Here is a 115343-nt window from a genome sequence, read left to right as displayed (position 1 = left end):
TGGCTCAGCCAGGCATTGGCTTGGGCTGTCGCTTCAAACTTCGCCTCAAGCTGATCGAGGATGTAGAGCTCGGCCGTCGTGTTGGCGATGAGCGCCGCTTTGTTCCGGTCCTCAGACTCAAACGTGATGGCGATGACATAGGTGAAACTGACCGCTTCGACGGTCAGGCGGCTGAGATAGCGGTTGATCACCGTCCTTCGTAAACGCTCGTCTCGTTCTTCCGGCGTTTCTGCTGTCGCCTCCGGTTCGGGCGCCATGCCCAGGCGCTCCAGTAGAGAATCGGGCAGCCAATTCTGCGGCTTCAGCCTTTCCAATAGAGATGGTTCATAAGGCACCAGAGCCGGGTTGAACTCCGGATCGTTCATCAAGGCCAGTTCATCGATGACCCGCGACGCCAGAGAGCGCGACTGCAGAATCTCGACCTGGGAGCCGATGGCAGGCTGCTCTAGCGAGGGTCCTTCAACGACGGAGTCGAACTCGACGACGCGGCTTCCCTGGCCTTCGATCAGCACCTCGGCAACCGCCGAGTACTTTGGCGTCATACCCTCGACGATAAAGTAGGCGCCGATCGTGCCGACGAGGACAATCAAGGCGATCGTGAATTTGTGGCGGCGCAGCGCGCCCCACCAGGCGCGCAGATCCGTCGAGCTTTCGGCTTCCAACTCACTGTCGGAAACCGGCCATTCGCCGTCACGCAGGCGCCTTACATCCATCCCAACCGTCATCGATCAAGCACATCGTAGGAGGCAAACCCGATACCAGGCGAACAAGGCACCATGAGGGCAAGCGGCATGCGCACCGCAGGACCTGACTGGCAGTTGCCAAGCGAGTTACGATGTCCGTTCGCCAATAATGCGATCACTCGGCTCAACAGTCTGCCCAATCTCTCTTTTTCGACCATTCGACTTAGCGGCCGATGACACTCGCTTATAGTTCACCAGACCGACATGAGTCCAAGACCCAAACGGTTAGAAGAAACGCTCTTCCACCGTTAGAACGTCGCCTGGCAACACGGGCGTGTCGATAGCAACCGACACTTCCGCCGTGGCGCCTTCTCGCTTCAACAAAACGCTGCCCTCGCTGGCTCGATATGTGAATCCGCCAGCCAGAGCCACCGCATTTAATACCGTCATACCATTAACGAACGGATAACTGCCGGGTGAGTTGACCTCGCCCAGAATGTAAAATGGACGATAGTTCAGCACCTCGATGCTGACGCTGGGCGACTTCAGGTAACCCTGTAAGAACAACTCCTCCGCGGCGTCCTCGACCTCCGGGATCGTGCGACCCTGGGCTGCCACCTCGCCGATAAGCGGCAGGTTTACGGTTCCCGCCGGTCCGACATCAAACTCGCCCGAAAGATCGATCTCGTTGTAAACGGTCACGCGCAGCCGATCGCCCACGCCCAGCTTGTAGATCCGATCGTCGAAAACCTGGACGTCGTCCTGGGCGAAGGCAATCTGCCCGGGAACAACCAAAAGTGGAATCAATAGCAGCGCGACCAAAACGCTCAGGGCGCGGCCGATCGTCTCATCTTTCCAACAACGGACAGTTTCTGTCATCGCCGGGGGTTAACCTCACATCTGCGCCCCAACGAAAACGCCAACCTCGATATCCTCAAAACTCTCGGTCGGTGCGTTGGAGTCACGGTTTGTATATTGCGCTCTTCCGCCCGCATAAAAGTTCCGATTGATTAAATAGACACCGTCGACACCAAAGCCCCAGACATCATCCTCACGGGTAATGCCTTCGTAGTCGAAGTTGGTAAGCCCTACGTTGGCCCCCAAAATGACGTTGCGCAGCAGCTCGTGCTCGACCTCGATCACGCCGGACGTCTCCAGGATCGATGAGGCGCCCGCCTGTGTCGTTTCCACGAAACTGCGCTCCAGCACCAAGCGGGCCGTCGTAAGGGGCGTAATGCTCCAATAGATGTCGCCGCCCAGATCGAAGCTGTCGGTATCGGCGAATGTCGGGTCGTCGTAATAGCGTTGGATGTAGCCGCCATAGACGTCGCCAGAGAACGTTTCGGTGATCTCAAAGGCCACGCCGGCATCCGCGCGCCAACCGTTGTTGTCGCGCACGCGACCGGCATCATCGGGGGTGTTGTCGTAGGAAACGTCGATGTAGCTGCCCAGAACAAAGATCGCGTAACCCGGGCTGACGTTGTAGTCGACACGCGCGGTACCCTCGACCGCGCTCTGGTCGCGGTCGGCGTTGTTGACCATCATCGTGCCACCGCCGGCGGTCACGTTCTCGAACGTGAGGTGGGAGTACTCGCCGCCAAGAAAGATCGTGAAGCGGCCCTGCGTGGTCGTCGCGTTGACGCCGGTCCGAAACTCGTCGAATTCGGTCGGTTCGTCGCCGTTTACGTCCTCAGGCGAGCCGCGATCCTCATGCAGGTGGTCCCAGGAGACGAAGGCGCCGACCCGTGTCGAGCGACGGACATCCAATCGCCCGGCAGCGAAGAAACCGTAGTCGAAGTAGTTCTCGTCGGAGTTGTCGGCGAAGACACCGCCATTCGCCGTGGCGCCAAAGGCGACGGCGTGGTTGTTCCAGTCGGACACCACGTTGATGCTGGGCGCGTAGGTCGTGATGAAATCGTCGGATTCGTTGGTTTCGGTGCGAAAAACGTTGGTGTCGTAGACTTCGCCAAGCTCAAACGACGGAAAGACCAGGAATGAACCGACCGGCAGACCCTCGGGGTCGTAGTCGGGCCGCGCCCGGTTGCGAATGCTATACGGGTTGCCTTGGGTCGGCCCGGTGAGGCCTTCCTGCGCCGCGGCCCTGTCCGGCACGGTAAGCAGGACCGCCCCCGCGACAAGGGCAGCAAACCCAATGAGCAGCAGCAATCTAGTCCCCATAGCGAAACCCTTTGCTCTCCAGCACCATACCCGTCCCTGGTTTCGTGCCACCAAGCCTCAACGCAGTTTATGGCGCGAAGTTGGCAACAGCGTCGTTCGACACCACTTTAAGCCCGAAAGCTTGCTCATCTTCTCCCTTGCGGCCAGTCCGGCAACGACTCGACACAAGGAGGTCTCAATCTCAACGGGCCGCAACCTGCGCCCGGACCTCATACTAAAGTCTAAAATTATCACATAGATAGTGTTACTTCATAAGGTCTTCTTGCAAGATAGGCCGCCAAATGCCACTTAGTCAATCGTCTGCGGCACCGTCACGAGAGATGTCTTTAACCCTGACGTCATTGTGTCATGTTGCAGCAATGACACGTAACGTGACTACGAAACACGATTTATGTGACAAATACGCATCAGATCATGAAGCCCATTGCTCTGAGCACGTGACGAACGCTAATATGTAGACCTGAGATCGAGGTTTCAGGTTCGTCGAGCGCGATGAGTGAAACCATGAGGACTCACGACCTTTGATTCGTGGATGGTAGGGTTGAGCTAATGCGGTGCTTGTTGTCCCAAGGGCACCGCAGGAAAAATCTGGCGCGGAGTTGTAACACCATGGCCTGGCTTGGACGGCGCCTGACAGATCATTGGGGGGAAACGAGTGACCTTCGTTTCATTAGAACAATCGGGATTTGGCCAGCCCAATAAGGTTTCGCAAAGCATTACGGTAAAGCAGGATGCGGACTATGACGTTCGCGTCCTTCGCCAGCCGCAATCTGGAAAGTTCAACTGGTTGTCGTTCCAGTTGTTCGTACGCTTTTCCGACATCGCCTTGGTGCTGCTGGGTGCCTGCCTGGCGAGCCTGATCAGGTTCGACACGCTGGCCATTTCTGACCCGCACATCGCGCTTGTCATGATTGCGGTCATGGCCTTGCTGCTGAGTTCCGAGGTTCTGAAGCTCTATGGCGAAAGGCAGATCGTCTCGTCCTTCCGCAGTTCCATGAAGTGGATCGCGGCGTGGTCGATCGCGATGACGGTGGTCCTGGGCTTTTTGTTCTTCACCAAGAGCGGTGCTGAATACTCACGCCTTTGGGTGTTCTACTGGTTCGTCGGTGCCCTGATCCTGGTGGTGCCCGCGCGGGTTGCCTTCGCACGCTGGTGCCGGCGCCTGGTCGTAGACGGCAGCATGGGCGAGTACATCGCCCTGGTCGGCACGCCGGAGAATGTCTGGATTGCCCGCCGCGCCCTGGACGACAAGGTCCAGCTTGGCATGGTGATCATGGACAAGCGGCATCACCCGGGCACGATCGAAGCGGAGATGGAATTGGCGCTAGCCGACGTTGACCGGGTGATTCTGGCGGTCGACCACTGCGACGACGCGCGCGTCAGGACATGGCTTGACCTGTGCCGGCGCCGCTGTCTGCATCTGGTGCTGGCGCCCAGCCTGACACCCGAACTGCTGGACTATGAGCCGCATCAGATCGGCGGCCTGCCCGTCTGGCGGCTCAGCACGAAGCCTTTGTCGGATTCGGCGCTGTTGATCAAACGTGTCGAAGATCTGGTCCTCGGCTCTTTGCTGACGCTCGCGGTGGCACCGCTGCTGCTGCTCATTGCGCTCGCCATCAAGGTTGAAAGCAGGGGCCCGGTTCTGTTTCGCCAGATGCGGCACGGTTTCAACAACTCGACCTTCACAGTCTACAAGTTCCGAAGCATGGAGCATGCGGAAGAAACGTCAGGCAACGTGGTTCAGGCAAGCCGGGCCGATCCCCGTGTGACCCGGGTTGGCTGGTTCCTGCGTCGATCCAGCCTTGATGAACTGCCGCAGCTCTTCAATGTGCTGAAAGGCGAGATGTCGCTTGTCGGACCGCGCCCGCACGCGGTGCCGCACAATCATCTCTACGGCAAGCAGATCGAAGACTATTTCCGGCGCCACCGCCTGAAGCCGGGCATTACCGGTTGGGCCCAGGTGAACGCGCTGCGTGGTGAAACGCGGTCGATCGATAAGATGCGTGCGCGTGTCGAGCACGATCTCTACTACATCGACAACTGGTCTTTGGCGCTTGATCTGAGAATTCTGCTACGCACCGTTACGGTGATGGTGCATCCGACCGCATACTGATGTGCTGACCATTGCAATGGTCTGTTCGGGACGTTGTGATCTGATCACCTGACCCGCACATCAAAGACTCTCGAGTGGCCGCCTCTTTGGCGGCCACTTGTTTTTCAAGGGGCCGGTTCGAGTTAGATAGACGGGCGTCGTTGAGGGTGGCCGATCCGCAGCCTGAACGCTGGCCGCGCCCAGCGGCAAAAGGATGGCGCTTGAACCTAGGCCGCGCGATCGCGGTGAACGGCAGCCGTCTCGGGGAAACTTACGACCTTGCTTTGCTGCGAAACAGCCTGGCCGGGCTCAGCATGGCCAAAGCGGGCCGCCATGCGGCACAAAGCAAACGCCAGAACAAGCGAAGGAGCGAAGATTAAGAAGGCAGCGACATAGATCATTTCAGTAACCCATCAATATTAGGGCGACGACACTTATATTTTTGCTGATACCTCAACTACATCAGCAGGCAGTTTGTATTATGGTGCCCTCTATAGACCTTTCGTATTTTGCTTTCCGAAAAGGCTATCGGATTTCCCGGATTGCGTCACTCACTTTAGGATAGGTCGTTGCGAGAAATCGAACTCCATAACACTTTCGATAAGATAGTTATCCACCGTTCGGAGGGTATTGATAGCTGTCACACTGGCGAGTGTTGCCCGTCCCTATTAGTGACGGCCAACATGATTTTGCGCGATTTCAACGAGATGTGGCCGCTTGAGAAACGATTTTCCGAGGAATCCGGCCCAATCGCTGCTGAAATGTCCTCGGCGACAATTCCCACAACAGGCCACCGCCTCCATCCATGAAGTTCCATCCCATGCAGATAGCCGGCGCCTTCCTGGTCGAGTCGACGCCTCACGGCGACGATCGCGGATACTTCTCCAGGACCTTTTGCCGGGAAACATTTCGCGAAGCCGGTTTGGAAACCGATTTCGTTCAGGCCAACGCGTCGTTCAGCGCACAGCGCGGCACGCTCCGCGGCATTCACTACCAACAAAACCCGTACGACGAGGCGAAGCTCGTGCGCTGCACCAGAGGCGCGATCTATGACGTGATCGTCGATTTGCGGCCGCAGTCCGAAACCTATCTCCAGTGGCAGGGTACCGAGCTTACCGACGACAACCTGCTGCAGGTCTACGCACCCCGCGGCCTGGCCCATGGCTTCATGACGCTGCGCGACGACGTCGCGGTCGCCTATATGGTCTCGGCCGCTTACGAGCCGGCGAGCGAGGGAGGTATTCGTTGGGACGACCCTCGCTTCGCCATCGATTGGCCCGGCGAAGTCACCACGATCTCCGACAAGGACGCGAACTGGCCGAACTTCCAAGAATAGCCGTCACGAACGTTTGACCCCTGCCACCGGTCGGCGGTGCAGGCGGCGCCGTCGGCCTATGAAACTGGCCGAGGACGCTGGTTTCCCATCACGGAGCCCAATTGGCGGCGCGCCGGACCATCGCATCGCCAGGCCACAAAACCCGCCAATTGTTGGACAAATCCTAATCCTTTTGTGGTATATCTTACCTCCAAAGGATTAGAGATCGTTGTTGGAACCCAACGAGGCTCTGAGGGGCGCCCCAACCACTGGTGAGCGGCACGATGGGACAGGAAGCACGAACGACCGGTAACACGGCCAAACCAGCCGATTTGCGCGTTCTCCGCGCCGGCGGCGAGCACAAATCGCCACTGCCTAAGGATTTTGTGGCCGAAGTCGAGCGACGCGCCAGGGCCGAAGGCCCGCACGATCCCGATCCGGAGGATATGGCGCTCTCCGACCACGCCGGCTTGAAAGAGCAGATCATGGTCGGCGGCGGCATTCTCGCCGCCCTGATCATCGCGTTCGTTCTCGTCTTTGTCGGCGGATCCGACCCCGATGACGCGACCGGCGGCATCGTCGTCGCGTCCGACACCGGTGGCGATGGCGACGCCACGGCCATGGCAGCCGGCGACGCGGCAGAAGCAACAGCTGACGGCGAGAGCGGCGCTGGTGCCGGCATTGCGGTGACGGCCGAAACCCCTGATGCGACGGCGCCGGCACCGACTGTTGCCGGTTTCGGCGGTTTCGGCGCGGATTTCAGCACACCGGCCATCACGCCCGGCGAACCCGCGGCGCTCGACATGACGTTCGGCGAACTGGCCTATCACCAGCCTGCCACCGAGGTCATTCTTGCCGCCTTCAATCCGGAAGGCAGCGTCGACATGCCGTGGCTGAACCAGGCAGACCACAACGTTTCACCCTATTGGTCGGAAGCAAAGCCCGCGACACTTGCCGTGCTTGAGATATCCGCCACCACCGCGGGCGGGTTTCTGCAGGATGGTACGCCGGCAGCAACAACCGATGCCCAGGCAGCGCCGGCGGCCCAATCGAGCGATCAGGTGTTGGCGAGCAGCGACGAGCTGATTGCGACAAAGTCGGCCACGGTTGCCGCGCCGCCAAAAGGCACGAGGATCCAACTTGCGGCATACGGCTCCGAACAACGGGCCAACGAGGCCTGGTCCGAACTTCAGGCAGCTCATAGCGACATGCTTGCCGACCTTCAGCCCATGGTCGAAAGCGCGTTGCTGGATAGCGGAACGTTCTATCGGCTTCAGGCCGGCCCATTCGGCTCCACCGACGATGCGACGGCGTTCTGCCAACAATTGCTCGAACGACAACTGGACTGCATCGTCATTCCCCGTTGACGGCGCGGCGTGACGCGAGACCCGGCGCATACGTCACGGGTTACACATGCCGTCCGCTAAAGCGCACCGCCAGAGCGCTCGTGGTTAGATGACGCCTTCTGGCGGTTCCACCCAGCCAGGATTAGGTTTAGTCGCCTGCGGTGATCTCTATTTCGATCAACATCTCCGGCAACGCCAGGCATTGGACACCGATCACCGTTTGCGGCGGGCGAATGCCGGCCTCATCGATCCAGTCCTTGTAGACATCGAAGTTCGCATTGAAACCCTCCATGTCGGCCACATAGAACCGAACGAGAAGGATGTTGCTTCGTTTCATGCCCGCGCCGGCGAGGACCTCGTCGAGGTTGGCGAGTGAGGTTCGGAACTGCTCGCGGTGGTTACCGGCGTGAAGCGCCATCTCCGTACCCGGATTGTCCGGATCCTCACCTATCGAGGCCTGACCGGAAACATGGAGAATGCGGCGCAAGCCGTCGACCACCTCTCCCTGATCCATGCTGTACTGAGTGCCCCAAGGGGTCGGATTGACGGATGTGCGTTTCATGATCGGGATCATGTCACGAGCGCGCGGTCCGCGACAAACTATTGTGCCGCGCGATGACGCCGCACGCGGAAGAGGTTTCGGCGCGATGGCAACCAATGTTGGCGGTCTCACCTTGACTTTCCTGGCGTCTGCGCGAAGTGTCAAACACATGCGATGCTCCAGAGTTGTTCAAGCTGGCGGCCGTTTCGCGACCCCACGCAGAGTAGATTGAAGACATGAACGACACGCCGAGACGTTTCAGCAGACGCCGCTTTCTGGCGGGATCCGCGTCGGTAGCAGCGCTGGCCACGGCCGGGTTGCCGCTTCAGGCGGTGGAAAGCGAACCGCTCGATCTCGTCACGCGCCAAACGAGCTACGCGTTTGACCGACCGGTCACCGAAGGACTGGTCAGCTTGATCGACAACGCGCCGCCGCCCGTCATTCGCATGCGGCAGGCTGCGCCCTTCGTCGTGAACCTGACGAACGGCCTGAGCGATTACACGACCATGCACTGGCATGGCATCCGCCTGGCGAACGCGATGGACGGCGTGCCCTATCTGACCCAGTTCCCGCTGGCTGAGGGCGACAGCTTCCGCTACGCCTTCACACCGCCCGACGCGGGCACCTATTGGTATCACCCGCACTGCATGACCATGAGCCAGATGGCCCATGGCCTGACCGGCATCCTCATCGTCGAAGAGCCCGACGATCCGGGCTTCGACACCGATCTGCCGATCAACTTGAAAGACTTCAGGCTTGATGACGACGGCCAACTCCTGCCGTTCTTCACGCCGCGCGGCGCCGCGCGCGCCGGTACCCTGGGCAATGTGCGCACGGCGAACTGGCAGATCGACCCGGTCCATGAGCTGCCCGCCGGCGGTTTGGTGCGGCTTAGGATCGTCGCCACGGACACGACGCGGGTCTACAAGCTGGTGCTGCCCGACGCCCCCGGCACGATCATCGCCTGGGACGGCCATCCCGTGGACGAGCCGATCGCATGGCCCAGCGAGGAGTCGCCCATGTGGCTTGGCCCCGGACAACGTGTCGACGTCGCGTTGCGTATGCCAGATGACGAAGGCTCGGAACTGACACTTCAGACCATGATCGCCAATCGGCCGAACAGTCTCGCGCGCCTGCGCTCGGTCGGGCCGTCCTTGAAACGGGATCTCGCCGAACTGAAACCGCTTGCCCGAAACCCCGTCGCCGAGCCGGACCTCGCCTCGGCCGAGACGCGCGAAATGGTGTTCGGTTGGACGCCGGAGGGCGATGGCGAGGACAACGGTTTCTGCGGCAACTACGGCTACAGCTTTTGGTCGATCGACCGGCAGCCGTGGCCGGGCGATGCGGTCGAAGGGGTCGGCCCGGTCGCGGATCTTACCCTGGGTAAAAGCTACGTCCTGCGCCTGCGCAATGAATCCCCCAACCTGCACCCGATCCATCTTCACGGTCTCGCTTTCGTGCCGATCCAGTCCAACCAGCGGCAGCTGCCGCGCAACTGGACCGACACGATCCTGCTCTTGAAGAACGAGACCATCGACATCGCGCTTAAGGCCGACAACCTCGGCGATTGGGCGTTTCACTGCCATGTCATTGAGCACCAAAAGACCGGCCTCGCCGGCTACATTCGGGTATCGTGACGCCGCCTTTGGCCGCATGGCCAAGCACCGATTTCCATGAGATAGCACCATGCGCCTGAAGGACTGCCACAACTTCCACGACTTCCGCGAACTCGCGCGCCGCCGGCTGCCCAGCCCCATCTTCAACTATATTGACGGGGCCGCGGACGACGAGGTGACGTACCGCAAGAACACGTCGAGCTTTGACAACGTCGACCTGGTTCCCGATATCCTGCGCGGCGTCGAGGAGATCGACATGTCGGTCGATGTCATGGGTCAGAAGCTCGCGCTGCCGATCTACTGCTCGCCGACCGCTTTGCAACGTCTGTTCCATCACGACGGCGAACGCGCCGTCGGCGCGGCCGCATCGAAGTTCGGCACCATGTTCGGATGCTCCTCGCTCGGCACGGTCGGCCTTGAAGAGCTGCGCAAGGCTTACGCCACACCGCAGGCCTATCAGTTCTATTTCCACAAAGACCGTGGCCTGAACAGCGCCATGCTGGAACGCGCGAAGGCATCGGGCATCGACGTCATGATGCTGACCGTCGACTCAATCACCGGCGGCAACCGCGAGCGCGATCTGCGCACGGGTTTCGCTATCCCGATGAAGCTGACGCCCGGCGCCATGCTGCAGTTCGTTCTGAAGCCGGCGTGGGGCTTGAATTATGCGACCCACGAACGCTTTCGGCTGCCGCAACTCGAAGAACACATCGACATGAGCGGAAGCGCGATTTCGATCGGACAGTACTTCACCGATATGCTCGACCCGTCGATGAACTGGGACGACATCGCCCAGATGGTGCAGCAATGGGATGGTCAGTTCTGCCTGAAGGGACTGATGTCGGTCGAGGATGCGCGCCGCGCCGTCGACATCGGCTGCACGGGTATCATTCTGTCGAACCATGGCGGCCGCCAACTCGACGGCTCGCGCACGCCGTTTGACCAGCTGGGCGAGATCGTCGATGCGGTCGGTGACACGATCGATGTCCTGATGGATAGCGGCGTCCAGCGCGGCACGCATGTTTTGAAAGCGCTCGCCATGGGCGCCAAGGCGGTCGGCATCGGCCGCGCCTACCTCTTCCCCCTCGCCGCCGCCGGTCAGGCAGGCGTCGAACGCGCACTCAGCCTGCTGCAGACCGAAATCGAACGAGACATGCGCCTGATGGGGGTGCGCAGCGTGACCGAGCTCAGCCGCGACAAGCTGCGGATAGGCTCATCGTTCTCGGCGTGATGGACGATTGCAGTCCACTGCGACCTCGTCTCTGCGTGGATTTCAGCGTTAACAGGCAAAACACAGGGAACTCTTTGCGACTTATGCCGATCTCTGAGTTTCTTGACTTGTTTTTCGCAGCCTTTCTAGCGCCTAAGGGCCAGATTCACCTCGCCACGGTGCCACTAGGGACCAAATGTCGCATGGGGCGACCACCATAGCGGCACCTTTATGGTATCGGTGGTGAGCGGACCAGTACCCCCTGCCACCTGTCTTGCCGTCTCGTACCCTCCCTGCGCATAACGCACGATGCCAATTCCAGCATCCGTTGTCAGGCAAGCATCAAGCCTGAGGTCCGCTTCCTCGGTGCCGTCGGCGATCATGGTGACGCCAGTATGCGCCGAGACACCCATCGTCCCGTTGGCCTGGATCGAGACGAGGTCGGCCATGCCGGCGACGTTCAAAAGTGCGTTGAGATAGGGCCAGTCAGAGATGTTGTCGGAGCCATCTTTCATGTCCTCTGTCTCCAGCGATGGGTTCGCGATCGAACCACAGTCCAGGTTGTCACGAGAGAAGGCAATCGGACCGGCGACTTCGCCTTTCTTGATCAGCTCATTCACGGCCAAGCCGAACGCCTTGCGCTGACCGAAACCGAGAAAGCATACCCGCGCTGGCAGTCCTTCTAAGGGCAAGGTCTGGCGTGCTTTGGGTATCCAACGCTGCACGACCGGACAGTCTGGAAAGAGCTCCAGCACCAAGTCATCGAGCCGGCTTTGGTCATCCGGCTCGCCTGATACGCAAGTCCAACGAAACGGGCCACGCCCCTGCTCAAACATCGTCGGTCTCCAATAGCGTGCCACGAAACCCGGGTATCGAGAGGCTTCGTCTCGTGACATGCCGGCATCGACGCATTCCTTGCGCACGAACGTGCCGTATTCAAAGACCACGGAACCCGCATCGGTGAAGCGGTTCATGGCACGAACCAGGCGTTTCATCGTCTCTCTAGAACGTTCGAGATAGTCGTCTGGATTCTGCCGACGCAGGCCCTCTGCGTTTGTGGGATCGACACCCGAGGGCACGAAGGCGAAGGGATCGTGGCACGGGCACATCTCGGTTACGACATCAGGATGCCAGCCGCGTTCCAACGCCTGTTCGCAGACGTCGGTCATGTTGCCGTGAAGAACGATGCCCAGCGGCGTGCCGTCCGACTTGGCGCGCTCGGCGATGGCGATCGCGTCACTTAGATCCTTTGCCTCGACGTCGGCATAACCGTCTTTCAAGCGACGGTCTATGATGTCCTTGCGGACCTCTACGGTCACGCTGATACCACCGTGCATGTTCATGGCCAGAGGCTGTGAACGTCCCATGCCGCCAAGGCCAGCGGTGAAGAAGACGCGGCCTTTGAGGTTGCCGGCGAAGTGCTGGTCGGCGATGCACGCCAGCGTCTCAAAGGTGCCTTCGACGACGCCTTGGCTGCCGATGTACTCCCATGGTCCGGCCGTATAGGCAGAAAAGGTCGTGAGGTTCTTCTCGATCAAATCGTAGAACATGGGCCAATCCGCGCGAATGACATTGGTCAAACCCATGACAACGCGCGGCGCCAGGCGATGGGTTTTGAAGACGGCGACCGGCATCCCGGCCTGAATCGCCAAAGTCTCGTCGGTTTCAAGATCGATCAAAGACTCAACGATCGCGTGGTAACTTTCCCAATTGCGCGCTGCCTTGCCGATCCCGCCATAGACGACGAGGCGTGACGCGTCTTCGGCGTTCTCCAAGTTATTCTCGAGCATGCGAAGCAGGGTTTCCTGCTTCCATCCTTTGCAGCGCAACGTGTCGCCGCGCATGGCCTTCACATCCGTTAGTACCCGCGCGCTCATGTTCGTTTGCCTACCCCATACGCCTGATCCCAGTCGATCTGGTTGCGAATACGAGACTGCATGCCACACCGCATCGTCGAACCCGATTGACCGCCAACGCAAATCTACAAAGATCCCAAACTTCAACGAAGAAAAATGGTGGGCGACGGCAGGATTGAGATTACCCAGAGCAAAGGCAAGCGCGTCGTCACGCTGCCAATCGGCGAGTTGCCGATACCGAAGCAGCGCCTTGACGAGGAGCTCGAGCGCAAGGCCGAACGCAAGGTGCGACGCGTCGGAGTCACCAACCTGTTTACCCGCGAGGACGCCGGCTAAGTCATTGAAAAGATTGGTGGGCCGTACAGGATTCGAACCTGTGACCCGCTGATTAAGAGTCAGCTGCTCTACCAACTGAGCTAACGGCCCGCGCCTATCTATCAAACGCGCCGGGGCTTGTCGAGGCACCCGAAAGCCGCGGATTAGGCGGGTTTCGGGCGCGCGCTTTAAACGGCGCCGGAACGGGCCTAAACTGGGTCAGCGGCCGGCCCCGGGGTCGGCCTGGAGGGACCTTGGTGACAGCAACGCATAAGGAGGCTCGCCATGCGTCGTTTTTGGGCACTCGCTAGTGTTGGCCTGGCGCTCTCGCTCTCGATCAGCGCCGCCAAAGCCGCCGAAACCGTCAAGATCGGCGCCTATTACTTCCCACCGTTCGCGACACAGACAGCCACCGGCATCGGCGGCATGGTGGCCGACCTGGTCGATTTGATGAACGAGGCGCAGGACGATTACGTCTTTGAACTGGTCGATACGTCCGCGCGCGACCGCTATGCGGACCTCGCCGCCGGGAAGTTCGACATGATCGCCTTCGAAAGTCCGGAATGGGGCTGGGGCGATGAGGACGTTGTCCTGTCGGACGTTTTCATGACCGGTCAGGAGATCTATGTGACCCGCGCCGATGTCAATCGCGATCAAAGCTTCTTTGACGACGTGACCGAGCACAAGATCGCCGCCGTCTATGGCTTCCACTATGGCTTCGCCGATTTCAACGCCGATCCCGCTTATCTGCAGACGACCTATACGGTCGAGCAGCCGCTGAACCCCTGCACCAGCCTCTATTACGTGCAGGACGGCCGGGCCGATATCGCGATCGTGTCAGAGGCGTACTTGAGGAAGTTCCTGGGCAACCATCCGGAGTTCACGGGCAAGTTCCTGGTCGCCGACAAGATCGACCAGGAGTACCGCCACAGCTTCGTGCTGCGCCCTGATTCGGCGCCGCCGGTTGAAGAGATCAATACACTGTTGGCCCAACTGAAGGACTCCGGCGAACTCGACGAGCTATTCGAGACCAGCGGATTCTAGATCGGCCACACACGTCACGAGGGCCCTTGCCGAAGATTGCAGGGGCCCTTTTCGTTTGCACGGTCAATAGGTCGGGCCGTCCGCTTACGAGCAGGCGCCCGTCTGGTCGTTAGGCTTTGTTCACTGCCTCAGTCCGCAGTTTCAAATCGCCCCGCAACCAACCCTTGGACGTCAGGCAAGCTGACCGCCGGTGGCGTCGAAATCCATGCCGTTGAACGCCGTGGCCGCGTCGGATGCAAGGAACATGACGCCTTGCGCCATCTCTTGCGGATCCATGATCCGGGGCGTTACAAAACTCGGTGCGGCCGCTTCGTAGGTGAGACCTTGGTGGGCGAAGCTCTGGCGCAGCATCGGTGTATCCACCGCAAGTGGAGAGATCGCCACCACGCGAATGTTGTCCTTGGCCAGATTCGCGCCCGCCTTGGTCAAGCCCGCCACCGCATGTTTTGACGCGTTGTAGTGCGCCGTATTGGGGAAACCTCGATGCGCGGCGACAGATGCCATGTTGACGATGACGCCGTTGCCTTGTGCCTTCATCACCGGAATGGCGTACTTCATCCCGTAGAACACGCCATTGGCATTGGTCAGCATCACGTCGCTGAAGTTCTCGACCGAGATGTCTTCGATCAACGCCGGCGTCATGAAGATGCCGGCATTGTTGAACAACACGTCGAGCCGCCCGTAGGTCGTGACGGTTGCGGCGATGAACGCCTCAACCTGCGCGGGGTCACGCACATCCGTCACCATCCACGTTGCCTCGCCTCCTTTGGACCGGATCGCGGCCTCGACTTCTTTGCCCAGGGCATCGCGTCTTGCCGTGATAACGACCTTCGCGCCCTCCATCGCAAAAGCGTGGGCCGTCGCCGCACCGATGCCGGAGTTGCCGCCGGTGATTGCCACCACTTTCCCGGAGAAGCGACCATCCGGGTCGACCTGATCGTTCGCGGACACCGGATTAAGCGAGTTGGCGTTCGCCGTGGTGGCGGCGGTCGTCGCGGCCGCGGCCGCCAGACCAAATGCACCACGAGCGAGGAGCGAGCGGCGGGTGGCTGTGGTTCCAGATTTCATGGTGTGGCTCCTTTCAAAAAGGCAGGGCGTGTCGTGCTGATGCCGCGCAACACGATCAACGTGATCGGGTTCGAGGTGTCGTCTTCGCGTTGTTGGTTTGCGGTCATCTGCCCGGTGTGTCGCGGACGTATTCGCTGCCGCGTTCAGCAGTCGCCGTGAACGTCATGCCGCTGATCTTCCATTCGCCGCCGACACGTACAAGGCTGTGCTCATAGGTACCCCAGACTTCCCACAACGGATTGCCGCCGTTTTCGGGCAACGCACCGCGTTCCATCCGGTTCCACGCATAGCCGTTGCTGAGCATCACGGCCGTGTCGGCATCAATGAACGTGACGCGGTGATTGCCGCGTAAGTGAAAGCTCTCCTTCTCAGCGGTCAGGTTCGCCGACCAGCCGGCAATCAATCCATCAGAAGGAATGCTCGCCGGTTCACCACCCACGAGCGACGTGAAATCAACATCGATTTCATCGGTGAACAGACTGCGAGCAAGCGCCCAGTCCTTGGCATCAACGGCGGCATCGAGCGTATCGACAACTCGGATCATCTCCATCTGATCGACAAGCGCTTCGACGGTGACCGGGCTGCCTTGAAGATCTGGTGATGCAGTCTGGGCGTAGCCGCTGAGAGGCATCGACAGGGCAACGGCAACCGCGAACATCAGAGTCTTCATCAACGACCTCCGTCGTGCTGTGTCCCGACACGGAGGAGATAGTGCTTGAGATCGATAACAACCAATACTGCGATGGTATTATTCTGATGCCTTCTGAATATCAGACGTTAAGCGCCGCATTGATGAACAACTGCGTCAGGCTGCCCGGGTTTGGTCGGTGGATGAACACGAACTCGAGGGGGACCGACAGGCCGCGAACGTTCCGGAACTGGACGCGGCGCGGTGGTCGCTGCACGTTGGCTGAGTTGACAAGCGCGCAACCCACACCTGCCGAAACAAGGCTCAACATGGTCGTCTCGTTATCAGCCTGTTGAACGACCTGCGGTTCGAGACCAATGGCCGCCATTGCGTCGCTTAGACGATCAAAATAAGCGGGCGCGGCCTCGCGTCGGAAGCGGATCATGGGCAGCCCATCGATGTCTTCGAAATCGAGCGGACGATCGTGACCAAAGTTCATATCGGTTGACGCGGCGAGAACGACGTTGTCGGTGGCCAGCGGATGGACCTCCAGCTTGCCCTCGACAAGATTGGCTTGGCGATACACAAAACCCGCATCCAGCCCACCGTCCAGGACGGCGTCGATCTGTGCAACGGAGCCGAGTGGCACGACATCGAGTTGAACATCCGGGTAAGCGCGGGCGAAGCGATTTAAGGCTTCGGGCAGATGTCCCGACCAGGATGCGCTTTCTAGCAGGCCAACCTTCAGTGTTCCGCCTTTGCCGTCCGCAATGCGTCGCGCCTTTTCAACGGCCGCTGCGGCTTGTGCCAGGATAGATCGGGCCTCCTCAGCAAAGACTTTGCCGGCATCTGTGAGGACGACCCCTCGCCCTTCACGTCGGAGTAAAACGAAGCCAAGCTCCAATTCGAGATCTTTGATCTGCCGTGAAATCGCAGGTTGGGCGACGTTCAAGCGGTCCGCGGCATGCCGCACGCCGCCATGATCAGCGATAGCAACGAAGTAGCGTAGATGTCTCAGTTCCACGCTTAACGATACCCCTAAAGCATCACTAGAAAAAGAACACAGAATTCCAAGCTATCAAACATGGTCGAAACATAGGCCCATCAACATGTAGGCGATGGGACGCGGTCGATGGTCAGCCTAGTCTCTGAGCCAGATCGAACAAATGCATCGGACTGCAGAGGGAATCAGGACGACAACCGGCCGGTCGACTGCTGCTGGCCGAAGGCGGCCTCGCAAGCGACCACATAGACCCGCTGAACTCTCTACGCCGAGGCTGTGTGGGGGAACCAGCCAGATCCGCTGGCACCTGGCTTTCGCTTGCGTGGTGTCAGTAAAGCGAACCGCCGGGCCGGCGCGGCACGGGTGTGTCGCGGTGCACGTGGACGCTGGCCAACATGCCGAAGCCGACCATCAGCGTCATCATCGCCGTGCCGCCATAGGAGATCAGCGGCAGCGGTACGCCGACCACCGGCACCAGGCCGGTCACCATGGCGATATTGATGAAAACGTAGAGGAAGAAGGTGACGGTGACGCCTAGTGCGACCAAACGGCCAAACTGGCTGGTCGCGCGCAGGCTGACCCCGATGCCATAGGCAATGATCAGCACGTAGAGCAGCAGCAACAGCAGCGCGCCCGCCATGCCGAGTTCTTCGGCCAACATGGTGAAAATGAAGTCGGTCTGCATCTCTGGCAGAAACTCCAGATGGCTCTGGGTGCCCGCCATGAACCCCTTGCCGAACATGCCGCCGGACCCCAGCGCGATCTTCGACTGCAGGATGTGATAGCCGGCGCCCAACGGGTCGGTACTGGGATCGAGATAGGTCAAAATGCGCTGGCGCTGATAATCGTGCAGCATCTGCCAGGCGACCGGCAGCGCGGCGCCGCAGGCGACGGCGGCGCCGATGAAATAGCGCCACTGAATGCCGGCGGCGAAGCACAGGGCAACGCCGCCCGCCGCCAACAGCATGGCGGTGCCCAGATCCGGCTGTTTGAGGACAAGCGCTGTCGGCACGCCGATCAGAATGATGGGTCCTATCAACGCCTTCATCTTGGCGATGCCTTCCGGCCCCAAGCCGTGGAAGTAGCGGGCGAGTGCCAGAACCAGCGCCAGCTTCATCAGCTCCGAGGGCTGCAGCTGGAAGACACCGAGGTCGATCCAGCGTTGCGCGCCCATGCCGACACGCCCCATGACCTCGACGGCGACCAGCAGCAGTAACGCGAAAACGAAGAAGGCATAGGCGAAGCGGTGCAGTTGCCTGATGTCGATCATGGCGACGATGAACATCAGCACCATGCCGACACCGAAACGCACCATCTGACGTGACGCCCACGGCTCCAGACTGCCGTTGGCCGCGGAATAGAGCATGGCGAAGCCGACGAACGCGACCATCATTAGAAGCGCCACCAGCCCCCATGACATCTGGCCGAGTTTGTGGCGCAGGGTGAGCGCGGGCCGGCCGATAAAGTGGGCGGTGTTGGCCATGGCGGTCAGAGCTCCGGGCTGACGACCGGCGTCTCGACCGGGTCGGCGTCCGGGGTCTCTTGGAAGCGGGCCGATTGGCGACGCTGGGCCTCACGCAGAATGTCGCGGGCCACCGGCGCCGCGGCTCGGGAACCGCCGCCGCCGTGCTCAACAACGACGGCGATCGCGTAGCGCGGATTCTCAACCGGTGCGTAGGCAACAAAGAGCGCATGATCGCGCTCGATCCACGGGATCTCCTCGATCGATAGGTTGGCTGCGCGGTCGGCGGCCGTGATGCGGCGTACCTGGGCGGTGCCCGTCTTACCGGCCATGGTCATGCCTTCATCCTCGATCCGCGCACGATAGGCGGTGCCGCCCTGCGGGTCGTTGACCACGCGATTCATACCTTCGCGCACCAGATCCATGGCAAACGGGTCGACACCCAGCGGTTCGAACTCAGGAATGCTCGGCCCGCCGGCCGGCCGCGCCAGCCGCGGCACAACCTTATGTTGGCCATTGCCCAGGCGCGCCGCCATGACGGCAAGCTGCAGCGGGGTCGTCAGCACGTATCCCTGGCCAATGCCGGCGATCAACGTCTCGCCGCCTTGCCACGATTCACCCATCACCGCGAGTTTCCACGCAGGCGTCGGGATCAAGCCCTCCCGTTCGCCGGGCAGTTCGATGCCGCTCACCTCACCCAAGCCGAAGCGGTTTGACATCTCCGCCATTCGCTCGGCGCCGAGCTTGCGGGCGGTTTCGTAGAAATAGACGTCGCACGAGCGCTTGATCGCATCGACCATGTTCATGTGGCCGTGGCCGCCGCGCTTCCAACAATGGAATCGGTGGTTGCCGAGCGTGTAGTGGCCCGGGCACCAGACCGTTTGATTGGGATCGATCAGGCCTTCCTGCAAACCGGCGAGAGCGACCATCATCTTATAGGTCGACCCGGGCGGATACTGGCCGGCGACCGCCTTGTTGATCAGCGGCGTCTTCGGATCGTTCAACAAGGTCTGCCAGAGATCACCGCTGAGCCCATAGGTGAAGACGTTGGGATCGAAACTGGGCGAGGAGACAAGTGCCAGGACGTCGCCATTGGTGACATCCATGACGATGACGGCGCCCGCCTCGTCCTGCAGTCGGCGCGCGGCAAACGCCTGCAGGCCGATATCGATGGTGAGCGTCAGGTCGTTGCCGGGCAGCCCTTCCTGGCGCGCGATCTCGCGGATGATCCGGCCATAAGCGTTGACCTCGACATGCTGGGTGCCGGCACTGCCGCGCAGAACAGGCTCGAAGATGCGTTCGGCGCCGTTCTTGCCGGTGCGAAAGCCGGGCAACTCAAGCAGCGGATCGCCGGTCAACTCGGCTTCCGACACCGCGCCGACATAGCCGGTGACATGGGCGGCGAGATCACCATAGGGATAAAGCCGGCTTTCGCCGACTTCGATCATCACACCGGGCAGTTCCGGCGCGTTGACCTCAACGCGGGCGACTTCCGACCAGGTGAGGTCCTCGCGCACGGTCACCGGTACAAAGTCGCGCTTGCGCGACGTCTCGCGGTTGACCCGGCTGATATCGCGGTCGGTCAGTTCGACGATAGCGCTCAGCCGATCCAGGGTGTCGGCAACGCTTTCGGTCTGTTCGGACACCAGGACGAGGCGGTAGTTCTGCCGGTTGACCGCAACGCCGTTGCCAAAACGATCGAGGATCAGGCCGCGTGGCGGCGGCAGGAGACGCATGTTGATGCGGTTCTCTTCGGCCAAGACCTCATAGGCTTCGGCATCGATGACCTGAAGCTGGTAGAGGCGCGCGACCAGCCCGGACAGCAGCAGCGCCTGGCCACCGGCCAGAATGACGGCGCGCCGGGTGAACTGCTTGCGTCTGTCGAGGTCGCGGTTCATGTCAGCTGGCCGCCGTGTTGCCGGCCATGCGTGGCAGCAGGGCATGGCAGCGGCCCAACAGCCACGCGACAGCGGGGAAGATGGCGATGGTGACAATCGCCTGCAGAACAACGGGCGTGATGGCGAGGAACGTGCCCATGTAGATCGAGCCCAGTAGCCAGCGCAGCATCATGGCCAGCGGCGCGATGAGCGCGAAACCCCACCACAAGATGTGAAACGGCTTGTGCAGGAAGAACCGGCGCTGCGTGACGCTGATCGCTTGGGCCACGACCAAGACGAGCGCGCCCAGCCCCAGCGGACCGCCGGTGACGATATCGCTGATCAGACCCAGGAAGAAAGCGGCGGCATAGCCGAACAGGTCCGGTCGGTAGACCGCCCAGTAGAAGACGGCGGCCAACGTCAGGGACGGCGTCACCGCCCCCACATGGGGCAGTTGTAGGGGTACGGCCATCAGCATGGAGAGAACGACCGCCAGGAGGAACGGCGCCAAACCAGCGACCAGATAGCGCAGTCTGCGGACCTGGCTTTCCATTACCAGAGCTGATCGATGGCGCCGGCTTCTCGGGTCGTCGGCAGAAGACCCGGCAGGGCGTAGTCAAGCACCCGGACATACTCGGCACGGCCGACATCGACGAAGGGCTGCACCTGCCACACGCCATCCTGGTTGCCGGTAACCTGACCGACCGGCAGGCCCGGCGGCAGCATGCCGCCCTCACCCGACGTCACCAGCCGGTCGCCAACCGTCACGATGTCCTCGTCGGTGACATAGACCAGACGCAGCCGGTCGGAGTTGTCGCCGGACAAAACGACCGATTCGCCGGTACGCTCAATGACGACGGGAATGCGGCTGTTCAAGTCGGTCAGCAACAGGATCCGGGCGCTGCGATTGCCGACCTCGACAATGCGGCCAATCATGCCCTCGGCCGTCACCACGGCCTGGCCGACGCCGACCCCGTCGTTGGCACCGGCATTGACCAACGCGGTACGCACGAAACTGCCGCTCGACATGCCGATGACCCGCGCGGTCACAAAGGTGCTGCGCGGCTCGGCGACCGCCGACAGCAGAACCCGAAACTCCTCGTTCTCGGCGCCCAGGCGGCGCGCCACGGTCTGCCAGTGCAAGAGCCGCTCGTTCTGCTCGCGCAGCTTGGCGTTTTCCTCGAAGACCGAGAAGAAATGATCGACGTAGTCGATGCCGTCCTGGACCGCCCCGACCGGGCGCGACAGCACATCCATGACCGGCGCCAGACCATCGACGGCCTGGGCGCGCATGTTGACGACAATGGGGTTGTCGACCCGGTTCAACAGCATCAGGCCAATGGCGATGCCGACGAAGAGCGGCAACGCGAAGCGCTGAACGATTCCTCTTATGGAATAGGTCAGCTTCAGCATGCGGCGTTACCCCGGTGGCGCCCCCCAAAGCGCCACTCGATTGTTGTTAGTCGAACTGATTATAGAGTACGTGCTTCAACGTCTTCTTGTCTTCAAGAACCCGCCCGGTTCCCAAGGCGACGCAGCTCAGGGGTTCGTCGCCGATCGAGACAGGCAGGCCGGTGGCGTGACGCAAAACGTTGTCGAGATTGCCCAGAAGCGCACCGCCGCCGGTCAGCACGATGCCCTTGTCGACGATATCGGCGGCCAGCTCCGGCGGCGTCTGTTCCAGCGCCGTCTTCACGGCGTCAATGATCTGACCGACCGGTTCCGACAGGCTTTCGGCGACCTGGCGCTGGCTGATGATGAGCTCTTTCGGCACGCCGTTCATCAGATCGCGGCCCTTGATCTCCATGGTGTCGCCTTCGCCGTCGTCGGGCGGGCTGGCCGAGCCGATGGTCTTCTTAATGCGTTCCGCGCTTGATTCGCCGATTAACAGATTATGGGTGTTGCGGATGTAGCGGATAATCGCCTCGTCCATCTTGTCACCGCCGACGCGCACCGAGCGCGAATAGACGATGCCACCCAGAGACAGGACCGCGACCTCCGTGGTACCGCCGCCGATATCGACCACCATCGATCCGGTCGGCTCGGTCACCGGCAGGCCGGCGCCGATGGCGGCCGCCATCGGTTCCTCGATCAGGCCGACCTTGCGCGCGCCGGCACTCTCTGCCGATTCCTGAATCGCGCGCCGCTCGACCGCCGTCGAACCGGAGGGAACGCAAACAATCACCTCGGGGCTCGCGAAGCTGCGCCGGTTATGCACCTTGCGGATGAAGTGCTTGATCATCTCCTCGGCGATCTCGAAATCCGCGATAACGCCGTCGCGCAGCGGGCGGATGGCTTCGATGTTGCCGGGCGTGCGGCCAACCATCAGCTTGGCCTCCTCGCCGACCGCCAGCACCTGAGTCTTGCCGCGCGATGTCGCGATGGCGACCACCGACGGCTCGTTCAAGGCGATGCCGCGCCCCTTGACGTAGACGAGTGTGTTGGCTGTTCCCAGATCGATGGCCATGTCCGATGACATGAAACCGAGAAGACGGGCAAGCATGGTCGCTCTTTTCTCTCCCAAACGGGGCGCCCAGCGCCCCGTGATCCCCAATTAGCCCGTCCCTCTTGTCACCGCCGTTACACCCGGACCGACCGGGATGGCTGCCTCGCGATGACCCAAAATGGGACAGACCCTGCTAGCTCACCTAGGAGGCGAGATTTCACCAGCTATTTCAAGCAGCTAGCCGGCGACATTCATACCATGACCTACGATTATCAACGATAGTTAATAATTCGGCGTGTACCCGTGACACCTGTCACAATCCTGGCCGTCTGCCAAGGGCGATCGGAAGAGGCAGGCCGATTAGTTTTTCGACTTGTCCACCATCCGGGTCTCGGCGATCCACGGCATCATGCCGCGCAGGCGCGCGCCGACTTCCTCGATCCCGTGCTCGGCCTCGCGCCGGCGGGTCGCCTTGAAACTGGTCTGGCCAACCTCGTTTTCCAGCATCCAATCGCGGGCAAAGCGGCCGGACTGGATATCGTCCAGGATCCGCTTCATCTCGGCGCGGGTCTCGTCGGTAATGACGCGGGGCCCACGCGTGTAGTCACCGTACTCCGCCGTATTCGAAATCGAATAGCGCATGTTGGCGATGCCGCCCTCGTAGATCAGGTCGACGATCAACTTCACCTCGTGGACGCATTCGAAGTACGCCATCTCCGGCGCATAGCCGGCTTCGATCAGCGTCTCATAACCAGCCTTAATGAGTGACGTCAGACCGCCGCACAAAACCACCTGCTCGCCGAACAGGTCGGTTTCGCATTCTTCGCGGAAGCTGGTCTCGATAACACCGGCACGGCCACCGCCGATAGCGCAGGCATAAGAGAGGCCAAGCTCATGCGCGCCACCGGTCGCGTCCTGGGCGATCGCCAGCAGGCACGGCACGCCGGCGCCGCGCTGGTACTCCGCGCGCACCGTATGGCCCGGCCCCTTGGGCGCCACCATGATGACGTCCAGATCGCTGCGCGGCTCGATCAGGTTGAAGTGAATGTTGAGACCATGGGCAAACGCCAGGGTGGCGCCCTGCTTCATGTTACCGTGAAGGTGGTCGCGATAGAGCGCGCCCTGCCCTTCGTCCGGCGTCACCAGCATGATGAAGTCGGCCCAGGCCGCAGCATCGGCGGGCGTCATGACCTGAAGTCCCTCGCCCTCGGCCTTGGCCGCGCTGCCGGAGCCTTCGCGCAGCCCGATCGCGATGTTCTTGACGCCACTGTCGCGCATATTGAGCGCATGGGCGTGACCCTGGCTGCCGTAACCGATTACCGCGACGTTCTTCGACTTGATCAGATTGATGTCGGCATCGCGATCGTAATAGACACGCATGGTTCCTTATCCTTCTTGGTCAACTGGCCTATTGGCCATGCTCGGTTCAGATGGGCTCGGGGCCGCGAGAAATGGCGACAACGCCGGTGCGCGAGACATCGGCCAGGCCCAGGGGCTGCATCAGGTTCACAAAGGCATCGATCTTGTCCGACGCGCCGGTGATCTCGAAGACGAACGACTCGATCGTGCTGTCGACCACGCGGGCCCGGAAGACATCGGCGATACGCAGTGCTTCTACGCGCTTTTCACCGGTGCCCGCAACCTTCACCAGCGCCAACTCGCGCTCGACGTGCGGGCCCTCGGCGGTCAGGTCGCTGACCCGGTGCACCGGCACCAGCCGGCGCAGTTGCGCCTTGATCTGCTCGATGATCATTTCGGTGCCGGCGGTCACGACGGTGATGCGGGACCGACCGTGCTCGGGATCGACCTCACTGACGGTCAGGCTGTCGATGTTGTAGCCGCGGCCTGAGAACAGGCCGATGACGCGCGCCAAGACGCCTGGTTCGTTATCGACCAGAACAGCGATCGTTGCGCGCCGCGATTTTTCGGTATCTGTCACTTCATCCCCCAACGACGGAGACGGGCCGCTGTCGTCTGGCGCGCGTCTCCGATCAAGGTTTGTCTCTCAAGGGCCATGCTCAGACGAGCACCATGCCCTCATCCTTGGTCGCGTCGTCGAGTTCTACCTCGTCGTCGGGGCTCATCGTGACCTGGTTGTGGGCCGCGCCGGCGGGGATCATCGGATAGACGTTTTCGTCGGGATCGACCTCCACGTCGACGATGACCGGCCGATCGGTCTCGATCATCTCCTTGATGATGTCGTCGACGTCACCGGGCTTTGAGGCCCGCAAACCAAGCGCGCCGAACGACTCAGCCAGCTTCACGAAATCCGGCAGGGACTCCATGTAACTTTCCGAATACCGGCCGCCAAAGAAAAACTCCTGCCACTGGCGCACCATGCCCATCCAGCGGTTGTTCAGGATGAACACCTTCACCGGCAGGCGATACTGCGCCAGCGTCGACATCTCCTGAATGTTCATCAGCACCGAGGCTTCGCCCGCCACATCGATCACCAAGGCGTCAGGATGGGCGACCTGGACGCCCATCGCGGACGGCAGGCCATAACCCATGGTGCCGAGACCGCCAGAGGTCATCCAATGATTGGGCTTTTCGAAATCGATGAACTGGGCCGCCCACATCTGATGCTGCCCGACTTCCGTGGTGATGAAGACGTCATCACGCCCATGCAGATGAGCGTTCAACCGTTCGAGCGCATACTGCGGCTTGATCAGCTGCTTCGACGGCTTGTACTTGAACGACTTCTTCTTGCGCCAGCCGTCGATGCTCTTCCACCAGGCCTCCAACGCCTTGGCGTCGGGGCGCACCTGACGCGCCTTCCAGACCTTGATCAGGTCCTCGAGCACATAGCCGCAGTCGCCGATGATCGGCACGTCGACGGCAATGTTCTTGTTGATCGACGAGGCGTCAATGTCGATATGGATCTTCTTGGAGTCCGGCGAAAACGCATCGGTCCTGCCGGTCACCCGGTCATCGAAGCGTGCCCCGACGCACAGCATGACGTCGCAGTCGTGCATGGCCATGTTGGCTTCCAGCGAACCGTGCATGCCCAGCATACCCAGGAACTGCTTGTGGGAGGCCGGCAAGGCGCCTAAGCCCATCAGCGTCAGGGTCACCGGGAAGCCTGAAATGTCGGCCAGGTTGGTCAGCAGCTGCGACGCCGCAGGCCCGGCATTCACGACACCGCCACCGGCATAGATGATCGGCCGCTTGGCCTTTGCCAACAGATCGACCGCTTCCTCGATACGGGCCATGTCGCCTTTGACCTGCGGGTTGTAGCTCTTGTGCTTGACCCGCGCCGGCGGCAGGTAGGTGCCTTCGGCGTTGACGACGTCCTTCGGCAGATCGACGACGACCGGACCCGGCCGGCCGCTCCGGGCGACGTGGAACGCCTCGTGTAGGACGCGCGGCAGATCCTCGACGCTCTTCACCAGATAATTATGCTTGGTGCAGGGTCGCGTGATGCCGACCGTGTCGGCTTCCTGAAACGCATCGTTGCCGATCAGATGGGTCGGCACCTGACCGGTCAAACAAACGATCGGAATGCTGTCCATCAGCGCATCGGTCAGACCGGTCACGCAGTTGGTCGCGCCGGGACCCGACGTCACCAGAACGACACCGACCTTACCGGTCGAGCGCGCATAGCCTTCCGCCGCGTGAACGGCGCCACCTTCCTGGCGGACCAGGATGTGGCGGAGGTGATTTTGCTGGAAGATGGCATCGTAGATCGGAAGTACCGCACCGCCCGGATAGCCGAATACGACGTCAGAACCCTGGTCCAGCAGGGCTTTGACGATCATTTCGGAGCCGGTCATACGGTCCTTGGCCACGGTCTCATCCTCCGGTTGGGCGGGCACCGACCCGCCAAATCAGCCCCTGAACGGTGTTTTCCAGTGTCATCACCGGTCATCAGGGCACAAAACAGCAACGCGCGACCGGGTCGCACGCCGCAATGAGGGCGGGAAACTACGCTTTTGGCCCTTTGGCGGTCAACAGAAACCCGGAGATGTGTGCGCGGGCGCACGCCAGGCGCTCCGCGGCATCCTGATCGTCTAGAACGATCGCATCACCTGCCTGATGGCGAAACCAGGTCAACTGGCGTTTGGCATAGCGCCGTGTCGCCGTCTTGGCCGTCTGAACCGCCTCATCCACGGCCATCTCGCCCCTTATGTGCGCCAGCAGGGGCGGCACCCCAAGGGCACGCATGGCCGGCAGGTCGGGCGACAGATCGCGGTCAGTGAGCGCGGCGACCTCCTGCAAAGCGCCGGCGGCCATCATGGCATCGAACCGTTCGTTGCAGGCCTGGTAGAGGACCGCGCGGTCGGGACGAAGCACAAGAAAGAGCACCGGTCCCGGCCAGGCGTTCCGGCGAGGCTGCTGCTGCCAGGCCGAAAGCGGCTCACCGGTGGCTTCGTGAACTTCCAGCAGGCGGATCAGACGTTGCGCGTCGCCAACCGGAATGCGTTGGGCAAGGTCCGGATCGACAGCGCGGGCGAGATCATGAAGCTCCTGCGCCGTGAAACCGTCCACGCGCGCCATGACGTCAGACCGTACTGATGCCGGCACATCCGGGATAGGCGACAAGCCGCGCATGAAAGTCGCGAGATAGAGCCCGGTTCCGCCGACGATGATCGGCACGCTGCCGCGTGTCAGGCAGTCCGTGACAACACGTCGCGCCGCATCGGCCCACAACGCCACGGAACAGCGCTCCGTAACGGACATGAACCCATAGAGGTGATGCGGTACGCGTCGCTCGTCGTCGGGACCGGGACGCGCGGTCAGCAGGCGCAGCTCGTCATAGACCTGCATGCTGTCGCCGTTGATGATCTCGCCACCGACCATCTCCGCCAAATCCATCGCCAACGGCGACTTGCCCGAAGCCGTCGGACCGCCTATCACCACCAGCGGTTCGCCTGATCGTTCGTTGGGATTGCTATCCGCCATGTCACTTGTTGCCACCGTCATTGTCGGATCCGACGATCCGCGACTTGACGATACCATGTTTGACGGCCTCGCCCGCCAGTTGGACGCCCAGATCGACTGGCTCGATCCCGGCCGGGCCGTCGATCTGCTGGTGCAGGGCGACAATCGCGAGGCACTGTCATTGACGCTGAAAGACGCGCTGCGCGATCGACCCGTCGACGTGGTCATTCAAGACACTGACAACCGGCGCAAACGTCTGCTGGTCGCCGATATGGACTCGACCATCATCACGGTCGAGTGCATCGACGTCCTGGCGGCCCAGACCGGTATCGGCGACGAGATAGCCGCTGTAACGGCCCGCACCATGCGCGGCGAGCTGGAGTTTGCACAGTCGCTGCGTGAACGCATGGCACTGCTTGCCGGCACACCGATCGAGGCGCTCGAGGCCGCATGGCGCGACAGTGTCGCGCTGACACCGGGCGCCGGGACCTTGATCGCGACCATGCGCGGTCACGGCGCCTTCACCGCTTTGATATCCGGTGGGTTCACCTGGTTCACCGAACGGGTCGCCCAACGTGTCGGTTTCGATATGCATCAGGCCAATCAGCTGAACGTCGAAAACGGCCAGCTAACCGGTTCCCTGACGGAACCGATCCTGGATCGCGGCGCCAAGGAGACCTTGTTGCGTGGCCTGGCCGATGAACGCGGCATAGCCCTGGCCGATACCCTTGCCGTCGGCGACGGCGCCAACGATATCGCGATGATCAAGGCCGCCGGACTGGGCGTCGCCTATCACGGCGTCCAGGCCGTTCGGGAGGTCGCCGACGCCGATGTTCAACACGGCGACCTGACCGCCCTGCTCTACATGCAGGGCTATCGCCAATCGGAGTTCCGGACCGCTTAGCGGGCGGTCAGCCTTCGATATCGACCGCCAGGTAGTGGGCGTCGTCGTCGCTGCGCAGGACCCGCACGACGACGGATTTCAAATCGCGATCCCGAGCGCCGTCGATCTGCGCCACGACGTCGTCCACCGTGTCGACCTGCTCTTGACCGACCTCGGGAATGAGATCGCCCTGCAGAATGCCGGCACGCGCGGCCGGGCTGCCCGGCGCCACATTGGTAACGACAACGCCGTCAACGTCGTTCGGCAAATCGAATTCCTGCCGCAGTTGCGGGCTGACCGGCTCCAACACCATGCCCAGCACATCGGTCGGCGCCTTGCTTTTCTCAGGCTGTTGCTCGGGCTGGCCGCCGTTCATGGTCGCCGCCAACTGGTCCTCGAACACTTCGAGCTCGCCCAGTTCGACATCGAAGGTCATTTCCTCGCCGCGTCGCACGACAACGACCTCGACCGCCTTACCGACTTCCGTCTCGGCGACAACCCGCGGCAGTTCGCGCATTTGGTCGATCGCCTTGCCATCGAAGGTAATGATGACGTCGCCGTTCTCGAGCCCCGCATCGGCCGCCGGTCCGTCCGGCGTCACGCTGGCAACCAACGCGCCATCCGACGACTTGAGGCCCAAGCCTTCGGCGATTTCCGGCGTGATCGACTGGATACGGACACCCAGCCATCCGCGTCGGGTGCGGCCGAATTCCTGAAGCTGGGCCACGACGCGTGTCACCAAGTTGGAGGGGACCGCGAAGCCGATGCCGACGGAACCACCCGACGGCGAGAAGATGGCGGTGTTCACGCCGATCACGTTGCCGTTCATGTCGAACAGCGGTCCGCCGGAGTTGCCGCGGTTGATCGGCGCATCGGTCTGTAGGAATTCGTCATAGGGGCCGGCGCTGATATCGCGCTGACGCGCCGAGATAATGCCGGCGGTCACCGAACTGCCGAAACCGAACGGATTGCCGATCGCCAGCACCCACTCACCGACGCGCACTTCGTCGGAATCACCGAACGAGACATGAGGCAGGTCCTCGTCGGTGTCGACCTTCAAGAGCGCGAGATCGGTCTTGGGATCGACACCGATGACCTCGGCCTCCAACTCCCGGTCATCGTTCAGGCGCACCGTGATGGTGTCGGCCTCTTCAATGACGTGATTATTGGTCACCACATAGCCGCTGGGATCGATGATGAAGCCTGAGCCCAGGGACGTCGGGCGGCTTTCCTGTGGGGCGTCGCCGTCGCCGTTACCGTAGCGTTCGAAGAAGTCCTTGAAGAAGTCCTCGAACGGCGAGCCTTCGGGGAACTCAGGAATCTGATCACCACCAAAACTCGTGACGAACTCTTCGGTCGTGATCGAGACCACGGCCGGCGTCAGTTCTTCGGCCAGATCGGCGAAGCTCTCCGGTACCGTCTGGGACCACGCCCGGTCGCTGTCGGCGACCAGGGAACCGGCGGCGAAAAACGCCGCCACCAGGCAAAAACCAACATGTTTCATCATCGCAGCTTTCATTCCGAAATCACCGTGTTTCACGTCGTGGACCGGCCTATCCCTACGTACGCCGACATCCTGGATAGCCGATCACCCTTTGACCAGCCACATCAATGTGACCGCCGCCACTGCCACAGCCAATCCGGTCAGCCGGACGGTCGCAACCGGCTGGGCCAGGACGTGCAGCATCGCGCGTTTCATGGCATTGGGGAACAGGGCATAGGCCGCACCTTCCAAGAACAGGGCGATCGCAATCGCCACCAGGATCTCGGTCAACGACCTAAACCCGGCCTATGGCAACGATATGGCACGCTTGGCGCGCCCTAAGGTTGCGCCGCCGTCGTATCGCCAGATGTGCCGCTACCGCTCACCGTATCGCCTAACGAATCGAGCGAATAGTCGGCGCCACCCATGCCTTGCACGCTGTTCAGGAACTGCAGGAAGTCACCGTCCGGCGACATGATGATGGTCGTGTCGTCGGCGTTCAACGCCTCGCGATAGGCCTGCATCGTGCGATAGAAGGTAAAGAACTCGACATCCTGGCCGAACGCGTCGGCAAAGATACGAACGGCCTCGCCATCGCCCTCACCACGCAGGATTTCCGACTGGCGCCGTGCCTCCGAAATCAAGACGGTGCGGGTCCGGTCCGCCTCAGCGCGGATCCTGAGCGACTGCTCCTCACCCTGGGCGCGGATCTCACGGGCCTCACGCTCACGTTCGGTCTGCATGCGCTCATAGATCGCCTGGCTGTTTTCTTCCGGCAGATCGGCGCGCTTGATACGCACGTCGATCACGACGACGCCGAACTGGGCGGCCTCGCGGTTGATGCGGATACGGATGTCCTCCATCAGCCGCTCACGCTCGCCGGAGATGACGTCGACCAGCGGCACCGTACCGATCAACTGACGCATACTGGCGTTCAGCAGGTTGGAGAGTCTGGCGCGCGCCACCTCTTCGGTGCCCACCGCCTGGTAGAACTCCAGCGGATTGGTGATCCGGTAGAACGCAAAGGCGTCGATCACCAGGCGTTTCTGGTCGGACGCGATCACTTCCTGCTGCGGATTCTCGAATTCCAGCACGCGCTTGTCATAGATGACGACGTTCTGGATGAACGGGACCTTGAAGTGAAGGCCGGGTTCGGTCACCACCTGCTTGGGATCACCGAACTGAAGGACGATGCCTTGTTCGGTCTCCTGAATGGTGAAGAGCGCGCTGGATCCCACGATCAGGATGGCGGCGATAACGACCGCGCCGATGATAAGGCTCTTTTTCATCACTGGCCTCCCGCGCCGTCGCCGCGCCTGAGCTGATCAAGCGGCAGGTAGGGAACAACGCCCTGGGTGCCGACGGCGCCATCATCGATGATCATCTTGTTCATGCTGCGCAGGATCTCTTCCATGGTCTCCAGGTAGATCCGCCGTTGCGTGACGTCCTTGGAGTCTTTGTACTCGTTGTAGACCGACAGGAAGCGGGCCGCCGAACCCTCGGCGTTGTTGATGATCTCCTGTTTGTAGGCCTCGGCCTCCTGGATCATCTTTTGCGCCTCGCCTCGCGCGACCGGCACGATCGAGTTCTGATAGGCCTGGGCCTCGTTGATGAAACGCTCCTGGTCGGCGCGCGCCGCCTGGACGTCGCGGAAGGCGTCGATCACCGCGCCCGGCGGGTCGACCTTCTGCAGTTCGACCTGCCGCACCTCGACGCCGGCGCCGTACTCGTCAAGAATGTTCTGGATTAACGCCAGCGTCTCCTCCTCGACCCGTCCACGTCCCTCGGCGAGCGCGGACGCCAACGCCGTCTGGCCGATGACCTGACGCATGGCGCTTTCGGCCACGTCCTTCACGATGGTGCGCGGATCGCGCACGTTGAACAGGTATTGGCCGGCGTCGTTGATGCGCCAGAAGACGGTGAACTGAACATCGATGATGTTCTCGTCTCCGGTCAGCATCAGGCTTTCGTCCGGCTGATCGCGATTGGTATCGCCCCTGAAGCCGACTTCGGTGCGCTCGATACGCGTCACCTTCGGCGTGAAGACCTCACCGATCGGCGTTGGCCAGTTATAGTTCAGGCCCGGCTGGGTGGTCGCCTCCCACTTGCCGAACACCAGTTCGACACCCTGCTCGTCAGGCAACACCCGATAGAAGCCGGAGAGCAGCCAGACCACGACCAAAACGACGACAATCAACAAAATGCCGCGGCCGCCGCCAAGGCCGCCGGGCAAGAGTCCCTTGCCCTTGTCCTGGACCTTGCGAATCAGGTCTTCGAGATCAGGCGGCTGGCCACCGCCGCCACCACCACCGCCGCCACCGCGGCTGGGCCCCCGGCCCCATGGTCCCCCACCGTTGTCGCCGCCGGGGCCTTGCCAGCCCCCGCCACCACCTTGATTGTTCCACGGCATGCGTTCTGCCTCTCCCGGTCCCTGTCCACGCACGGACAATTAGTTAAGGGCTTAAGTATGGGTTGTTGCGCTGAGATCAAGCGTTATATGACAGATGCGCGGCCAGCCGCAAACGTAGCCGTGCTGCGATTGCCCGTGATTTTCGACTTTCTTCAGAGGACTTAAGCATGGCTCGGGTCACCGAAGATGAGGTGAGGAGCGCCCTTAGCGCGGTCATTGACCGGGATACGGGCCGGAATCTCATCGAATCCAATATGATAAGCGGCCTGGTCGTGAAAGACGGTAATGTCGGCTTTGCCATCGAGGTCGACCCGAAAGACGGCGCGGCCAAGGAGCCGCTGCGCCAGGCCGCTGAATCGGCCGTGAACGCAATTTCGGGCGTCCTCTCGGTCACTGCGGTCCTGACCGCCCATCAGGCGCCCGACAGCTCGGGCCAGGCGGAGCAGGCACCGCCAAAACCCGCCGAGCGAGAGCAAGCGTCAACGCCGGACATTCCCGGTGTCGGCATGATCATCGCGGTCGCCAGCGGCAAGGGTGGCGTCGGAAAATCGACCACGGCGGCCAACCTGGCACTGGCGCTGGCAGGCCTGGGGCAGCGAGTCGCCCTGCTGGACGCCGATATCTACGGTCCGTCGGTGCCCCGGCTGCTTGCGTTGAAGGGGAAACCGGAAACCGATGGCAATCAGCTTTGGCCCAAGGAGCAATACGGCATCAAATGCATGTCGATCGGCCTGCTGATCGAGGAAGACACGCCCATGGTCTGGCGCGGACCCATGGTCCAGTCAGCCTTGGAGCAGATGTTGCGCCAGGTCGCCTGGGGTGACATCGACATCATGGTCATCGACATGCCGCCGGGTACAGGCGATGCCCAGTTGACCCTGACCCAGCGCGCGCCGCTGGCAGGCGCGGTGATCGTCTCGACGCCACAGGACCTGTCGCTGATCGATGCCCGCAAGGGCCTCAACATGTTCAAGAAGGTCGATGTGCCGATTCTGGGTATCGTCGAGAACATGAGCTATTTCGTCTGCGGGAACTGCGGCCACCGCACAGATGTCTTCGCTCATGGCGGCGCCCGCAAGGAAGCCGAGAAGCTGGGCGTGCCGTTTCTTGGCGACATCCCGCTAGATATCGCGATCCGCGAAAGCTCCGATGAGGGCAAGCCGATCGTCGTCGCCGAACCCGAAGGTGCTCATGCGAAAGCCTATCAGGCTATCGCCCAATCGGTCCTCGACCAGCTCGCCGGCAGTACACGCGAGGCGCCGCGCATCGTCATGCAGTAACTGTTGGGCCCACGGGCCGTCAGTTCAGCCTGTGGGTCCAGTTGATTGAGGTCTTGGTGTTGATCTCGTGGAAGGCGGTGCTGCAGTTGTCGGCCTCGCCGACAATGCGGAAATTGCTGGGCACCGGATCGACACACAACATGGTCGAGCCGACCCACGCGGTGAAGTAACCCTCCGCATCCAGGTCGCTCTCGGCATAGACGTAGTACCACTGCCACTGAAGCGGCCCGTCGAAGACGACAATGCAGCTGTTGGCATCGACGGTGTACCAGCCCTGGGTCACATAAGCCGTGTTGTCCCAGAAGCCGACGGCCGCATGCGCGCGCGTGTCGGTGTCGTTGCAGACATTAAACTCGGCGGCCGCCGGGCGAGCGATCACGCACAGCAGCAGGGCCACAACCGCGGATGTTGCCCGTAACCAACCCATATCGCTCGATCTCCGTTTACCGCGCGTCGACACGCCATCAGTTCTGCCCGATGTGACCTGCGATCACGGGACCCGTCAATCCGCCAGACGGATTACTCCGCCTAGAACCTCCTAACATATTGAAAATTATAACGTAATCTACGTCGCCACCTGAACGAGCCAACGATCAAAGGAGTTATGATCAAGCCCAACATGCCCGAAACCCCTCCGGGTTTGTTGCGGTAGCGCCGGTTCCGACACCAGAAGATGACGCCTATTCGAGGCGAAATGTCATGGTTTCCGTCTCACCGGCCTCGATCTCGAAGAACTGGGTCTCGCAACTGGAGTTTCCGGTGATCTCGAACTGGTTCGGCCAATGAACACACAGGGGAACATCGCCGGACCACACGTCGTAGTTGCCATACTCGTCCGTCGCCGTTTCGGCATAGACGTAGTACGCAGGCCACTTCAGCGGTCCAGGATAGATAACCAAGCATCCATTCGCCGGCACCTGCCACCAACCCCGCGTCAGGTAATCCTCGTTGTTGAAGTACCCGACCGCCACATAGGCATCCTCGTGGCTATCGTTGCAGACCTGAAAGTCGGCCTTTGCCGAGCCCGGCGCGATGATCCACGCCAACGCGGCACATACAAACATGCTTCGACGGCCCCACGTCATCGTTGTCTCCGACCTACACCCGTTTTGATGCCGTCAGATGCCGTCGCCGAGACCTGACCGCAAAAGGAAGGATCCCATCATATCGCCTGGCCCGCCAGCCGGTCGAGCGCGTCACGATCGATACCTACGCCGGCAGCGGCTGCGACCAGATCTTCCCAGGCGGCCTCGGCAATCGGTATGCCGTTCGCCACCCGCTCGGCACGGTTTCGCCGTTCCGGCTCACCAGCGAGGAGAACGCCCTCGGTTTCAGGCGCCGGCGACGCCGAACGGGCCCAGTCATAAAGCGCGTCGATTTCGTCTGTCATCGTCTGCCAGCCACCGAGGACCTTTGGATCGATCAGGATCGAGAGCATACCGTTGACGGTCGTCTCCTGTGTGTGGTGCCCGGGATGACTGGTACCTCCTCCGGTCAGGGCGCCACCCAGAAGATCGCACAACAGGCCAAGCCCAAAGCCCTTATGGTCGCCAAGCGGTACCAGGGCGCCGCCGGTGGCGTCGGGGATCATGGTGGCGGGATCGGTGGTGGGCCTGCCTTGCCGGTCGATCATCATGCCTTCGGCGAGCACCTCGTTCTTGTCGAAGGCGACACCGACCTTGCCAAAGGCGATCCGGCTGGTCGCAAGATCCAGGACAAACGGCGGATGACGGTCAGTGGCCGGCATCGCCGCGCAGATCGGATTGGTGCCTAGACGAGCTTCTATCCCGCCATAGGGCGCGACCAACGGCGGATGGCCGTGGGCATTGACGAAGTGGATCGATATCAGACCCTTGTCCAGGCAGCGTTCGGCCCAGGTACCGATCCGACCGAGGTGATGGCTGTTGCGAACCGCGACCACCTGGGCGCCGCTTGACGCCACACGCGCCATGCCTTCATCCATGGCGAAAGCGCCAATCACGGCGCCAAAACCAATGCCGCCATCGACCACCAGCACCGACCCGCAATCGGACACGACACGCCCGCGCTGTTTGGGATCGAGGCCGCCGGTCTTTATGCAGTCGATGTAGTAGACGGCCATTTGGATACCGTGGCTGTCGTGCCCGGCCAGATTGGCGTCAACCAACAGATTGGCAACGGCTTGCGCAATGTCTTCCTCGACACCGGCGGCGGCAAACACAGCGGCTGTCGAGCGGCGCAATCCGTTATGCTCGAACGTCAGCACACTAGAGATCCAGCACAGCGGCGAGTTCGTTCCACACGCGTTTGCTGAGCCCGCTGGATTCCTGGTCGACCTTTTCTCCGCGCAGCATTCGTTTCACCACGTCTATCTGGCCCGCCGTGAACTGGGCGCCGTTCAGCCGGTTCTCGACAAACGCGTCATAGGCCAGCGGCACCCACCGCTTGACCGTCTCCAGCATGGCCTCGGCAAAGACGCGGATCTCGTACTGGGCATGAGGGTCGGCGCGGAGCGCCAGAAAGTGGAAGAGATTGTGCAGATCGACCTTCCAGTACCACTGCGTATAGATGTTCAGCGGCAGGTTCATGCGCGCCAGCTCGCGCGCCAGGCCCTGCTTGTCGGGATCGGCCCCTTCGCCCTCGTTCAGCATGGTTTCGTAGTGGTCGTAGGCCTGAGCGGCATCCTGTTTCAGCGTATCCAGCACCCAGGCCGCCTCGTCGCCCTCCAGAACGTCGCCGCGCCCCTGGCGGTTGCTCTCCGACTGGGCCGCCAGATGCTCGGGCGCCGGGATATAGAACTCACGGTCCAGGATCGAATAGCGCGCGGAGTACTCGTTCACGTTCGCTGTGCGATGGCGAATCCACTGGCGCGCGACAAACACCGGCAGCTTGACGTGATACTTGATCTCGCACATCTCGAACGGCGTCGAATGGCGATGGCGCATCAGATAGCCGATCAGGCCGGCGTCGTTGCGCACCGACTTGGTGCCACGGCCATAGGACACCCTGGCAGCCTGCACGATAGCCGCGTCGTCGCCCATGTAATCGACAACCCTGACGAAACCGTGATCCAGCACGCCGATGGGCTGGTAGAGGATGTCCTCAAGATCGGGCGCCACGGCGCGGCGGGTTGGCTGATTCTGGGCGCGCTGTGCATCAATCTCGGCTTCCTGGTCGGGCGTCAGGTCCATCGGGTGTCGTCACCATTCTCAAGCATCTAAGGGGTTGAACCGCGAACTTACGTCACCGTTCGGCGGCGGCCAAGCGGCTCGGTTGGCACCGGCTGGCCAAACCCCTATATTCTGTGGTGTTCGGTTCGCCGGACTATGGCGATAAACGCTGGCCGGAATAAGCGTAGCGGACGCGGGGGCAGTACCCGCCGCCTCCACCATCTATGGGGGCGAACCAGGTTCGACGCGCGTGGTAAAGGGCTTTGCTTTCGCCCGGCATGATACCACCGTTATCGGGTCATTATGACAAACGCCAACGATAATGAGGCGTTCGCTGTTGCTGCTTAAGCAATAAGCGCGGTTCGGAGGGCACCGGGCAACAGAAGCCCTCCACTTTGCCTTGGGCAGCCGGCTGGGACGCGACAACCAATGACCGACGAGCACCTTGATTACGAACGCATGGTCGATGACGCCCTTAGAAGCGTCATGGTCCGCTCACTGCATTATGTTGCGGCGCACGGCCTGTCGGGCGATCACCACTTTTATGTCACGTTCCGCACGGACCACCCACAGGCGGTGGTCGGCGACGAGCTGAAGTCGAAGTATCCCGAAGAGATCACCATCGTCCTGCAGCACCAGTTCTGGGACCTGGACATCGGCGAAGAGGGATTTTCGGTCACGCTCAGCTTCAACCAGTCACCGCAGACGCTGACCGTGCCGTTTGGCGCGGTCACCGCCTTCGTCGACCCCAGCGTCAAGTTCGGCCTGCAGTTCAAGCCGTCCATGGACGGCGCCGACCATCCGGCCGCCATGCCGGTGGCGGTGGCCAAGGACGAGCCGATCGAGTCCAATGCGCCGGAACAGGACGACGAATCAGGCAAGGTCGTCGCACTGGACGAGTTCCGAAAGAAGTAACAGCCGGTCATGGCATCAGAAATCGCCGAGCGGGCCGTCGCGGCACTGACACCGCTGGGGCCGGTTCGCGCGCGGGCCATGTTTGGCGGGCACGGTATCTACCTGGATGATGTCATGTTCGCCCTGACGGCGTATGATCGCTTGTGGCTGAAGGTGGACGACGAGAACCGCGACGGGTTCCTGGCGGCCGGCGGTGAATCGTTCACCTACCGCCGCGACGCCGCGGCGAAACCGATCACCATGTCCTATGTCTCTGTGCCTGATGATGTCTGGGCAAATCCCGACAGCCTGATCGGCTGGGCCGAACAGGCTCTGAGCGCCGCGAGGCGCAACCAGTCCAAGAAGCGGTCGCGCAAGCGCAAGAAAGCCTGAACGGAGCTTCGCCCTAAAGGCCGATTGCGCTTAGGTCCAACGACCCTCCCGCGACCGGCGGGCACCAGAAGTAACCGCCGGAGATCGGCCGGGTGAAACGGAACAGGCCGTCGACCACGTTGTCATCCTCACCGATCATGTGGCGCAACTGAACCTCGAACGCATCGAGCGTCCTGCCGAACGCCACGAACACCAGGCCTTCGCCCGAGGCATCGGCCCACGGCATGGAACGACGGAGGATGACCGAGCGCGGCTCGAACTGGCTGGCCGACGTTCGTTTGACGTGGGCCGTCGCGGCCGCGTCCTCCAACTCCTCGTTATCGCTCAGGCGGCGGCCGATGATGTTGCTGTCCTTGTCGTCCTGATCGATGTGGTCGAAATGGTCGAGGTCGTGGGCCCATTGCTGAACCGCGACAAAGCTGGATCCATCAAGGCCGGGCCCGTGTCCGGCCACCAGAGCCGCGTCGACGGCCTCGTCGCCGACCGGGTTCTCGGTGCCGTCCTCGTAACCCGTCAGGTCCTGGCCGCGGCCGTACTTGAACCCATCGACCATGTGATCCAGCCGGAAGCACGACGCCAGATGATCGATGACGGCGCGGCCCCGGTGAAAGATATCGCCACGGTCTTCGCCGCGCACCCAGACCCAAAGATCGGCCTGGGTCGACGGTACCTCAGAGCCGCGACCGCTCATCGACGGGAACGTCCGCAATCCATCGATCGATGCGTCGAGCCCCAACACCAGCCCTGCTCCCAGACCGATGACCAAGCCGTCGTCGCCGGCCATGTTCTTCAGTACCTCAAGACCCGGAACGACATCGGCCTCCGGCAGCGCGATGAACTCGAGATAGCGGGAAAGGCTGGGAACGGGTTCCATGATCCCGGGTTGGTGCGAGCTCATCGTCGTGCCTCCATGACTGCTGTGCTCGTTCTGCGGCCAAGGGCTCGGCGATGCAACCCCACACTTCCGCATCTCTCGCAGATCGTCAAAAGATGGCTACACCGATCCACCGGTATCCGTTCTTTCAGCATCGAGCCGCCGTTTGACGTCGCCGGGCGAGCCGGTGCGCCGTGCCAAAATGGAGTACGCAATCGGGACCACGAACAGCGTGAACAAGGTGGCGGCCGCCACACCCCAGAACAGGACGATGCCGACGACAAGCCGGGTTTCCGAGCCCGCGCCCGATGCCAGGATCAGCGGCAGCGATCCGGCGATGGTCGTGATGGCGGTGATGATGATTGGTCGCAGCCGAAGCTCGGCACCTTCGACAATGGCGTCGTCGAAGGACCGGCCGCTGTCGCGCAGTTGATTGACGAACTCGACAATCAAGATGCCGTTCTTGGCCGCCAGCCCGACCAGGACGATCAGGCCGATCTGGCTGTAAAGGTTGAGCGACTGGCCGGTCAGATAGAGCCCGACCAGTGCACCGGCCATGGCCAGCGGCACGGTCACCATGATGACGAAGGGATGGACGTAGCTCTCGAACTGCGCGGCCAGGACCAGGAAGGCGACGAGAATGCCGGCGAACAGCACGAAGATTATGGAGCCGCCCGACTTCTTGAAATCCGCCGACTGGCCCTTGTAGTCGATGATGGCGCCTGCAGGCAGGTGCTCGTCGACCAGACCTTCCAGATAGTCGAGCGCCTCGCCCAAGGAGAGATCGTCGCTGAGATTGGCATCGAGCGTGATGGCGCGGATCCGGTTGAACCGGTTGAGGGTTGTCGAGCCGGCCGATTCCTCCAAGCTCACCACATTCGACAGCGGGATCAGCTGACCCGTGCGGTCGGAGCGGACATAGATGTTCTGCAGGCTGTCGGGCGTGTTCTGGGCGGACCGTTCGCCTTCCAGGATGATGTCGTACTCTTCTCCATCATCGATGTAGGTGGTCACCGCGCGGCCGCCCAGCATGGTCTCCAAGGTGCGCCCAATCTCCGTCACGGTGACGCCCAGGTCTGCCGCCCGGTCGTAGTCGATGACGACGCGAAGCTGGGGCCTGGTTTCCTTGTAGTCATGATCCAGCCCGATCAGACCAGGGTTATCCTTGTCGATTTCGGCGAGCAGAATGTCGCGCCACTCGGCTAGCTGCTCATAGGTATCACCGCCGATCACGAAACGAACCGGTCGCTGCGATCCACCGCCAAAGCCCTGGCGCATTACGGGCACGGCCCTGACACCTGGAAGATCAGCAAGGCGCTCGCGCACATCATCCATGATCTCCCAGCTCGAGCGGCGCTCGCCCCAGTCATTCAGCACGACGGTCGCGCTGCCCGTGTTGAAGATCTCGGTGTTGCCAAAGGCTCGGGGCGAGCGGATCAGAAGACGGTTGATATCGCCGCTGTCGATCAACGGCGTCAACCGCTGCTCGATCTCATCCATGTAGGCGGCCATGTAGTCATAGGTCGCGCCTTCGGGACCGTCGACAATGATGAAGAACGTGCCGCGGTCTTCCCGGGGCGCGTATTCGCTGGGCAGCGCGCGGTAGAGCAAGGCGCCCAACGCGACCACCACGAGCATCAGGGCGACGACCAGCCAGCGGTGGCGGATGGCGCGTCGCAGCAGAGCGCCATAAATTCCGCGCAACCACAGCAGGCACCGATCAGAACCACGGCCGACGAGTGACTTTCTCGCGTTTCGCACCAGAAGCTTCGACGCCAGCATCGGCGACAACGTCAAGGCGACGAGTGTCGAGAAACCCACGGCCGCCGCCATGGTCAGGGCGAACTCGCGAAACAGCCGGCCGAGATTGCCCTCCAAGAACGAGATCGGCACGAAGACCGCGATGAGGACCAGGGTCGTCGCGATCACCGCAAAACCGACCTGGCGCGCGCCGTCATGGGCGGCGATCAGCCGGGTCTCGGCCTTCTCGTCCATACGCCGGTAGATGTTCTCCAGAATGACGATCGAATCGTCGACCACCAGCCCGATTGCCAGGACCAGGGCAAGAAGTGTCAGGAGATTGATGGTGAAACCGAAAGCCCACAGCATGATGAACGTCGCGATGATGGCGACGGGAATGGTGACCGTCGGGACCAGGGTCGCGCGCAGGCTGCCCAGGAACAGGAAGATCACAATGACGACCAGAACCAGGGCAATGGCGAGGGTCTTATAAACTTCCTTGACCGCGCCATCGACAAAGACGGTGGAATCGTAGCTGGTCGCGATGTTGAGGCCATCCGGAAGAGTCGCTTCGACCTGCGCCATTTCCGCCAGGACCGCATCGGCGACGGCCAGTACGTTGGCCGTCGACTGCTTTATGATGCCGATGCCGACCATCGGCTGACCGTTACTGCGGAAGAGCGAACGCTCTTCTTCGGTGCCGATCTCGACACGTGCGACGTCGCCAACACGAACAAGATAGTCGGAGCCGTCACCACCATCGGCCAGAACGATGCCGGCAACCTCGTCTGCCGTCGCGAATGGTCGGTCGAGCCTGACCGTGAACTGGCGATCCTGTGATTCGATACTGCCGGCGGGGAGTTCGATGTTCTCCGCCCTCAGGGCATTCTCGACATCGACGGCGGTCAGATTACGCGCTGCCAGCGCATCGCGATCCAGCCAGACACGCATCGCATAGGTCTTGCTGCCACCGAGGCGGACGCGAGAAACGCCATCCAACACCGAGAAGCGGTCGACCACGTAGCGGTTGGCGTAATCCGTCAGCTCCGGCAGCGACATCCAGTCGCTGGTCAGGTTCAACCACAGAATGACGTCGTCGTTGCTGTCGGCCTTTGTGATATCGGGACGCGACGCCTCGTCCGGCAGGACATCGATGATGCCGGCGACACGATCCCTTACATCGTTGGCGGCAGCATCGATGTCACGGCCAGTCGTGAACTCGACCGTGATCCGCGATTCACCATCGCGGCTGATCGACGAGATCGATTCGACACCCTCGACGCCGGCAATCCGGTCTTCGATGGGCTTGGTGATGCGGGTCTCGACCACGTTGGCGGCCGCGCCGGGATAGGATGTGTTGATCGACACAATCGGTAGATCGATGTCGGGGTATTCGCGCAGTGGCAGCCGGTCGAACGCAAACAGGCCGAAGACGATCAGCAAGAGAGAAAAGACCGATGCCATCACCGGCCGCGTCACCGCGAGGTCGGATAGCACCATGTCGGCTACTCGGAACCGCCGCTCGAGAGGCTTGCCAGCAGTTCGGCCAGCGTCATGCTGCCATCATCGATGGCGCGAACATCGACCACCTGACCGGGCCGGACGTTCGTGGTGCCGTGAGTCACCACCAATTCCCCCGGCGCCATACCGTCGACCACCTCGGCCATGCCGTTCATCCGTGACCCGATGGTGACCTGGCGCAGTTCGACCGCCTCACCGGCGGTGTCGTCGATCACATAGACGAACTGATCCTGGCCCTGCGGCACCAGTGCGGCTTCGGGCACAACGACGTTAAGACGAGGTTCACGCAGCAGCTCAAGCTGCATCAGCATGCCGGGTCTCAAGGCCAGGTCTGCGTTGTCGATGACGGCTCTCACGACGACCGAGCGGGTCACCGGATCGACGCGGCTGTCGACACTCTGGACTTCGCCATCGAAGACGCGCTCGCCATAGGCGCTCGTTACCGCGCTGATCGCCAAGCCCGGCCTGAGCGACGCCAGATAGATGGCCGGTACAGAAAAATCGATCTTGATGGTCTCGATGTCATCAAGCGTGGTGATGAGATCGCCAGGCGAGATGTAAGCGCCCAAGCTGACATCGCGCAATCCGACGACACCACTGAACGGCGCGACAATGCGATGCTGTGCCAGGCGCGCCTCGACCACCTCGACATCCGCCTGGGCCTGCAACAGCAAAGCGCGGGATTCATCGAGGGACGCCTCCGACGCAACGCGTCGCTCGACCAGCTCCTCGGCACGCTCGAACTCTCGCTGACGCTGCGCCAGATTGGCCTGCGCCGCCTTGAGGTTGGCGAACTCCTCATCACGGTTGAGGACGACCAAAAGATCGCCGCGGGCGACTTCCTGGCCGTCGGTGAAGTGAATCTCGGCCACGGTATCGGCGATGGTCGACGTCACGTCGATGCTCTCGTTCGCGAAGGTCGTGCCCAGCGCCTCGATCCGGTCGACCAGTTCGACCTCGCGAACCTCCGCCGCGATGACGGGGATGCCGTCCGCTTGTTGGGCCACCACACCGTGCGAAACACCGACGAGCAGGCTCAGCACGGCAAAGAAAGACAAGGGGCGAAGAAACATGGCGCGACTAACCATTGGCAAACACGCGAGACATGAAAAAAGCCGTCATTGTGGGATGATCCATCATTGGACCTTACCCGTCACCATCATCTCGGGCTGCTCTATAGGCACTGAACCAATTGTGAGGAAGTGCCAAGCGTGGCCGATCGCGCTCTATGTCCGGGTAGAAGCGGGCGAAATTGGGGCTACAGCATAACCTGACGTGACAGAATTGCTGCGCGATAACGCCGGGACAGGAGAATTGGCTCTATCCATGATCGGCGCACGGCGCGCCCTGCCCCGAAGGGACAGACGCGCGGATCGTGCTGTAGTATGACAGGTTGCCGGCCCGGCATTGGGGCCAGACGACGTATTCCTTTGATTTACGAAGAGACACCATGGCCGATACCACCGAGACGCGTACTGAGACCGATTCCTTAGGTGAAATGGCGGTTCCCGCCGACCGCTACTGGGGCGCCCAGACCCAGCGCTCGCTGCAGAACTTTCGGATCAGCGACGACCACATGCCGGCGCCGTTGATCCATGCCTATGGCATCGTCAAAAAGGCTGCGGCCCAGGTGAACCAGCAGAACGGCAAGCTCGACCCCGCGCTGTCGGCAGCCATCCAGAAGGCGGCCGACGAGGTGATCGACGGCACGCTGACCGATCATTTCCCGCTGGTGGTGTGGCAGACGGGATCGGGCACCCAGACCAATATGAATACCAACGAGGTGATTTCGAACCGGGCGATCGAGATCCTCGGCGGTGAGATTGGCTCTAAGTCGCCGGTGCATCCCAACGACCACGTCAACATGAGCCAGTCTTCCAACGACAGCTTCCCGACCGCGATGCATGTGGCAACGGCGGTCGAGATCAACCGTTCGCTGATCCCGGCACTGGAGCATCTGCACCAGGCGTTGTCCGACAAGGCTGCTGCCTTTGACGACATCATCAAGATCGGCCGCACCCACCTGCAGGACGCGACACCGTTGACGCTGGGTCAGGAGTTCTCTGGCTATGCCCGTCAGATCGAACTGGGCATCGCGCGCGTCAAGGCGAGCCTGCCGCACGTCTATGCACTCGCCATGGGCGGAACGGCGGTCGGCACAGGCCTCAACACACCGGCCGGGTTCGATGTGGAGTTTGCCGCCAAGGTCGCAGACCTGACCGGCCTGCCCTTCTCCACCGCGCCCAACAAGTTCGAAGCGCTTGCCGCCCACGACGCCATGGTCGAGGTGTCGGGCGCGCTGAACGTGCTCGCGGTCTCGTGCAACAAGATCGCCGGCGACATTCGCCTGCTGGGATCCGGACCGCGCTGCGGTATTGGCGAACTTGCGTTGCCGGCGAACGAGCCGGGTTCGTCGATCATGCCGGGCAAGGTCAATCCGACCCAATCGGAAGCCATGACCATGGTGTGCGCCCAGGTCATGGGCAATCACGTCGCCGTGACGTTCGGCGGCGCGCAAGGCCACTTCGAGCTCAACGTCTTTAAACCCGTCATCATCTTCAACGTGCTGCATTCGATCCGCCTGCTTGCCGACGCGTCGATGAGCTTCGCCGACAACTGCGTCATCGGGATCGAACCGAACCGGGAGCGCATCGCCAAACTGCGTGACGAATCCCTGATGCTGGTCACCGCGCTCAACCCCCACATCGGCTATGACAAGGCTGCCAAGGTGGCGAAGAAGGCCCATGCCGACGGATCGACCTTGAAAGACGCGGCCGTCGCCCTTGGCTACCTGACCGCAGAGGAGTTCGACCAGTGGGTACGTCCCGAAAACATGGTCCGACCGGCATCGTGATGCGATGTCTGCAGGCGCCGCTGCTCGCTGCTCTGGTCGCCGCGAGCCTGGCCGTCACGGCGCCGGCCAGTGCGTTCAGCACGGAAGACGGATGGTATGCTTACGACGCCGGCGACTTCCCGCGCGCATTCCGGGTGTGGTCAGCGCTGGCCGCAAAGGGGGATGCCGAGGCGCAATATCTCGTCGGCTATCTTTATGACGACGGTTTGGGCGTCGAGCACAACCTGGCAGAGGCGGCGCGCTGGTACCGCATGGCGGCCGAACAGCATCACGTCTACGCCCAGTTCAACCTTGCCATCATGTATAGCGACGGCATCGGCTTGCCCCGCGACCCCGTCGAAGCCTATCGCTGGTTCATGCTGGCGGCCGACACGCCGGACCTGATCGACCGGCGCGATGCGTTGAGCGCCGCCGAAGACGTCGCCCTGGGCATGACCAAGGTCGAGATCGAGCAGGCCGATCGGTTGATCCGCGCGTGGCGCGCGTCGAAAGGCCTGGCCGAAAGCGAAGACGAGCTCTACGCGCCAGGCGCTGGCGAACCCTGGGGCGACGGCACCGGATTTGCCGTGACGGGCGATGGTCACGTCTTGACCAACCACCACGTGATCGATGGCTGCCTGCGCCTGGAGGCGCTTGTCGGCAAGGAACGCGTTAAATCCGTCGATGTCCTGGCTGTCGATCCCTACGCCGATCTCGCGCTGGTCAAGCTGGACAGGACGTTCGACGCAACGGCGCCGTTTCGCGACGGCCCGACGCTGCAGCTCGGCGAACCGGTGATGGTCGCCGGGTACCCAATGCGACACGTGGTGTCGACCAGCTTTACCGTCACCACCGGCATCATCAGCGCCATGGTCGGGATCGACGACTATGCCGGTGAACTTCAGATCAGCGCGCCGGTCCAGCCCGGCAACAGCGGCGGCCCGCTGCTGGATCGCGCCGGCAATGTCATTGGCATCGTTTCGGCCCAGTTGGACGAGTGGTACGCCGTTGATGCGGTCAACGCACTGCCCCAGAACATCAACTTCGCGATCCACGGCCAGGTTGTTCAGAAGTTTCTTGGCAAACATCAGGTCAGCTTTGTCCGGCGAACGAGCGATGAAACACTGCCGTCCGCGGCAATCGCCGACGCGGCGAGAGACTTCACGCTGGTTATCGAGTGCTACGACACGCCGTGACCTCTGCCGTCAGCCGTCCATGCCACGGCAGAAGCGCCGCCTCGGCCGATGACTGACGTCTCGACGCCCGGCAGCAAGGAAACCGTGGACGCGGCGCGCATCAAATGGCGCTGGCCGAGCGGTCTGACCTTGTCGGTGATGCTGATCTCGGTCTTGGTCGCGCTTCCCATCGTCGCCGTGGTCGTCAACATTTTCGCGCCCAGCGAGGGTCTGTGGGTCAATCTGGTGCGCACGGTCCTGCCGACCTATCTGATCAACACCGTGATCTTGATGGTCGGCGTCGGCGTGTTCGTCACCATGATCGGGACGGGCGCGGCCTGGCTTGTCACGATGTGCCGTTTTCCCGGGCGCGGCGTGGTCGAATGGGCGCTGGTGCTGCCGTTCGCCGTGCCGGCCTATGTGTTGGCCTATGTCTACACGGACCTGATGGAGTACGCCGGACCGATCCAGACATGGCTGCGCGAGCTCTTTGAGTGGGGCAGGCGCGACTATTGGTTCCCGAATATCCGCTCGCTGCCCGGCGCCATCGCCATGCTGGCCATGGTGCTCTATCCCTATGTCTATCTTCTCGCGCGCACCGCTTTCCTGAACCAATCGGCGGCGGCGCTGGAGGTGAGCCGTGCGCTGGGCTACGGGCCCTGGCGCAGTTTCTGGAAGGTCGCGCTGCGAATGGGCAGGCCCGGCATCGTCGCAGGTCTGGCGCTGGCCCTGATGGAAACGCTGGCCGATTTCGGTACGGTCGATTTCTTCGGCGTGCAGACCTTCACCACCGGCATCTATCGCACCTGGTTTCTGAAGGGTTCGCCGGTCGTCGCCGCCCAGCTTGCAAGCTGCCTGCTGGTCTTTGTCATGGCGGTGATGCTGGCGGAACGGCTGTCGCGCGGTGACGCACGCTATCACGGCAGCGGCGGCCGCTTCACACCGCTGCCCAGCTATGCGCTCAAGGGGCCGCGCGCCTGGCTCGCCCTTGCCTTGTGCGTCCTGCCGGTACTCTGTGGATTCCTGGTGCCGGGCGCCATTCTGCTGGAGATGGCCATTCAGGACGGCGATCCGCTCTTCGACAGCCGCTTTCTGCGCTATGCGTTCTCCAGCATCTCGGTGGCGGCGATGGCGTCAATCCTCGCCGTCGCGGCTGCGGTGATCCTGGGCTACGGAACGCGCCTTAATCCGTCGCCCCTGGCGCGTCTCGCGACACGCGTGGCGTCAATGGGTTACGCCATTCCGGGCTCGGTCATCGCGGTCGGCATCCTGATCCCGTTCGGCCTGTTCGATAACTGGCTCGACGGGCTGACGCGCGAGTACCTCGGCGTTTCCGTCGGCCTGGTGCTGACCGGCGGTATCGTCGGCCTGCTGTTTGCGTACGTCGTGCGGTTCCTGGCCGTCGCCTTTAACGCGGTCGAAGCGGGGCTGACAAAGATAACGCCGTCCATGGATGGAGCGGCGCGCTCACTGGGTCACGGTCCCATCGCCACGCTGGTCAAAATCCATGTGCCGCTGCTGCGCGCGAGTCTCTTGACCGGTATCCTGCTTGTCTTCGTCGACGTCATGAAGGAACTGCCGGCGACGCTTATCGTCAGGCCCTTCAACTTTGAGACCCTGGCGACGCGTGTCTATCGGCTGGCGTCCGATGAACGGCTGTCCGAGGCGTCGACGGCGGCACTTGCCATTGTCGTCGCCGGTGTCCTGCCGGTCATTCTTTTGTCCTGGCAGATCAGCCGCTCGCGGCCGGGCATGCAGGCGGATGTTTCGCGGGCGTCAAAGTCACGATCCTAACCTTGGATTGGGCCCCTTACGTCGGGCGGCCGAAAAAGCAGACATAGCCGTCAGGATCGGCAATCTCGAATCCGAACAGACCTTCATCGGTGACACCAAGCATACGCTCCATACACACCCGACGATCGACAAACTCCGCATAGAGCGAGTCCGGATCGGCCACGTAGAGAAAAGCGTCCCAGGGTGCCCAACGATGGCGTTCGCGGTTGGGCAAGGCCTTTGTTTGGGCGTCGACCACCTTGAGAAGAACCTGAGCGCTGTCACGCCCGACGATGGCGAAGAACGGGCTTTCTTCGGGTGCGGCGTAGCGGCAATTGAAACCGAGGCGCCCGACATAGTGGCCAAGCGATGATTGAATGCTGGCAACGATGAACATCGGCGAGCAAGGACCCAACGGCCCGCCAAGCGTCACGTCACCGTTGCCCTTGCCCACCATCGTCACCGTCCGGCGTGGCGTCTGGCCGCCGGCGCAGCGCGGCCTCAGCCCGTTACTCCCAGCCGTGCGCTTCCATCATCTCGACAGCCTCAACCCGGTTCGCGCCATAAAGCGCGGGGTTAAGGTCGTCCTCGACGAAGTCGCCATAGAGATCATCCAGAATGACCGCGTGCGGCACGCCGTCCACGGAGGGCCACTCATTATTGCCTTCAGCGAACGCCCGCTGACCTTCGTCGCTAACCAGGTACTCCAGCAGTTTGACCGCGTTGTCGCGATTGGGCGCGTTCTTCAAGACGCCGGCACCACTGACATTGATGTGGGTGCCTCGGTCGCCCTGGTTGGGCATGATGACGGCAACCGCTTCGCCAATGGCGCGGTTTTCGGGGTCGTCGGAACTGCGCAGCCGCGCCAGGTAATAGGTGTTGGCAACGGCAATGTCGCACTCGCCGGCCACCACGGCTTTGATCTGGCCGGTGTCGTTGGACTGCGGATCGCGCGCGAAGTTCTCGATAAGCCCGTCGACCCACGCCTCCGCCGCCTCCGAGCCATTGACGGCGATAAGCGACGAAACAAGAGACTGGTTATAGACGTTGCTGGACGAGCGGATGCAGATCATGTCGTCAAAACGCGGATCGGCAAGATCCTCGTAGCGCTCAAGGCCGGTCACGTCGACATCGTCCTTGCGGTACATGATGATCCGCGCCCGCTTGGTCAGCGCGTACCAGTATCCATCGGGATGGCGCAGCGATTCCGGCACGCGCTCGTTCAGTGTCGCCGAATCCGCCGACTGGAAGAAACCGGCCTCTGACGCGGCGGCCAGATTGGCCGCGTCGACGGTAATCAGGACATCGGCCGGGCTGTTCGCCCCTTCGGCCTTGATCCGTTCGATGAGTGCGCCGGCCTTGTCCTCGATCAGGTTGACCTCGATGCCGGTGGCCTCGGTAAACGCATCGTAGATCGCCAGATCGGTGTCGTAGTGGCGGGAGGTGTAGACGTTCACCTCCTCGGCGGACACGGCGGTGCCCGCCGTGAGAACTCCGCCCAGCACGGCGGCAGCGAGAATACGTCGTCGGAGTGTCATCGAGCGGCCTCGGTTGTTAATTGTTGCAACTCATTCTCAATTGCACTGTTTGATCAAGGCGTCAAGCGGGTTTGCGGCCTCCAACGATAATCGTGACCACGTGGCAGCCAGGACCTCGCGTGATGTCTTAGTTGTTGCCCAGACCTTCCAAAAGATCCTTGAGCAGCGTCTCGGTATTGAGTGGCTGGTCGCCGCCCTCTTGTGACGGCTGTTCATCAGCAGGTGTTTCCCCCGTCGGCTGATCGCCGCCACCCGTTTGGTCCTGATTGCCGGTCAGGATGTTTAAGAGATCTTCGGCGTTCAGATCCTCGACGTTCTTTGGCTCCTCCGGCGGCTCCTCCGGCTTCGCCTCCGGCTGAATAACGGCCTGATCCTCCGCCGATTCGGCGCCTTCAACCGGCGGTTCTTGGCTCGGCGCTTCTTCGATTATCTCAACGTCCTCGATAACCGGCTCCACCGTCTGAGGTTCCTCCGTCACGGGCGGCGTGCTGGCCTCGGCGTCCGGCTGGTTGCCGGTCAGGATGTTCAGCAACTGGCCGGCCGTACTATCGTCGTCCTCGTCGCCGTACTTGCGTATTGCCGTCTCGACGGCACGCTGCACGAGAAAAGCCTGCAACTCGCGCGTATCGACCACACGATTGGGGTTGTCGATCGGGCCGTCGAGCGAGATCAGGATGCGCGGCGAGTTCTCGTGTTCGGTCAGCTCCATGACCCCGTCCAGGTCAACGAGCCAACGCGGCAGATCGGCCAACAGCGTGAAGCGGGCCGCGCCCGCTTCCATGATCGCGCGCAAGTCATCGGAGCGCACAATGCCGTCGGTGACGACAAACGTGCCTTCGACCTCGGTAAATCGCGTCTGGCCGCCGCTGGTCGCATCGTCCATCAGGGAGGCAATGGCAAGCTCGTTATCCAGGTTGTCCAAACGCTCGCTGATCTTCGGCAGGTCGAAGCCGTCGATCACTCCGTCGATCATGGAGAGGTCGCCGTTGCCGGCCAGGCTCTCGATCAACGCGCGTTCGCTGTCGCCCGATCCGTTCAGACTGCCCTTCAGATAGAGCCGGCCGGTGATATCGCCGTTGTCGGCGAAGTGCAGCAGCACCTGCTGGGCATCGACATCGCTGGCGACGAAGTCGACCGACACCGTGTTGGGAGATCCGTCGCCAAGCTGACCCGTCACGTCGATCTGACCGTCAAACACGCCGCCCCGGAACTGTTCCAGTTGCAACACGCCGTCGTTCAATGTCGCGACGATCACCGGGTTGTTGAATGTGAGGTCCTGCAGGGTCGCACTGGCGCCGGTGATTTCGGCACGGCCATCCAGGCTGCGTAACGCGGCGAGGTCGAGCGGTTCCGACGACCAGCGTGACCCGCCACCCTCACCGTCCGAACCGCCGGCGGATTCACTGGCGGAACCGCTGCTTGCCTGGCCACCGCCATCGTCCGCGCCGCCGGCCAGGAAGGGGTCGAGATAGAGGTTGTCGCCCGCCAGCCTGAGGTTGAAGTAAGGCCGCTCGCCTTCCAGGTTTCCTTCCAGCGTGCCGTTCAACGTCGATGGACCGATGGTCGACGACACCAGGTGACCGGACACGCCAGACGCATCGCCTTCCGCCGTTATCGTGAGGTCCAGGAGACCGACCGGTTGCATCGCATCCACCGCGCCGACAGCCGCCATCAATGTCGCGAACTCGCTGTGTTCAAGTTTGGCGCGGACGTCGTAACTCGGCGCGGCAGCAATACCGGTCACACTGCCGCTCGCCCGCAACGTCGCATCCACCGCCTCGAGCACCGCGTTGAACGTCGCCTCGTTGCCATCCGTATCGACGTCGGCGGCGAAGGCAATCGCTGAGTCCCTGGCGCCGCCGACATCGCCGCCAAACGCCCGCACCAGGCGCATGTAGCTCTCGCTGCGCAAACCCAGCCGGCCGTCGAAGCCGGGCGTGCCCAGCACGTCGCTAAGCGTACCATCGGCCGACGCCGAGCCGAGCGCGGTCTCCAGCCTCTGCTTGACCTCGGCCGTCGACGTGTCGCCCTCGACGCTGCCGACCAGGCTTGTGGCGCCCAGATCTTCCGGCGACACCGGAAGATCGATGGCCAGCAAACGCACAAGCCCGCCGATGTTGGGTGCTTCAATCGCATACCGTACCGAAACCGCCGTTGTCGCCGGATCGATCAGACCGGCCGCGCGAACCGACGCATCCGCGATGTCGGCGCTGAAGTTTCTGAGATCGATGCGGCGATCGATCAGCGTGCCGTCCAAGACCAGCGAGTCGATGGCGACGCCGTTATAGGTCAGCGCGCCGACCCGTGCCTTGATGTCCGCGTTGATTTCCGGCATCGGCGGCAGTGCCAACCCGGTCGCGGTTTCCGACGAACCGTCTGACTGCTGGTCGACCGCCACGTCACCGGCACCATCGTCCGGCACCGGGCTGACGATGTAGGCGTCCAGGTTGATGCGATCGAGCGCGACGTTCGCGGTGACGGCCGGTATGCCCGTCCAATCAGCGCCCAGGCTGCCGGTCATGCGGGAGGAATCAATGCTGAGGTCCATATCAACCAGGGCGACGACACCGGGCTCCACACTGAATGAGGTAAAGAGGTCGACCCGTCGCAGACGTTCGGCGGCCATCTGCGGCAATTCGATCTGAAGCCAATCCAGGGCGGCGCGGATATTGTCGGATGCCAACTCCATCTGGCCACGAAAGGCCGGTCGGTCGAGATCGCTGTCCAGCTCTCCCGTCACCGCAAGACTGGTGCCACCCGGCAGACCCGCGCTGAGCTGTTGAACGGCAATCACGCCGTCTTCCATCTGGGCGATCAAATGCGCTTGGCGGATGACGCCTTCCTGATAGGTCACCGCGCCGACCCGGATGTCCGCCGTGACCGCCAGCCCCGCCATGGGGTTGTCGTCGGCCAGGCCTTCGTCGCCTGCGCCATCTTCACCGACCAATTCATCGCCGCCGGCCTGCGCGTCGCCTTCCGTGTCGTCAGCGGGAGCACCGGGCTCGCCGGCAAACATTGCCGCGAGCCGATCACCATCCAACTGATTGGCGCTCAGCGCGATATCCACGGTGGTGATCTCACCCAATGCGACCTCGGCGTCACCAGTCGCCCGCAAGTCGCCGAGCGAGAGCGCGAGATCAACCAGGCTGATGGCTTCGCTGCCGGCCGAGACCTGGGCATCCAGTTCGAATGTTTCATTGGTGAGTTCGCGGACGGCCGGCGACAGGTCGGCAACCAGCGGTGTCAGCGCCGCCGCCAGTGAGTCGGCTTGCACGATCAGGCTGCCGGACGCCTTTGGCGCGCTGTCGATCGCCTCCAGATTGCCGGTGAAGGTCAAGCGCGCAACTTGATCACCCTCGATCAGCCTGAGGCTGATCGGGATCGTGGGCCGTGACAAACTGCCGACATCAACGGCGAAACTGGTCGTCACGCCGCGCGCGGTGAGGCTTCCGTCCGCCTCAAACGGTCCCTGCAGTGTCCGCGCCTGGGCGGTGAGCGCGATGTCGCCGATCGTTTCGTCGACACCGCCGGCAAGGTCGCGATAGATCACCGTACCGCCGACAATCTCGACCTCGTCGATTCGAACCTCGGTCTGGTCGCCGCTCGGCGATAACGAACCGGACCCGGTTCCGCCGGCGGCGTCGGCTGTGCCTTCGAAAGTCAGGTTGCTTGATCCGTCGGTCAACGTCTCGACCAGCAGGACTGGATTGACGATCCTGATGCTCTCGACCTGTACCTCGCCGGACAGGAGTGGGGTGATCGCGACGACCGCCTGGATCGTCTCGGCGCGCAGCATCGGCTCATCGGAGGCGCCAGGCGCGTTGGCGATTTCCACATCCTCGATCGCCGCGCCGATCGACGGCCAGAACGTCACGTGGATGTCGCCGCCAAGCGTCACCTCGCGTCCGGTCGCGGCTTCCAGTTCAGCCGCGATTTCACCCTTGTACTGATTGAGGTCGACAAACAGGGCCACGGCGATGACGGCAACGATCAACAGGGCGACGAGGCCCATGACCGCATAAAACAGCTTGCGCACCTTCGATGCCCTCCCTTTTCGCGGATTCAGTATCCCGCGTTGTTGCGCGCCCGGCCCTTTGCTTTAATCTAGGTGCGAATGGGGCTTTGAACAAACGACGAAAAAACAACGCGTACAATCGTTGGAGCAATGGGCGAAGTCGTAGATTTCAACCGATACAAACAAGCCAAGGAAGCCGGCGGCCAAAAAGGGCGGCCTAGACGGCGCAAAACCCCGGGCGGGCGCGGCTTTAGCGACGATACGACCCGCCAACTCTCGCTCGGCACGCCCAGCCCCGAGACCAACAGCAAGACATCCGAGGACAACGATCCTCCCGAAGCCGGCTGAACCGCGCCAGGAAGGCTGGCTAGCCCTGTGATAGAAGGCCCTGTTCGTTCACATCTTGGTGTCACCATCGCCTCACCGGGTTCGGTCTGACCGTGTCTCAGACGGCTCAGTCGCGCCTTGCCGGTTTCTTCCGCAACGAGCAGATCGTCTTGGCGATGCTTGCGGTTATCACGGGCGTCGCGGCCGGTTTGGGCGGCGTCGCCTTTCGCTATGCCATTTCTGGCGTCCAATACCTGGTCTATGGCAGCGGCACCAACCGCCTGAATACCTTCGTTGAGTCCTTGCCGTGGTGGCAGATCCTGCTGGCGCCCGCCGTCGGTGGTCTGGTCGTCGCGTTGATGGCGCGCTACCTGACCAGCGATCGGCGTTTTCATGGCGTGCCGGATGTCATCGAAGCGAGCGCGCTGCATGGCGGCCGCATGAAACTGCGGGACGGCTGCGTCGCCGCGCTGGGTTCGTTTACGTCACTCGGCTTCGGCGCCTCGGCCGGACGCGAGGGGCCCGTCGTGCACATCGGCGCCGTGCTCGCGTCAACCGTCGCCCAATGGTTCAAGCTTAGACGCAGTCTGACCATGACGCTCTTGGGCTGCGGTGTTGCCGCCGGCATCGCGGCCTCGTTCAACGCTCCGATCGCCGGCGTCTTCTTCGCGCTCGAGGTGGTCATCGGCCACTATGGCCTCACCGCCTTCGCGCCCGTCGTGCTGGCTTCGGTCATGGGCACGATCGTCACGCGCATTGCCTTCGGCGACTTTCCGGCGTTTGCCGTGGAATCACACGTCATCGTCTCGCTGTGGGAGACCCCGGCTTTTGCCCTGCTGGGTATTGTCGCTGCCGGTGTCGCGTATCTCTTCATGTTCGGGATCTTCTTTGTTCAGGACACCCTGTCGTCGCTCAAGATCCCCATGATTCTGCGGCCCATTGGCGGCGGTCTCCTGGTCGGCGCCATCGCCGTCTTTTATCCGCAGGTTCTGGGCGTCGGCTATGACGCGACGGATACGGCGCTCCAGGGCGGCATGACGATTGCCCTGATGTTGACGCTTGTCGTCCTGAAGACCGTGGCCACATCGGCCACCTTAGGATCGGGGTTCGGCGGCGGCGTCTTTTCGCCGTCAATCTACATCGGTGCCATGCTGGGCGGCGCGTTCGGGCTTATCGCGAGCCTGACCCTGCCCGACTACGCCAGCCATCATTCCGTCTATGCCATTGTCGGCATGGGCGCGGTGGCGGGCGCTGTGCTGGGCGCGCCGATCTCCACCATCCTCATCGTGTTCGAGCTGACCGCCAACTTCGACCTGACCATCGCCGTGATGATCGCGACCGCGTTGGCGTCCCTTATCACCAACCATGTGATCGGCAAATCGTTCTTCCGATGGCACCTGGAGCGCCGGAATGTCGATGTTGCCGGCGGCCAGGTCCGCGCGCTGATGCACGACACGCGGGTCAGCAAGATTGTCGACAAAGAGCCGCCATCCCTGGCGCCCGATGCCGACAAACCCGCGATCCTCGCGGCACTCGCCATCTCGCCGAAGGGCGACTTCGTGGTTGCCGGCGCCGACCAGACCTTGCTCGGCGTGGTGACGCTTGAAGACCTGCGGCCCCTCCTGTTCGGCGAGACCGATACCGACGAGACGGCCGGGCAACTGGCACGCGAGCCGCGCGTGCTCCTGATGCCGCAGGACGATCTGGCCTTGGCACTTGACCGCATGGACAAATGCGACGACGACTTCATTCCTGTCGTCGACAACGACACGGATATGCGGCTCGAAGGCATCGTCAGAAAGCGTGATCTGGTGCGCGAGCACAACCGCGCGCTTGTCGATGCCAGCACCGAATCACGCGGCGGGACGATTTAGTCCCCATGTCTGATGTTGCCATTTTGTGCTAGTTTCCTGTAAAGCCAATTCCTAGCCATGTCCCAGACGGAAATCGCACCATCCGCCCCTGCGCCGGCCGATCACATGCTGGCCCACCTGAACGAGGCGCAGCGCCAGGCGGTCGAAGCCGCTGACGGTCCTGTTCTGGTGTTGGCGGGCGCCGGCACCGGCAAGACACGCGTGCTTACTGTGCGCCTGGCCTACATCCTGCAGACACGGCGCGCCATGCCGGCCCAGATCCTGGCCGTGACCTTCACCAACAAGGCCGCACGCGAAATGTCGGACCGGATTGCCGGGTTGATCGGCAGGCCGACCGACGGCATGTGGCTGGGCACCTTCCACGCCATCGGCGCACGCATCCTGCGCCGTCACGCCGAGCTGGTGGGGCTCAAGTCCAACTTCACGATCCTGGATACCGACGACCAGCTGCGCCTGATCAAACAGGTGATCGAGGCCGCGCGGATCGATGAAAAACGTTGGCCGGGCCGCGTGCTCGCCGCGATCATCAGCCGCTGGAAGGATAAGGGCTGGACGCCTGAGAAGGTGCCGGCCGAAGATGTCGGCGACTTCGCCCACGGCAAGGCGGTCGAGCTCTATAAGGACTACCAGGATCGATTGACCGCGCTGAACGCCGCCGATTTCGGCGATCTCCTGCTGCTCTGCCTCAAGCTCTTCACCGAGCACGAGGACGTGCTGGCCGACTACCAGCGCCGCTTCCGCTACATCCTGGTCGACGAATACCAGGACACCAACGTGTCGCAGTACCTGTGGCTGCGCCTGTTGGCCCAAGGCGAGCGCAACATCTGCTGCGTCGGCGATGACGATCAGTCGATCTATGGCTGGCGCGGCGCTGAGGTCGGCAACATCCTGCGCTTCGAGGACGACTTTCCCGGTGCCACCGTGGTGAGGCTCGAACGCAACTACCGTTCGACCGCCAACATCCTGGGGGCGGCCTCCGGCCTGATCGCCCACAACCAAAGCCGGCTCGGCAAGACGCTGTTCACCGAGCCGCCTGATGGCGACAACGGCGAGCCCGTCCACGTTCAGGGCGTGTGGGACGAGGCCGAGGAGGCCCGCACGGTCGGCGAGAAGATCGAGGAGCTGCAACGCCAGGATCACCTGCTGAACCACATGGCGATCCTGGTGCGCGCCGGCTACCAGACCCGCGCCTTCGAGGAACGGCTGATCACCATCGGTGTGCCCTACCGCGTTATTGGCGGCTTGCGGTTCTATGAGCGCCAGGAGATCCGCGACGCCATCGCCTATTTCCGGCTCTTGAACCAGCCCGATGACGACCTCGCCTTCCAGCGTGTCGTCAACACGCCGAAGCGCGGCCTGGGCGATAAGTCGCTGCAGACCCTCTATGCGGTCGCGCGCAGCCGTGGCCAGTCACTGCTGACCGCATCCCAGCTTATTGTCGAGACTGACGAATTGCCGCCGCAGCGCCGATCCGCCTTGCGCGGTTTCGTTGAGGACCTCGCACGCTGGCGTGCCGAATCGACGACCATGCCGCCTTCCGAACTGGCCGAGCTGGTGCTGGACGAGTCCGGCTACACCATGATGTGGATGCAGGATAAGTCGGTGCAGGCGCCAGGCCGCTTGGAGAACCTGAAAGAACTGGTTCGCGCCATGGCGGAGTTCGAGACCCTCGCCGAGTTCCTGGATCATGTCAGCCTGGTGATGGACGTGGAGACCGGTCCGGACGAGGACATGGTCAATGTCATGACATTGCACAGCGCCAAGGGCTTGGAGTTTGAGACCGTGTTCCTGCCGGGCTGGGAGGAAGGCGTCTTCCCTAACCAGATGGCGATCGACGAGAACGGCTATGCCGGGTTGGAAGAAGAACGGCGCCTGGCCTATGTCGGTATCACGCGCGCCAAGACCCGCGCCATCATCCTCTATGCCGGTAACCGCACCGTTCACGGCCAGTGGCAGAACAACATCCCCTCCCGCTTCATCGACGAACTGCCCACCGATCACATCGATCGTGGCGATCACGGCGGTTATGACATCGAGCAGGACGACGACTCGCTCTGGGAATCGGCCATGCGCCGGCCCAGTTTCGGTGGCCGGCAATCGAACTACTACCGGGTTGTCGAAGCCCGCGCCAAACGCTTCGACGATGGCAGCGAGGTCTATGTGCCCGTCGGCCAGGGCCGCGGTGTTCCGGATATCGGCACCCGCGTGTTCCATCAAAAGTTTGGCTATGGCGAAGTACAGGCGATTGACGGCAACAAACTCGACATCGCCTTCGACAAGGCCGGCGACAAAAAGGTCATGGCCGAGTTCGTCGAACCGGTCTGACCACGGTCGCTACGCCTTCTCCCTCCATGACGGATCAGCTTCTCTGGCAGGTTACTCTGGTTGCCGCGAAAGCCGACGTCGAGACAGTCGACGACGTCATGAGCGACGCCGGCGCGCACTCGATAAGCAGCTTTGAGGCAGACGGCGGCCCGTCGTGGCGTGTTACCGCACTGTTCGCCGACGAACCCGCTCACGATGCCCTGGTCAACGCGCTCATTGCGGCGCTCGGTCCCGAGACCGGTGCGATCGACGATCTCGATATCGCGCAACTGGAGCCGCGCGATTGGGTCAGCGAGAACCTCGCGGCGTTTCCGCCGCTCGCCGCCGCCGGCTTCTGGATCCACGGCAGTCATACCGACGCGCCGGACAACGACCTGATCCCCATCGTGATCGATGCCGGCCCCGCCTTCGGCTCAGGCGAGCACGCGACAACGGAAGGCTGCCTGATCGCCATCGACACACTCGCAGCGACCACCAAGGTATCGCGCGCCCTCGACATGGGCTGCGGCTCGGGCATCCTGGCCATCGCGATTGCCAAACGCTGGCCCGATGCCGCCGTGTTGGGTGTCGACAACGACCGGCCATCGGTCCGCTTCGCGCGCGAAGCGGTCGCCACAAACGGTGTCGCCGAACAGGTGACGATCGCAGAGGGCGATGGTTACAGCGCCGCCGAGGTTGACTCACGTGGTCCCTACGATCTGATCGCCGCCAACATTCTGCTTCGGCCCCTGGTCGCCATGGCAGCCGATCTGGCCTGCCATCTGGCGCCCGGCGGCACGGCTGTTCTATCGGGTCTATTGGTCGATCAGGCCGATGCGGCCGTCGCCGCCCATGAGAAACACGGTCTCGTGCTTGTCGACCGCCACGATCTGCGCGGTTGGACCGCGCTGGTCATGACCAGGGATCGTTAGGCGACCCATACGACGTCGGTGTCGATCGTGCCGTCGTCGTTCAACCGAAGCCGGCGATAGGCCGGCGGTTCGTCCGTGAAGGTCGCGTCGACACCCATCTTGTTCAGGAATTGCGCGCAGGTCGCTGGTGTGCCCAGCCGCCTGACGCCGTTGCGCATGCTGTCATGGATGTGATGAATGTGCCCCCACAGCAAGCCCTTCACGGCCTCATGGCGATCCAGGACGTCGTAGAGGGCATCGGCGTTCATCAGGCCGCAGACATCGAGCGGACTGCCAATCGGTACCGGCTGGTGATGCATAACGACCATGACATGGGGCGTGCCGGCCTCGCCGATCACGCGGTCTAGGGCATCAAGGCGTTGGTCGTCCAGATGCCCCTCGGTCTTATGGGGGATCGTCGTGTCGACGAAGACCAGGGTCCAGGCGCCGACTTCTTTGGTTGGCACATAGTGGATGGCACCGCCGACCAGGCCGTCCTCCATGGCGGGCACCAGGTCATGATTGCCGGGTATGATGTAGACTGGCAGGTCCAGCGCCGACAGAATCGGCCGCAACCGGTCATAGGCGACCGGCTTGGCGTTGTCGGTCAGATCGCCGGTCGCCAAGACGATCGCGGGCGTCGTCTCGTCGCGGCGGATGGCATCGACAACCTGCTGCAGCGTGGCCAGGGAATCGCGGCCATGCACGCGCTTTTCTGGGTTACTGTGGATATGTAGGTCCGTGATCTGAACGATGTCGACGCCGCTGGTCATCCTGCCCCCTTTGTGTCGACGTGGTGACACGCGGTCGATTCCGATACCCCTTGTTGCCACACGCGTCCACGGCCCGCTACCCTCCGGGCTTCAATTCTGGACGGGATCATGACGGCAACAAGCAAGAAGCAAGGATCCTATCGCGGCGACGCCGTGCTGGCCCGACTGTTGGCGCGCGAGAAGTCGGGCAAGAGCGTCGCCGATGTCCGCGGTCTGCTGGCGGGCGTTATCGCCGCGCCGCCCCTTTGGCAGCCCGACAGCTGGATCGAATTGGTCGACCGCAATCCCGATGACGAGCTGATTGGCGAGCTCAAGGCCCTCAAAGAGGTCATGGCGGCAGACCATGAAGATGGCCTCGACGCCGGACCGCCGGCACCGGCCTGGCGCCTGCAGGCGCTGCGGGAGGAACTGGAACGGCGCGGCGTTGACGGTTTCCTGATCCCGCGTGCCGACCAGCACCAGGGCGAATATGTCGCGGCGCGCAGCAACCGTCTCTTGTGGCTGACCGGGTTTTCCGGTTCCGCCGGCCTGGCGGTTGTCCTGGCCGATCAAGCGGCGATCTTTGTCGATGGCCGCTATACCTTGCAGGCGGCGGATGAAGTGGACGGCGACCACTTCGAACACCGTCATCTCATTGAGCAACCGGCGACCGACTGGATTACCGAGCATCTGGGCGACGGCAAGACACTCGCCTATGACCCCTGGCTCCACACGCCGCCTTCGGTTCGCCGGCTGGAACAGGCCTGCGCCAAGGCGGGCGGCAAACTTGTGGCGCTCGACAGCAACCCCATCGACGCGGTCTGGTCGAACCAGCCGGCCGCGCCCCTGACGCCCGCGGTTGTTCACCCGCTTGACCTGGCCGGTCGCGATTCCAAAGACAAGATCGACGAGATCGCCGCGGCGCTGACCACCGATGGCCATGGTGCGGCGATCCTGTCGGACCCGGCGTCGGTCGCCTGGCTCCTGAACCTGCGTGGTCAGGATTTACCGAATACGCCGTTCTGCTTGAGCTGGGCGATTGTCGAGGCAAGCGGCCGGGTGCAGCTCTTCGTTGATCGCCGAAAACTGACACCGGCGCTGGTCGAGGCGGTCGAGCGCAACGCCATCGTGAACACGCCGGGCGCGTTGCCATCGGCCATCGATGCCCTCGCCGCAAAGGGGGCTCCCGTCAGATTGGACAGCGCGAGCGGCCCAATGTGGTTTGCCGACCGGATCGAAAAGGCCGGTGGCACGGTGGTTGAAGGCGCCGATCCCTGCCGATTGCCCAAGGCCTGCAAGAACGACGTCGAGGTCAAAGGATCGAAGGCGGCTCACGTCAGGGATGGCGCCGCTTTGACCCGTTTTTTGCACTGGTTGGCGATACAAACGGGTCCAGGCAGCAACCAGGAACTCGACGAAATCGGCGTCGCCGAACGTCTCGGCACCTTCCGGGCGGAAGGCGAGCGCTACCGAGGCCCCAGTTTCGATACAATCTCGGGCGCGGGTCCGAACGGTGCCATCGTGCATTATCACTCGACCGAGCGGACCAATCGGAAGCTGGAGCAAGGCGACCTCTACCTTGTCGATTCCGGCGGCCAATACGAGGACGGAACGACCGACGTCACCCGCACCATCGCCGTCGGAGAACCGAGCGACGACCAGCGCCGCCACTTTACGGCGGTCCTGAAGGGCCATATCGCCATCGCGACGGCGCGTGTGCCGGCCGGGACCAGCGGCGCGCAGATCGATGCACTTGCCAGGGCACCGCTGTGGCAGCTGGGTCTGGATTATGATCATGGCACCGGTCATGGCGTGGGCAGCTATCTTGCCGTTCATGAAGGACCGCAAAGCATCTCCAAACGGCCCAGCGATGTCGCGCTCAAGCCGGGCATGATCATTTCCAATGAGCCCGGCTACTACAAAACGGGGGCCTACGGTATCCGCATCGAAAACCTCATCGTCGTGCGCCAGGATGACACGGAGAGCGAGCGTCCCATGCTGCGCTTTGAGACGATTACAAAGGCACCGTTGGACCGGCGCCTGATCGCGGTGGAGGAGCTCAACGAGCTTGAGATCGCGTGGGTCGATGCTTACCACCGCGACGTTCGCGAGACGTTAACGCCAACGCTGGACGCTGCGACCGCAGCCTGGCTGGCGGACGTTACGCGCCCGCTTGCCGACGGAGCATGAAACACGCCGGCCAAGCATCGCTCGATCGATTGGAGACGATGCTCGATCAGTTGCGCGGTTTCGACGGTATCACCGAACGCAAACGCGGCATCTTCTATCAGAAGTCCAAGGCATTTTTGCACTTTCATGAAGATGACGCCGATCTGTTCTGTGATGTCCGCCTGGCGCATGACGCGGACTTCGAGCGATTTCCGGTCACCACCTTCCGTCAACAGCAGGATGTGCTAAAGCGTGTTAAGCAGGCGCTTCGTCACGCCTGACGACAGCACCTTCCCGGGAGCCATGTCATGACCAGTTCTCTGCTCGCAACGCCAGCCGGTAAGACGCGCGCCCGCGCGCTCGGCATCCCGTTCAACGGGTTGCCCGGGACCAACAATGCCATCACCGACGTGCCGGGCGTCGAAGTTGGCTACGCGACGCTGATCGAGGGCGAGGGCGATCTCGTCGTCGGCCAAGGACCGGTCCGCACCGGGGTCACAGCAATCATCCCGCGCGGGCGCGCCAAGGCGGCCTTCCCGGTCTGGTCCGGCATGTTCAGCCTGAACGGCAACGGCGAGCTGACCGGCAGCTGGTGGGTCGACGAGGCCGGCCACTGCGACGGACCGATCACCATAACCAACACCCATTCCTGCGGCGTGGCGCGCGACGCCACGATCGAATGGCTTCACAAGAACGCCAACAGCTATGGCGACGGACCGTCATGGGGCCTGCCGGTCGCGGGTGAGACCTATGACGGATATCTTAATGATATCAATGGTTTCCATATCAAACGCGAGCATGTGTTCGAGGCCATCGACAGCGCGCGTTCCGGCCCGGTCGAGGAAGGCAGCATCGGCGGCGGCACCGGCATGATGCTCTATGGCATGAAGGGCGGATCGGGCACCGCGTCGCGCGTCGTCGACCATGACGGTTCCGCCTACACGGTCGGCGCGTTCGTTCAGGCCAATTTCGGGCGGCGTAAGGACCTGATGATCGCCGGTATGCCCATGGCCGAGCATCTACCGGGCATCGATCCCTATGACGTCGACACCGGTTCGATCATCGCCGTGGTCGGCACCGACGCGCCGCTTCTGTCCCATCAGTGTAAGCGGCTGGCGCGGCGCATCGGTCTGGGGATCGGCCGTGGCGGCTCCTTTTCCGGTCACGGCTCCGGCGACATCTTCCTCGCCTTCACGACCGCTGGCTCCGACACGTTGATGGCCGGCGGCAGCTACCTGGAGCTCTCCTGCATCCCCGACCACAGGCTCGACCCGTTCTTCGACGCGGTCGTACAGGCGGTGGACGAGGCGATCATGAATGTGCTCGCCGTCAGCGAACCGATGATCGGCATCAACGGCAACCCGGCCGAAGCGCTGGACCGCGACCGTCTTGTCGCCGTGCTGAAGGACCACAAACGCTGGGTCGAACCACCGGGCCTGCCCTGACTAAGCCAACACCATGTTGAACTGACCGTGTGTACCGCCATCGTTGATCGGCGCGAAGTCGACAACGACGTTCTCGCGCTGCGCGGGATCCTCGATACGGCGCAGGAGTCCGTCCTTGGTGTTGCCCGGTTCGCCGGCAAAATACATCTGGGTGACCAACTCTCTGCCGTCGGGTGCCCGAACCGCGAAGTGCAGATGCCGCGTGCGGCCGGGATAGAGACCAGGCCTGATGGTCTTGAAGCGATAGGCGCCGTCGCCCGCCGTGATCGTGTGCCCAAAGCCTTGGAAGCCTGCATCCACCGCGCGGCTGCTCGAATCCAGCGGGTGGTGATAGCGACCGGCCGCGTTGGCCTGCCACAGCTCCACGCGCGCTCCATCCAGAGGTGTGCCATCGATATTGAGGATATGGCCGGTGACGTGAATCACCTCCCCGGTCGCGCCAACCGACGCGCCGTCAACCGATGTCAGATCGTTGTCGTCGTCCAGCGGCAGCTCAAGCGGATAGAACGGCCCGGATGTCTGACGCGGCGTTGTCACGAGAGAGGCCCAAACCGGCGACGCGGCCGCGCTTCCGGCGGCCAGGCCGGTTGCCATAAGCCTTCGCCGTGACAACTGACTGAATGCTGGCGTCATAGGTGCATCCTCAGCAACACGCCCCATCACGACCCAAACATGGCGATCGAACATAGCACCAGTCACCTTTACGCGAGCGGCTCACTGACCGATCAGTGTCAGCCACTCCTCTTCGGTCATGACGGTGAGGCCCAGCTCGGTCGCCTTCTTAAGTTTCGAACCGGCGCCTGGACCGGCGACCACAATATCGGTCTTCGCCGAGACGGAGCCGGCGACCTTGGCGCCCAGGCTCTCCGCCGTTGCCTTCGCCTCCTGGCGCGTCATCGCTTCCAGACTGCCGGTGAAGACAACGGTCTTGCCCGCGACGGCGGTGTCTGAGGCGGCCGCAGCCATGTCCTCGACGTCGAGCTGGTCAAGCAAACCCTCGACGATCTCGCGGTTATGCGGTTCGGCGACAAACTCGATCAGCGCCTCGGCGGCGGTTTCGCCGATACCATCGATGTTCAAGAGGTCGTCCCAGTTCTCGCCCTCGCCCAGTTTGGCCTCGCGCATGGCCTTATAGAACGCGGCCGCCGAGCCATAACTGCGTGCCAGGACACGGGCGGTTGTCTCACCGATGTGACGAACGCCCAACGCATTAATGAACCGATCGAGGCCAATCCGGCGGCGGTCCTCGATGGCCTGGAACAGGTTGCGCGCCGAGACCTCGCCCCAACCATCCTGATCGGCCAGGTGGTCATCCGCCTCTGCATCGCGCTTGGCGAGGGTGAAGATGTCGACGGGATTTCGGATCTCCTCGCGATCCCAGAAGAACTGGACCTGTTTGTCGCCCAACCCCTCGATATCGAACGCGTTGCGGCTGACAAAGTGGCGCAGGCGCTCGACCGCTTGGGCCTCGCAGATCAAGCCACCAGTGCAGCGCCGAGCGGCGTCCAGCTTGCCGGTCTTGGGGTTATGTTCGCGCACGGCCATGCTGCCGCAGATCGGGCACTTCTGCGGGAACTTGTAACGTCTGGCGCCTTTGCGCCGTTTCTCTTTGACCGGGCCCAGAACCTGGGGGATGACGTCGCCGGCGCGCTGCACGATGACCGTGTCGCCGACCCGCACATCCTTGCGCTCGATCTCCTCCTCGTTGTGCAGGGTCGCGTGCTGCACGACGACACCGCCGACGGTGACCGGTTCCAGGACCGCGACCGGCGTCAACGTGCCGGTACGTCCGACCTGGATCTTGATCTCCTTCAGGACGGTCTGCGCTTTTTCTGCCGGGAACTTGTGGGCGATCGCCCAGCGCGGCGCGCGGCTGACAAAACCCAGCCGGCGCTGCCAATCCAGACGGTCGATCTTGTAGACAACGCCGTCGATGTCATAGGGCAGATCTGCGCGCTCCTCACCAACTGAGCGGTACAACTGGAGCATGGCATCAAGATCGTGGCACAGCGCGATATGGGGGTTCACCTGAAATCCCCAGCGTTTGAACGCCTCCAACATACCCCAATGGGTCTCCGCAGGCAGGCTGTCGGCCTCACCCCAGGCGTAGACGAAGAGCTTGAGGTTGCGCGACGCGGTGATGGCGACATCGAGCTGACGTAGCGAGCCGGCGGCCGCGTTGCGCGGATTAGCGAAGCGCGGCTGGTCTTCCGCCTCGCGCGCCTCGTTCAGCGCAAAGAAGTCGTCGCGCCGCAGATAAACTTCGCCACGAATCTCGAAAACGTCGGGCATATCGTCGGCGTCAACGCGCTCCGGCACGTCGTCGATTGTCGCGACGTTGGCGGTAATGTCCTCGCCGACATTGCCGTCGCCGCGTGTCGCCGCGCGCACGTAACGTCCGTTCTCGTAGCGAATGGAAACGGCCAACCCATCGATCTTGGGTTCGGCGACGACCGCGACATCCTCCGCCTCGTCCAGCCCAAGGAAACGACGCACACGCTCCAGAAAGTCCGCGACATCCTCGTCGTCGAACGCGTTGCCCAGGGACAGCATAGGCACGGAGTGGGTGACCGTCGCGAAGCCTGCGGCCGGACGCGCACCGACACGCCGGCTGGGGCTATCGTCGCGGACGAGGTCGGGGTGCAACGCCTCGACCGCCTCGTTGCGTCGGCGCAGCGCATCGTAGTCGGCGTCAGAGATCTCCGGAGCGTCCTGCTCGTGATAGAGCTTGTCGTGATGAGCGATCTCCTCAGCGAGGTGGGAGAGTTCCGCTGCGGCCTCCTCCTTGGACAATTCTTCGACTGGCCGATCGTCGGATGCAGCATCGGTCACGACACGCCCGCCTTCAGCAGACTATCGGCGGCCGCGCGCGCTTCCTTGGTCACCTTGGCCCCGGCCAGCATGCGCGCGACTTCCTCGCGCCGCGCGTCCAGGTCCAACGCCACCGCGTCGACAGATGCCGACGTCTTGCTGGTCTGCTTGGCGATCCGGACGTGGCGATCAGCGCGGGCCGCGACCTGGGGCGAGTGGGTCACGACCAGAACCTGGCCATCGCGTCCCAGCGCCTGAAGCCGCTCGCCGACCGCGTCAGCGACCGCGCCGCCGATACCGGCATCGACCTCGTCGAACACCATGGCGGCACCCGGGCGCTTTTCCGCCAGCGCAACCTTCAACGCCAGCATGAAGCGCGACAACTCGCCACCTGATGCAATTCGTTGCAGTGGTCCCGGTTCGGCGCCTGGATTGGTCGCGACAAGAAAGGCAATCTTCTCGGCGCCCGCCTGGCCCCAATCGTCGCGATCCAGCGGCTCCAGCGTGGTCTCGAACCGCGCCTTGCCCATCTTGAGCGGCTTCAGTTCCGTCGCAACTTTGGTGTCGAGCGCCTTGGCGGTCTTCTTGCGGGCGGCTGTCAATCTGCGGCACTGCTTTTCGAACGCACCCGACGCCTTGGCCTCCGCATCGCCAAGCTTGGCAAGGACGCCGTCGCGATCATCGATCAAGGCGAGCCGGTCGCGCAGGCGTGTCAGCATGGCCGGCAATTGCGCCACCGTGACCTGATGGCGGCGTGCCGCCGCGCGTAACCCGAACAGACGCGCTTCAATCGTCTCCAGGTCATCGGCATCGCCTTCCATGTCGCGCCCGGCAAGCGTCAATCTGGCAATGGCTTCGTTGGCCTCGGCGACGGCGCGATCGAGGGCGCCGATGGCGGGGTCCAATAGGCCGGCGGCCTGGTCCTGAACACGCGACAGTTCGCCAGATGCCACGCGCAGGGTCGTATCAAGGCCGTTCTCGCCTTCGAGTGCGCTGAGCGCTGCGTTGATCGCTTCGACGATGCGCTGGGCATTGACCAAACGAGATCGCTGACCGGCCAACGCCTCCTCCTCGTCGGCTTGCGGATCGAGCGCTTCCAGTTCGGCGAGTTCGTCGCGCAGCGACGCTTCGATATCGCGGATCTTCGCCTCGTCCTCGCGCGCCTCGTCCAACGCTCGCCTGGCATCGCGCCACGCGCGCCAGGCTTGGCCAACCGTTGCTGCCTGTTTTTCCAGCCCGCCGAACGCGTCAAGCAGCGCGCGGTGGGTCTCCGCGCGCAACAGGCCGCGCTGATCATGCTGGCCATGGACCTCGATCAAGAGCTCGCCCAGACGCCCCAGCAGCCCGACGCTTGCCGCCTCGTCGTTGACAAAAGCGCGGCTGCGCCCGTCCGCCTGGACGACGCGACGCAGGACCAGATCCTCGCCGATCTCGAACCCCTGCTCTTCCAGGATTGCGGTTACCGGATGGCCGGGCGGCACATCGAACGTCGCCGACACGACGGCGCGCTCGGCTTTCGGTCGGACCATCGCAGCATCGGCCCGCACGCCAAGCGCCAGTCCCAACGCATCCATCAGTATCGACTTGCCGGCGCCGGTCTCGCCGGTCAGCGCGGTCAACCCGGGGCCGAACTCCAGCTCGACCCGATCGATGACCACGAGGTCGCGGACCTGAAGCGAGGCAAGCATGACAAACCCGCCGCCGCTAACGTCGTCTGAAGTGGGCTGATATCACCGGTCCGGCCCCTGCATGCATGACCGCTAGCCCTCTAACTCTGTGGACTCGGCTATCCAGGAGTCTTCGTAGAGTTGCGGCACCAGGTTGCGCTCGGCGAGCATCTTGTAGCTATCCTCGTACCAGACGCTGCCCGGGAAGTTGTAACCAAGCACCGCGGCTGCAGTCTGGGCCTCGCTGACCACACCAATCGCCAGATAGGTCTCGGTCAGCCGCATCAGCGCTTCCGGCACGTGGCTCGTCGTCTGGTAGTTGACGATGACGACCTGGAAGCGGTTCAGTGCGGCGATCCACTCGTTGCGGTTCTGGTACCAGCGGCCGATCGCCATTTCCTTGCCGGCCAGATGATCGTCGGTCAGCTCCAGCTTGAGCTGCGCATCGCGGCCATATTCTGTGTTGGGGAACAAACGCACGACCTCGGTGAACGCCTGGCGCGCCAACTGGGTCATGCGCTGATCACGGGCAACATCCGAGATCTGCTCATAGTAGCTCTGGCCGATCAGATAGTAGGCATACGCGACATCCTTGTGGCCGGGATGAAGCTGAATAAATCGGTCGGCCGCCAGGATGGCGTCGTCGTAGTTGTCGTTCTGGTAGTAGGCAAACGCCGACATCAGCTGGGCGCGCGTCGCCCACTGGGAGTACGGGTGCTGGCGCTCGACCTCGTCGAACTCCCTGGCGGCCTCGGGATACTGGCCGGCGATCAGCAGGTTGAGCGCTGTGTTGTAGAGATCCTCGACCGGCCGCTCGACATAGGGCTCGGGCTCGGACTCACAAGCGCCGAGCACCAGCGCCGTTGCCACCAGAAAGATCGCGCCGCCGCGACCGGCTCTTTCGGATAGGAAGCGTAGAGACAATGGAAAGACCCGCCATGTTTGCATGCGTGGGATCATAGCACCGGACCCGCCGACGTCCTATACGACGTTCGCCCGCGGAAGCAAAGTTGAGAGCAAATCGGGCAGGTCGCGCATGGTGTCAAACGTCGATTTGGCGCCGGCAGCCATAAGATCGTCACCATGGCCTGGGCGGCAGTGGCTGGCGCCACAAAAACCGAGGACAGTCATGCCCGCGGCCCGCCCGCCACGCACACCGGGGACGCTGTCTTCGATGACAATGCAGGCATCCGGTGAAACGGCCATTTCCCTGGCCGCCAGCAGAAACAGGTCAGGCGCCGGTTTACCGTTCTTCACCATGGTCGCGCTCAGAACCTTGGGAAAGCGATCATAAAGCCCGACATGGCCAAGGGTCACGCTGAGCCGCTCCGGCGTACTGCTCGATGCCACGCAATAGGCCATACCCAGGGAATCAAGATGATCCAGCACGTCGGCGACGTGCGCTACGGCCTCCAGGTCCTCGCGCAACAGGGCCATCTCTCGGTTGTGGAGACGCTCGGCCATATCGTCCGGCATTGGCCGTCCGGTCTCGTCTTCGATGGCCGCCAACATGCTGTCATTGGACATGCCGGTGAAACGCTCTGCGATGACCTCGGCGCTGATCGGGAAACCCGCATCATGCAGTTCGATCGAGGTTGCGACACACGACAGTGGCTCGCTGTCGATCAAGACGCCATCGCAGTCAAAGACAATCAGCCCGTATCGTTGATGAGCTGAACCGCTCACGGTTTCAGCCAATCGACGTCGATCCGAACGGTACTGAAAAGAAAGAGCAGATCCCAACCTATTGGGATCTGCTTGAGGCCGTCGTCACAGATCACTTTGATCGACGGCCGTTAAGGCAGGGAGACACAAGGACAAGGAACTCAGGCGCTGGCCACCATCGGCATCTCAGGCCAGTCGCTCGCTTCTACATAGTCCGACCATTCCCATGCGCTGTCGTCGGCAAAGATCGCCTTCAGCAGCTCGACATTCAGCGCGTGGCCGGAGCAATGGCCGTCGAACGAACCGATAATTGGCGCACCGGCAAGGGCTAGGTCGCCGATAGCGTCGAGCACCTTGTGGCGGGCAAACTCGTCGTCAAACCGCAGGCCACCTTCGTTAAGCACCTTATCGCCGCTGACAACGATAGCGTTGTCGAGCGAACCACCAAGCGCAAGGCCGTTGGCCTGCAGGCCAGCGACGTCTTCCATCAGTCCGAATGTGCGCGCCCGCGACACGTCGTTCTTGAACGTATCGGCGGACACCTGGACGGTGGCTCGCTGACGCGCGATGCGGCTGTTGTCATAAATGATCTCGCAACTGACCTGACGTCCGTCAAACGGCGTCAGGGTGGCACGCTTGTCGCCGTCTTCAACGGTCACGGGCTTGCGGATACGAACGGCGCGGCGCGGCGCATCCAGCGTCTCGATGCCGGCGCACTCGATCAGAAAAACGAAGGGCGACGCGCTGCCGTCCATGATCGGCAGTTCAGCGCTGCTGACCTCGACGACGGCGTTATCGATGCCGCAGCCGGCCAACGCGGCCATGACATGCTCGATCGTCGCCAAAGTGGCGCCGGAGGCATTGGTCAGGGTCGTGCAGAGAAACGTGTCGGAGACGTAGTCATAGCGCGCCGGAAACAGCCGGGCGCCATTTTGAAGATCGGTGCGCTCGAAGACGATACCGGAATTGGCCGGAGCGGGCCGCAGCGTCATCGACGTCTTCTCGCCGGAATGCAGGCCTATACCTGTGCACGAGATCGGCGTCTTCAGCGTCGTTTGTTGTGTTGTGGCCACTACTGGCCCTCCTTACTCTAGGTCCAACGGATCCACCCCCGGATCCCCATCGCACCCGGTCACCAGCGGAAATATTCTATCCTGCGGGCGAGCGCTCCAGAGACGTTACCTAACAACCGCCTCTGGAGCCCTCAAGTCACTCTTTGTTACAGGATGTTTCAGTCCTGCAGGAGCCGTCGATCAGTTCGCCTGACGACGCAAAAATGCTGGAATATCAAGCACATCGTCCTCGACAGAGCTGATTTCCATACTGGTGTCTGAACCGCTGGTGAGCGACGGTTCCGAACGGGTCTGACGCGCCGGTTCCGGTGCCGGTTGCTCGACCTTAGGTTCGGCCCGCATTGCCGGTTCCGCGCGCACCTTGGTCTCGGAGCGCGTGTCCTTGGCGCGGCCCGTTCCCGTCATCCGTTCAAACAAACTCGGACGCCGGGACTCACCGGTACCGTTGGCTAGCGCCGAAGCCGCTGCCGGATCGGCCTTGGCCTCGGGCTCAGGCCGGCGCTGGGGCTGGACCGGCGCCGGAGCAATGAAGCTTGCTTCCTTGGCCGGCTGCACGGGCTGGGCCGGTTGCGCGGGCTGAGCCGGAGCCGCCGGCATGGCGATCGCCTTGGGCGCGGCCGGCGCCTGGGGCGCGGGCTTGGCTTGCGGCTCCACCTGTGTGCGGACCTGCGGCTGTACCGGTGCCTGAGGCTGGACGGGCACCTGCACCTGCGCAGGGGCCTGTACCGGAGTGGGCGCCGGCATGGCGGGCGGGACCGAGACCTGCGGCTGTGCCGCTGCCTGAGGCTGCGGTGCCGCCATTGTCTCCGACAACGATTTCGCCTGCACCGCCGGCTGGGAGGTGTAGGTCGGCTTCGCCGCCTGCTGAGGCATCGCCGGACGGACGGTGACCGGCTCCGGCGCCAGGTTTTCGGCCGGGCTCAACATGGACTGCGGATCCTCGGTCTCGCTCTGCGTCTGCGTGTTCAGCGCCAACGCATGCTGACCGGCACTTGCCGTGATACCGCTTCCGGCAACCGGCGTCCTGACCGACTGGCCGCCTTCGATGGCGGTCAGCGATGGACGGCCCGGCGAGCCGACGGCCATGCCCTCGGCCTCGATGCCGGTGGCAACCAACGACACGCGAACAGCCCCTTCCATGTCGTCGTCGAAGGCCGCGCCGAAGATGATGTTGGCGTCGGTATCGACTTCCTCGCGGATACGGTTGGCCGCTTCGTCGACCTCGAACAGCGTCATGTCGGGACCGCCGGTGATGTTGATCAGCACACCCTTGGCGCCCTTCATGGAGACCTCGTCGAGGAGCGGGTTGGCGATTGCCGCCTCCGCCGCTTCCAGCGCACGACGTTCGCCACCGGCTTCACCGGTGCCCATCATGGCCTTGCCCATCTCGCTCATCACCGAACGGACATCGGCGAAGTCCAGATTGATAAGGCCGGGCTGCACCATCAGGTCGGTGACGCCCCGGACGCCCGCATGCAACACGTCGTCCGCCATCTTGAAGGCGTCGGCGAACGTCGTCTGATCGTTGGCGACCCGGAACAGGTTCTGGTTCGGGATGATGATCAGCGTGTCGACAAACTGCTGCAGCTCACGCAGTCCCTCCTCGGCAAGGCGCATGCGCTGCGCGCCTTCGAAGTGGAACGGCTTGGTGACGACGCCGACCGTCAGCATGCCCTGCTCACGGGCGGCGCGCGCCACCACCGGCGTCGCACCGGTACCTGTTCCCCCACCAAGGCCGGCGGTGATGAAGACCATGTGGGAGCCGATAAGCTGCTCCATGATCTCTTCGATCGCTTCTTCGGCCGCGGCCTTGCCAATGTCTGGTCTGGATCCCGCACCCAGGCCTTGCGTAATCGACGTTCCCAGCTGGATCTTGCGCTCGGAAATCGTCTGGTTAAGGGCCTGCGCATCGGTATTGGCGACGACGAATTCGACGCCGTTAAGCCCGCAGGCGATCATGTTGTTGACGGCGTTGCCGCCAGCACCGCCAACACCAATGACGGTGATACGCGGCTTCAGGCATTGCGTTTCGGGAACGCCCAAGTTGATTGTCATATGTTGCCTCCAGCACAAAGAATGACGCCCATCTTCTGTTGGCCGCTTGGCCTACCACCGCCGATCCGGACCGCGCCCGCCCGGACCCACACCTTCGTCACAAGTTCTCCCGGAACCACTGACCTAGCCGACCGAACCGGCCGAGCAGACCGCCATGGGCGGGCCAGTGGGAAAAGCTCATCTCGACTTCGTCGTGTTCCTTGACCGCGTAACGCAGGAGACCGGCGCAGGTGGTAAACGCCGGGCCTGACGTTGCTTGGGCAAGGCCCTTGAGCCAAAGGGGGTTGCCGACGCGGACCTGCTTGCCGAGGATCTGGCCAGCCAGGTCTCTCACGCCATGGAGTTGGCACGCGCCACCGGTCAGGACCAGCCGGCGTCCGGCAAGCTTCTCAAGCCCGACAGACTCCAGGCGCATGCGCACCATCTCTAACGTCTCTTCAATCCGCGGCCGGATGATGCTGACCAGCATCGATCGCGGCACCTGATTAACGTTGCCGTTGTCGTGCTCGCCGATCATCGGCACGTCGATCATCTCGCGGTCATCGTCCGTGCAGCCGTAGGCGCTGCCGTAAAGGATCTTCAGCCGCTCGGCCATTTCGGCCGGCGTCGACAGCACGCGCGCGATATCGTTGGTGACATGCATGCCGCCGACCGGCACAGCGTCCACGTGTATGCAGTCGCCGTCGAAGAACACGGCAACGGTCGTCGTGCCGCCACCCATGTCGACCACGGTGACACCCAGATCCATCTCGTCTTTGACCAGGGCGGCCAGCGCCGACGCATAAGGCGTCGATGCGCGGCCCGCGACGTCCAGGTGACAGCGGGTGACGCAGGTCTCCAGATTGGCCAGCGGGCCCTCGCCCGTCGTCACCAAATGAACGTTGACGCCCAGCCGGTCGCCGACCATGCCGCGTGGATCGCGAATGCCGCGGTTGCCGTCGATGCTGTAGCCGACGGGCATGGCGTGAATGATCGACTGGTCGACTGTGTCGATGGTCTGCCGGCTCTGCATCATCACCCGGCGCAGATCGGCCTCGCCGACCTGGTGGCCGTTGATTGTGACGTCGACGGCGACAGTGTGCGAGCGCGGCTGACCGGCGGTGATGTTGACCCAAGCGTCACGCAGTGTTTCGCCGGCCATTTCCTCAGCCGCGTTGACGGCGGCGGCGATCGACTCTTCAGCCGCTTCCATGTTGACGACGGTGCCGGCGTGCACACCGCGCGACGCCTGGCAGCCTATGCCGGTGACCCGCAAGCCACCGTTGTCGTCCGGTCGCGCGACGAAACAGCACACCTTGGTGCTGCCGATATCGATAGCTGCGACGAGCCCTGAACGCGGTGTCATGGTTTTCCCATCCTCATGTGTCTTCGCCCTCTTCGGGGTCGACTGACATACGTGCCTGCGCCTCCGGCGTCAGGCGCAGCACCAGTTTGTCGGGCAGGCGCAGATCGACGGCCTGCACATCGCGCGCCAGCAGTTGTTCAGAGCTGTCGAGATCCGCCAGCCGGTAGAGGGCGCCGTCCAGGTCGTCCTCGGGCAGCTGGACGTCGATGCCGTCGTCCAGCTTCAGGTTCCAGCGCCGGTTACCGATCCTGACGGCGGCCCGGACGCGATCCCTGACCTCGGGCACCAGGTTCATGACGGCGATCAGATCGGCAGCGACATCGGCGGCGTCAGGGCCAACCACCAGCAAGAGCTCGCGGAAGTCCTGCGGGTGGGCGCCATCGATCACGTCACCGTTGTCGTCGACGACCGCAAGCCGCCCGTCGTTCTGCCACAAGGCCAGCGGCGTGCGTTCGTCGATGCGCAGGATGATCGTATCCGGCAGCCGCCGCTCGACCGACGCCTCGCTCACCCACGGCAAGGCCTCAACCCGCTGGCGTGCCGTTTCGAGCGAAATCTCGAAGATCGGCTGATGAATGTCGACGCCCAGTGCTTCGATCAATGTCTGGCGATCAGTCTGGAACCGACCGGTCGCGTAGACCCGTTCGACCGAAAAACCCATCTGTGCCGTGGCATCGGCGAACAGTTGTCGGGTCTCGGCCCAACGCCTGTCGGCGGCACCGCTCAGGAACAAAGCGGCCACCGCGACAATGGCGACGGTCATCGACCCGGCAAGCGGCCACCAGCGTTTCGCGGTCGCGCGCCAACGCTGCGCGGGACTGCGGTTGCGCGCGTTCTTCCGGCTCTGACGCTTCTTCACTGCCCGCATTGCGCCTCCTCGACCATCCAGGAGACGAGCTGACCAAAATCGATACCGACATAGGCGGCCTGCTCGGGCACCAGCGAAAGCGGGGTCATGCCGGGCTGCGTGTTGACCTCGAGCATGACGAGCTCGCCGGGCTCCCCGCCGGTGTCGTCATAGCGGAAGTCCGACCGCGTCACGCCGCGGCAACCAAGCGCCTGATGTGCGCTGACGGCCATCTCAGATGCCGCGCTATAGACGTCGCTATGGATCGGCGCGGGAATCGTGTGGACGGAACCGCCTTCCGTGTACTTGTTATCGTAGTCGTAGAACCCTTGGGGCGTCGTGATCTCAGTGACGCCTAGCGCGCGGTCGCCCATGACGGCGACGGTCAGTTCACGGCCGGGCACGAAACGCTCGACGATAGCCTCGTCGCCGTAATGGAAGTCTTCGGGCTGAAGACGGTCGTCGTTGTCGTTCTTCTCGACGATGCGCACGCCGACGCTGGAACCTTCGCGGTTCGGCTTGACGACGAACGGTCGCTCGATCGGCGCCGATTGGCCGATTGCCTCGCGGGTCACGATTTCGCTTTCCGCACACGGAATGCCGGCGGTGTGGAACACGCGCTTGGCCGCCTGCTTGTTCATGGCAAGCGCCGAGGCCAGCGGTCCGGAATGGGTGTAAGGCAGTTGCAGGATTTCAAACAGACCCTGAATGCAACCGTCCTCGCCAAAGCGGCCGTGCAGCGCGTTGAAAATGACATCGGGTTTGGGGTCCATCTCCATCAGGACCTGGGCGATATCGTGATCAACATCGATCCGCGTGACGCGATAGCCGCTGGCTTCCAGCGCATCAGCGCATTCGCGCCCACTGACCAGGGAGACCTCGCGCTCGGAATTCCATCCACCCATCAAAACTGCGACATGCCGGCTCATGCGACTTCCTCCGGCCCCGTTGCGTGCCGCCCGATGCGGCGGATTTCCCATTCCAACCGGACACCCGTTTTCTCAAACACCCGGCGGCGCACTTCTTCGCCGAGCCCTTCCAGATCCGCCGCCGTGGCACCGCCGGTGTTGATCAGGAAGTTGCAGTGCTGCTCCGACACCATGGCCGCGCCACGCGTCAGACCGCGGCAACCGGCGCGGTCGATCAGCTCCCAGGCCTTGGCATCGGGCGTGTTCTTGAACGTGCTGCCGCCCGTGCGCGAGCGCACCGGCTGTGTGCTACTGCGTTGTGTCTGGATCTCGGCCATGCGCTGTTCGATGGCCGGTGCGTCACCCGGCTCACCTTTCAAAACAGCCTGGGTGAAGACCCAGCCCTCCGGCAGACTGCAGAAACGATAGCTGTGGCCAAGATGCTCCGGCGTCAGCACCTGAACCTCGCCACGCGGATCGATCGCCCGCGCGTGGATCAACGCGTCACTGAGCTCACGTTCATAGGCACCGGCGTTCATGCGCAGCGCGCCACCGATCGTACCGGGGACGCCAACCAGGAATTCAAGGCCGGCCAGACCGGCCTGACTCGCCGTCTTCGCGACATTGAGGTCCAGCGCCCCGGCGCCAGCCACGACCGTCTCGCCGTCGACCGTCACCCGTGCGAGATCGCGGCCCATGCGAATGACGACACCGGGGATACCGCCATCGCGGATGAGCAGGTTGGAGCCGACGCCGATGACCGTCACGGGCGTATCCGCTGGCCGGTTCTGCAGGAAGGTCGCGAGATCCTCTTCGTCGGCCGGCTTGAAGACGACTTCCGCGGGACCGCCAGCGCGGAACCACGTGGTCTTCGACAGCGCGACACCGAAGCTGTAGCGGCCACGCACGTCGGGCAGACGATCGGCCAGGGCGCTATGCTTGGACGCAGCCATCATGTCCGACCTCCCGCGCATGCCGTCTTGTCGCCAACCAGCTCTTCCAGTTGTTGCGGCAAGTCGTTCGCCCATGCCGTGATCGACCCGGCACCCAAGCAAATGACGACATCGCCCGACTGCGCCTTGCCCACGACCATGGCGGCCAAGCCGGCGGGATCGTCCAGGACCTCGACTTCGCGATGGCCGTGGGTGCTGAGCCCCTGGGCCAGCGCATCACGATCGTAATCGGGGATTGGCGCCTCGCCGGCCGGGTAGACATCGGCGACGATCACGGCGTCCGCGTCGTTGAAGCAGGTGCAGAAATCATCAAAGAGATCACGCAGCCGCGTATAGCGATGGGGCTGGACGATCGCGATGATGCGTCCGTCATAGGCATCGCGCGCGGCCGACAGCACGGCCGAGATCTCGACGGGGTGGTGGCCGTAATCGTCAATCACCGTGATACCGCCGACCTCACCGGTCTTGGTGAAGCGGCGCTTCACGCCCTCGAACCGCTTGAGCGCGTCAACGATCGCGGCGTCGGGAATGCGCATTTCCTGCGCAACGGCGATCGCGGCAAGCGCGTTCGACACGTTGTGGCGCCCGACCATGGGCAGGTAGACGTCATCGACCTGGCGCGTCGTGTCGGAGATGCGGTCGCGGATGACCACGTCGAACTCATAAGCATTGCCGGTCGGACGCAGGTTTGTGCCGTAGACATCAGCTTGCGGCGTCATGCCGTAGGTCACGACCCGGCGATCGGCAATGCGGCCGATAAGCGCCTGGACTTCCGGATGATCGAGACACAGCACCGCGAAACCATAGAACGGCACGTTCCCCACAAAGGCATCGTAGGCGTCACGCACCTCGTCGAAAGAGTCGTAGTTCTCCAGATGCTCTGGATCCATGTTGGTGACCACGGCGACGGTCGCCGGCAGCTTGACGAAGCTGCCGTCAGACTCGTCGGCCTCGACCACCATCCATTCGCCGGTGCCAAGGCGCGCATTGGTGCCGTAAGCGTTGATGATGCCACCATTGATCACGGTCGGATCGAACCCGCCGCATTCCATGACCCAGCCGATCATCGACGTTGTCGTCGTCTTGCCGTGGGTACCGCCGACCGCAACCGACCAGCGCAGGCGCATCAGCTCGCCGAGCATCTCGGCACGGCGTACGACGGGAATCCAGTGCTCGCGCGCGGCCAGAACCTCGGGATTGTCGGGCTTGACCGCCGAGGACGTCACCACGATCGCCGCGTCGCCCAGGTTCTCCTCGCGATGTCCAATGTGGACCGTGATGCCCATGGCGCGCAGCCGGCGCACATTGGCGCTTTCGGTGAGGTCACTGCCCTGAACGACGTAACCCAGGTTGTGCAGCACCTCGGCGATGCCGCTCATGCCGATGCCGCCCATGCCGATGAAGTGGATCGGCCCGATTTCACGAGGTAGCGCTCTCATGCCGCCTCCGGACGAATCAGGGCGTCGTGGCCGTCACCGTTGCCGGGCACCAGGCGCTCGACCTCATCGGCCAATGCCGACGCGGCATCCACACGGGCGCGCTGGCGCGCGTTCTCGGCAGCCGTTCGAAGTGTCTGCGGTGTCGCGATCAACGCTTCCAGGCGCGCGGCCAGCGCCTCAGCGGTGAACGCCTGCTCAGGCATCAACCACCCGGCGCCATCCGCCTCCACCGCCATCGCGTTGACGGTCTGGTGGTCGTCGGCGGCATGGCGATAAGGCACCAGGATCGCGGGTTTGCCAGCCGCGGCGATCTCCGCGACTGTCGACGCGCCGGCACGGCCGATCACCAATTGCGCCTCGCCCAGACGCCCCGCCATGTCGTCGAAGAAACTCTGCAAGGTCGCCTGCACGCCCAGCGACTCGTAGGCTTGACGCACACCGTCCAGATCCTCAGGACGGCATTGTTGCGTAATCACCAGCAGGCGACGCGCGCCGGACGGCATGGTGGCGAGCGCCTCGGGCAGCACGCGGCTCAGGATGCTGGCACCCTGGCTGCCGCCGACGATAAGGACACGCAGCCGGCCGTCGCCGTTCGGCGGCATGTACGACTGGTTGGCCAGTGCCGCGATCTCCGGACGCACCGGATTGCCGGTCAGCACCACACGCGCGCGGCCCGCCTCGTCAAGCCGCGCCGTATCGGCAAACGATGTCGCGATCACGTCGACGCGCGGCGCCAGGAGGCGATTGGCCCGACCCAGCACCGAATTCTGTTCGTGAATGACTGTGGGCAGCGGCACACGCGTCGCGGCCAACACCGGCGGCACGGACGGATAGCCGCCGAAACCAACGACACAGGACGCGCCCAAGGTCTTGGTCAGGCGCCGCGCTTCCCATGTGCCGCGCAACAGGTCGACCACGCCGGTAACACGGCCGGTCAATTTGCGTCCGGCCATGGCGGCCGAGCGAACGGTATAGACCGGCACGCCCTGCAAGCCGGTACCGAGGTCGACGCCGCGGCGGTCGGTCACGAAGACGACGTCGCGGCCGCGATCGATCAATGCGCCGGCAAGCGCGCGGGCCGGGAACAAATGGCCGCCGGTTCCGCCGGCCGCCAGCATCACGGGGCCGGTCATGATGGCCTCCCGTGCTCGGGCCGGCGTCGCGTCAGCGCCAACACCATGCCCATCGCGATCGCAATCGCCACCAGCGATGAACCGCCATAGGACATGAACGGCAACGTCATGCCGGTCGACGGCACCAAACGCAACGTGACGCCCATGTTGACCACCGCCTGAGCCCCGAACTGAATCAGCAGCCCAGCCACAGCCAACAGGACAAACAGATCCTTCTCCGCCATCAAGCGGATCAAGCCGCGCAAGGCGACGAAGGCGAACAACGCCACGATCAGCAAACAGACGAAAAGACCAAACTCCTCGCCGGCGACGGCGAAGATAAAGTCCGAATGGGCATCGGGCAGGACGTCCTTAACGACGCCTTCGCCCGGCCCCCGTCCAAAGACTCCTCCGGATTCAAACGCTCTCAATGCCGTGTTCACCTGAAAACTGTCACCGGAAGCCGGATCGAGAAAACGATCGATCCGGTCCGCGACATGCGGCAGAAAGCTGTAGCCGGCGACCACGCCGACCACGACAACCCCCGCCACGCCGGCAACCAAGATGAGCGGCATGCCGGCGAGGAAAAATTGGCCGCCCCAGATCGCCGTAACCGTGGCGGCCATACCAAAGTCGGGTTGCAGCACGATAAGGCTGACAACCATGATGAACAGGCAAAGAGCAACAAGATCGCCCGGAAACCCCGGGCGGGTACGCTGTTCGGCAAACATCCAGGCGACAACGACGGCGAAAGCCGGCTTTACAAACTCCGACGCCTGCAATGAGAATCCCGGCAAAGAAATCCAACGACGTGAACCCTTGATGTCGGCCCCGATGAACAGGGTCAGCGCCAAGAGCACGACCGAGATTCCGAACACAATAACGGCAAGCCGACGCACGCCCCGCGGCGATAGCAGGGAAACGGCCATCAACACGGCCAGTGCGATCGGTAAAAAGATGAACTGTCGCCGCACGAAATAGAACGAGTCCGCACCTATGCGGTCCGCGACCGGCGGACTGGCCGCCATGATCAAGATGACTCCGCAGAGCATCAGGATCACGAGCGCGGCCAGCGTCCACCGGTCGACGGTCCACCACCATCTTCCTAGTAAGCTGCGGTCCGTGCGGGCGAAAGTTGTCATCTCTTCCTAGCGGTCTTCCTCTTGGCAGGCGCCCTGCGCTTGGCCGGAGCCTTACGCTTGGCCGGAGCCTTGCGCTTGGCGGCTTTACGCTTAGCCGGAGCCTTGCGCTTGGCGGCTTTACGCTTAGCCGGAGCCTTACGCTTGGCGGCTTTACGCTTAGCCGGAGCCTTACGCTTGGCGGCTTTACGCTTGGCCGGAGCCTTACGCTTGGCGGCTTTTTTCTTGGTCGCTGCCTTACGCTTGGCCGGAGCTTTGCGCTTGACGGCTTTCTTCTTGGTTGCGGCTTTGCGCTTAGCCGGAGCTTTGCGCTTGGTCGCAGCCTTACGTTTCGCCGGCGCTTTGCGCTTAACGGCTTTCTTCTTGGTCGCGGCCTTGCGCTTGGCCGGAGCCTTGCGTTTGGCAGCTTTCTTTTTGGCAGTTGACTTCTTGGCCGTAGAACGTTTCGTGGCCATGTCAGACCCCCTTTTGCGTGTTGCGGGTGGGACAAGAGATGTGTCCTTCTCAAGTTCCTGATCGCGCTTTCTCTTCTCTTCGAGCACGATTTCACGGAACTTGTTCCCCCGATCTTCAAAATCGGAGAACTGATCGAAAGACGCGCATGCCGGTGACAGCAATACGATCGCGCCGGCGCGTCGGTCGGCGAGCGCCATGTCGCTCGCCTGCTTGACGGCTGTCACAAGATCGCCGCTTACGGTGTACGGCACGCGTCCTTCTAATGTCTGGGCGAACGCACCGGCCGACTCTCCGATCAGGAAGGCATGCGCCATCCGCGGGAAGTAGGGAGAGAGCGTCGCGATGCCGCCCTCCTTGGCGCGTCCACCGGCAATCCAGTAGATACGGTCGTAACAGGCAAGGCCACGCGCGGCGGCAGCCGCGTTGGTCGCCTTACTATCGTTGATAAAGGTCACCCGGCCGACCTTGCACACGACTTCCTGGCGGTGCGCCAGGCCGGGGAATGTCTTGAACGCCTTGGCGACCTCTTCGGCGGGAATGCCGAGCGCGCGAATGGCGGCAAGGGCCGCGGCGGCGTTCTGCCAGTTGTGCACGCCGGGCAGCACCTTGACCTTGTTCAGATCGACGACCTCGTCGGGCTTGCCCGACGTCTCATCGATGATCACGCCCTTCTTCACGTAGACGCCGTCGGCGATACGTCGCAGCACGGAGACCGGAATGATGGTGCGGCCGCGCCGACCGGCGAGCTCGGCGTGAATGCGCCGACAGATATCGTCGTCGACGCCAATGACCGACGTCTGATGAGACGCCCGGCGCGAGAAGATGCGTGTCTTCGCCGCGATATAGTTGGCGAAGTCACCGTGGCGCTCGACATGGTCGGGCGAGATGTTGAGGAGAACCGCGACATCGCTGACCAGCGAGCGAATGAGATCGAGCTGATAGGACGACAGTTCCAGAACATAGATGCCGTCATCATCCAGCGGATCGAGATCGAGCACCGGCGTGCCGATATTGCCGCCCAGCTGCACGGAGCGGCCTGACGAACGGATCAGATGCGCGATCAGCGCCGATGTCGTCGACTTGCCATTGGTGCCGGTCACGCCGACCACGCGTCCGGGCGGACGCGAACGGGCGAACAGCTCCATGTCGCCGATCACCTCGACACCGGCCGCCATGGCGCGGGCGACCAGCGGATGTGGCGCCGGATGCGTGAGCGGCACGCCGGGGCTTAAGACCAGCGCACGCACGATGTCCCATTCCAGGCGGTAGAGGTCGTTGAGCGTGACGCCCTTGTCGGCGGCAAGTCGGCGCCGTGCGGGATCATCGTCCCAGGCGTGGACCTGCGCACCGGCAGCCGCCAGTGCGAGTGAACTTGACACGCCGGAGCGGCCCAGTCCGAAGACCGCGATCGATGAATCTGCATGGCGTGAAAGATCGATCATCGGCTCACCTCAACTTCAGCGTGGCAAGACCGACAAGCGCCAGGATGATGGCGATGATCCAGAAGCGGATCACGATTGTCGGTTCAGCCCAGCCCATTTTTTCGAAGTGATGATGGATCGGGGCCATACGGAATACGCGGCGCCCGGTCGCCTTGAACGAAGCGACCTGGACAATCACCGAAACCGTCTCCAACACAAAGAGACCGCCGACGATCGCCAGCACCAGCTCATGCTTGGTCACGACCGAAATGCTGCCCAGCGCGGCGCCGCTGGCCAGGCTGCCGGTATCGCCCATGAACACCATGGCCGGTGGCGCGTTGAACCACAGGAAGCCGAGCCCGGCGCCGACCATCGCGCCGCACAAGACAGCCAGCTCGCCGGCGCCAACGACCAGCGGCAGCTGCAGGTATGACGCATAGACCGTGTTGCCGGCGAGATAGCAGATGATGCCGAACGTCATGGCCGCGATGATGATCGGGCCGATCGCCAGGCCATCCAGCCCGTCGGTCAGGTTCACCGCGTTCGACGCGCCGACGATCACGAACACAACGACGACGACAAACATCCAGCCGAAGTTGATCAGGACATCTTTCAGGAACGGCATGGCCAGATGGGACGACATGTGGCTCTCGGTCAACGCGGCGATGGCGAACGCCGCGACCAAGGCCAGCACGATTTCCATCGCCAGTTTGACGTAGCCCGACAGACCCTTGCTGGTTTGGTGGGTGACCTTCAGGTAGTCGTCGGCAAAACCGATGGCGCCGAAGCCCAGGGTCAGCAGCAGGACGATCCAGACGAAGCCGTTCGACAGGTCGGCCCACAGCAACGTGGCGACACCCAGCGACAGCAAGATCAAGACGCCACCCATGGTCGGTGTGCCGGCCTTTGTGATGATGTGACTCTCCGGTCCGTCACTGCGGATGGGCTGGCCCTTGCCTTGCACCGACTTCAGCCAGCGGATCACCAGCGGCCCAAAGATCAGGCTGATCAGAAGCGCCGTCAAAATCGCGCCGCCGGTCCTAAACGTGATGAACGAGAACAACCGGAGCGCACCGATATCATCGGACAGAGGCGAAAGGAGATTGAACAGCATGGTTCGCCCCCTACCCGTTGCCGACCATGGGCTGCGCGGCGCCCTGCCGCAACAGCGCCTCGACAACGGTCTCCAGACCCACGCGCCTCGACCCCTTGACCATCACCACATCGCCCGCCCGCAAGACGTCGACGACCGGCGCGAGCGCATCGCTCGCGGCCTGGACGTGCGCCACACAACGTTCGGCAGGCAGGGCTTGTTTCGTATGAGCGACCTCGTCCCCGATCAGCACAACGAGGTCGGCGCTTTCCAGAATTTGCTCGGCCAGCGCGACGTGAAGCGCCGCGCTCTGGTCACCCAGCTCCAGCATGTCGCCAATCACCGCGACGCGCCGGCCACCGTCGCCGACCGGGGTCGCACGCAACACACCGAGCGCGGCGTGCAGGGCAGCTGGGCTGCAGTTATAGGACTCGTCGATGACGAGGACGTCACCGCCGTCGATCGTTGCGCGATGGCGCTGGCCACGCCCGGGCGGCGGCGCCACCGAACTCAAGGCGGCGGCGGCTTGGTCGACATCGGCATCCATCAGCACAACAACGGCCAGCACAGCCAGACTGTTGAGCGCTTGGTGGCGGCCCCAGAACCCGAGTTGGTATTCGATCGACCGCCCGAAGACATCGGCTTTGACGACGGTGCCCCTGTCACCCAACCGCCAGTCAAGCAACCTGACATCGCAGCCGTCTGTTTCGCCGAACCGCACGATGCGCGCGGCACCGGCGTCAATCGCACATTGGGTCAGGTAGTCCGCAAACGCACTATCACCGTTAATGACTGCAACGCCATCTTCCGTGAGGCCGTTGAAGATATCGGCCTTCTCAGCAGCGATGCCGTCGATCCCGTCGAAGGTCGCGCCGTGCACCATCTCGATCGTGGTGATGACGGCGATGTTCGGTTGCACCAAACCGGACAAGGGCGCGATTTCGCCCGGCGCATTCATGCCGATCTCGAAAACGCCGAATCGCGTCGCCGCCGGCATACGTGCCAGGCTGAGCGGGGTTCCCACGTGATTGTTGAAGCTCTTCTCGCTGACATGGGCTGCACCCTGGCGCGCCAACACATGGTGCAGCATTTCCTTGGTGCCGGTCTTGCCGACGCTGCCGGTGATCGCGCAAATGCGTCCAGCGCAGCGCGCGCGGGCAGCGCGCGCGAGATCGTTCAGACCGGCCATCGTGTCGGGCACCAGCAGCAGCGGCGCCGGATGACCATGATCGAACGTACGCGCCACCATAGCCGCCGCCGCGCCGCCGTCGAGAGCCTGACCGACATACTTGTGACCGTCCGACGTTTCACCATTAAGCGCGACGAACAGATCACCCGGCGCGATCTGGCGGCTGTCGAATGCGACACCGAAAGCCGACCACGACTGCAGGCTCTCGCCGCCGGTCGCCGCCGCCGCATCGCGGTCGTTCCAAAGCACGGGCCCCGTCATGCCGCGCGCCCCAGGTCGTCGACCGCGCGACGCACTTCGTCGCCGTCATCGAACGGCAGAACCTGCTTGCCGACGATCTGGCCCTGCTCGTGCCCCTTGCCGGCAACGACCAGGACGTCGCCATCCGTCATCTCGCCGACCGCAGCGCGGATCGCCTCCGCACGGCCATCGACATTGGTCGCGTCGGGGCAGCCAACCATGATCTCCTGGCGAATGTCGGCTGGTTTCTCGGTGCGTGGATTGTCGTCGGTGACAAACACTTTGTCGGCAAGGCGCGCGGCGATCGCGCCCATGCGCGCGCGTTTGTCGCGGTCACGATCACCACCGCAGCCGAAAACAACAAACAGCTTGCCGGTCACCGCGGGACGAACTTCCGCCAACACGGTCTGCAGTGCATCCGGCGTATGCGCATAGTCGACATAGATCGGACCGCCGTCAGGATGTTCGGCGACACGCTCCAAGCGTCCACGCACGCCCGCAAGCGACGGCAGCAGTTCCAGCACGCGCGTGACCTCAACGCCTTCGACGCCTGCGACCATGGCCGCAGCACACAAGGCGTTCATGGCCTGGAAGTGTCCGGGCAGCGGCAATTCCGTGTCGATGCGCTCGCCGTCAGCCTCGATCGTCAGGATCTGCACCGGACCGCGATAGCGGCTGTCGACAAGTCGCAGGTCGTTGCCTGAGTGGCCATAACCGACCACGTGCAAGCCGTTGTCGCGACACACGGCGGCAATCGCTTCAAACTGATCGCTGTCGGCATTCAGCGCCGCGACACCGTCCGCCTCGACCAATCCGAACAAGCTGAACTTGGCGTCCCGGTAGGCATCGAAGTTCGGATGATAGTCGTAGTGATCTTGGGTCAGATTGGTAAAGCCGGCGGCAGACAGACGCACACCGTCGACACGGTTCTGATCGAGACCGTGGCTGGATGCTTCCAGCGCGACGCGCTTGAAATCGCGCACGCCAAGATCGGCCAACACCTTGTGCAAGGTCACCGGATCAGGCGTCGTGTGCGCAAGACTGGCGCGGTACCCATTGCCGCACACGCCCAGGGTACCGACCGCCGCCGCCTTGATTCCCAAGGCACGCCACAGCTGCGCGCAGAAGACGGCGACCGACGTTTTGCCGTTCGTTCCGGTCACGGCGACGGCGCGCTCCGGCTGGTCGCCGAAAAAACGCGCGGCCATTTGCGCGAGCGCCCGGCGCGGCCGGTCGCTGGTCAGAACCGAGACGTTGTCTTGTGTCACCTTCGACGCCGCATCCGGTGTTGTCAGCACGCAGGCCACGCCACGCGATACCGCGTTGTCGATGAAACGGCGGCCATCGGTCTCGACGCCCGGCACGGCCGCGAACAGATAGTCGCGCGCGCAGTCGCGCGAGTCAGCGCTTAAGCCCAGGATGTCGACATCCCCGCCGCAGCGTTCGACCGTGAGGTCGAGACCGTTAATGAGCGCCGTAAGCCGCAAGAATGGCCTCCAGTTCCAAATCTTGTCCGGCCACCGCCTGTGGCAAATCAGGCATGGCGTTTTCGTCGGGCGCAAAACCAGCAAGCGGACCGATACGCGCGATGATGTTTCCGACCGTCGGCGCCGCGGTCCAACCGCCGGTCGCATAGCCGTAGGTCTCCTCGATGCCATTGGGCTCGTCGATCATCGCCAGAACGATGTACTGGGGATCGTCGATCGGGAACGCCGAGACGAACGACGACAGCAGTTTGTCCTCGTTGTATCCGCCCCAGCTATCCAGCTTCTCGGCCGTGCCGGTCTTGCCACCGATCAGATAGCCGTCGACCTGCGCCTTGCGACCGCTGCCGTACTCGACGACCAGATGCATCAGCATGCGCACGGCCTCCGACGTCTCCGGCCGGATCACCTGAACGCCCGGCGGCGACTGGTCGGATGTCCAACGCAGGATCGTCGGCTGATAGAGCGTGCCGCCGTTGACCATGGCGGCCATGGCGCTCGCGACCTGGATCGGCGTCACGGCGATACCGTGGCCGAAGCCGATGGTCATCGTGTTGATCTCGCGCCATGGCGAGGGCGCCATGGGCAGCGCGTTTTCCGGCAGCTCAAGCTGCGATGTCGACAGAAGGCCGACGCGCTGCAAGAACGCCTGCTGGCCTTCGGCACCGACATCGAGCGCCATCTTGGCCGCGCCAATGTTCGACGAATAGATCAGGATCTCCGGCAGCGACAGCCAGCGGTTCTTCGGCTTGTAATCGCGGATCGTGAACTGCGAGATGCGGATTGGGTCCGTCGCGTCATAGCCGCTCGTCATGTTTACCAGACCGGCATCGAGCGCCATGGCCGCGGTGAATACCTTGAAAACCGAACCGACCTCATAAACGCCCAGCGTCGCGCGGTTGAAGCGGGTGTCCTCGTGCGCTTCGCCAGCGCGGTTGCTGTCGAAGTCGGGTAAGGAGACCATGGCCAGCACTTCGCCGGTATGCACGTCCAGCACGATGCCGGTACCGCCAATGGCGCCGAAGCGATCGATCGTCGCCGTCAGTTCTTCACGCACGATCTGCTGGAAGCGCAGATCGATCGACAAAGCCAACGGCGTTTCGTCGGCCTCGGCGCGCGCCTGCAGTTCATGATCAAATGCCTGCTCGGCACCGGCAAGACCATGACGGTCGATATCGGTAAAGCCGACGACATGGGCGGCCAGGTGACCTTGCGGGTAGATCCGCCGCTCCTCCCGCACAAACCCCAGCCCCGGGATACCGAGCGCGTGGATGTCGGCCTGCTGGCGCGGCGTCAGGTTGCGCTTCAGCCAGACAAAACCGCGGTCGGTGGAGAGTTTGGCGACGACCTCATCGAAATCGATATCGGGCAGCGCCGATTCCAACATCACCGCTGCTTCTTCCGCGTCGATCACGACGCGCGGATTGGCATAGAGCGAGGCGGTCGGCAGATCGGTCGCCAGCAACATGCCGTTGCGATCGACAATGTCGGCGCGTCCGATGGGCGCCAACGCGGTGCTATAGGCAAGCGCGTCGCTGTCGCCGGCCTCGATCAACATCACCTCGACAAGGCGGCCGGCAATCAACAGAAACGCCGCGCAGAAGACAACGGTCAGCACAACCAGGCGCGATCGGCAGATGTCTGCCGCCTGCTTGATCGCCCCTTCAAGACGCAGCGTCGGTTGCGGCTCCATGGCGCCGCCATACCACTGGCGATCGTTGTGCGCGTGGTCGCTCATTGTGTCGCCTCGAAGGTGACCAACGAGATGGACGGCGTCAGCACGTAGTCGGGCAGTCCGTTCGGCCGGTAAGGCACGTCGACCAAGACGCCCATCTGGGCCGGCGCCATCGGCACCAGATCGAGATGGCGTTCGGCGAGTTCGGTCAGACGGTCAGGCCGGTTCAAATAGCTCCACTCGGCCCGCAGCACGTGAATGGCCTCGCGCCGGTCGACCAGCTCGGTTTCCAGCCGCGCCAGCTCGTCTTCCAGGCTGCGCACCTCGTACTTGATGACGAAGGCCGCCACAGCCGCGCCAACCGCGGCCACCATCCATATCGGGCTTCCGCGTCGCATCATGCCGCCTCCGCCCATGCCGGCGCGTCCGTCCGCACCGCCGCGCGCAGACGCGCCGAACGGGCGCGCGGGTTGTCGCGCACTTCAGCTTCGCCCGCCGTCACCGGCTTCCTGCCGATCAGGCGGAAGCTCGGCGCGCGCGCAGCGTCGGGCAGGTCGGGAAGATGCCGGCTAGGCCGGGCCGCGGCACCACTGCGCTCCTGCAGGAACTTCTTGACGATGCGGTCTTCGAGCGAATGGAAGGCAACGACGACCAGACGGCCACCGGCGCGAAGGACGCGCTCGGCCGCAGCCAGACCGCGCTCCAGTTCGCCGAGCTCGTCGTTCACATAGAGCCTGAGCGCCTGGAAGGTCCGCGTCGCCGGATCGATGCCATCGGCCGATGGGCGCACGACCGAACGCACGATATCGGCAAGCTCGCCGGTGCGGGTGATCGGTGAATTCTGGCGCGCCGCGACAATGGCGCGGGCGACGGCGCGGGCCCGGCGCTCCTCGCCAAGCTTGGCGATCATCGCAGCGAGATCGCGCTCGTCGAGCCGATTGACCACATCGGCCGCGTCCTCGCCGACCGGCTCCATGCGCATGTCGAGCGGGCCGTCGGCACGGAACGAGAAACCGCGCACGGCATCGTCGAGCTGGTTGGATGAGACGCCGATGTCGAGCACGACGCCGTCAACGACCGGGATCGCCCGATCGGCGAGCAGTCGGTCCATCGACGAGAACGCGCCCTGGACCAAGGTCAGACGCGGACCGTACTGGGCCGCCAGCGCCTCGCCACGGATGATCGCCTCGGGATCGCGGTCGATGCCGACCACCATGCAGTCGGCAGCATCCAGCATGGCGTGGCTGTAACCGCCGCCGCCAAAGGTGCCGTCGACATGGGTCTCGCCATCAGCCGGCGCCAGCACCGCCAGGACTTCATCCAGCAGAACCGGCACGTGTACGTTTTCGGTGGGCCGCTCAGCCATCGCCGCCTCCCAGCTTGCTGGCGAAGGCAAGCTCGACGTCGGCGGGGTTGTCGGAGACCCGCTGGAACGCCTCCTCCTGGAAACGCAGACCGGCTTCAGGTTCCCAAATCTGGAAGAACGGACCGCGACCAATAAAACACGCCTGATCGACAATACCGGCGAAGTCACGGAGATGGTCGGGGATGCCCATCCGTCCTTCACTGTCGCACGGCAAGTGGATCGCGGCGCCAAAGATGGCGCTGGTGACGTCTTCATGTTTGGCGGCAAACGGGTTCGAAATACTGTTGGCGAGATCGGCAAAAGCATCGGGGGCGAACGCGTCAAGCGCCTGAACCCTACGGATAGAGCGCATGACATAGATACCGGGCTGGGTCTGGCTGGCGAGCACACCACGAAACGCGGCAGGCACAGAGACCCGCCCCTTGCGATCGATCTTGTTGATGTGTGTCCCGACGAATACTGGCACGTCGCCATCCCCTTGCCCGCCGTGTCCCGGCGGCCGGGTATTGGCTGCGCATGCCGACACCATGTAACCGTTGGGACAGCATGGGATATCATGGGACTACATGGGCGTCAATGCCATTACCAAGTAAATCCCTGGGCTAACGGTGCTTTCTCTTTTGCTCGATTGCTTTCCTGCATCCGATGCTCGTTCCCACGATCAAGGTCTCGTAGTCTGACATTATGCAGGTACTACATGTAGATGTCCAGTATGTTCCCTTTTTGTTTCATTACTTAACTGTGTATTGATTGTTCCGGCTGCCAGTTATCGCAAAAAGAAACGGTTCAGACGGCCTGTAAGCCGGGTTCTGTATCCGACCTTTGGGGCCGGACGATGGCCATTCATCTGGGACGCCCGTTACCGGACGCCTCGCGCGACCAACCCGGGCGGCGAGCCGAAAACAGGCCCTTGGCGGCCAAAAACCGCCGATTGCCGCCCCTATTCGGTCTTGCTCCCGGTGGGGTTTACCATGCCGGCGCCGTCGCCGGCGCCGCGGTGCGCTCTTACCGCACCCTTTCACCCTTACCCGCTGAGCCCTGAGACGCGCAGGCGGTTTACTTTCTGTGGCACTTTCCCTGGGGTCGCCCCCGCCGGGTGTTACCCGGCACCGTGTTTCCGTGGAGCCCGGACTTTCCTCCCCCGGCACGAAACCGTGCCGAAGGCGACCATCCGGCCGTCTGGACCGGCTTTCTACGTAGTCTTCCGGGCTTTGCGGGTCAATCCAGCATCGAAAGCAGACCGGCCAGACGGTCAAGGGTCTCCAAATCGGCGACACCATCGACGTTTTGGGGCCGGAAATGACGCTGGAACGCCACGACAGTCGCACGGCTGACCGGTCCGAAGCGGCCATCGGCCACCAATCCGTAGCCATAGGTCGCCAGCGCCGCCTGAAACCGCTCGACATCCTCGCCCTGGTCGCCGGTGGTGAGGATCCGGCCGCGCGACGGCCGTGGCGCGGGCCACAGCCCGATGCCCGCCGCCGCCAGAGCGGCCCAGTCGAACCATTCGCCGGGATCCTGCTTGCGCGACGGCGCGATATCGCTGTGCCCGACTACGTTTCTGGCCTCGATGCAATGGCGCGTCACGATGTCGCCAGCCAGCGCCACCAGTGTCGCCATCTGGGCCGCCGGATAGGGCTCGGGCCCGAACTCGTGGCCCTTGTTCTCCAGTTCGATGCCGATCGAGGCGCTGTTGACGTCGCTGATGCCGCGCCAGTGCGAAACACCGGCATGCCACGCCCGCTCCGTCTCCGGGACAAGGCGGAAGAGCTGGCCCGCCCGGTCGATCAGGTAGTGGGCGCTGACGCCGGCCTCCGGTGCCGTCAGACGCTCAAGCGCATCCTCCGCCGTCTGCATTCCGGTGTAATGCAGAACCAGCATGGAAATGGCGGTTTCGGGGGGCCGCGGTCCATGATTGGGCGAGGCTCTCTCGATCACTGTCAGGGGCCGGGAAATAGAGGGCATGAAACGGCTCGCGCAGGACTCGCCATGGCTTTGAGTTTGCCGCAGACTATCGCCAGCCCGTTGGAAAGTCCCGCCATAGAGGACGGGACGGCGATAAACGAGATGCAGGGAGGTTCCATGTCTGACGTTAGAAATGTCGCTATTGTCGGCCCCTCATTGAGTGGCAAGACCACGCTTCTGGAGAGCATGCTGTTCGTCAGCGGCGCGATCGGCCGCAAGGGTACGGTCAAGGACGGCAATTCGGTCGGCGACAGCGCGCCGGAGGCCCGCGCGCGCCAGATGAGCACTGAGGTCAGCGCCGCGCGCGCCACATTCGATGACGTCACCTTCAACTTTCTCGACTGCCCGGGCTCCATCGAGTTTCAGGCCGAAGCGCGCAACGCGCTGATTGGTTGCGACGCCGCCGTCGTCGTTTACGAACCGGTTATCGAGCGCGCCACGACACTGGCCCCGATCTTCCGTTTCCTCAGCGAGAACGACATTCCGCATATCGTCTTCATCAACAAGATGGACCGCACCGCGACGATGATGCGCGACCTGATCCCGGCCATGCAGGAAGTCTCCGACAAACCCCTGCTGATCAATCAGGTCCCGGTGCGCGATGGTGAACACGTCACCGGTTACGTCGACCTGGTGACCGAACAGGCATACAACTACAAGTCAGGCGCGGCATCGGAAGAAACCGAGATGCCGGACTCCGTCAAGGAGCGCGAGCAGGAAGCGCGCACCATGATGCTGGAGACCCTCGCCGACTTCGACGACACGCTGCTTGAGAAGCTGCTGGAGGACGAGATCCCTTCGGTCGAGGAGGTCATCAACGACCTGCACGACACCCTCGGCGACGGCAATCTCGTTCCGGTCCTGATCGGCGCCGCCGAGCAGGAGAACGGTGTGCGCCGTCTGTTGCAACATCTCGCCGAGTGGACACCGGACGCGTCGACGACCGTGGAGCATCGCGGCATCGAAAAAACCAAACCCTCAGCGCAGGTGCTCAAGACGTTCCACACGCCACACGGCGGCAAACTCTCGCTGGCGCGCGTATGGGCCGGCACAATCAAGGACGGCGAAACGGTCAACGGCGAGCGCATCGGCGGCATGTATCACATGATGGGCGCTAACCAGGACAAGGTCGACAAAGCCGAGGCCGGCGACATCGTTGCCTTTGGCCGCCTTGACGAAGCCCGTACCGGCGACACGCTGTTGATCGGCGGAGCCGCACCGTCATCGGCCGACGAGATCCCGCGTGCCGAAGAACTGCCGCGCCTGTACGGCTTGGCGATCCATGCCGAGCGGCGTGACGACGAGGTCAAGCTGTCGGCGGCGCTGCAGAAGATCCAGGACGAGGATCCCTCGCTGATCGCCGAGCAGAACAGCGATATCAACCAGCTCGTCCTCTGGGGCCAGGGCGACATGCACCTGAACGTCGCCTTCGAGAAACTGCGTGAACGTTACGGCGTTGCGGTCACGTCCGAACGGCCGCGCGTGCCCTACCGTGAGGCGATCCGCAAGCCGGTCACCCAGCACGGCCGTTTCAAACGCCAGACCGGGGGCAGCGGCATGTTTGGTGACGTGCACGTCAACATCAAACCGCTGGCGCGCGGCAACGGGTTCGAGTTCGTCAACTCGATCTCAGGTGGCTCGGTGCCTCGCCAGTACATCCCGGCTGTGGAAGCCGGCGTGAAGGAGTATCTCGAACGCGGACCGCTCGGATTTCCCGTGGTCGACGTCTCGGTCGAACTGTTCGACGGCAAGTATCACGACGTCGACTCCAACGAGATGGCGTTCAAGCTCGCCGCCCGCACGGCGATGAGCGAAGGCATGCCGAACTGCAACCCCGTCCTGTTGGAGCCGATCATGGAGGTGCACATCCACGCCCCCAATACGGCGACATCGAAGGTGCAGCAGTTGGTCACCGGCCGTCGCGGTCAACTCCTGGGCTACGAGGTTCGCGAAGGCTGGAAGGGCTGGGACACCGTCACCGCCCACATGCCGCAATCGGAGATCCAGGACCTGGTCGCCGAGCTCAGATCATTGAGCCAGGGCGTGGCATCCTACACCGCCAGCTTCGATCATCTGCAGGAGCTGTCGGGACGCGTCGCCGATCAGGTTGTCGAAGACCGCAAGGAACAGCTGGAAGCGGCGTAGGGCGCACACCCGTCTCGTGGACCAAAGGACTAAGTGAGGGGTCGTGCTCAACAGGTAGCCAATCTGTTGGCGTGACCCCTCGCCTCACCCGGCTTCAGCTAGGCCGTCGTCTGAACCAAGCCTGATCGTCTCAGGTTTCGATCAGCATGCCGACGACAATCAGGACCTGATAGTCGCGCTTGTCGCAGCCGTCGACCGTGGGCATGGAAACGCCCGGACTCATCGGGAACACGTCCCTGGGTGTCTTGTCGGGCGTGCAGGTTTCACCGTCGCTTCGCGCGGTGTAGAGCGCGGCGCGGCAGCCCAGGTGAGTGACGTCATAAATCGTCGCGCCATCGGCCAGGCTCCAGGCTTGTGTTCCCGTTTCATCGGCTGGCTCGACCGTCAGCACCGACGTCACGTCGCGTCCACCAGTCACGACATACTGCCCAGCTGGTAGTGGAAACCTTGGCGCTTCCATGATCAGTCCGTTCTCTTCCAGCCACCACGCGGAACTGTTGAATTGCCAGCCGCTTGGCGCCACGCCCTCGTTGGCGACCAGGTCGTCATAGTCCGTGGTCCAGACCCCGCGCGGGCCGGGATCCACGGGCCAGAGGCCCCACGTTCCCGCATCCGTGCCGGATGTGGACGATGAGTCGCCCAACGCGGCGATGTACTGGGTCGGTATGCGGACAAACAACGTTTCCGCCTGAGCGGAAGCCGAGGCCAGGATGACGGCGGCGAGAGATCCCAGCAGGCCGTTCCTGAAAATGCGCGGCACCGCGCGCCTAATCGCCGAGAGCATATGTCCGTCCCTTGTCAAATTGATCCGGTATCCGGGTAGCGATGTTACGGCGGCGACCATCGAACGGACCATCAAATCAATCGTGAGCGCGCAAACAAAACGGGCGGGGTCGATACCGGCCCCGCCCGCCAAGGGTTACAAGAGGTGTCCCGGTAAACGCCGGGCTTCTTCCCCCGGAACTAAATCAGGACGTAGAAGGCGGCCTCACCGCGGCGCACGTGCAGCAGAAGCTGCTCGCTCGCCTCCTCGGCCTCGGCCATCAGATCCTTGATGTCGGCGACCGGCTCACGGTTGACCTCTGTCACCACGTCGCCCTCGCGCAAACCGGCACGAAAGGCATCGCTGTTGGGTTCGACCGTCAGGACCTGCACACCGACGACATCGTCGGGATAGCCCAGCATCGGATCGATCGGGCCAAAGGTCGCGCCCGCCAGGGACGGACCTTCCGCGACCTCGGCCGGGACCTCAAGCGAGGCCACCTCGGCTTCCTCACGCGGCTTGATGACGGCGGCAATGTCGACTTCCTTGCCGTCGCGCAGGACTGTCAGATCGGCGGTCTCGCCGACCCTCATAAGGCCGATGGCGTTGCGCAGATCGCTGGCGTCGTGAACGTCGTCGCCGTTGACCTGGGTGATGACGTCGCCCTCGACGATACCGGCGGCCGCGGCCGCGGATTCGGGGAAGACACGCGCGACGAGCGCACCACCGTTGGCATCGACGCCCATGGCGCCAGCCAGATCAGGCGTCAGATCCTGGATGTTCACGCCCAACAGGCCACGCTGCACCGAGCCGTGCTCGATGATCTGATCCATAATGTTGGTGGCCATGTTGATCGGAATGGCAAAGCCGATACCGATGTTGCCCGAGCTGCCCAGGATCGCGGTGTTGATACCGATCACCTGACCGGAAAGGGTGACAAGCGCGCCGCCGGAGTTACCTGGATTGATCGACGCGTCGGTCTGGATGAAGTCCTCGTAACCTTCGATGCCCAAACCGCTGCGGCCAACCGCGCTGACGATGCCCATGGTCACGGTCTGACCCAGGCCGAACGGGTTGCCGATCGCGACGACGAAGTCGCCGACTTCAAGCCGGTCGGAGTCACCGATCTCCAGATGGGTCAATGCCATCGGCTCGACCTTGAGCACGGCGATGTCGGTCTCGGAATCGGAACCGACCAGCTCGGCTTCGAGCTGGCGTCGGTCGGTCAGCGTGACATAGATCTTGTCGGCATGCTGAATGACGTGATGGTTGGTGATGATGTAGCCCTTGTCGGCATCGACGATGACACCAGAGCCGACGCTGTTGGCCGGGCGGCCCTGTTGGTTGCCTTGCGGCGCATTGGGCAGGAATTGCTCAAAGAACGGGTCGTCGAGCAGCGGGTTCTCTGAACCGCCCTTGACGGTGCCCTCGGTTGCAATGTTGACGACGGCCGGGCCGATCTCTTTGATGATCGGCGCCAGGGTCGGCTCGCCTTCAGCGTTGGTAAACGGTATGACCGAGTCGGCTCGGGCAACCGCTGCGCCGGCGACGCCGACCACAACAACCAGCGCCGTCAGAAAGGCTGAACGTACGCGCATGTTTCCTCCAAGATCTTGTCTGACCCGGTCTCGCGGTGGGGGCGTTCCGGGCATAAATTTGGGCACGGCCGCAGGCCGCGCCACCTTCCCGCTCGATCTAAGTTCGGTTCGTGGCAAAACCGGGGCGCGGGCTTCACAAACCTGTGTAGGGTCTTTTAGGTTCCCGACCGCATGATAACAGCCGACAAGCGAGACGACCACGGCGGTAACCCCTGGTTGCGCCATTTCGCGGTCTATCTTGAGCCGCGTGTCCTCGCCGTACTTTTCCTTGGTTTTTCAAGCGGTTTGCCGCTTGCGCTGACCGGCGCGACGCTCGCCGCCTGGCTCACGGACGTCGATATCGACCTTACGATCATCGGTTTCTTCGCCCTGGTGGGGACGCCATACGGCTTCAAGTTTTTGTGGGCGCCCGTGATCGATCGGCTGCCATTACCCCTTATGAGCCGTGTTTTTGGGCGCCGCCGCGGCTGGCTGTTAACTGTTCAGATGCTGCTGGGCGCGGCCATTATCATCATGGCCCTCACCGATCCCGCGCATTCACCCTGGCTTATCGCGGGACTGGCGGTTGCCGTCAGTTTCCTGTCGGCCAGCCAGGACATCGTCATCGACGCCTTTCGTATCGAAAGCCTGGACGACCGCCAACAGGGCGCCGGCGCGGCCATGATCATCGGCGGCTACCGGATCGCGATGCTGGTCTCGGGAGCCGGCGCGTTGATCCTGGCCGAGTACTACGGCTGGTCCTTGAGCTACCTCGCCATGGCAGCGCTGCTCGGCGTCGGCGTCGTCACGGTGCTGGTGTCGCGCGAGCCGGACGACAAGGTCGAGCGCGAAGCCGAAGACACGCTGCGCCGGCAAGAGTTCTCGCGCCTTGTCGGGCAAGGTCCTTCGTTGATCCAAGAAGCCGGCCAGTGGCTCTACAGCGCCGTTGTCGCACCGTTCCTGGAGTTTCTGACGCGCCCCGGCGCCATCGCGATTCTGCTCTTTGTGCTGCTCTACAAGTTCGGCGATGCGCTGGCCGGAACCATGACGACGCCGTTCATCTTGAAGATCGGTTTCACCAAGGCACAACTGGCCGAGATCGCCAAGGTCTACGGTTTCGCCGCCACGATGATTGGCGTCTTTGTCGGCGGATACCTGATCCGAGCACTTGGTATTCTGAAGAGCCTGTGGATCTGCGGCATCCTACAGGCCATATCCAACCTGATGTTTGCCGTACAGGCTTGGTACGGTGACAACGCGATGGTGTTGATCGCGACCATCAGCTTCGAGAACCTGGCCGGCGGCATGGGCACCGCCGCTTTCGTCGCCTACCTGTCGTCTTTGTGTAACGTTGCCTATACGGCGACCCAATACGCTCTTCTGACGTCGTTCATGGCGGCTGGACGCACCTTCATGTCGTCGCCGGCTGGCTGGTTGGTCGAACATGTCAACTGGGCTGGCGCCTGGGTCTGGCTGGTCGGCACGCCGCCGCCGGAGGACGTCGCGCTTCAGGTCAACTGGATCGGCTTCTTCGTGCTGACGACCATCGCCGCTCTGCCTGGCCTCGCTATGCTCGCCTGGTTGATGCGCAACAAGCTGGGGCCTGCTGATGGGCAGGTCACAATCGCTGAAAACCAGCGCTGATCAGCAGATGAGTCTTCATTTACGTTGGCCTTTGACGCATTGTGGGAGCGAGCACAAGATCCGCGGGACACCATGCCAAAAAACGCTTTGATTTCCGTAATCGGCCCCGACCGGCAAGGCATGATTGCCGATGTTGCCGGGCGGCTGTTTGACCTTGAGGTCAATCTCGGCGACACGACCTTCGCGGTCCTCGGCGAAATGGCGGAGTTCACCTGTCTCGCCGATGTGCCGGAACAGCACAAGCTGAGCGATATCGAGCGCGAACTCACCGCCATGCCGGGCATGACCGAGAGCAAGGTGTCGGTTACCGGCTTCGAACTTGGTCCCGTGCACGCCGAAAGCGGTCATATCACTCATCGGATCGAGCTCAGCGGCGAGGATCGGCCCGGCCTGGTCGCGCGCATGGCCGAGGTCTTCGGTCAGTTCGGCGCCAACATCGTGCGCATGAACTCAGAAAGGCTTCCCGGTAGCGATACTGACCACTACATCACCCGGTTTGCCGTCTTCGTGCCCGAACGACGCGCCCATGCTTGCCTGGCCACGGTGGCGAACACGGCCGGCGAATTGCGGATGACGTTCCATTACGAAGAGGTCGACGTTTAGGCTCGACCTAAGCCGTTGCCTGATGGCGGGCGAGAACGTCGAGCTCGGCGTCGCTCGCGCGTGCGTATCGGTCGCTCCCCACCGGGTTGACCTCGGCCAACTGGTGGGTTCTGAAGCAGCAGTAGTGTGCAAACCGATAGGATAGATAGGGCGCCAAGAGATCGAGCCTGGCCACGGCGACGTCATCGCCATAGGCGCGACAAAAGCGAGCGACGGCGTCGCTGTCATGGGGCCCGCGGTCATAGAGGATCTGGAAGGCCGGCGACAAAAAACTCCAGAGGTCTTCAGCGGCATCGCCCATACCCGGACACTGCCAGTCGATGCTCCGCACCCCATCCGGACCTGCGATCATGTTGCCGGCGCTGAAGTCGCCGTGAACCAGCACGCGCCGTGATGGTGCTTCGTCGATCGTGACCGCCGGGCGAAGTCCCAACAGTCGATGCCAGGTCTCGTCGTCGTCCGGCGGCTTGGGCAGTCGGTCGGCGTCGGCAAGAATGGCCGACGGTGATGCGGGCATCAATCGGAATCCCGAGGTATCGACGCTGTGGATCCGCGACAGCAGATCCGCCGCCTCGGCGACGTCACCATCCCACATCTGGCCGGCAAAGAACGCGTAGACCAGGACCGGGCCGTGGTCGTCGCCGGCGGGATAGTAACCGACCGGGTCGGGCGCTACGCCACGTCCTGAAAGCACGTCGAGCGCGCGGGCCTCGTCATCAGGGAGCACCGGAAACAGGCTCGACTCCACCGATGAACCGCCAAAATGCTTAACAACAAGGTCTCGTCCGTCACCACGGACGCGAAAGACCTGGTTCCAGTAGCCACCTGCCAGAGGCTCTGCGATCGAGTCGTTGCCGCAATCAAGGCCGACGGAGCGTAGAAAAACCAGGGGATCGAACATGACGGGCCAAAAACTAACAAGGCCCGACCGCCCAAAGCGACGAAAAAGGGCGGTTTTTGGCAAAAGTCGGGAAACGTGACGGCAGTCACATGCACACCCCCAAGGGATCCTTATGTTCTGTGGAAGCTCTTCATGAGCGTCCTCCCTGTTCACGCATAACTTCAAGGGGCCGGTTCCACCGGCCCCTTTTTTCTTGCCCGCGCCCGCCGCGTAGCCGACGGCAGCGGGATGGGTTATGCAGGGCCTTGCCGCGTTCTACACCTTAGAGGGCCCCCATGTATCACGATGTCATGTACGACCGGGACGCGGCCGTCGGCAGCTATTGGGAAGCAAGCGCCGGCGATCCCGTCACCGACTGCGCGCCGCTCGACGGTGACGAACACTGCGACGTCGCCATCATCGGCGGCGGCTATACCGGCCTGTCGGCGGCCTACCACCTGCTTCGCGACAGCCAGATGTCCGTGCGCATTCTGGAGGCCGGCGTGCCCGGCTGGGGCGCGTCCGGACGCAATGGCGGGCATTGTTGCTTCGGCGGCGCGGGCCTGGGGGCGAACGAGATCGCCGAGAAGTTCGGTGCGGAGGTCGCGCGCGAGAACATCGATACCCAGCGCGCATCGATCGATCTGGTCGGTGATCTCGCGGCATCCGAGGGTCTCGCCATCGATCGCCAGGGTGACGGCGAGTACTGCGTCGCCCATACGCCGCGCGCCAACGATGAGCTCAAGGACGAGGTCGCCATGTGGCGGCAGCTGGGCGGCTTTGACTGCGAACTTCTATCGGCCGAGGCGTTTTTCGAACGCGGTTATCGCGGTCCGGCCGTCCATGGCGCCATGCTGTTCCCCTTCGGCTTTGGCCTGCATCCGATGAAGTATGCACGCGAGCTTGCCAGGCTCGCCCAGCGTCATGGCGCCATTGTTCACGGCCAAAGCCCGGTGACCGGCTGGCGGCGCGAAGGCGGCAAGCACCGCTTGCTGACGCCCGGCGGCAGCGTGACGGCACCGAAGGTCCTGGTCGCGACCAACGGGTTTACCCGCGATGACCTGCACCCGGCCTTCGACGGGTGCCTTTTGCCGATAATCTCGCAAATCGTCGCGACCAGGCCACTAACCGATGACGAACTGAAGGCGCACAACTGGTCATCGCAGGAGCCGCTCTACGATACCAGGACCATGTTCAGCTATTTCCGTGTTCTGCCGGACCGGCGCCTGATCCTGGGCGGCGCCGGCGGCATGTCCGGTTCGCCTGGATCGGGGCAGCGTTGGGCGGCGTTCTTGAAGCGGCGGGTCGCCACCATGTTCCCGGCCTGGCGCGACGTTCCTTTCGATTACACCTGGCGCGGCTTTGTTTGCCTGACCGCCGATCGCATGACACATCTGGGCGAGGTGAAGGATGATCCCGGCGTCTTCTATAGTCTGGCCTATCACGGCAACGGCGTCGCCATGGCGACATGGTCGGGACGTACCATCGCTGGTCTGATCAGCGGCCGGGCGAACACCGCCATCCCCGCGACCATGTCACAGCCACTGCCGCGCTTCGCCATCCCGCCACTGCGCAAGCTGAAGTTCCAAGGACGGTTCGGCGTCAGGCTGATGAAGGAGCTTCTTCAACTGCCGAAGTGACGTGCCGAAGCCAGCCGGAAGTAACCGGACCGGGGCCGATGTCGTTGCCTTGGCGCGACGGACATGCGAGTTACCGGCACGCGAAACAGAGGGTTCCCGGCCGTGAGTACGACAACGTTCGACTCCTATGTCATTTGCACGTCGCCCAGAAGCGGCAGCACGCTGTTGTGCAGGCTGCTGGCCGCGACCGGTGTTTCCGGCAATCCAGAGTCCTACTTTCACGAGCCGTCTGTTTCGAGTTGGCAGACCGAGCTCGATCTTTCGCCCAATCCATCGGCATCGGAGTTTGAAGTCTTGCGCGATGTGTTCCGTGCCGCCATCGCGCAGGGCAGTCTGGACACCGGCATGTTCGGGCTCAGACTGCAGCGCCACAGCTTCGACTTCTTCACAACGAAGCTCGCAGTCCTGTACCCTGACATCGCCACGGATCGCGCGCGCTTCGAAGCCGCGTTCGGCCGCACGCAGTTCCTTCACCTGACGCGAGACGACAAGGTCGAGCAAGCGGTCTCCTATATCAAGGCGCAGCAATCTGGACTGTGGCACCAGGCACCCGACGGAACCGAACTTGAACGCCTTTCCGAACCCCAAGAGCTTCGCTACGACCGCGATCAAATCCAGAAGGAGATCGACGAGATGATGGCGATGGACGCGGCCTGGATCGACTGGTTCGCGGGAGAGGACATAGAACCGTTCCGCGTGACCTATAAGGCCCTCTCGGCCGATCCGGTCGGCGTTCTGCAATCGGTACTGGTGCGTCTCGGTCTCGACCCCGACACGGCAAGCGGTGTCGAACCCGGCACCGCCAAGCTGTTCGACCGGACGAACCACGAGTGGGTGACACGGTTTCGCGCTGAACAGGACGGTGTTGCGGCAAACGGCTGAGCGGAGCGTTTCGGCCATGGGGCCAACCATAGCGAGACCATTTCATTGATTGCGTCATCGGGACCACCGGCCTAGCATCGCCGCTCCGGGGCACGCCAAAAAAAGGGCCGTTTTCAGGCTGTTTTCCATGATTCGACTCATACCCATGTTCCTATGCGCCATGGCGCTGACCGCCTGCGTGACCACAACGCGGCCAGCGGAAGACTATTTGGCGCGCCACACCGCCAAGGATCCCAAACCGTCTGGCTTCAAGGTCTGCCACGGCTACGGCTGCCGGTTGAGTGAACGGGTCAGTTTAACGCGCGAATGGGATGACCTGGTGGCGCCACTCATGGAGCCCCCGGAGAACCCCGCCGAGGAGCGCCGACTTGTCGCCGAGGTGATCGCTGGGATTGAGATGGCGGTTGGCGAAAAGACCCTGACCAGCGAGGACGTCGGCGGCACCTTTGTCGGGTTCGGCGAGGCCGGCCAGCAGGACTGCATCGACGAGACGATCAACACGACGACCTATCTGGTGATGCTGAAGGAGGCCGGCCTTCTTTACTGGCACGAACCCCGGGTTCCCGTTTCGCGTGGCTTTTTCATCAACGGCTGGCCACACACGACCGCCGTCCTGGCCGAGATCGAGAGCGGCGAACTCTACGTCGTCGATTCTTGGTTCCACGGCAACGGCGTACCACCGGAAGTCGTCGGACTGGACGAATGGGTTGGCGGCTGGTCGCCCGATGACGTGATGCCGGCCGTGTCGTTCGCGCAAGCCTCCGACACCGCATCGTAGGCGGGACCCGTATGACACGTCGGGTCTATTACAATCTCGGTGACGATGACGAAGGCCGCGAGACCTTCGTGTTCGAGGTCGACGATCTGCACTATCAGACTGTCGCCAGCAACCTCTCCAGCGGCGATACCGACCTGGACGACGCGTTCGAGAAGGCGCTCGCGATGCTCAGCGCCAATGTCAGGATCGGCGCGGAACTGATCGACGAGAACATCCTGGAAGCCCAGATCGCCGCGACGGCCACCGTGTGGTTTCTGCTGAACGAAGCCTCCGACGAAGAAGACCGCATCGAAGGCGACATCCTGCTGGTCGAAAAAGACGGCGATATCTACGTCACCAACGCGCCCGCCGGCATGGAAGACGAAGACGAGACGGACGGCGAAGACGAGACGTCAGTTTAAGAACTGCAGGTATTGCTGCTCGAAGTCGAAATCGATCATGTCCTTATAGGCATCCATCAGGCGCCGCGTGACCGGCCCCGGGATCGCCGGGTTCGCCAGCGGCCGGTTGTCGATGCTCCTGACCGGGCAGATGCACAGGCTGGTCGATGACAGAAAGGCCTCATCGGCCGTATAGGCGTCGAACAGATCCAGATCGGCCTCGCGCACCTCAATGCTGCAGGTCTCGGCAAGCTCGAAGACGGTCTGTCGGCTGACGCCCTCCAGCACCATCTCGCCACGCGGTGTCAGCAAACCGCCATCGCGCACCAGAAACATGTTCTGGCCGGTGCCCTCGTTCAGGTTGCCGTTGACGTCCAAGAGCGCCGCCCAGGCCTGTGGGTTCTGCGACTTCACATGCATATCGGCAAGTGTCACATTGATATAGTTGGTCAGCTTGGCGCGCGGGCTTTGCGCTTCCGGCGGTGTGCGGCGGATCGGCGCGGTCATCAGCTCGATGCCGTCGCGGAACAGCGTCGCGCGCGGGCGCAGCGGCAGCGGCTGAACATGGACGATGACCGTTGGCCCCTCGCGCTTATTCGGTTCGTCGCCGATCCAGTCGGCACCACGAGACACATTCTGGAATACCCAGTAATCCTCGCCTTCCGGCAGCAAGGATAGGTTCTTTGCAACGACTTCTTCGGTCGCCGCGGCAAGCTCATCCGGCGTCTCGTCGATGTCGATCCTTAGGTAACGCAAGGAGCGGTAGAGGCGGTCGATATGCGGGCCCAGCTTAAAGATCTTGCCGTCGACCGTGCGCTCCGTGTCGAACGCGCCGTCGCCCCATCGGAAACCGCGGTCACGAAACGGCACGAGCACATGGCTTTCGGGAATGATCTCGCCGTTGAAGTACGCCACGCGTTCATTAGGCCGCTCGCTCATGATCACCTCCCTGGAGTCGTGGCGGGCAGCATGGCGCACGAACGGCGGGCGTCAAGCGTCACATGCGGTTGCGAAGGCTGCGGCCGGTGACGACCTTGCGCCCGACCTGGGCCTCGCGACGCAGGACGTAAATGCCGCTGCCGACGATGATGACGATGCCGACGATGGTCCAGAAGTCAGGCACTTCAGTCCAGATGACGAAACCCCAGAATGTGCCCCACAGGATGCCGCTGTATTCGAACGGCGCGACCGCGCTTGATGCTCCGATGCGATAGGCCTGGGCGATGCCGTAGAAACCGATCGTCGCGATCAATCCGCAAAGGACCATCAAGCCTATGCCCTCCCAGTCGGGTATGATCCAGCCACGCAAAAGAAACTGGATGCCCGCATGGGCATCGCGGTCGACGGCGATGTCCTGCATAGCGAGACCTGCCAAACCGGAGAACAGCAGGTAAATCAACGATTGCGATAGCACCATGCTGGCGCCACTTTCGGTGCGGCCCAACGAGCGTGTCATGACAACGCTGATGGCATAGAAAAATGCTGAAGCGACAGCGAAGATCGCGCCGAGGTCCATGTCGTCGATGTCCGGACGCATGACCACCAGAACACCGATGAAGCCGACAACGACAGCCGTCCAGCGCCTGGGACCGACCTGTTCACCCATGAAGATTGCCGAGATCGCCGTCACGAAGAGCGGCCCGGCGAAGAACACCGCAACAGCGGCGGCAAGCGGCATCGACGCGACCGCCAGGTAATAAGTCGTATAGGCGAGCAGCATGATGAAGCCGCGCGCCGCATGGAACAGGGGCCGCTTCGTCGTGAAGCCCTTGCCCCTCGTCTCCAGCCACACCAAAAAGATGACCGGCAGCAACGATGCGAGCGAGCGTCCAAAGACGAACTCCAGCACCGGATAGCTCGTGCTCATCTCCTTTACGATCACATCCTGGATCGAGAAGATGGCGATCGCGAGCAACAGGAACAGGATGCCCTTGACCGTCTCGTCGCGCGGCTGAGCGGTAACCGCTTGCTCGCTCATGGCGTGCTTTCCCCTTGCGATCGCAGGCCCCTTTGCCAAGCGAAACGTTTCACCAAAACCGCTCCGGGAAAAGCAGATTCGTACCGATCAGCTCGTCAATTCTGCACGTCCGCTTTACGGCACCGTCTTCATGGCGCTACACAGGCAGCCATGGACATGCCGCCGGACAAGAACTTCACCGTTTCGTGGGATCAGCTCCACCGCGATACGCGCGCCCTATCGTGGCGGCTCAACGGCATGGGGACGTGGTCGCGCATCGTCGCCATCACGCGCGGCGGTCTGGTGCCGGCGGCCATTGTCGCGCGCGAACTGGACATCCGCCTGGTCGACACTGTCTGCATCGCGTCCTATGACCATCAGGATCAGGGGGAGATGAGCATTCTGAAGGGCGTCGTTGGCGACGGCGAGGGCACGCTTCTGATCGACGATCTCGTCGACACCGGCAAGACCGCCCGCGTCGTGCGCGACATGCTGCCCAAGGCGTTCTTCGCGACAGTCTACGCCAAGCCGGAAGGCCGGCCACTGGTCGACCTGTTCTTGACTGAGGTCAGCCAGGACACCTGGATTCACTTCCCCTGGGATACCGAGCTGCATTATGCCGAGCCGCTGGCCGAACGCCGCGGCCAGGGATGAGCGCCGCCGAACAGATCCGTGACAGCGCCAAGGACCTGGTCCCGGAGGTCGGTCTTGTTCTGGGCTCGGGCCTTTCCGGCTTCGCCGACCAAATCGACGCCGCGGTCCGCCTTCCCTATGGCGATCTCGACGGGTTTCCACCCTGCACCAATCAGACCCATCCGGGCGAATTGGTATTGGGGACAATCGATGGGCGCGCGGTCGCCTGCCTCAATGGCCGCGCGCATCTCTATGAAGGCGTCGCAGCGGCCCAGCTCGCCGTTCCCATCCGGACCCTCGCTGAACTTGGCTGCCACAGCCTGATCGTCACCAACGCGGCGGGCTCGCTCGACCCCGAAGCACCACCGGGCCGCATCATGGTGATCCGCGACCATATCAACCTGCAGGGCGCGAACACGCTGGCCGGCCCACATAGCCCTGCTCTCGGTGAACGGTTCGTGCCGATGAACGGCGCCTATGACGGCGAGCTTCGCCAGCTCGCACACCGTGTCGCGGACAATGTGGGCGTGCTCCTGGCCGAAGGCGTTTATCTGGCAGTCACCGGGCCCAGTTTCGAGACGCCGGCGGAGATCAGAGCCTTCCGCACCTTGGGCGCGGATGCGGTCGGCATGTCGACGGTGCAGGAGGTTATCGCCGCGCGCCAAGCGGGCTTGCGTGTGCTCGGCCTTTCGCTGATGACGAACATGGCGGCGGGTCTGGTCGAGACGCCGCCGAGCGCCGATGAGGTCATGGAGACAGCGGCTGCAGCCGCCCAGGATATCGAGGCCTTGTTGTCCGCCCTGATCGCGGCCTGGCCGCAGCGCGCATAGCCCAGCCCTCAGGGCGTCACGACAATCTTACCCTTCGCGCGGCGTTCCATCAGGTCGGTGATCGCCTGGGCCGTATCGTCCAGACCGTAGGTCTTTGATACCAGCGGCTTCAGCTTGCCGGCTACCAGCCAGTCCGACAGTTGCGCGAACGACGCGGTCATCACGGCCGGATCCTTATCGCGGTAAGCGCCCCAGAACACACCCATGATGGCCATGTTCTTGACCAAGGTCAGGTTGGCCGGCGCCTCGGGTATGCGGCCTGATGCAAAACCGACGACCAGGATGCGGCCCTCCCAGGCGATGCAACGCAGGGATTGGTCGAAGACGTCACCACCGACAGGATCGAAGATGACATCGGCACCGCGCCTGTCGGTAAGCGCCTTGACCTCGTCCTTGAACGGCCCGTCCGTGTAGTTGATCAGGTGATCGGCGCCATGCTCACCGGCAAGCGCCAGTTTGTCGGCGCTGCTTGCCGTCGCGATCACGGTCGCACCCATAGCCTTGCCGACCTCGACGGCCGCCAGACCGACGCCGCCTGATGCGCCATGTACCAGGAGCGTCTCGCCCGGCCGCAGGTGCGCCCGGTGATCAAGCCCCAGATGGGCGGTGCCGTATGCGACCGGTAGCGACGCGGCAACCACCGGGTCCAAGCCGTCGGGACACGCCATGACGTCGCGCGCCGGGCACACGACCTCCTCGGCAAAGCCGCCGGTGCCGGTCATGCCGATCACCGTCTGGCCGACTTCCACCGCAGCAACGCCGGCGCCAACCGCCGTGATGGTGCCGGCGACCTCCATGCCGGGCGTGAACGGCAGGTCCGGTTTGTGCTGATACTTGCCCTGGATGATCAGGGAGTCCGCGAAGTTGACGCCGCAGCCTGCGACCTTCAGACGCACCTCGCCGTCACCGGGCTCCGGCACGGACACCTCCGCGACCTCAAGCTTGTCGGGTCCACCCAGTTCCACACACCGCACCGCCTTCATTACCACCTCATCACCATCTCATGATCTCATGTTGCGGTGCATCATAGGGGCGCCGAACCGGACTGTCAGCGCCGTGTGCCCCACTGATGGACGAGAAAGGCGAGCACCGCGCCGGTCAGCATCATCACCACCATCGGCACGGCGGTCTGGTCGAGCCAGACGCCGACGCCGCGCATCATCGCGGCAGAGATGGTCATCTGCATGAAGCCGCACAGCCCCGATGCGGCGCCCGCGCGGTTGGGATCGACACTGACCGCGCCGGCGAAACCGTTGGGCATGGCAAACCCATTGCCGAACGAGACGCTGATGCAAACCAGGAACAGGGACGCGATGGTCAGGCCGCCGGCCAGCGTCACAATCAGCAACGCGATCGTGCCCAGCATCGAAATGAACGTGCCCAGCGTGATCATGTTATCTGACCCCACCCGTGGGGTGATGCGCCCAGCCATGAAGTTGCCGGACATGTAACCTGCCGAGATCAGCAGGAACCACATACCGTAGTCGATCGCCGTGCCGCCCAGCACGTCGACGACAACATAAGCGGCGCCACCCAGAAAGCTGAAGAAAGTGCCGGACGTGAAGCTGACCTGTAGGCTGTAGCCCAGGAACGCGCGCGAGCGCAGCAAGTAGCCGAAGCCGTTCACCAGATCGGCGGTGCGTGACATCACAACACGCTGCTTCAGTGTTTCATGCAGACCGAACAGACACGCTGCCATGACCAGAACGCCATAGGCGAGCACAAAGCCGAACACCGCCTGCCATCCCAGCCACAGGTCGAGCGAGCTGCCGATGATGGGACCGATCATCGGCGCGACAACCATGGCAACGGTGATGTAGGCGATCATGCTGGCCGCGCGGTCGCGCTCGTAGAGATCTCTCACGATCGCTCGGCTCAGCACCATGCCGGCGCAGCCGCCGACCGCCTGCATAATGCGTCCGGCCAACAGAACCTCGATCGTCGGCGCGAGCATGCAGACCAGCGTCCCGACAAGATAGATCCCGATACCCGCCAGCATGATCGGGCGGCGGCCGAAGCGGTCCGACAACGGCCCGTAGATGAGCTGCGCCACCGCCAGTCCGATCAGGAATAGCATCAGCGAGAGCTGCACGACGTGATAGGGCTGCGCGAAGACCTCGACCAGCCCGGGCATGGAGGGCACCAGGATCTGCAACGCCAGCGGGCCCATGGCCGCGACCAGAATCAGGATGATCAGCAGCGGACGCCGCGCCGGTCTCGGCGCCGTCGGCGGTGCATCCTCACTGGCTGTCGCGTGCGGCTTATCAGGCATCACAGGGGAACAGGTGGATGGGATCGACCCACCAGCTTTAGAGCAGATCCGGCCCCAGAGGAAATCTCTTTGGCGGGCCCGGGCTCTTTGGCGGGCCCGGGCTCTTTGGCGGGCTCGGGCTCTTTGGCGCGTTTGGGCGCATGACGGCGGCTTTGGGCTATGCCTGGGCCCGCGACTGCGGCAGCATGGCGCGGACAAACCAACAAGAGCCCCCTCACCCCATGAAAACCGAAACCCAAGCCGTTGTCATCGGCGGCGGCGTTCTTGGATGCAGTATCCTCTATCACCTCACCAAGCTTGGCTGGTCGGACATCATGCTTCTGGAGCGCGCCGAGCTGACCGCCGGTTCGACCTGGCATGCCGCCGCCAACATTCACGCCATGCACGGCAATGCCAGCATCGCGCGGCTGCATGACTACACGCTGAAGCTTTACAGCAAGCTGGAGGAGGAGACCGAACAATCGGTCGGCCTACACCGCTGCGGCGGCATTTATCTGGCGACCAGTCAGGACCGTCTGGACGAGTTGAAGGTGCAGCGCGCCCGCGCCCGCTATCTGGGCGTCGATCTGGAGATGGTCGGCGTCGAGGAGATCAAGAAGATCAATCCGCTGGTCGATACCGAACGGGTCCTGGGCGGCATGTACGGCCCCGATGACGGCCATGTCGATCCCAGCGGCGTGACCCACGCCTTCGCCAAGGGCGCGCGCATGGGCGGCGCGACGATCGAACGCCAGTGCCCGGTCGAAGCCTTGAGTCAGCGCGCCGACGGTACGTGGGATGTTTCGACGCCCAAGGGCACGGTGCATGCGGAGGTCGTCATCAATGTCGCCGGCCTGTGGGCCCGCGAAGTCGCCGCCATGGCCGGCTATCGCCTGCCGCTGGTGCCGATGGAGCACCAATATGTGGTGACCGAGACCGTGCCGGAACTCGCGGATTTGGGCTTCGAAATCCCACTGACCCGCGACCAGGACGGCGAGTTCTACCTGCGCCAGGAACGCGACGGCCTGTTGCTCGGCGCCTACGAGCGCCATGGCCGTCATTGGTCGGTCGACGGCACGCCGATGGATTTCGGCCAGGAGCTCCTGCCCGACGACATGGAACGCATGATGCCGAACATGGAAGCGGCAATCTCACTGGTGCCGTGCTTCGCCAATGCCGGCATCAAGCGGGTGGTCAACGGGCCGATGATGTACTCGCCGGACAGCACGGTCCTGATCGGGCCGATGCCGGGGCTCAGAAACCACTTCGTCGCCTGCGGCATGATCCCCGGTTTCTCGGAGAGCGCCGGCGTCGGCTGGGCGCTTGCCGAATGGATCGTCGAGGGCAGCCCGCCGCTCGACCTCTTCCCGATGGACGTCGCGCGCTTCGGTGACTGGGCAACCAAGAGCTACACCCTCATCAAGTCGGCCGAGAACTACGGCATGCGCTTCGCCATCGCCTTCCCGGCCGAGGAACGCCCGGCGGGTCGGCCGCTCAGGACCTCGCCGGTCTATGACCGGCTTAAGGAAGAAGGCGCGGTGTTCGGCTCGGCCTACGGCTTCGAGCGGCCGCTGTGGTTTGCCAAGGATGGCGTCGAAGGCCGCGACATCCTGAGCTTCCGCCGACCCAACTGGTTCGAACCGGTCGGCGAGGAATGCCGGGCGCTGCGTGCCGGTGTCGGCATGCTGGAGATCTCGACCTTCGCCAAGTACCTGGTCGAAGGTCCGGGCGCTGAAGCCTTCCTGGACCGCGTGCTCGCCTGCCGCATCCCGCAGAAGATTGGCCGCATGGTGCTGGCGCCCATGCTCAACGCCAAGGGCGGCATCATCGGCGACTTCACCCTGACGCGGCTGGGACCGGAGTCCTTCTATGTGGTCGGCGGTGGCACCGCCGAACGGTTCCACCGCCGCTGGTGGGACGAACACATGCCGCCGTCCGGCGTCACCATCCGCTCGGAGACGACGGAGCGCGCCGGCCTGGCGATCGCCGGGCCGTATTCGCGCGAACTCTTGGCAGCGGTCACTCGCGCCGACGTTTCAAGCGACGCCATGCCGTTCATGACCGCGCGCGACATGGATGTCGGCATGGCGCCGTGCCGTGTGATGCGGGTCTCGTTTACCGGCGACCTCGGCTACGAGCTCCACATGCCCGCCGAATACCAGATGCATGTCTACGATACGCTGCGCAAGGCGGGCGCCGATATGGGCCTGTCGCTCGCCGGTGGCCGGGCGCTCGACAGCCTGCGCCTGGAAAAGAGCTACGGGCGCTGGGGCATGGAGTTCACCGCCGACACAACCCCGTTCGAAGCCGGCCTCGACCGCTTCGTCAAATTGGACAAGGGCGACTTCATCGGCCGCGACGGGTTGATCGCCCGGCACAATCAAGGCCTGCGCTGGAAGCTCGTCACCATGACCGTCGATGCCGACGACGCCGACTGCTGGGCCAACGAACCGGTGCTCTTGAACGGCGACGTCGCCGGCGTCGTCTCCTCCGGCGGCTATGGCCATGTCGTCGACAAGAGCATAGCGCTCGCCTACCTCAATCCGGATATCGACGTGACCGCCGACGGGTTCGCCATCGAGATCCTGGGCGACATGCGCCCGGCCCGGGTCGAGACCGAGCCGCTGTTTGATCCGGCCAACGAGCGGTTGCGCGGCTAGCGCACTTTTGGCGAATGGCATCGCCGGGCCACTCCCCTGCCCGGCCCCCCATGGCAGCATCCTCGGGGTGGCCGGGCGGGGGAGTGGGCCGGAGCCGATACCGTCGGACCATGACCGACAGTGGCAAGAGACGACCATGTATGGTCAAATGGAGCACGTGTTTGGAAGAGAGGTCGCGATGAGCGAGCCGATCAAGGTTCATATAGAATACTGCGTACAGTGAAACTACGAGCCCAGGGCGCTCCGTGCGAGAAGCCTGCTCGAAGAGACCTACGGCGCCGAGGTGACGATCGAGGGCGGCCGCTCCGGCTCGTTTGAGATCACCGTCGGCGACGACTTGCTGTTCTCCAAGTTCGCCGACCACCGCTTCCCCGAAGACGACGAACTCCGCCACATGCTGGACGGGCGCTAAAGCCAATCCATAAGGGAAACCTTGCTTTGTCGATCATGGATCGAGAAAGATAGGCGCGGTTCGTTAACGTTCAGCGCGGGGTGGTGATGGTTCAGGTGGATCCGGGGCCGGAGAGTGGCAAGCTTCCGGCCAAGGTGGAAGTCGTGATCATCGGCGGCGGCATCATCGGCACGTCGGCGACCTACTTCCTGGCCAAACAGGGTGTTTCCGTCCTGCTCTGCGAAAAGGGCGTGATCGGCGGCGAACAGTCCAGCCGCAACTGGGGCTTCGTGCGCCAGCAGGGCCGCGCGCCCCAGGAAATCCCGCTGATCATGGAATCGCTGCGCCTGTGGCGCGGTCTGGACGCGGAGATCGGCGACAACACCGGCTTCTTCCAGGGCGGCGTCGTCTACGCGACAGAGACGGAAAAGGGCCTGGCGCAGTACGAGACCTGGGCCGAGCTCGCCAAGCAGTATCAGTTGGACACCCGCCTTCTGTCGGCGGCCGAGCTTAAGGAAAAGATGCCCGACCTGGCCGGCGACTGGGCCGGCGCCATGACGACACCGAGCGACGGTCGCGCCGAACCGATGAAGGCCGCCCCGGCAATCGCCCGCGCGGCGGTCAGGATCGGCGCCAATGTGGTGACCAACTGCGCCGTACGCGGCCTGGACATCGAAGGCGGCCGTGTCGTCGGCGTGGTCACCGAACAGGGCCGCGTCGCCTGCGAGCGGGTCGTGCTGGCGGGCGGCGCGTGGTCGTCGCTGCTATGCGGACGCGAGGGTCTGACCTTGCCGCAGCTGAAGGTGCAGAACAACGTGCTGCGAACGACACCGGCGCCCAATGTCACCGACGGAGCCTGCTGGTCGGGGCCGGTCGCGATCCGGCGTCGTGTCGACGGCGGCTATACGGTCGCCCACGGCACCTTGAACCAGTTCCCCCTAGTGCCCGACGCCTTCCGTTACTTCCGCAAGTTCCTGCCGGCGCTGAAGGAAGAGCGCGATTCCATCAGGCTGAAATTCGGCAGCCGCTTCTGGCGCGAACTCTTCACCCAGCGATATTGGACGCTTGATACCCCATCGCCCTTCGAATCCACGCGCATCCTGGACCCCAAACCCGATCGGAATGTCATCGACGCCACCTTCGCCAATCTGAAACAGGCCTATCCGGTGATGAAGGACGTCAAGATCGATCGCAGCTGGGCCGGCCTGATTGACGTCACACCCGACGCCATCCCGGTCATCTCGCCGGTCGACGAGATTCCGGGCTTCTATCTGGCGACCGGTTTCAGCGGCCATGGCTTCGGCATCGGGCCGGGCGCCGGACGGCTGGTCTCGGAGATGGTGACGGACACGCCAACCTGCGTCGAACTGGAGCCGTTCCGCTACAACCGCTTCTTCGATGGCACCGAGCTGCAGCTTGGGCCGGGCGTCTGACTACGGGAGGATCCGACCATGACGGGATCGCTTTCCACCGAGCAGACCGAGCGCTTCGCGCGTGACGGCTTCCTGGCGCCCGTCGACGTGCTGAACGAAGCGGATGCGGCGAGCATGCGCGAACGCCTGGAAGCGATCGAAGCGAGCGCGCCCGCCGATCTGCCGATCGCCGACTTCCGCCGTACCGCCGCCCATGTCGTCTTCACGCCGGTCGACGAACTGGTGCACGACGCCCGCATCGTCGATGTCATGGAGTCGCTGATCGGTCCCGACATTCTGCTGTGGGACAGTGACCTCATCATCAAGGAGCCGAATACGCCGGGGTTTATCAGCTGGCACCAGGACCTCCGCTACATGGGCATCGAACCCCTGGAGAGCTTCACGGCGTGGTTGGCGCTGTCGCCGGCGACCGGCGATATGGGCTGCATGCGCTTTTTGCCGGGTTCGCACCGGCGCGGGCTGCTGGAGCACGTCGACACCCACGCCGACACCAACCTTCTGACCCGCGGCCAGACCGTGCGCGACGGTATCGATGAGACACAGGCCGTCGCCGGGCCGCTGATGGCCGGACAGATGTCGATCCATCACGGCCTCGCGCTTCATGCCTCCGAACCCAACCGGTCCGACCATCGGCGTATTGGTCTGGCCATGCGCTTCCTCGCGCCCAGCGCCCGACAGACCAAGGGTGAGCGCGATTACGCCAGCCTGGTGCGCGGATCCGACCACGAAGGAAACTTCTTGGCCATGCCCCGGCCACAAGGCGATCTGATGCCCGAGGCAGTCGCCGCCTGGCGGAAAATCAGCGACGAACAGAGCGCCTATTACTTCGAAGGCGGCGACGCCACCTGGTCCGGCGGCACGGGCACCGCAGGCCGTTGAGTTTTAGTCGACTGGCACGACCAGGACACTGTTGACGAGGTAACGGGCAAGCTCGAGCGGTCGGATGTTCGGCAAGTCACCGGCGACGAACGTCTCGCCGGACAGCGCCAGCTTGATCGCCTCGCGGTCTTCCACCGGAAATCGGAGCGTACGCCCGTTCGCCAACAGCTCCAGACCCTTGTCATCCTGCGCCAGGCGCCACACCAGGTGGGGCCGGGCGACAAGCTGGGTCGTCGCCTGGACCACCGGACGCGGCGTCAACACGGCGCCATCAATGTGCGGCCGACGGCGGCGCACAAAGTCGTCGCGCATGACCGCGAGCGCCGGATCCATCGTCGCGTGATCGGCAAGCCAGGCCATCAGTTCTTCAAACGTATCCCGCATCGCGTCGAGATCGGCACCCTGTTGCGTGAAGCCCAGCGGCAGGCTGCGCCGGAACTCCGGATTCACCAAGGCAACGTCGGCAACCGCCTCCAGGATCAGGTCGGTCCAGGTCTTGGCGAGGATGCCGACGGTGATGTGGAGTGACGGACCATGCTCGTTACCGGCGGCCTCGTGCATCTGGCCGCGCGGAATATAGAGCGCGTCACCGGCGTGCAGCGTGAAGCTGTCGGTGGTTTCCCCGGGATCGTAGGCGCCGGGCTCGAAACGTTCGCCGCGATAGACGAGATGAATGGGTGCTTCGTAGAGACGCCACGCCTTGCTGCCCTCGACCTGTAGCACGACGACGTCGTGATTGTCGTAGTGTACCGGGAACCCCTTCCCGATCGCCGGTGTCAGATAGACATTGGTCTGGAACTGCATGCTGAAGGCCGCCTCGAGCGCGCGGGTCAGGCGGTCCAGCGGCGCATGAAGCCGCTGAAGCTGATTGAGGACGATGGTCGCGCCGTCGGCATATAGATCGGCAAGCCGGATCGGATCGACAACGCCGTTCGACAAGGTGTACTCGCGCGGCGCGACCTTGGGATTGGCCCGTACGATCTGCAGCATGTCGCTGCGCATCTCGACATTGGCAACCAGATGGTCGATGACATCGATCGACAGCAGGCCACGATAGCGCTCGGGTTCGTCGCGCCGGATGATCAGCGGCGTGCGCTCATAGACCTCGTCATTGAACTTGGTCATGGGGCACGGCGCCAGGAGGTAGTCGACCGCGTCGGACGGCCGTGCGAAGCGCAACGGCTCCATCACAGAGGGTGACCCGGCGGCTTATCCCGCCATGTCATCATCAGCTCCGCATACAGCAAAGGAAATCTGCCAGTCAGGATTACGCTACTGACCGCTGGTGCCGTAACCCGGCTGGTCCTGATAGGCACCGGAGTCGTTGTCCGTGATGCCGGTGTAGCCATCGCCGCTGCCGCCGGAGCCGTAGCCCGGCTGATCCTGGTAGGCGCCGGAATCGTTGTCCGTGATGCCGGTGTAGCCATCGCCGCTGCCGCCGGAGCCGTAGCCCGGCTGATCCTGATAGGCGCCGGAATCGTTGTCCGTGATGCCGGTGTAGCCGTCGCCGCTGCCGCCGGAGCCGTAGCCCGGCTGATCCTGATAGGCGCCGGAATCGTTGTCCGTGATGCCGGTGTAGCCGTCGCCACCGCCGCTGCCGTAGCCCGGCTGATCCTGGTAGGCGCCGGAGTCGTTGTCCGTAACACCAGTGTAGCCGTCACCACCACCGCTGCCGTAGCCGGGCTGATCCTGGTAGGCGCCGGAGTCGTTGTCCGTGATGCCGGTGTAGCCATCGCCGCTGCCGCTGCCGTAGCCCGGCTGGTCCTGGTAGGCGCCGGAGTCGTTGTCCGTGACGCCGGTGTAACCGTCG

General features: G+C 63.1%; 96 protein-coding genes, 1 tRNA gene, 1 other RNA gene and 1 pseudogene (1 of these 99 running past the window's edge). 33 read left to right on the top strand and 66 right to left on the bottom strand.

Going from position 1 to position 115343, the window contains the following annotated elements:
* The 3 genes from AAF563_06595 to AAF563_06585 all read right to left on the bottom strand — a co-directional run.
* On the bottom strand, positions 1-713 hold the 5' end (the start) of the coding sequence (locus AAF563_06595) for a polysaccharide biosynthesis tyrosine autokinase (protein MEM7120924.1). Its footprint begins 1519 nt before the window's first position; only the first 713 of its 2232 coding nucleotides appear in the window; its start codon is at positions 711-713; its stop codon lies beyond the left edge, outside the window.
* A 255-nt stretch (positions 714-968) separates the two neighbouring features.
* A complete protein-coding gene (locus AAF563_06590; protein ID MEM7120923.1) occupies positions 969-1505 on the bottom strand; it encodes a polysaccharide biosynthesis/export family protein in 537 nt (178 codons plus the stop codon).
* Positions 1506-1577: 72 nt separating this feature from the next.
* Positions 1578-2849, bottom strand: coding sequence for an outer membrane beta-barrel protein (locus AAF563_06585; protein MEM7120922.1), 1272 nt, complete (start codon positions 2847-2849; stop codon positions 1578-1580).
* A 667-nt stretch (positions 2850-3516) separates the two neighbouring features.
* Between AAF563_06585 and AAF563_06580 the strand changes: the two genes are divergently transcribed.
* From AAF563_06580 to AAF563_06570, 3 genes are all read left to right on the top strand, one after another.
* Positions 3517-4974 carry an undecaprenyl-phosphate glucose phosphotransferase gene (locus tag AAF563_06580; protein MEM7120921.1) on the top strand — a complete coding sequence of 486 codons (1458 nt, stop codon included), beginning with the start codon at positions 3517-3519 and terminating at the stop codon, positions 4972-4974.
* A 784-nt stretch (positions 4975-5758) separates the two neighbouring features.
* Positions 5759-6289 (top strand): dTDP-4-dehydrorhamnose 3,5-epimerase, encoded by a 531-nt coding sequence (gene rfbC, locus AAF563_06575; protein MEM7120920.1) that lies wholly within the window; start codon positions 5759-5761, stop codon positions 6287-6289.
* A 263-nt stretch (positions 6290-6552) separates the two neighbouring features.
* The gene (locus AAF563_06570) at positions 6553-7635 is read left to right on the top strand and encodes an SPOR domain-containing protein (GenBank protein ID MEM7120919.1); all 1083 of its coding nucleotides are present in this window, start codon (positions 6553-6555) and stop codon (positions 7633-7635) included.
* A gap of 127 nt (positions 7636-7762) precedes the next feature.
* On the opposite strand, the gene AAF563_06565 is transcribed toward AAF563_06570, so the two are convergent.
* Positions 7763-8176: a RidA family protein gene (locus tag AAF563_06565; protein MEM7120918.1), complete on the bottom strand. Its 414-nt coding sequence runs from the start codon at positions 8174-8176 to the stop codon at positions 7763-7765.
* Between the two features lie 215 nt (positions 8177-8391).
* Here AAF563_06565 and AAF563_06560 point away from each other — a divergent pair, with 215 nt between their 5' ends.
* Together AAF563_06560 and AAF563_06555 are read left to right on the top strand one after the other, a co-directional pair.
* A complete protein-coding gene (locus AAF563_06560; GenBank protein ID MEM7120917.1) occupies positions 8392-9792 on the top strand; it encodes a multicopper oxidase family protein in 1401 nt (466 codons plus the stop codon).
* Between the two features lie 49 nt (positions 9793-9841).
* Positions 9842-11002: an alpha-hydroxy acid oxidase gene (locus tag AAF563_06555; GenBank protein ID MEM7120916.1), complete on the top strand. Its 1161-nt coding sequence runs from the start codon at positions 9842-9844 to the stop codon at positions 11000-11002.
* A 164-nt stretch (positions 11003-11166) separates the two neighbouring features.
* On the opposite strand, the gene AAF563_06550 is transcribed toward AAF563_06555, so the two are convergent.
* Complete coding sequence (locus tag AAF563_06550; GenBank protein ID MEM7120915.1) at positions 11167-12858, bottom strand: urocanate hydratase; 1692 nt, start codon at positions 12856-12858, stop codon at positions 11167-11169.
* 135 nt (positions 12859-12993) lie between these two features.
* Between AAF563_06550 and AAF563_06545 the strand changes: the two genes are divergently transcribed.
* A complete protein-coding gene (locus AAF563_06545; protein ID MEM7120914.1) occupies positions 12994-13173 on the top strand; it encodes a hypothetical protein in 180 nt (59 codons plus the stop codon).
* Positions 13174-13187: 14 nt separating this feature from the next.
* On the opposite strand, the gene AAF563_06540 is transcribed toward AAF563_06545, so the two are convergent.
* Positions 13188-13263, bottom strand: a tRNA-Lys gene (locus tag AAF563_06540).
* A gap of 174 nt (positions 13264-13437) precedes the next feature.
* Between AAF563_06540 and AAF563_06535 the strand changes: the two genes are divergently transcribed.
* Entirely contained in the window at positions 13438-14196 is a 759-nt protein-coding gene (locus tag AAF563_06535; protein MEM7120913.1) for an ABC transporter substrate-binding protein, read from the top strand.
* A gap of 171 nt (positions 14197-14367) precedes the next feature.
* Here AAF563_06535 and AAF563_06530 read toward each other — a convergent pair whose 3' ends face one another.
* The 12 genes from AAF563_06530 to miaA all read right to left on the bottom strand — a co-directional run bounded on the left by AAF563_06530 (position 14368) and on the right by miaA (position 27582).
* Positions 14368-15264, bottom strand: coding sequence for an SDR family oxidoreductase (locus tag AAF563_06530; protein ID MEM7120912.1), 897 nt, complete (start codon positions 15262-15264; stop codon positions 14368-14370).
* Between the two features lie 103 nt (positions 15265-15367).
* Positions 15368-15922 (bottom strand): nuclear transport factor 2 family protein, encoded by a 555-nt coding sequence (locus tag AAF563_06525; protein ID MEM7120911.1) that lies wholly within the window; start codon positions 15920-15922, stop codon positions 15368-15370.
* Positions 15923-16034: 112 nt separating this feature from the next.
* Complete coding sequence (locus AAF563_06520) at positions 16035-16916, bottom strand: LysR family transcriptional regulator (GenBank protein ID MEM7120910.1); 882 nt, start codon at positions 16914-16916, stop codon at positions 16035-16037.
* A 307-nt stretch (positions 16917-17223) separates the two neighbouring features.
* On the bottom strand, positions 17224-18378 hold the full coding sequence (gene rodA / locus AAF563_06515; GenBank protein MEM7120909.1) for a rod shape-determining protein RodA: 1155 nt from the start codon (positions 18376-18378) through the stop codon (positions 17224-17226).
* 5 nt (positions 18379-18383) lie between these two features.
* Positions 18384-20255: a penicillin-binding protein 2 gene (gene mrdA, locus AAF563_06510; protein ID MEM7120908.1), complete on the bottom strand. Its 1872-nt coding sequence runs from the start codon at positions 20253-20255 to the stop codon at positions 18384-18386.
* 1 nt (position 20256) lies between these two features.
* The gene (gene mreD, locus AAF563_06505; GenBank protein ID MEM7120907.1) at positions 20257-20787 is read right to left on the bottom strand and encodes a rod shape-determining protein MreD; all 531 of its coding nucleotides are present in this window, start codon (positions 20785-20787) and stop codon (positions 20257-20259) included.
* Positions 20787-21647, bottom strand: a complete 861-nt coding sequence (gene mreC / locus AAF563_06500) for a rod shape-determining protein MreC (GenBank protein ID MEM7120906.1) — start codon at positions 21645-21647, stop codon at positions 20787-20789. Before mreC ends, mreD begins: the two co-directional genes overlap by 1 nt.
* 46 nt (positions 21648-21693) lie before the next feature.
* Positions 21694-22737: a rod shape-determining protein gene (locus AAF563_06495; GenBank protein MEM7120905.1), complete on the bottom strand. Its 1044-nt coding sequence runs from the start codon at positions 22735-22737 to the stop codon at positions 21694-21696.
* 303 nt (positions 22738-23040) lie between these two features.
* Entirely contained in the window at positions 23041-24060 is a 1020-nt protein-coding gene (gene ilvC / locus AAF563_06490; protein MEM7120904.1) for a ketol-acid reductoisomerase, read from the bottom strand.
* 46 nt (positions 24061-24106) lie between these two features.
* Positions 24107-24619: an acetolactate synthase small subunit gene (gene ilvN, locus AAF563_06485; protein MEM7120903.1), complete on the bottom strand. Its 513-nt coding sequence runs from the start codon at positions 24617-24619 to the stop codon at positions 24107-24109.
* A 79-nt stretch (positions 24620-24698) separates the two neighbouring features.
* Positions 24699-26468, bottom strand: coding sequence for an acetolactate synthase 3 large subunit (locus AAF563_06480; protein ID MEM7120902.1), 1770 nt, complete (start codon positions 26466-26468; stop codon positions 24699-24701).
* Between the two features lie 136 nt (positions 26469-26604).
* Positions 26605-27582, bottom strand: coding sequence for a tRNA (adenosine(37)-N6)-dimethylallyltransferase MiaA (gene miaA, locus AAF563_06475; protein ID MEM7120901.1), 978 nt, complete (start codon positions 27580-27582; stop codon positions 26605-26607).
* Here miaA and serB point away from each other — a divergent pair.
* Positions 27581-28465: a phosphoserine phosphatase SerB gene (gene serB / locus AAF563_06470; protein ID MEM7120900.1), complete on the top strand. Its 885-nt coding sequence runs from the start codon at positions 27581-27583 to the stop codon at positions 28463-28465. The genes miaA and serB overlap by 2 nt on opposite strands.
* Before the next feature lie 7 nt (positions 28466-28472).
* Here serB and AAF563_06465 read toward each other — a convergent pair whose 3' ends face one another.
* From AAF563_06465 to hflK, 4 genes are all read right to left on the bottom strand, one after another.
* Positions 28473-29951: a Do family serine endopeptidase gene (locus tag AAF563_06465; GenBank protein ID MEM7120899.1), complete on the bottom strand. Its 1479-nt coding sequence runs from the start codon at positions 29949-29951 to the stop codon at positions 28473-28475.
* Between the two features lie 81 nt (positions 29952-30032).
* Positions 30033-30218, bottom strand: coding sequence for a DUF2065 domain-containing protein (locus tag AAF563_06460; protein ID MEM7120898.1), 186 nt, complete (start codon positions 30216-30218; stop codon positions 30033-30035).
* A gap of 47 nt (positions 30219-30265) precedes the next feature.
* Positions 30266-31216: a protease modulator HflC gene (locus AAF563_06455; protein MEM7120897.1), complete on the bottom strand. Its 951-nt coding sequence runs from the start codon at positions 31214-31216 to the stop codon at positions 30266-30268.
* Positions 31216-32337 (bottom strand): FtsH protease activity modulator HflK, encoded by a 1122-nt coding sequence (hflK, locus tag AAF563_06450; GenBank protein ID MEM7120896.1) that lies wholly within the window; start codon positions 32335-32337, stop codon positions 31216-31218. The genes AAF563_06455 and hflK overlap by 1 nt, the downstream gene beginning before the upstream one ends.
* A 167-nt stretch (positions 32338-32504) precedes the next feature.
* Between hflK and AAF563_06445 the strand changes: the two genes are divergently transcribed.
* On the top strand, positions 32505-33617 hold the full coding sequence (locus tag AAF563_06445; protein MEM7120895.1) for an Mrp/NBP35 family ATP-binding protein: 1113 nt from the start codon (positions 32505-32507) through the stop codon (positions 33615-33617).
* A 19-nt stretch (positions 33618-33636) separates the two neighbouring features.
* On the opposite strand, the gene AAF563_06440 is transcribed toward AAF563_06445, so the two are convergent.
* From AAF563_06440 to thyX, 4 genes are all read right to left on the bottom strand, one after another.
* A complete protein-coding gene (locus tag AAF563_06440) occupies positions 33637-34044 on the bottom strand; it encodes a DUF1036 domain-containing protein (protein MEM7120894.1) in 408 nt (135 codons plus the stop codon).
* Positions 34045-34297: 253 nt separating this feature from the next.
* Positions 34298-34702, bottom strand: a complete 405-nt coding sequence (locus AAF563_06435; GenBank protein MEM7120893.1) for a DUF1036 domain-containing protein — start codon at positions 34700-34702, stop codon at positions 34298-34300.
* A gap of 77 nt (positions 34703-34779) precedes the next feature.
* A complete protein-coding gene (locus AAF563_06430; GenBank protein MEM7120892.1) occupies positions 34780-35862 on the bottom strand; it encodes a malate/lactate/ureidoglycolate dehydrogenase in 1083 nt (360 codons plus the stop codon).
* A gap of 1 nt (position 35863) precedes the next feature.
* Entirely contained in the window at positions 35864-36787 is a 924-nt protein-coding gene (thyX, locus tag AAF563_06425; GenBank protein ID MEM7120891.1) for an FAD-dependent thymidylate synthase, read from the bottom strand.
* 408 nt (positions 36788-37195) lie between these two features.
* On the opposite strand from thyX, the gene AAF563_06420 reads away from it, so the two are divergent.
* Together AAF563_06420 and AAF563_06415 are read left to right on the top strand one after the other, a co-directional pair.
* On the top strand, positions 37196-37681 hold the full coding sequence (locus AAF563_06420; protein ID MEM7120890.1) for a ClpXP protease specificity-enhancing factor SspB: 486 nt from the start codon (positions 37196-37198) through the stop codon (positions 37679-37681).
* A 9-nt stretch (positions 37682-37690) separates the two neighbouring features.
* Positions 37691-38053, top strand: a complete 363-nt coding sequence (locus AAF563_06415) for a TfoX/Sxy family protein (protein MEM7120889.1) — start codon at positions 37691-37693, stop codon at positions 38051-38053.
* 13 nt (positions 38054-38066) lie between these two features.
* Here the strand turns inward: AAF563_06415 and AAF563_06410 are convergent, their stop codons facing one another.
* From AAF563_06410 to AAF563_06400, 3 genes are all read right to left on the bottom strand, one after another.
* Complete coding sequence (locus AAF563_06410) at positions 38067-38951, bottom strand: Dyp-type peroxidase (GenBank protein ID MEM7120888.1); 885 nt, start codon at positions 38949-38951, stop codon at positions 38067-38069.
* Between the two features lie 96 nt (positions 38952-39047).
* Complete coding sequence (locus tag AAF563_06405) at positions 39048-42167, bottom strand: efflux RND transporter permease subunit (protein ID MEM7120887.1); 3120 nt, start codon at positions 42165-42167, stop codon at positions 39048-39050.
* 5 nt (positions 42168-42172) lie between these two features.
* Entirely contained in the window at positions 42173-43261 is a 1089-nt protein-coding gene (locus AAF563_06400) for an efflux RND transporter periplasmic adaptor subunit (protein MEM7120886.1), read from the bottom strand.
* Between the two features lie 377 nt (positions 43262-43638).
* Here AAF563_06400 and fumC point away from each other — a divergent pair, with 377 nt between their 5' ends.
* The 3 genes from fumC to AAF563_06385 are packed head-to-tail and all read left to right on the top strand — an operon-like array spanning position 43639 to position 47990.
* Positions 43639-45042, top strand: a complete 1404-nt coding sequence (fumC, locus tag AAF563_06395; GenBank protein ID MEM7120885.1) for a class II fumarate hydratase — start codon at positions 43639-43641, stop codon at positions 45040-45042.
* Positions 45003-46217 carry a trypsin-like peptidase domain-containing protein gene (locus AAF563_06390; GenBank protein ID MEM7120884.1) on the top strand — a complete coding sequence of 405 codons (1215 nt, stop codon included), beginning with the start codon at positions 45003-45005 and terminating at the stop codon, positions 46215-46217. The genes fumC and AAF563_06390 overlap by 40 nt, the downstream gene beginning before the upstream one ends.
* 48 nt (positions 46218-46265) lie before the next feature.
* Positions 46266-47990, top strand: a complete 1725-nt coding sequence (locus tag AAF563_06385; GenBank protein MEM7120883.1) for an iron ABC transporter permease — start codon at positions 46266-46268, stop codon at positions 47988-47990.
* 16 nt (positions 47991-48006) lie between these two features.
* Here AAF563_06385 and AAF563_06380 read toward each other — a convergent pair whose 3' ends face one another.
* The 3 genes from AAF563_06380 to AAF563_06370 form a co-directional block, all read right to left on the bottom strand.
* The gene (locus tag AAF563_06380; protein ID MEM7120882.1) at positions 48007-48426 is read right to left on the bottom strand and encodes a hypothetical protein; all 420 of its coding nucleotides are present in this window, start codon (positions 48424-48426) and stop codon (positions 48007-48009) included.
* A gap of 52 nt (positions 48427-48478) precedes the next feature.
* Positions 48479-49507, bottom strand: coding sequence for an extracellular solute-binding protein (locus AAF563_06375; GenBank protein MEM7120881.1), 1029 nt, complete (start codon positions 49505-49507; stop codon positions 48479-48481).
* A gap of 127 nt (positions 49508-49634) precedes the next feature.
* Entirely contained in the window at positions 49635-53543 is a 3909-nt protein-coding gene (locus tag AAF563_06370) for an AsmA family protein (GenBank protein ID MEM7120880.1), read from the bottom strand.
* A 419-nt stretch (positions 53544-53962) separates the two neighbouring features.
* On the opposite strand from AAF563_06370, the gene AAF563_06365 reads away from it, so the two are divergent.
* Genes AAF563_06365 through AAF563_06355 form a run of 3 tightly spaced genes read left to right on the top strand, consistent with a single transcriptional unit; the run spans position 53963 to position 58959 of the window.
* Positions 53963-55723, top strand: a complete 1761-nt coding sequence (locus AAF563_06365) for a chloride channel protein (GenBank protein MEM7120879.1) — start codon at positions 53963-53965, stop codon at positions 55721-55723.
* A 57-nt stretch (positions 55724-55780) separates the two neighbouring features.
* Positions 55781-58048 carry a UvrD-helicase domain-containing protein gene (locus AAF563_06360; GenBank protein ID MEM7120878.1) on the top strand — a complete coding sequence of 756 codons (2268 nt, stop codon included), beginning with the start codon at positions 55781-55783 and terminating at the stop codon, positions 58046-58048.
* Positions 58049-58074: 26 nt separating this feature from the next.
* Positions 58075-58959, top strand: coding sequence for a 50S ribosomal protein L11 methyltransferase (locus AAF563_06355; GenBank protein ID MEM7120877.1), 885 nt, complete (start codon positions 58075-58077; stop codon positions 58957-58959).
* On the opposite strand, the gene AAF563_06350 is transcribed toward AAF563_06355, so the two are convergent.
* On the bottom strand, positions 58956-59711 hold the full coding sequence (locus AAF563_06350; protein ID MEM7120876.1) for a metallophosphoesterase: 756 nt from the start codon (positions 59709-59711) through the stop codon (positions 58956-58958). The genes AAF563_06355 and AAF563_06350 overlap by 4 nt on opposite strands.
* Before the next feature lie 108 nt (positions 59712-59819).
* On the opposite strand from AAF563_06350, the gene AAF563_06345 reads away from it, so the two are divergent.
* The 3 genes from AAF563_06345 to AAF563_06335 are packed head-to-tail and all read left to right on the top strand — an operon-like array spanning position 59820 to position 63304.
* Positions 59820-61880: an aminopeptidase P family protein gene (locus AAF563_06345; protein MEM7120875.1), complete on the top strand. Its 2061-nt coding sequence runs from the start codon at positions 59820-59822 to the stop codon at positions 61878-61880.
* A complete protein-coding gene (locus tag AAF563_06340) occupies positions 61877-62140 on the top strand; it encodes a hypothetical protein (GenBank protein ID MEM7120874.1) in 264 nt (87 codons plus the stop codon). The genes AAF563_06345 and AAF563_06340 overlap by 4 nt, the downstream gene beginning before the upstream one ends.
* A gap of 27 nt (positions 62141-62167) precedes the next feature.
* On the top strand, positions 62168-63304 hold the full coding sequence (locus AAF563_06335) for a P1 family peptidase (protein MEM7120873.1): 1137 nt from the start codon (positions 62168-62170) through the stop codon (positions 63302-63304).
* Here AAF563_06335 and AAF563_06330 read toward each other — a convergent pair whose 3' ends face one another.
* The 24 genes from AAF563_06330 to AAF563_06215 all read right to left on the bottom strand — a co-directional run bounded on the left by AAF563_06330 (position 63305) and on the right by AAF563_06215 (position 91123).
* On the bottom strand, positions 63305-63898 hold the full coding sequence (locus AAF563_06330; protein MEM7120872.1) for a protocatechuate 3,4-dioxygenase: 594 nt from the start codon (positions 63896-63898) through the stop codon (positions 63305-63307).
* 120 nt (positions 63899-64018) lie between these two features.
* Entirely contained in the window at positions 64019-66136 is a 2118-nt protein-coding gene (gene ligA, locus AAF563_06325; GenBank protein ID MEM7120871.1) for an NAD-dependent DNA ligase LigA, read from the bottom strand.
* A complete protein-coding gene (gene recN, locus AAF563_06320) occupies positions 66133-67803 on the bottom strand; it encodes a DNA repair protein RecN (GenBank protein MEM7120870.1) in 1671 nt (556 codons plus the stop codon). The genes ligA and recN overlap by 4 nt, the downstream gene beginning before the upstream one ends.
* A 72-nt stretch (positions 67804-67875) precedes the next feature.
* Positions 67876-68652 carry an outer membrane protein assembly factor BamD gene (locus AAF563_06315; protein ID MEM7120869.1) on the bottom strand — a complete coding sequence of 259 codons (777 nt, stop codon included), beginning with the start codon at positions 68650-68652 and terminating at the stop codon, positions 67876-67878.
* Positions 68653-68763: 111 nt separating this feature from the next.
* Entirely contained in the window at positions 68764-69468 is a 705-nt protein-coding gene (locus AAF563_06310) for an HAD family phosphatase (GenBank protein ID MEM7120868.1), read from the bottom strand.
* 140 nt (positions 69469-69608) lie between these two features.
* Positions 69609-70520 carry a UDP-3-O-acyl-N-acetylglucosamine deacetylase gene (gene lpxC, locus AAF563_06305; GenBank protein MEM7120867.1) on the bottom strand — a complete coding sequence of 304 codons (912 nt, stop codon included), beginning with the start codon at positions 70518-70520 and terminating at the stop codon, positions 69609-69611.
* A 180-nt stretch (positions 70521-70700) separates the two neighbouring features.
* Complete coding sequence (gene ftsZ, locus AAF563_06300) at positions 70701-72575, bottom strand: cell division protein FtsZ (GenBank protein ID MEM7120866.1); 1875 nt, start codon at positions 72573-72575, stop codon at positions 70701-70703.
* Positions 72576-72672: 97 nt separating this feature from the next.
* The gene (ftsA, locus tag AAF563_06295) at positions 72673-73920 is read right to left on the bottom strand and encodes a cell division protein FtsA (GenBank protein ID MEM7120865.1); all 1248 of its coding nucleotides are present in this window, start codon (positions 73918-73920) and stop codon (positions 72673-72675) included.
* A gap of 13 nt (positions 73921-73933) precedes the next feature.
* Positions 73934-74788 (bottom strand): cell division protein FtsQ/DivIB, encoded by an 855-nt coding sequence (locus AAF563_06290; GenBank protein ID MEM7120864.1) that lies wholly within the window; start codon positions 74786-74788, stop codon positions 73934-73936.
* Positions 74776-75696 carry a D-alanine--D-alanine ligase gene (locus tag AAF563_06285; protein ID MEM7120863.1) on the bottom strand — a complete coding sequence of 307 codons (921 nt, stop codon included), beginning with the start codon at positions 75694-75696 and terminating at the stop codon, positions 74776-74778. The genes AAF563_06290 and AAF563_06285 overlap by 13 nt, the downstream gene beginning before the upstream one ends.
* Entirely contained in the window at positions 75693-76631 is a 939-nt protein-coding gene (gene murB, locus AAF563_06280) for a UDP-N-acetylmuramate dehydrogenase (protein MEM7120862.1), read from the bottom strand. Before murB ends, AAF563_06285 begins: the two co-directional genes overlap by 4 nt.
* Positions 76628-78067 (bottom strand): UDP-N-acetylmuramate--L-alanine ligase, encoded by a 1440-nt coding sequence (gene murC, locus AAF563_06275; GenBank protein ID MEM7120861.1) that lies wholly within the window; start codon positions 78065-78067, stop codon positions 76628-76630. Before murC ends, murB begins: the two co-directional genes overlap by 4 nt.
* Positions 78064-79200, bottom strand: a complete 1137-nt coding sequence (murG, locus tag AAF563_06270) for an undecaprenyldiphospho-muramoylpentapeptide beta-N-acetylglucosaminyltransferase (protein ID MEM7120860.1) — start codon at positions 79198-79200, stop codon at positions 78064-78066. Before murG ends, murC begins: the two co-directional genes overlap by 4 nt.
* Positions 79197-80321 carry a putative lipid II flippase FtsW gene (gene ftsW / locus AAF563_06265; GenBank protein ID MEM7120859.1) on the bottom strand — a complete coding sequence of 375 codons (1125 nt, stop codon included), beginning with the start codon at positions 80319-80321 and terminating at the stop codon, positions 79197-79199. The genes murG and ftsW overlap by 4 nt, the downstream gene beginning before the upstream one ends.
* Positions 80318-82216, bottom strand: coding sequence for a UDP-N-acetylmuramoyl-L-alanine--D-glutamate ligase (murD, locus tag AAF563_06260; GenBank protein MEM7120858.1), 1899 nt, complete (start codon positions 82214-82216; stop codon positions 80318-80320). The genes ftsW and murD overlap by 4 nt, the downstream gene beginning before the upstream one ends.
* 4 nt (positions 82217-82220) lie before the next feature.
* On the bottom strand, positions 82221-83309 hold the full coding sequence (mraY, locus tag AAF563_06255) for a phospho-N-acetylmuramoyl-pentapeptide-transferase (GenBank protein ID MEM7120857.1): 1089 nt from the start codon (positions 83307-83309) through the stop codon (positions 82221-82223).
* A gap of 10 nt (positions 83310-83319) precedes the next feature.
* Positions 83320-84738, bottom strand: coding sequence for a UDP-N-acetylmuramoyl-tripeptide--D-alanyl-D-alanine ligase (gene murF, locus AAF563_06250; GenBank protein MEM7120856.1), 1419 nt, complete (start codon positions 84736-84738; stop codon positions 83320-83322).
* Positions 84735-86204 carry a UDP-N-acetylmuramoyl-L-alanyl-D-glutamate--2,6-diaminopimelate ligase gene (locus AAF563_06245; protein ID MEM7120855.1) on the bottom strand — a complete coding sequence of 490 codons (1470 nt, stop codon included), beginning with the start codon at positions 86202-86204 and terminating at the stop codon, positions 84735-84737. Before AAF563_06245 ends, murF begins: the two co-directional genes overlap by 4 nt.
* Positions 86182-87939, bottom strand: coding sequence for a penicillin-binding protein 2 (locus tag AAF563_06240; protein ID MEM7120854.1), 1758 nt, complete (start codon positions 87937-87939; stop codon positions 86182-86184). The genes AAF563_06245 and AAF563_06240 overlap by 23 nt, the downstream gene beginning before the upstream one ends.
* On the bottom strand, positions 87936-88277 hold the full coding sequence (locus AAF563_06235) for a hypothetical protein (protein MEM7120853.1): 342 nt from the start codon (positions 88275-88277) through the stop codon (positions 87936-87938). The genes AAF563_06240 and AAF563_06235 overlap by 4 nt, the downstream gene beginning before the upstream one ends.
* On the bottom strand, positions 88274-89242 hold the full coding sequence (gene rsmH / locus AAF563_06230) for a 16S rRNA (cytosine(1402)-N(4))-methyltransferase RsmH (GenBank protein ID MEM7120852.1): 969 nt from the start codon (positions 89240-89242) through the stop codon (positions 88274-88276). The genes AAF563_06235 and rsmH overlap by 4 nt, the downstream gene beginning before the upstream one ends.
* Positions 89235-89708, bottom strand: coding sequence for a cell division/cell wall cluster transcriptional repressor MraZ (locus AAF563_06225; GenBank protein MEM7120851.1), 474 nt, complete (start codon positions 89706-89708; stop codon positions 89235-89237). The genes rsmH and AAF563_06225 overlap by 8 nt, the downstream gene beginning before the upstream one ends.
* Before the next feature lie 316 nt (positions 89709-90024).
* Positions 90025-90425: RNase P RNA component class A (gene rnpB / locus AAF563_06220), an RNA gene on the bottom strand.
* 35 nt (positions 90426-90460) lie between these two features.
* Positions 90461-91123, bottom strand: a complete 663-nt coding sequence (locus AAF563_06215; GenBank protein MEM7120850.1) for an N-acetylmuramoyl-L-alanine amidase — start codon at positions 91121-91123, stop codon at positions 90461-90463.
* Positions 91124-91324: 201 nt separating this feature from the next.
* On the opposite strand from AAF563_06215, the gene AAF563_06210 reads away from it, so the two are divergent.
* Entirely contained in the window at positions 91325-93352 is a 2028-nt protein-coding gene (locus tag AAF563_06210) for an elongation factor G (GenBank protein ID MEM7120849.1), read from the top strand.
* A gap of 130 nt (positions 93353-93482) precedes the next feature.
* On the opposite strand, the gene AAF563_06205 is transcribed toward AAF563_06210, so the two are convergent.
* Both AAF563_06205 and AAF563_06200 read right to left on the bottom strand, forming a co-directional pair.
* Positions 93483-94136: a hypothetical protein gene (locus tag AAF563_06205; protein MEM7120848.1), complete on the bottom strand. Its 654-nt coding sequence runs from the start codon at positions 94134-94136 to the stop codon at positions 93483-93485.
* A 179-nt stretch (positions 94137-94315) separates the two neighbouring features.
* Complete coding sequence (locus AAF563_06200; protein ID MEM7120847.1) at positions 94316-95713, bottom strand: DegQ family serine endoprotease; 1398 nt, start codon at positions 95711-95713, stop codon at positions 94316-94318.
* Between the two features lie 171 nt (positions 95714-95884).
* On the opposite strand from AAF563_06200, the gene AAF563_06195 reads away from it, so the two are divergent.
* Positions 95885-97336, top strand: coding sequence for an AmpG family muropeptide MFS transporter (locus AAF563_06195; GenBank protein MEM7120846.1), 1452 nt, complete (start codon positions 95885-95887; stop codon positions 97334-97336).
* 72 nt (positions 97337-97408) lie between these two features.
* Complete coding sequence (locus AAF563_06190; GenBank protein ID MEM7120845.1) at positions 97409-97939, top strand: ACT domain-containing protein; 531 nt, start codon at positions 97409-97411, stop codon at positions 97937-97939.
* 7 nt (positions 97940-97946) lie between these two features.
* On the opposite strand, the gene AAF563_06185 is transcribed toward AAF563_06190, so the two are convergent.
* Positions 97947-98840: an aminoglycoside phosphotransferase family protein gene (locus AAF563_06185; GenBank protein MEM7120844.1), complete on the bottom strand. Its 894-nt coding sequence runs from the start codon at positions 98838-98840 to the stop codon at positions 97947-97949.
* 275 nt (positions 98841-99115) lie between these two features.
* On the opposite strand from AAF563_06185, the gene AAF563_06180 reads away from it, so the two are divergent.
* The 4 genes from AAF563_06180 to AAF563_06165 all read left to right on the top strand — a co-directional run bounded on the left by AAF563_06180 (position 99116) and on the right by AAF563_06165 (position 102520).
* The gene (locus AAF563_06180) at positions 99116-100459 is read left to right on the top strand and encodes an FAD-binding oxidoreductase (protein MEM7120843.1); all 1344 of its coding nucleotides are present in this window, start codon (positions 99116-99118) and stop codon (positions 100457-100459) included.
* A gap of 102 nt (positions 100460-100561) precedes the next feature.
* Positions 100562-101341 carry a Stf0 family sulfotransferase gene (locus tag AAF563_06175; GenBank protein ID MEM7120842.1) on the top strand — a complete coding sequence of 260 codons (780 nt, stop codon included), beginning with the start codon at positions 100562-100564 and terminating at the stop codon, positions 101339-101341.
* Positions 101342-101468: 127 nt separating this feature from the next.
* Complete coding sequence (locus AAF563_06170) at positions 101469-102119, top strand: hypothetical protein (GenBank protein ID MEM7120841.1); 651 nt, start codon at positions 101469-101471, stop codon at positions 102117-102119.
* A gap of 11 nt (positions 102120-102130) precedes the next feature.
* Positions 102131-102520 (top strand): hypothetical protein, encoded by a 390-nt coding sequence (locus AAF563_06165; protein ID MEM7120840.1) that lies wholly within the window; start codon positions 102131-102133, stop codon positions 102518-102520.
* Here the strand turns inward: AAF563_06165 and AAF563_06160 are convergent.
* Both AAF563_06160 and AAF563_06155 read right to left on the bottom strand, forming a co-directional pair.
* Positions 102512-103438 carry an aminotransferase class IV gene (locus AAF563_06160; protein ID MEM7120839.1) on the bottom strand — a complete coding sequence of 309 codons (927 nt, stop codon included), beginning with the start codon at positions 103436-103438 and terminating at the stop codon, positions 102512-102514. The two genes, AAF563_06165 and AAF563_06160, sit on opposite strands and share 9 nt — an antisense overlap.
* Positions 103439-103496: 58 nt before the next feature.
* Positions 103497-104477 carry a DMT family transporter gene (locus AAF563_06155; GenBank protein MEM7120838.1) on the bottom strand — a complete coding sequence of 327 codons (981 nt, stop codon included), beginning with the start codon at positions 104475-104477 and terminating at the stop codon, positions 103497-103499.
* A gap of 150 nt (positions 104478-104627) precedes the next feature.
* Here AAF563_06155 and gpt point away from each other — a divergent pair, with 150 nt between their 5' ends.
* Both gpt and AAF563_06145 read left to right on the top strand, forming a co-directional pair.
* Entirely contained in the window at positions 104628-105110 is a 483-nt protein-coding gene (gene gpt / locus AAF563_06150; GenBank protein ID MEM7120837.1) for a xanthine phosphoribosyltransferase, read from the top strand.
* Positions 105107-105919 (top strand): purine-nucleoside phosphorylase, encoded by an 813-nt coding sequence (locus AAF563_06145; GenBank protein ID MEM7120836.1) that lies wholly within the window; start codon positions 105107-105109, stop codon positions 105917-105919. Before gpt ends, AAF563_06145 begins: the two co-directional genes overlap by 4 nt.
* Positions 105920-105927: 8 nt before the next feature.
* On the opposite strand, the gene AAF563_06140 is transcribed toward AAF563_06145, so the two are convergent.
* Together AAF563_06140 and AAF563_06135 are read right to left on the bottom strand one after the other, a co-directional pair.
* Positions 105928-106902 (bottom strand): NADPH:quinone oxidoreductase family protein, encoded by a 975-nt coding sequence (locus AAF563_06140; protein MEM7120835.1) that lies wholly within the window; start codon positions 106900-106902, stop codon positions 105928-105930.
* A 65-nt stretch (positions 106903-106967) separates the two neighbouring features.
* Positions 106968-108191 (bottom strand): multidrug effflux MFS transporter, encoded by a 1224-nt coding sequence (locus AAF563_06135; protein MEM7120834.1) that lies wholly within the window; start codon positions 108189-108191, stop codon positions 106968-106970.
* Positions 108192-108412: 221 nt separating this feature from the next.
* Here AAF563_06135 and AAF563_06130 point away from each other — a divergent pair, with 221 nt between their 5' ends.
* The 4 genes and pseudogenes from AAF563_06130 to AAF563_06115 all read left to right on the top strand — a co-directional run bounded on the left by AAF563_06130 (position 108413) and on the right by AAF563_06115 (position 113533).
* Positions 108413-110830 (top strand): FAD-dependent oxidoreductase, encoded by a 2418-nt coding sequence (locus AAF563_06130; protein MEM7120833.1) that lies wholly within the window; start codon positions 108413-108415, stop codon positions 110828-110830.
* A gap of 235 nt (positions 110831-111065) precedes the next feature.
* Positions 111066-111242, top strand: a pseudogene (locus AAF563_06125) (Rdx family protein).
* A gap of 86 nt (positions 111243-111328) precedes the next feature.
* Entirely contained in the window at positions 111329-112654 is a 1326-nt protein-coding gene (locus AAF563_06120; GenBank protein MEM7120832.1) for an FAD-binding oxidoreductase, read from the top strand.
* A gap of 18 nt (positions 112655-112672) precedes the next feature.
* Positions 112673-113533: a phytanoyl-CoA dioxygenase family protein gene (locus AAF563_06115; protein ID MEM7120831.1), complete on the top strand. Its 861-nt coding sequence runs from the start codon at positions 112673-112675 to the stop codon at positions 113531-113533.
* Positions 113534-113536: 3 nt separating this feature from the next.
* Here AAF563_06115 and AAF563_06110 read toward each other — a convergent pair whose 3' ends face one another.
* The gene (locus AAF563_06110) at positions 113537-114721 is read right to left on the bottom strand and encodes a cupin domain-containing protein (protein MEM7120830.1); all 1185 of its coding nucleotides are present in this window, start codon (positions 114719-114721) and stop codon (positions 113537-113539) included.
* An 84-nt stretch (positions 114722-114805) separates the two neighbouring features.
* Positions 114806-115343, bottom strand: a 538-nt coding sequence (locus AAF563_06105) for a hypothetical protein (GenBank protein ID MEM7120829.1), incomplete at its 5' end; no start/stop codon positions are given.

It is taken from the genome of Pseudomonadota bacterium (assembly GCA_039028155.1).
Lineage (GTDB): Bacteria > Pseudomonadota > Alphaproteobacteria > SP197 > SP197 > JANQGO01.
This window is presented reverse-complemented; position numbering and strand designations above follow the sequence as displayed.

Coding starts and splice junctions, on each gene's coding strand:
- rfbC (MEM7120920.1), top strand. CDS start 5,759: ATGAAGTTCCATCCCATGCAGATAGCCGGCGCCTTCCTGGTCGAGTCG.
- AAF563_06570 (MEM7120919.1), top strand. CDS start 6,553: ATGGGACAGGAAGCACGAACGACCGGTAACACGGCCAAACCAGCCGAT.
- AAF563_06565 (MEM7120918.1), bottom strand. CDS start 8,176: ATGAAACGCACATCCGTCAATCCGACCCCTTGGGGCACTCAGTACAGC.
- AAF563_06560 (MEM7120917.1), top strand. CDS start 8,392: ATGAACGACACGCCGAGACGTTTCAGCAGACGCCGCTTTCTGGCGGGA.
- AAF563_06555 (MEM7120916.1), top strand. CDS start 9,842: ATGCGCCTGAAGGACTGCCACAACTTCCACGACTTCCGCGAACTCGCG.
- AAF563_06550 (MEM7120915.1), bottom strand. CDS start 12,858: ATGAGCGCGCGGGTACTAACGGATGTGAAGGCCATGCGCGGCGACACG.
- AAF563_06545 (MEM7120914.1), top strand. CDS start 12,994: ATGGTGGGCGACGGCAGGATTGAGATTACCCAGAGCAAAGGCAAGCGC.
- AAF563_06535 (MEM7120913.1), top strand. CDS start 13,438: ATGCGTCGTTTTTGGGCACTCGCTAGTGTTGGCCTGGCGCTCTCGCTC.
- AAF563_06530 (MEM7120912.1), bottom strand. CDS start 15,264: ATGAAATCTGGAACCACAGCCACCCGCCGCTCGCTCCTCGCTCGTGGT.
- AAF563_06525 (MEM7120911.1), bottom strand. CDS start 15,922: ATGTTCGCGGTTGCCGTTGCCCTGTCGATGCCTCTCAGCGGCTACGCC.
- rodA (MEM7120909.1), bottom strand. CDS start 18,378: ATGGCCAACACCGCCCACTTTATCGGCCGGCCCGCGCTCACCCTGCGC.
- mrdA (MEM7120908.1), bottom strand. CDS start 20,255: ATGAACCGCGACCTCGACAGACGCAAGCAGTTCACCCGGCGCGCCGTC.
- mreD (MEM7120907.1), bottom strand. CDS start 20,787: ATGGAAAGCCAGGTCCGCAGACTGCGCTATCTGGTCGCTGGTTTGGCG.
- mreC (MEM7120906.1), bottom strand. CDS start 21,647: ATGCTGAAGCTGACCTATTCCATAAGAGGAATCGTTCAGCGCTTCGCG.
- AAF563_06495 (MEM7120905.1), bottom strand. CDS start 22,737: ATGCTTGCCCGTCTTCTCGGTTTCATGTCATCGGACATGGCCATCGAT.
- ilvC (MEM7120904.1), bottom strand. CDS start 24,060: ATGCGTGTCTATTACGATCGCGATGCCGACATCAATCTGATCAAGTCG.
- serB (MEM7120900.1), top strand. CDS start 27,581: ATGTCACTTGTTGCCACCGTCATTGTCGGATCCGACGATCCGCGACTT.
- miaA (MEM7120901.1), bottom strand. CDS start 27,582: ATGGCGGATAGCAATCCCAACGAACGATCAGGCGAACCGCTGGTGGTG.
- AAF563_06465 (MEM7120899.1), bottom strand. CDS start 29,951: ATGATGAAACATGTTGGTTTTTGCCTGGTGGCGGCGTTTTTCGCCGCC.
- AAF563_06455 (MEM7120897.1), bottom strand. CDS start 31,216: ATGAAAAAGAGCCTTATCATCGGCGCGGTCGTTATCGCCGCCATCCTG.
- hflK (MEM7120896.1), bottom strand. CDS start 32,337: ATGCCGTGGAACAATCAAGGTGGTGGCGGGGGCTGGCAAGGCCCCGGC.
- AAF563_06445 (MEM7120895.1), top strand. CDS start 32,505: ATGGCTCGGGTCACCGAAGATGAGGTGAGGAGCGCCCTTAGCGCGGTC.
- AAF563_06440 (MEM7120894.1), bottom strand. CDS start 34,044: ATGGGTTGGTTACGGGCAACATCCGCGGTTGTGGCCCTGCTGCTGTGC.
- AAF563_06435 (MEM7120893.1), bottom strand. CDS start 34,702: ATGACGTGGGGCCGTCGAAGCATGTTTGTATGTGCCGCGTTGGCGTGG.
- thyX (MEM7120891.1), bottom strand. CDS start 36,787: ATGGACCTGACGCCCGACCAGGAAGCCGAGATTGATGCACAGCGCGCC.
- AAF563_06420 (MEM7120890.1), top strand. CDS start 37,196: ATGACCGACGAGCACCTTGATTACGAACGCATGGTCGATGACGCCCTT.
- AAF563_06415 (MEM7120889.1), top strand. CDS start 37,691: ATGGCATCAGAAATCGCCGAGCGGGCCGTCGCGGCACTGACACCGCTG.
- AAF563_06410 (MEM7120888.1), bottom strand. CDS start 38,951: ATGAGCTCGCACCAACCCGGGATCATGGAACCCGTTCCCAGCCTTTCC.
- AAF563_06405 (MEM7120887.1), bottom strand. CDS start 42,167: ATGGTGCTATCCGACCTCGCGGTGACGCGGCCGGTGATGGCATCGGTC.
- AAF563_06400 (MEM7120886.1), bottom strand. CDS start 43,261: ATGTTTCTTCGCCCCTTGTCTTTCTTTGCCGTGCTGAGCCTGCTCGTC.
- fumC (MEM7120885.1), top strand. CDS start 43,639: ATGGCCGATACCACCGAGACGCGTACTGAGACCGATTCCTTAGGTGAA.
- AAF563_06385 (MEM7120883.1), top strand. CDS start 46,266: ATGACTGACGTCTCGACGCCCGGCAGCAAGGAAACCGTGGACGCGGCG.
- AAF563_06380 (MEM7120882.1), bottom strand. CDS start 48,426: ATGGTGGGCAAGGGCAACGGTGACGTGACGCTTGGCGGGCCGTTGGGT.
- AAF563_06375 (MEM7120881.1), bottom strand. CDS start 49,507: ATGACACTCCGACGACGTATTCTCGCTGCCGCCGTGCTGGGCGGAGTT.
- AAF563_06360 (MEM7120878.1), top strand. CDS start 55,781: ATGTCCCAGACGGAAATCGCACCATCCGCCCCTGCGCCGGCCGATCAC.
- AAF563_06355 (MEM7120877.1), top strand. CDS start 58,075: ATGACGGATCAGCTTCTCTGGCAGGTTACTCTGGTTGCCGCGAAAGCC.
- AAF563_06350 (MEM7120876.1), bottom strand. CDS start 59,711: ATGACCAGCGGCGTCGACATCGTTCAGATCACGGACCTACATATCCAC.
- AAF563_06345 (MEM7120875.1), top strand. CDS start 59,820: ATGACGGCAACAAGCAAGAAGCAAGGATCCTATCGCGGCGACGCCGTG.
- AAF563_06340 (MEM7120874.1), top strand. CDS start 61,877: ATGAAACACGCCGGCCAAGCATCGCTCGATCGATTGGAGACGATGCTC.
- AAF563_06335 (MEM7120873.1), top strand. CDS start 62,168: ATGACCAGTTCTCTGCTCGCAACGCCAGCCGGTAAGACGCGCGCCCGC.
- AAF563_06330 (MEM7120872.1), bottom strand. CDS start 63,898: ATGGCAACCGGCCTGGCCGCCGGAAGCGCGGCCGCGTCGCCGGTTTGG.
- recN (MEM7120870.1), bottom strand. CDS start 67,803: ATGCTTGCCTCGCTTCAGGTCCGCGACCTCGTGGTCATCGATCGGGTC.
- ftsZ (MEM7120866.1), bottom strand. CDS start 72,575: ATGACAATCAACTTGGGCGTTCCCGAAACGCAATGCCTGAAGCCGCGT.
- ftsA (MEM7120865.1), bottom strand. CDS start 73,920: ATGACACCGCGTTCAGGGCTCGTCGCAGCTATCGATATCGGCAGCACC.
- AAF563_06290 (MEM7120864.1), bottom strand. CDS start 74,788: ATGCGGGCAGTGAAGAAGCGTCAGAGCCGGAAGAACGCGCGCAACCGC.
- AAF563_06285 (MEM7120863.1), bottom strand. CDS start 75,696: ATGAGCCGGCATGTCGCAGTTTTGATGGGTGGATGGAATTCCGAGCGC.
- murB (MEM7120862.1), bottom strand. CDS start 76,631: ATGATGGCTGCGTCCAAGCATAGCGCCCTGGCCGATCGTCTGCCCGAC.
- murC (MEM7120861.1), bottom strand. CDS start 78,067: ATGAGAGCGCTACCTCGTGAAATCGGGCCGATCCACTTCATCGGCATG.
- murG (MEM7120860.1), bottom strand. CDS start 79,200: ATGACCGGCCCCGTGATGCTGGCGGCCGGCGGAACCGGCGGCCATTTG.
- ftsW (MEM7120859.1), bottom strand. CDS start 80,321: ATGACAACTTTCGCCCGCACGGACCGCAGCTTACTAGGAAGATGGTGG.
- murD (MEM7120858.1), bottom strand. CDS start 82,216: ATGATCGATCTTTCACGCCATGCAGATTCATCGATCGCGGTCTTCGGA.
- mraY (MEM7120857.1), bottom strand. CDS start 83,309: ATGCTGTTCAATCTCCTTTCGCCTCTGTCCGATGATATCGGTGCGCTC.
- murF (MEM7120856.1), bottom strand. CDS start 84,738: ATGACGGGGCCCGTGCTTTGGAACGACCGCGATGCGGCGGCGGCGACC.
- AAF563_06240 (MEM7120854.1), bottom strand. CDS start 87,939: ATGAGCGACCACGCGCACAACGATCGCCAGTGGTATGGCGGCGCCATG.
- AAF563_06235 (MEM7120853.1), bottom strand. CDS start 88,277: ATGATGCGACGCGGAAGCCCGATATGGATGGTGGCCGCGGTTGGCGCG.
- rsmH (MEM7120852.1), bottom strand. CDS start 89,242: ATGGCTGAGCGGCCCACCGAAAACGTACACGTGCCGGTTCTGCTGGAT.
- AAF563_06215 (MEM7120850.1), bottom strand. CDS start 91,123: ATGCTGGTTCTGCATTACACCGGAATGCAGACGGCGGAGGATGCGCTT.
- AAF563_06210 (MEM7120849.1), top strand. CDS start 91,325: ATGTCTGACGTTAGAAATGTCGCTATTGTCGGCCCCTCATTGAGTGGC.
- AAF563_06205 (MEM7120848.1), bottom strand. CDS start 94,136: ATGCTCTCGGCGATTAGGCGCGCGGTGCCGCGCATTTTCAGGAACGGC.
- AAF563_06200 (MEM7120847.1), bottom strand. CDS start 95,713: ATGCGCGTACGTTCAGCCTTTCTGACGGCGCTGGTTGTTGTGGTCGGC.
- AAF563_06195 (MEM7120846.1), top strand. CDS start 95,885: ATGATAACAGCCGACAAGCGAGACGACCACGGCGGTAACCCCTGGTTG.
- AAF563_06190 (MEM7120845.1), top strand. CDS start 97,409: ATGCCAAAAAACGCTTTGATTTCCGTAATCGGCCCCGACCGGCAAGGC.
- AAF563_06185 (MEM7120844.1), bottom strand. CDS start 98,840: ATGTTCGATCCCCTGGTTTTTCTACGCTCCGTCGGCCTTGATTGCGGC.
- AAF563_06180 (MEM7120843.1), top strand. CDS start 99,116: ATGTATCACGATGTCATGTACGACCGGGACGCGGCCGTCGGCAGCTAT.
- AAF563_06170 (MEM7120841.1), top strand. CDS start 101,469: ATGATTCGACTCATACCCATGTTCCTATGCGCCATGGCGCTGACCGCC.
- AAF563_06165 (MEM7120840.1), top strand. CDS start 102,131: ATGACACGTCGGGTCTATTACAATCTCGGTGACGATGACGAAGGCCGC.
- AAF563_06160 (MEM7120839.1), bottom strand. CDS start 103,438: ATGAGCGAGCGGCCTAATGAACGCGTGGCGTACTTCAACGGCGAGATC.
- AAF563_06155 (MEM7120838.1), bottom strand. CDS start 104,477: ATGAGCGAGCAAGCGGTTACCGCTCAGCCGCGCGACGAGACGGTCAAG.
- gpt (MEM7120837.1), top strand. CDS start 104,628: ATGGACATGCCGCCGGACAAGAACTTCACCGTTTCGTGGGATCAGCTC.
- AAF563_06145 (MEM7120836.1), top strand. CDS start 105,107: ATGAGCGCCGCCGAACAGATCCGTGACAGCGCCAAGGACCTGGTCCCG.
- AAF563_06140 (MEM7120835.1), bottom strand. CDS start 106,902: ATGAAGGCGGTGCGGTGTGTGGAACTGGGTGGACCCGACAAGCTTGAG.
- AAF563_06135 (MEM7120834.1), bottom strand. CDS start 108,191: ATGCCTGATAAGCCGCACGCGACAGCCAGTGAGGATGCACCGCCGACG.
- AAF563_06130 (MEM7120833.1), top strand. CDS start 108,413: ATGAAAACCGAAACCCAAGCCGTTGTCATCGGCGGCGGCGTTCTTGGA.
- AAF563_06120 (MEM7120832.1), top strand. CDS start 111,329: ATGGTTCAGGTGGATCCGGGGCCGGAGAGTGGCAAGCTTCCGGCCAAG.
- AAF563_06115 (MEM7120831.1), top strand. CDS start 112,673: ATGACGGGATCGCTTTCCACCGAGCAGACCGAGCGCTTCGCGCGTGAC.
- AAF563_06110 (MEM7120830.1), bottom strand. CDS start 114,721: ATGGAGCCGTTGCGCTTCGCACGGCCGTCCGACGCGGTCGACTACCTC.